Raw genomic sequence first — 115,343 nt, forward strand, 5'->3', positions numbered from 1 at the left:
GTGGATTTTACGGCTAGGAGGATTTGGACAGTGAGCGCGACCGCGGGTCAGGCCGACGGCGTACGCAGCCTGGCGGACCGGTTCGGCTTCGAGCCGAGCATGGTGGTCATGGAGATGGGTTACGACGACGATGTCGACGAGGATCTCCGTGAAGCCCTGACCGAACGCGTTGGTGATCTGGTCGACGAGGACACCGATGAGGTCGTCGACGCGGTGCTGTTGTGGTACCGCGATGGCGATGGTGACCTGTTCGAGCTGCTCACCGACGCTCTTGGCCCTCTGGCCGACAATGGCGTGGTGTGGTTGCTGACGCCCAAGGCCGGCCGTGACGGACATGTCGAACCGAGTGAGGTGAGCGAGTCGGCACCTACCGCCGGCCTGCAGCAGACCTCGACGGTGAATGCCGGCAAGGACTGGACCGGGGCACGGCTGGTCTCTCCGCGAGGCGCCAAGAAGAAGTAGCTCGCTGTCCGCCCGCCCAGGTCGGCGTCCCCTCCCGGACGCCGACCTCATCGGCGCGGTTAGGCTGGGCAGATGCCGATCGAAGTGGGCCGGCCGGCGCCGGATTTCCTGCTCAAGGACCAGAACAACCAGGACGTGGGCCTTGCCGGCTTTCGCGGCCGCAAGGCGGTGTTGCTGGTGTTCTATCCGCTCGCGTTCAGCCGGCGTTGCCACGGCGAGCTGACCGAGATCCAGGAACACCTGCCGGAGTTTGCGAACGAGCACGTGCAGGTGCTCACGCTCAGCGTGGACTCGGTCTACAGCCACAAGGTCTGGGCGGAGCAGGAGAGCTTCACCTTCCCGCTGCTGGCTGATTTCTGGCCGCACGGCGAGGTGGCCCGGGCGTGGGGGGTCTTCAACGAGGAGACCGGCTTCGCCAACCGGGGCACGTTCCTGGTGGACCGGGACGGTGTGGTCAGGTTCGCCGAGATGACCGGCCCGGGCGAGTCCCGTGACCAGTCGGCTTGGCGGCAGGCCCTCACCGCCCTGACCGCCTGACGGCGCTCCGCGGCTCTTCCGGGAGCCGATCCGCGGCAGGGTAGGATGACCTCCGCGGCGCAGCCGTGCCGGGCGCGTAGCTCAGTGGGAGAGCACCCGCCTTACAAGCGGGGGGTCGTAGGTTCGAAACCTACCGCGCCCACCAATGCCGAATGCCCCCGATCCGCGCAACCGCGGGCCGGGGGCATTCGTCGTCTTCCCGCCTGCCGATCCTTGTCCTGCGGGCGCCTCGGCCGGGCCGGAGCGTGCCCTGGCCGGTGGGCCGGGTGCCGGACCGGCCCACCGTCGCCGGGTCAGGTGGCCGCCGCCGGGCCGGCCGCCGCCGGATCGGGCGGGGGCGGGCGCCAGCGGCCGCCGGGTGGGATCTCGCCGAGGTGCTCCAGCCGGGACCGGATGCCGCCGGCGGTGCGGCCGAACTCGGCGGCGAGCCCGGCCTGGCCGGCGCCCTGCCGATAGCGCGAGCGGAGCCGCTCGTCGTCGGCCGGCGCCCAGCGGGCGCCCCGGTTGGGGGCCCGGCCCCGCTGGACCGGGACCCGGGCCGGGCCGGGGGCGGTGCGGCCGGTCATCGCGATCAGGCCGGCCAGGGTGGTGGTGAGCACCTCGGTGAGTGCGGCCAGGTCGTCGGGCGCGAGGATGCCGCTCATCTCGCTCACCACCTGGCCGTCGCCGTCGCTGCTCACGATGCAGAGGTCGAGCCGCTGGTCCTCGGCCGGGAAGACGGTGACCTGGTAGTCGGTCTCGCCCAGCAGGAGACGGCGATCGAGGGTGATCGGGGCGTCGCGGAGTGCTGTGTCGGTCATGGTGTGACGGTAGGGCTACCCTCTGACAATTTCCGGGGTGCGCCGGCCGGGCGGCCGGTCAGCGGAAGCGGCGCCACCGGCGTGCCGGTGCGGCGGCCCGGGCGAGCCATCCGCGGTAGTGCCCGGCGAACGGCTCGGCGCCGCCGGTCAGCGCCGCGTGCAGCTCGGCGGTCGCGGCGGTGGCCGCGGTCACCACGTCGTCCGGGTAGCCGAAGCGGACCCGGTGCTCGGCGAACTCGTCCTCGTCGTCGACCACCACCCGGCCGTCGCGCAGGCGGATCAGGTCGAGGTCCAGGTCGACCAGGGTGAACTCGCCGGGAGCGGTGCGCCGGGCCGGGGTGGTCACGTCGCAGTAGATCTCCGAGCGGCTCGGCGCGGCCGTGAACGTCGCCATCCACCAGCTGTCCCGCGGGACCAGCCGGACCGCGTCGGAGCGGGTCCACGAGATCCGGCGCAGGCCGTAGCTGTAGCGCACCGTGGTGCCGCGCGGGGTGCCGATCCAGGTGCCGAACTCGTCCTCGCCGAGCAGCCGCCCGGTGACCCGGCGGTGCGGCCGGCCGTCGTACTTGCGCAACACCAGATCGACCGTGTCCACGACCGCGACGATAGCCCGCCGTCCGGCAACCGGACGGATCCGGAACGCAACGGGGGTGCACCCGGGCGCGGCTCATGTCCGGGGGCCGGCCACCGATTGCTGTTGTTACCTGCGGGAACGACCGCGGTGGGCGGGTCCGGCCGGTTCCCCCCGGCGAGTCGGGCCCGCCCGGCGGCTGCGCATCGGGCACTTTGATCACGACGGAGGCCGGCGATGAGCGTGGACCTGCACATCGGCGCCGACTCCGAGAAGGTCGTGATCTCGGCGACCCGGGTACGGACCCGGGCCGGACGGGCGCGCTCACGTCGTACCGGATCGATGGTTGAAGCCGTGCCCCGGCCGCCTGCCGTGCGCACCCGCGAGGTTCGCATCGTGCGGACCGCGCGCCTCGCCCTGCCGCTGCTGTTCGCCTCGGCCCTGCTGTCCGCCACCGGGCTCACCTGGTGGCTGCCGGCGACCGTGAGCGCGGCCCTGGTCGTCTGGTTCTGGCGGTGGCAGGCCCGCGCCGCACAGATCGCCGCGTTCGCGGCACCTCGCGACCCGGAGTCCCGGGTGCTGTGGACCGAGCCGGAGCGCGCGGCGTTCGAGCGGGCCGTCACGGTCTCGCACCGGGTGCGCCGGACCTGGCCCGCGCTCGGCGACATGATCGACCCGGGGCTCGCCGACCACACGCTCACCCGGGCCCTCGACGAGCTGGCCGGACTGCTGGCCCAGCGGCAGGAGCTGCGCCGGGTCCGGGCCGGCCTGGACGCGACCCGGGACGCCGACATCCCGGCGGACAGCCCGGCCCGGTTCGCCGCGGACGCGCAGTGGGAGCGGGCCGACGAGCTCTGGCGGGAGACCGGCGCGGCGGCCAACCGCATCCTGCGTGCGATCGACAGCGCGGCCCGGGCCGGTGAGAGCTTCATCCGGGAACAGCAGGTGGCCGCGACCGCCCGGCACGCCGAGCGGGCGCTCGCCCGGGTCAGCGGGGTGCCGGCCGCGGCGAGCGGGCCGGAGCTGGCCGACCGCACCGATGCCGTGATCGCCGCCTACCGCGAGCTGGCCGCCTGAATTTTCACTCATCTGTTCACTCGTGTGGGTGACTCGCACCACGTCGGGGTGTGGGATACCTTGTCGGGTGACATGTGTACCCGTGCCCACACCCGGCACCCGGCCGCCGACAGCGACACTGTGGCGGCCGGTGGGTCAGGCCGCCCGGCGCAGGCTGGACAGCTGACGGGGGATGACCGGCCTGCGGGGCGCCCGGGTGGCGCTCTCGGCGAGCATCTCCTGCACCCGTTCCGGGTCGGGCAGGATCCAGTCCACCGCCGACGGCGGGACCTCCCAGCGGACCGGTCCCTCCACCATCCGGCTCGGTGGCGCCGGGATCCACGAGTTCTGCGCGTGGTGCACCACGTCCATGCGCAGGTCCAGTTCGGACCGGAGCGGACTGCCGGGCCGGACCAGGAACATCCAGCGCCCGGCCGCGGTGACCGCGACCGGACCGGCATCGCCGGCGTGCCGGTCGACGGCCGGGCGGCCCAGCATCGCCGGCACCTCCAGCACGTCGAAGGTGTCGCCGGTGGTGAGCAGCACGTTGTGCGGCCGGCGCCGCCACCACCCGGCCACCCGGGTGGGATCGACGGTGGCCGACTCGGCGAGCGAGTCGACGGCCGGATGACAACCCGTGATCGGGCACCCGGGGCGACCACAGTCGAACCGGCGACCGGTCAGATAGGAGCCGGGCGCCACTGCCCAGCCGTGTTCGGCGTAAGCCAGCGCGGCCCGGCGCAGGCGCACCCGGTCAAGTCGATCGAGAAGCGACGGTCGGACGAACGGCTGACGGTTGGTCCACTGCATAGCCCAATTCCTCCCGGATCCGGGTCTGCTGCCGTCGTGTCGGGCGTTCCAGCCGTATCCCAGCGAGACGAACGTCGTTGGGCCGATCAGATCCACCCTTTGCAAGTTGCATAAAAAACTACGAGCATCGGTGAGCAGGCGATCACACACGTTGTGCGATCTGTACATACGTGAGCGGTCCACACTGCAGATCACTGGATGACTCACCGGCGGGAATGAGTCGCCGGGTGAGTGGGGGAGGCACCGTGGACGAGCTGCCGATCGGCCGCCGCGTCGCCTACTGGCGGGGCAGGCGCAAGATGTCCCAGCAGGTCTTTGCGGACCGGCTGGGCAAGAGTAAGAGCTGGGTCGACAAGGTGGAGCGGGGGGTTCGCCGACTCGACAAGTTCTCCGTGGTCTACGACATCGCGGATGTGCTCCAGGTCGATGTCCAGCTGTTGCTGGGCAAGGAGGTGGAGCGCAAGCCGGAGACGCAGAACTGCATCGACCAGGTGGAGGTCGAGGAGATTCGTGCGGCTCTGGAGCGTTATGACCAGATGAGTGCGTTCTTCCAGGCTGTGCCGCAATCGCCACCGCTGGCAGAGATGCACAAAGCGGTCAGCCACGCCTGGCTGACGTACCAGCACGCGAAGTACGGCGTCCTGGCCCGGGCGCTGCCCAAGCTGCTGCGCGACGCACAGGCGGCGGACAGCGCGCACGCCAACAGTGAACAGGCGTCGAAAGCCGCGCACCTGCTCGGGCAGGTCTACCAGATCGCCTCGTCGGCACTGCGGAAGGTGGGCGAGCACGAGCTCTCCTGGCTCGCCGCGGACCGATCGATCGCGGTCTCCCAGCGGGCCGGCGACCAGTTGCTGGCCGGCCTGGCCAGCTATCGGGTGGGCAGCGCGCTGCTCGCGCTCGGCCGGGTCCGCCCGGCGCTGGAAGTCAACGTCAACATCGCCAACCGGCTCGCGCCGGGACCGGACCGGCCCGAGGCCGACCAGCTCTCGGTGTACGGGATGTTGCTGCTCAACGGCGCGATGGCGGCGTCCCGGATCGGGGACAGCGCGACCGTGCGCGACCTGCTGAGCGGCGCCGAGCAGGCGTCCCTGCAGCTCGGTGGCGACTTCAACCACTACTGGACCTGTTTCGGTCCGACGAACGTGAAGCTGCACCGCTGTGCCACCGCCGTCGAGCTCGGTGACGGCCGGACCGCGGTGGAGACCCACGAGAACATGGACTTGGCGGGCTTCAACGCCATGCTCCCGGAACGGCGGGCGCACCACTTCCTGGACATCGCCCGCGGCTACACCCAGATCGGCGACGTGGAGAAGGCCGGCGAGATGCTGCTGGAGGGCGACCGGCTCGCCCCCTCGGAGATCCGCTGCCGCCCGCTCGCCGCGGAAGTCCTTTCCGACGTGCTACGGCGGACACGGGGCACGCCGCCGGCTCCGATCGCGGAGCTGGCCGAACAGATGGGAGTCGGCGTATGAGGGGAGCCGTTAGTCCGTTTCCGGACGGCGGGTGGGGGGTCCGCGGGTAATGATGGGCAACCCCTCACCCGGTGTGCTGTACGTCCTCGTGTGCGGATCGCCGATGGCCCGCGACGTCGGGCTCCTCGTCGGCATGGCCCAGCGTGACGGCTGGGAGGTCTGCGTGATCACGACACCGGACGGTCGCAAGTTCGTCGACGTGACGGCCTTGCAGGCGCAGACCGGACATCCGGTGCGTACGTACTACAAGAGTCCCGGCGACCCGGACGTGCTGCCACCGGCCGACGCGATGATCGTCGCACCGGCCACCGTCAACACGGTCAACAAGTGGGCCGCCGGGATCACCGACACGCTGGTGCTCGGACTGCTGGTGGAGGGGTACGGGTATGGCGTGCCGACCGCCGTCGTCCCGTACACCAACAAGGTCATGGCGCTGCACCCGTCGCTGCACGACAGCCTGGCCAAACTCCGCGACTGGGGGGTGCACGTGCTCTACGGCGAGGACGTGTGCCGGCTCGGTGGCCCCGGCCAGACCGACCGGTTCCGCGGCCAGTTCCCGTGGCGGCGTGCCCTCCAGGCGGTCAGCAGCCCGGTCACGGCGTCGAGCCGAGTCGAGCCGGGAGCGGTTTCCTAGCCGTATAGAGTTTGCGCTCGTGACGGAGCCTGCCGCTGTACCGACGGTTCGCCAGGTGGTTGATGCCTTGGACGGACGTTATCCGCGGAACTGGGCGGAATCCTGGGACCGGGTCGGTCTGGTGCTCGGCGAGTTCGAGCACGCCGTCGCCCGGGTCCTCTGCGTCGTGGACTGTGTGCCGGAAACCGTCGACCAGGCTCTCGAGGTCGGTGCCGACCTGATCGTGGCGCATCACCCATTGCTGCTCAAGCCGGTGTCCTCGATCGCCCCGGACACCTTCAAGGGGCGGATCGTGCACCGGCTGATCCGTGCCGAGGTGGCGCTGTTCACCGCGCACACCAATGCCGACGTCGCCAACCCGGGCGTCTCCGACGCGCTCGCCGCCCGGCTCGGCCTGACCGGGTTGCGCCCGCTGGCGCCGGCCGAGGGCGCGGCTGCCGGTGGTGGTCGTGGCGCGGGCCGGATCGGCGAGCTGGCCGAGCCGCTCACCCTGGCCGAGCTGACCGCTCTCGCGGCCGCGCGGTTGCCGGCCACGGCGGGCGGGGTGCGCGCCGCTGGGGATCCGGAGCGGGTGATCCGTACGATGGCGGTCTGCGGTGGCGCCGGCGACTCTTTCCTGACCGAAGCGGCCCGGGCCGGGGTCGACGCGTATCTTTGCGCGGACCTGCGGCATCACCCGGCCGGCGAGCATCTCGCGAACGACGGCCCGGCGCTGCTCGACGCCGCGCACTGGGCGACGGAGCGACCCTGGCTCGACGACGTGGCCGCCTGGCTGCGCGCGGAATTCCCCGTCGATGTGGTGGTGTCCGACCTGGACACGGATCCCTGGACCGTTCATACCGCCTCTGCGCATAAGGAGACCCACCCGTGAAGGCCGCCCCAGAAGCCCAGCGTCGCCTGCTCGACCTGCAGGCTGTCGACACCGCCCTGGCTCAGCTGGCGCACCGCCGCAAGAGCCTGCCCGAGCTCGCCGAGATCGAGGCGGCGTCCCGGGAGATCTCCGCGCTGGAGGACGAACGGGTCCGCGCCCAGGTCACCGTCGACGACCTGGACCGGGACATCTCCCGGTTCGAGAAGGACATCGAGCAGGTCCGGCTGCGCAAGGACAAGGACCAGAAGCGGCTTGACTCCGGCGCCGCGATGCGGGAGATCGACGGCCTGCAGCACGAACTGGCCACGCTGAAGCGGCGGCAGTCCGAGCTGGAGGACGCCGAGCTGGAGCTGATGGAGCAGCGCGAGGCCGGTGTCGCCGGGCTGGCCGACGTGCAGGCCCGGATCGCCGCGGCGGTGCAGCGGCGCAACGACGCCGAGAAGCGGCGCGACAGCACGCTCGACGAGATCACCAAGGAGCAGGAGTTCAAGTCGGGGGCCCGCGGCCCGCTCGCCGGTGACCTGCCGGCCGACCTGGTCACCCTGTACGACAAGATCCGTGCCGACTCCGGGATGGGTGCCGCGCTGGTCTACGCCGGGCGCTGCGGCGCGTGCCGGATCGAGCTGTACGGCGCCGACCTGAACCGGGTGAAGACCGCACCGGCCGACGAGGTGGTGCGCTGTGAGGAGTGTCGCCGGATCATGGTGCGCACGTCGGAGTCCGGGCTGTGAGCGGTGACCTGCGGGTCGTCGTCGAGGCCGACGGTGGTTCCCGGGGCAACCCGGGCCCGTCCGGGTACGGCGCGGTGGTCAAGGACGCGGTGACCGGCGAGGTGCTGCTGGAGCGGTACGCCGCCCTCGGCACCGCCACCAACAACGTCGCGGAGTACTCCGGCCTGATCGCCGGTCTGCGCGCCGCCGCCGAGCTGAACGCCACCCGGGTCGACGTCCGGATGGACTCCAAGCTGGTGATCGAGCAGATGGCCGGCCGCTGGCAGATCAAGAACTCCGGGCTGCGTCCGCTCGCCGCCGAGGCGGCCGGTCTGGTCGCCAAGTTCGACGAGGTCACCTACGGCTGGATCCCGCGCGAGCGGAACAAGGACGCCGACGCCCTGGCCAACCGGGCGATGGACGAGGCGGCCGGCAAGACGACGCCGGAGCGGGTGGAGCGCGAGCTCACCGTCCCGAAGCCGCGGTCCTGGGCGCCGCCGTCGCTGGAGAACGCCACCCGCCTGATCCTGGTGCGGCACGGCGAGACCGCGATGACGTCGCAGGGCCGGTACTCGGGCCGTGGCGACGTGCCGCTCACCGACGCGGGCGAGGCGCAGGCGATGGCCGCCGGTGGGCGGGTGGCCGGGCTGTCCCGGGACGTCGGCGCGGTGCTGGCCTCGCCGCTGGTCCGGTGTGTGCGGACCGCCGAGCTGATCGCGGCCGAGACCGGTGGCCTGCCGGTGACGGTGATGGACGACCTGATCGAGTGCGACTTCGGGCTCTGGGAGGGCAAGACCTTCGCCGAGGTGCAGGAGGGCTGGCCGCGGGAGATGACGGGCTGGCTGGAGTCGACGAGTGTGGCGCCGCCGCAGGGTGAGTCGTTCCAGACGGTGGCCAAGCGGGTCCGTGGCGCGCTGGCGAAGATCATTGAGGCGTACCCGGGTCAGACCGTCGTGGTGGTCTCGCACGTCTCGCCGATCAAGCTGATCCTGCGGGACGCGCTGGCCGCCGGTGACGCGTTCCTGCACCGGTTGTTCCTGGACGCGGCCGGGGTGTCCACCATGGACGTCTGGCCGGACGGCAACATCGCGGTCCGCTCGGTCAACGAGACGGCCCATCTTCGATAGAAGTTGTTGACCCTCCAGGGTGAGACGTTTAGTTTCCTCGATTAGGAAACTTTCTTCACCGTTTCGCCCTGGAGGGCTCATGAACGGTTTCACCCGTCGTCTCATCGCCGTGACAGCGGCCGCCACGGCCGCCACGGCCGTCGTGGCCACGGCGCCGGTGCCGGCGCAGGCCCATAGCAGCTCGTACGTCAAGGTCGGCTACTTCACGCAGTGGGGCATCTACGGCCGCGACTTCCAGCTGGCCAAGGTGCAGAAGTCCGGTGCCGCCGCCCGGCTCACCCACCTCAACTACGCGTTCGGCCCGGTGACCGCGGACGGTGTCTGCGCCTCCGCCGACCCGTGGGCCGACTGGCAGACCCCGTTCTCCGACGCGAACAGCGTGGACGGTGCCGGTGACGTGGCCGGCCAGCCGATCGCCGGGAACCTCAACCAGCTCGCCGAGCTCAAGAAGAAGAACCCCAAGCTGCGGGTGCTGATCTCGCTGGGCGGCTGGAGCGGCTCGGCGTACTTCTCGGACGCGGCCCTGACCGACGCCTCCCGCAAGAAGCTCGTCTCGTCCTGCGTGGACCTCTGGGTCAAGGGCAACCTGACCGGTCTCCCCGACGGCGTGGGCGCCGGCATCTTCGACGGCATCGACCTGGACTGGGAGTGGCCCGGCTCGTCCGGCAACGACGGCAACGTCATCCGGCCCGAGGACAAGCAGAACTTCACCCTGCTGGCCGCGGAGTTCCGGGCCGAGCTGGACAAGCTCGGCAAGGCGAACCGCCGGCACTACGACCTGACCGCGTTCCTGCCGGCCGCGCCCGCGAAGATCGACGCCGGCTTCGAGGTCGCCAAGATCTTCAAGTACCTGGACTTCGGCACCCTGCAGGGCTACGACTACCACGGCACGTGGGAGGCGAAGACCAACCAGCAGTCCGCGCTGCGGGTACCGGCCGGCGCGCCGGACAACCCGGACTTCTCGGTCGAGAACACGGTCAACGCCTGGCTCGCCGGTGGCGCGCCGAAGCGCAAGCTGGTGCTCGGCCTGCCGTACTACGGCCAGGGCTGGACCGGGGTGACCGGTAGCGGCAACGGGCTGTTCCAGCCGGCCGCCGGCCCGGCGCCGGGCGTCTTCGCCGCCGGCACCGAGGACTTCAAGACGCTCAAGCAGCTGCCGGCGCAGGGTTACACCGTGCACCGCGATCTGCGCAACGGTCACGCCTGGCTGTTCGACGGCAAGACCTTCTGGACGTACGACGACCCGGCCGTGCTGCTGCAGAAGACCCTCTACATCCGGTCCCGGGGCCTGGGTGGCGCGATGATGTGGTCGCTCGACGGTGACGACGACAAGGCCACCCTCACCAAGACGGTGTCGCTGGGCCTGATCTGAACCGCCCGGGGGACGCCGGCCGTCCGCGGTCAGCGTCCCCCGGCGCGCAGCACCTCGGCCATCGTCCGCAGCACCACCTTGACGTCCAGCCAGAGCGACCAGTTCTCGATGTAGTAGTTGTCGAACCGCGCCCGGTCGGAGATCGGGGTGTCCCCGCGCAGGCCGCTCACCTGGGCCAGCCCGGTCAGGCCGACCGGTACCCGGTGGCGCATCGCGTACTCCGGGTAGTCGTGCGAGAACCTGTCGACGAAGTACGGCCGCTCCGGTCGCGGGCCGACGATGCTCATGTCGCCGCGCAGCACGTTCCACAGCTGGGGCAGCTCGTCCAGCGAGGTGCGCCGCAGGATCCGCCCGATCGGGCCGACCCGCGGGTCGTGCTGGATGTTCCAGTTGGTCTGCGACTCCTGGTCGTCCACCGGGCGCATCGATCGGAACTTGAGCAGGTCGAACGGCGCGCCGTGCCGGCCGATCCGCTGCTGGCGGAAGATGATCCCGGGGCCGCCCTCGAGGCGTACGGCCAGCGCGCAGAGCAGCATCACCGGGCTGAGCAGCAGCAGGGCCGCCGACGCGACGAGCAGGTCGGAGGTCCGTTTCACCGCCCACTTCGGGCCGTCGAGCGTCGGACGGCGCAGTCGCACCACCGGGATGGCGCCGATGTGGTCCGGCGCGCCGAGGCCCTGGGAGAACTCGCGCAGCCGGGGCACCATCCAGAGGTCGCAGTCCCGCAGGCCGGGGGAGAGCACGATGGTCAGCAGCCGGCTCTCCGGGCACTCCACGTCCGCGATGATCACCACGTCGCAGTCGGTCTGCTGGACCAGTTTCTCCAGGTCGTCGAGCTTGCCGACCAGGGGCATGCTCTCCCGGCGGTCGTGGCCGGTGCTGGCGACGTCGACGAAGCCGCCGAAGCGCAGGCCGTACTGCGGGTAGCGGCGCAGCAGCCGGGCCAGCTCGACGGCGACCGGGCCGCCGCCCACGATGATCGCGCTGTGCTCGACCCAGCGGCGGCGGCGGGCCATCAGCACCACGAGCCGGCTGGCCAGCCGGCCGGGCAGCAGCAGGATCGCGGAGATCGCGGTGAGCCGCAGGAAGCCGTCCACGTTGTCGATCGAGTCGTGCCGGATCGCGACGGCCATCGCCACCGCGGCGGCGCCGGTCAGCATCCGCAGGTACAGGCCGGGCAGCTCGTCCAGGACGCTGAGGTGGCGGCGGGCCCGGTACAGGCCGCCGACGGCGAACAGCCCGATGGTGACGGCCGCGGCCGAGACGGTGGCCTTCCAGTACTGCTGGCTCCAGGCGATCGGGGCGACCAGGGCCAGCACGTCGGCCGGCAGGGTGGTCATCCAGGCGCGCAGCGGCCGGGTCCGTTTCGCGGCGAGCGACGCCACGTACGGCAGCACCACGGTGGAACCGAGGTCGGTGGGCTCCTCGGTGCGCTGCGCCGGGATCCGGGGGCTGTGCCGGGACGGCGTCCACCAGCCGAACGCGCCGCCCTGATCCGGCTCGCCCGATTCCGTGGTGGTGGGCCCCGGTGGCTGGTGCCCCGGTAGCGCCGGACCGAAGTGCTGCATGGTTGAGGCCCCTGTGCGCCGAACACGGATCACTCCCGTGATTCGAGGCGGATCGTAAGGGTTTGGATCGGTCGATGCCACCCCAGCTCGGGGCATTTGCTGGCTATGTCGTGTTCAATTCCGGGCTGGCAGGGTGCCCGGCGGTGTGACCTTCGCCATTGATGGCGGGTGAAGTGTAGGCATTTGGGTAACGCCACCCGGCGATCACTGTGCACCGGTCACGCGGCGCCCCGTGCCGGGTTGCGAGGATCAGTACCATCTTCGCCATGCCGACCCGAGAGCCGATGTTCGACTCCGACGCCACTGTGATCACGGAGCCGACCGATGCCCCGGACCTGGGCGCGCCCGCGAAGCACAAGAAGCCGCGGAAGAAGTGGAAGATCGTACTGATCGTTCTGCTGGTGCCCGTGGTCCTGGCGAGCATCGGTCTGCTCGGCGGGGTCTGGTACCTCAAATCGGTCGAGGGTGACGTGGTCCGGGTGGACGCGTTCGCCCAGGTGCCGGAGGCCACCCGCCCGCAGAAGGAGGCGGCGGCCGGTGAGGCCACGAACTTCCTGCTGCTCGGCAGCGACTCCCGCGACCCGGAGAACGACGGCGGCTCGCGCAGCGACACGATGATCGTGATGCACATCAACAAGGAGCGGTCCGCCGCCCAGCTGATCTCGATCCCGCGCGACACCTGGGTGCACATCCCCAAGTCGGCGGATGGTCAGCACGGCAACACCAACGCCAAGATCAATGCGGCGTTCGCGTGGGGCGGGGTGCCGCTGATGGTCCAGACCGTCGAGGAGTACACCAGCGTCCGGATCGACCACGTGGCACTGGTGGACTTCTCCGGCTTCAAGGAGATCGTCGACGCGCTCGGTGGCGTCGACATCGACGTGGAGACCGCGTTCACCTCGACCCACTCGCTGAACGCCAACAGCATCCGCAAGTTCGAGAAGGGCCCGCAGACGATGGACGGCGCCGCGGCGCTGGACTACGCCCGCGAGCGGTACTCGTTCAAGGACGGCGACTTCGCCCGGATCCGGCACCAGCAGCAGGTCATCAAGGCGATCCTGAACAAGGCGGTCTCCGGTGGGGTGGCCACCAACCCGAGCCGGCTCAACGCGTTCCTGAAGGCGACCACCAACACGGTGAGCGTCGACAAGGACATGAACCTGGTGACCATGGCGATGGACCTGCGGCACCTGCGCAGCGAGAACCTGGCGTTCTTCACCAGCCCCACCAAGGGCACCGGCACGATCGGTGACCAGAGCGTGGTGCTGGCCGACAAGGCGAAGACGAAGAGCCTGTTCAGCGCGGTCCGCAAGGACGACTCGGCGGCCATCGCCGCCATCGCGGCGGAGAGCACCAAGTAGGTCTCAGACCGAGGCGGGGAGCTGGTCGGCCGCGGTGGCCGGGGTCCGGGCGATCCGGTACGCGAACCACGCGACCACCAGCGCCTCGCTGATCAGCAGCGAGAGCAGCAGATCCGGCACCCGGTGCACCCAGGTCACCGACGCGGCCAGGGCACCGAGGGCGATCACCCGGGAGCCGACCCCGGAGACCAGGTACCGGCGGGGCGCCGCCCAGATCATGTGCCGTACCGACATCCACGTCGCGAACATCAGCAGACCCTTGTACGCGCAGAACGTCGCGACCGTGATCAGGGCCAGGTCCCGCAGGTCCGTGGCGAGCAGCCCGCGCACCCACGGGCTGGCCGTCACCACCACCGACACCGCGACCCAGCCCGCGACGGTGAGCAGCCGGAGCGGGTTGACCAGGCGACTGCGCCGGCCGAGCACCACGTCCTCCCGGGTGGTGGCGGACAGCAGCACGTGGAACGGCCCGAACGCCAGCTCCAGCGCGCGCAGCACGACGACCGCGGCCGGCCCGGCCAGGGCGCCCGCGACCGACGGCAGCGCCACCGAGTAGGCCAGGTCGACCGAGGCCGTGACGAAGTAGGTGGCGCCGGCCCTGAGGCTCGCGACGTAGCCGGGGCGTACCGTCCCGGCCGCCACCCGGCGGTGCAGCAGCAACCAGGCCAGCACCGCGAGCTGTCCCGGCACCGCCGCGACGTCCACCCGGATCCCGGCCAGGGCGAAGGCGCCGCCGCAGACCATGGTCCCGATCGCGACGAGCTGCGGGATGAGGTTGGCCCGGGACGTCGAGCGGGTGCGGGCCTGCGCCCAGAACATCGCCTCCAGCGGCAGCTGGAGCAGGACCGGGGTGAGCATCAGCAGCCGATCGCCCCAGCTCGCCGCGGGCAGCGCGACCGTCGCGGAGACCCCGGCGATCACCGCGACCGGGATCAGGGTGGCGGCCGAGGCCCGCCGGGCCCAGGACTCCACGTCCCAGGTCGCGGGCAGCAGCCCGGCCGAGATCGGCCGGCCGATCAGCGACTCCATCAGCGTGAACGGCAACGCCAGCAGGATGCCCTGCAGGGCGACCAGCGGCAGGCGTGCGGTGTCCGTCCAGGAGGCGAGCAGGAACAGCACCACGCTGGAGAGCCGGGACAACGCCTGCACCGACAGCTGGGAGTGCTGGAGCTTGGTCAGCAGGCGGATCATCGCCGTCACCTGCCGGATTCGGCCTGCTGCGCGGGTTGGTCCTGGTCCTGCCGGGGCCGGGGGATGACCGGTGTCACGACCGCGGCGACCTCCGCCTCGTCAGCGGCCGTCGCGGTCTTCGCGGTGTACGCCCAGAAGACCACCAGGCACATCATCGCGGCCGCGTACTCCCAGGTCTCGACCATGAGGCTGGCCAGCGCCAGCCCGGCGAGCAGCGCCAGGTGCACGGCGAGGTACGGCCGCCGCTCCGAGCCCCGGGAGAGCCGGAACAGCGCCCAGCCGACCAGCGCCACCACCGCGATCAGGATCGGGATGCCCAGCTGCAGCGAGATGCTGACGAAGTAGTTGTCGACGAAGACCAGGGTGGCGGAGCTGGACACCCGGGAGCCGGTGGCCGCGCCGACCCCGCCGACACCGAGGCCGTACCAGGGTGCGCCGGAGGCCAGCAGGTTGCCCCAGACCTGGAACCGCTCGAAGGTGCTGCTGGAACCGGTCGCGCCGATCGCGACGAAGCCCAGCGCCACCGCCACCATCGTGCCGAAGCCGATGAACCGGGCCCGCTTGCGCATCGCCGCACCACCGCCACGGTTCAGCACCACGGCGCTGAGCAGGCCGCCGGCCAGCAGCAGCGCGCCGGTCCGGTTGGTGCTCAGCGCCAGGGCGACGGCTGCCGCGCCCGCGGCCACGTGCCACAGCCGCCGGCGCGGACGCAGGTCGCGGACCAGCCACAGGGCGGCGTACCCGAGCAGGAACCCGCCGGCCAGCAGCCCGAGCTCCGCGTTGACCTCGGTGAGCCCGGGCGCGCGGAAGGTGTCACCGATCAGCCGGACCCCGCGCTCGGGCTCGAAGCCGAGCGCGACGAGTTCGGCCGGGCCGATGATGTACTCCACCACCGCGGCGACCGCGTTGGCGATCACCATCCCGGCCAGCACCGAGACCAGCAGGGTGATCTCCCGGACGGTCAGCGCGCCGACCAGTACGAACAGGATCAGCGGCAGGGTGGTGAGCCGGTCGCCGACCAGGGTCTGGGTGATCCCGTGGTCGGCGAAACCGATCAGGCTCCACACCCCGAGGACGACGATCACGACGGCGCCGGCCAGCAGTGCCCGGCCGCGCGGCGGGCGGCGCAGCAGGGTGACCGCGAGCAGCGAGCACGCGACGACCGCGGAGGACAGGCTGAGTGCGTAGTCCCGGCCGCCGAACGCGTGGCCGAACAACGCCTGCACGCCGGTCATCCACAGGCCCAGCGGCATGCAGAAGACCGCGGCCAGGTAGATCAGGCCGGGGAACGGCCGGACCGCCACCACCAGCAGGAAGAGGGCGACCGGGGGCAGCGCGGGTGACGCGCCGGCGAGCAGGCAGACCGGGATACCGGCCACCAGCACCGCCGCCACACCGATCAGGATCGCGCGCCGGGCACCCGGTCGCAGCGCACGCCACCACCGCAGAAGTGATGGTGCCTGGAGGAAGTCGACGATCACCGCACCACAGCTTCCGGCCTCGGGGACGCCGCCGCGAGATAGGCGGCGAGGACAGCGTCCACATGCTTGTCCCACGCCAGTCGTTCGCCGTCACCCAGCGCCGAGGCGGTGAGGGCGGCGTACTCGGCGTCGGGCAGGGACGCGGCCTGCTCGAGCCGGTGACGCAACTCGCCCGGCCCGTCGAAGAGCAGTCGTGACCCGGGGGACGCCATGACCGGCTCGGCGATCTTACTTGCCACGATGGGCCGGCCCGCGACCAGTGCCTCGGCGCAGACCAGACCGTACGTCTCCGGCCAGGTGCTCGGGAACAGCAGCCAGCCGGCCCGCCGGAACGCGGCCTGTTTGCCGGATTCGCCGAGGTAACCGAGGTAGTGGACGGAGGGGAACGCGGCGGCCGCGGCCTCGGCGTCGGCGCGCAGCGGGCCGTCCCCGCCGAGCAGCAGCGTGCCGTGCTCCCGCAGCGGGCTCGTCGTCCAGGACCGCAGCAGGTCGCCGACGCCTTTGTGCTCGGCGAGCGCGCCCAGGTAGAGGAACGTGGCCCGGTCGCCCGGCGGCAGCGCGCGCCGTCCGGCCGGCACCGGCAGCGAGAGCAGCACGACGCGCTGGTCCAGGTCGCGGGTGGCCGGCACGTTCCGGAGCATCACGTCCCGGGTGCGTTCCGAGCCGTAGAGCAGCGTGACGTTGCGCAGGGCGCGTGCCACCCGGGCGGCGCGGAGCGCGAGCAGCCGGTCGAGCGCCGGCGAGCGACCGATGTTGCCCAGCGCGTTGCCGGGGTCGGCGATCGCGAAGTCGTGCACGGTGTGCACGGTCGGGTACCGCTGCGCGATCCGGGCGATCGGCCGGATGCCCAGACCCTGCCAGTTGTGCACGTGCACCGCGTCCGGTGCGAATCCGGCCAGATCGCGCGGGCGCAGGCCGGTCGCGTCGGCCACGTCACCGAGGTGGACGAAGCCCTTGCGCAGCGGACCGGCCCGGTCGGCGAGCCGATCGGCCAGGCGGGTGCGGACCGGCTGGTCGGCCGGCTCGGCGTGCGGCGAGGGACGGCTGAAGACCTGGACCTGGTGACCGCGTTCGATCAGTGCGCCGCTGAGGTCACGGACGTAGGTCTCGGCGCCGCCGCGCACCGCGAACGAGGAGTGCACCATGGCGATCCGCATGTCCCCGCCGTCCTAGAGCCGGGCCGCGACGGCCGTCGCGTCGCCGCTGAGCAGGGCGTGCAGGTGTGCGGTCGCGGCACGCCAGGACCGGCCGCCCGGCTCGGCCGCGGTGACCGGTGGCCGGTCGGTCAGCTGCCGCAGCGCGTCGACCAGCGCCGCGCCGGACCAGGTCGTCATCCGGGCCGCCGCGCCGCCGGTGGCCTCCAGCAGCGCCGGGTCGGGGGAGATCACCGTCGGGGTGCCGAGCCGCAGCGCCTCGGCGGCGGGCAGGCCGTACCCCTCGAAGTGGCTGGGCATCACGAACGCGGCGGCGCCGGCCACGGTGGCCGCGTACTCGGCGTCGGAGAGGCGATCGAGGAAGATCACCCGGTCGGCGGCCGGTGACGCGGCCGCCGCGCGCAGGAAGGCGTCCACCGGACGGCCGCCGGTCAGCACCACGAGGTGGTGGCCGGGCAGGTCGGCGAGGGCCTCGACGGCGAGTTCGACACCCTTGTGGGCGGCGTGCCCGGGCACCACGAGGTAGCGCCCGCCCTGGTCGTGCACGGCGGCCACCGGTCCGGGCAGGACACCCGGCGTCACGGCGAGGTCGCTGCCCGGGTGCCAGACCGTCGTTTTCTCGTACGGCACGCCGTAGAGCCCCAGCAGGTCGTGCCGAGTGCGCGCGCTCACGCAGAGCAGCCGCTCGGAGCGGCCGATCGCGGTGCTGTAGCTGAGTTTGCGGTACTGCCGTACGGATGCCGAAAGACCGTCGGGCCAGAGCCGGAACGCCAGGTCGTGCACGATCGTGGTGACCGGGAGCCGGCTGCCCCGCACGGCCAGGGACGGGCTCAGCGACAGCACCCGGGTCCCCGGCCCGGCGTCACCGCCGGTGACCTCGCGCAGCGTCCGGGTCGCCTCGGCGATCGTGCCGATCCGGCCGTCGCGCTGGGTGCCGGCCACGGCCACCTCGGCGGCGGTGTCCGCGGGCGGCTGCCAGCCCGCCGGGGCGGCCACGATCTGCATCCGCTCGCCGGCCGGCCAGCACCGCACCACCTCGGTGAGCACCCGGGTGATGCCGCCCGGGCCGACACCGCTCGCGTCGACGACGGTGCTCGTCACCAGCTGCCTCCGGCCAGGTCGTCGATCCAGTGGGTCATCCGCTCGGCGAACCGGTCGGACGAGAACGCGGCGGCGTGCGCCCGGATCGGCTCCGGTGACAGCTCGCCGGCCCGGTGGACGGCGTCCGCGTACCGGCCCGGGTCGAGGGAGTCGACCAGGAAACCGGTCACGCCGTCACGGACCGTCTCCAGCAGCCCGCCACGTGCCAGCCCGACGACCGGGGTGCCGCAGGCCTGCGCTTCGACCGGGATCATGCCAAAGTCCTCGTGCGCGGGGAAGAGCAGCGCACGGGCGCCCCAGTACAGCTCGCGCAGCCGCTCGCGGTCCGGTCGTACCTCGAAGGTGACCTCGACCCGGGCCGCGGCGGCGAGCCGCCGCAGCCGCTCCTCCTCCGGCCCGGAACCGGCCAGCACCAGCGGCAGGTTCGCGGCGTCGGCGATCGCGATGATCAGATCGAAGTTCTTGTACGGGATCCAGCGCCCGATCCCCAGCAGGTAGTCCCGGGACTGGTGCCGCTGACTCTCCGGCGCGGCACCGAAGTAGTCCACGTCCACCGGCGGGTTGATCACCTCGGCGTCGCGCTTCCAGAACCGTTTGATCCGGCTCTGCACCTCGCGCGAGTTCGCCGCGTACGCGTGCACGTGCCGGCTCAGCCGCAGGTCGGCCTGCTGCAGCACCCGGCGCGGCACGGTGAGCAGCGGGTGCGAGCCGCGGCCGTCGAAGTCCGGGCTCCAGACGTAGCGGGCCGGGGAGTGGATGTAACTGAGGTGCCGGGTCCGTTTCGGATCACCGAGCTTGACGGTGTGCGCGAACGCGTGGCTGGACGAGACCACCACGTCGAACTTCTCGCTGGTCAGCGTCCGCCAGACCAGCGGCATGGCCGGCAGCGAGAGGGCCTTGCTCTGCTTGAGCGGGGTCCGGGCCAGCCAGGACTGCCGCAGGCGCAGCTCGTCGGCGGGCACCCCCTCGTCGGTCCAGAGCACCAGCCGCTGGGCCTGCGGCAGCAGGTCGGCGATGGCCAGGAAGACCGCCTCCGAGCCGCCGGTCGCACCGAACCACTCGTGCACCACGGCGACCCGGCGGCCGGCGAGCAGCGCCGGCTGGAGGGCGCCCCGGCCGGCGGAGCTGTTGACGGTCATGGTTCTCCCAGGTGTTCGGGTGGCGGATGCCGCTCTCGCGCAGGTACGTCACGCTCTGCTGGCTGGGGAAGTCGGCGGTGACGGAGTGAGCGATCCGCCGAGCGATCTTACGGTGCTGTCCACGGCCCGGCTGTCCCGTCGGTCACTCCGAGCCGAGCACCCGGACCGTGCCGTCGGGGAACTGCGCGCAGAGCTGGGTGCGGCCGCCGGCGACCCGGACGAAGACCCGTACCGAATCGGCCTGCGGCAGGCCGCGGACGGTCTGCGCCCGCATCTCGAACGCCGGGCTGACCACCAGGCTCTTGGCCGGATCGGTCAGGCCCTCGAGGATCTCGATCCGGCAGGTGCGGTTCGGTGTGCCGATCCACGGCTTGCCGGTGCCGGCCACGTACGCCCCGTCGGTGTGCACGCCCGGCTGGGTGAGCGAGGCGCGGACCGTCGATCGGTTGCCGAAGCCGTTGCCGAAGTCCACGGCCGCCGTCGCACAGTTCATGATCTTGGTGTCGATCACGCAGCCGGCCGGTTCACCGTCGACGGGTCCCGGTACGAACTGGATGCCGATCTCACGGCGGTCGCCGGTGTGGTTGCCGCCGATCACGAAACCGCCCCACCAGCGGCAGTCGTTGCGGGAGATCCGTACGCCGATCCCGCCGTTGAAATCCGCGTAGCAGTTCACGCAGCCGATCGCGAGCGCGGCCAGGTCGAACGAGACGGTCTGCGCGATGCCCCAGCCGTGACAGTTCACCATCGACGTGGCGTGCGCCTCGCCGGCCAGCCGGAAGCCGATGCCCTCGTTCTCGAAGGCCAGGCAGTTGACGAACATCGAGTCGTGCGGCCCGTTGAAGTTGAACCCCGAGCCGCCGTTGTGGTGCGAGCGGACCGCGGTGAGCCGGGCCTCCATCTGGTGCGACAGCCCGGGCAGCCCGGCCGTGCCGCTCCACTCGCTGTAGACGCCGTCCTGCCGGCAGTTGAAGACGATCAGCTCGGACAGCTCGTACTGGCAGCCGTAGATCCGCAGACCGAAACCGCCGTCCGGGTTCTCGTCCTTGTTGCCGTCCAGGGTCAGGTCACGGATGCTGAAGCCGAGGATGCCGCCGGCGTCGCCGGTGCCGGAGAGCCGCGCGAAACCGTCCGACTCCAGGATCGCGCTGTTGGCGCCCGGGTGCAGCCGCAGCACCGTGGTGTCACCGCCGGCCCCGCGCAGGTGCACGTTCGACCCCAGCACCAGCCGCCGGGTGAGGTAGACCCCGGCCGGCAGGAAGACCAGGCCCGCACCGGCCGCGGCGGCGTCGAGCGCCTTCTGCAGCGCCCGGGTGTCGTCGGTCTTGCCGTCACCGGCCGCGCCGAACTGCCGGACGTCCAGAAAGGACGTCCCGGCGGTGTCCGCGGCCGACATGTACCGGCCGACCACCGCGCCGGTGACTCCCGCGCCGACGGCCACCGCGCCACCGCCGGTGAGCAGGGCCCGGCGCGACGGCGACGGCACACCGCCGGCCATGGCGGGCAGCTGGTCGTCGCGCCAGCGCTGCCACCACATCCGGACGGTGTTGCCGATCGCGGTCGTCCATGGAGTCACGGCGGGAAGGCTAACCGACGCGAAGGCGTCTCAGCTGTGGCGCTGCCAGAGATCACGCAGCACGGCCCAGTTGCCGCCGAGGTCCGCCTCGCAGGACGCCTCGAGCATCAGGGCGGCCAGCTGGTCCTCGTCGCGCTCCCAGGACATGCCGCACAGCGCCACACCGCTCTGCTGCCGGAACGCGTACTCGACGATCTTGCCGGGTGCCTGGGTGACGCCGCCGTTGGTCCGCTGCGGATCCTGCACCCCCGGCGCGACCTCGTCGGCGTTGAGGTTCAACTGCAGACGGTACGACCGTGCCGCGTTCTTCTGCGCGGCCGCCTTGTAGACCACGAAGTGCACCCACGCGTCGCCGTACCGGCAGGTCACGTGCCGGCTCTCGTCCGGGCCGAGCGCCGGGGCGCCCTTCTCGGTGTTGGCGATGCAGTTGCCGAGCGAGGTGATCCACGGGCCGGCCAGGCCGGCCAGGTCGCCGCCGAGCTTCTCCCGGTTGGTCGCCGTCAGCCGGGCCTCGAACAGCGGCACCGACGGCGCCGGGTCGGAGGTCGGGTTGTCCGAACCGCCGCCGGAGTCCCCGGCGGAGCCGATGAAGTAGCCACCGACGCCGAAGGCGATCGCGGCCACCAGGATGCCGCCGATCCAGCCGGCCAGCCGGCCACCCGACTTCGCCGGTTTCGCGGGCGGCGCCGGACGCAGCGGCGGCACCGGTGCCGGCGGGCTCGACTGCTGCTGCGCGGTGTTCCAGGAGTTCTCGGTGGACGTCTCGTTCCACGAGGCGATCGCGGGTGGAGCGCTGTTCGGCTCGGGGAAGGACTGCCACGGCGGTGCGCTGTGCGGCTCGGGCGAGTTCTGCCACTGCGGCGCGGGGGCCGGTGCGGGCGCCGTCTGCCAGGGCAGGGTCGGCGGGCCGGGCTGCGGCGGCTGCGGCGGCGCGACCGGGTCGGGCGAACTCTGCCACGGCGGTGCGCTGTTGGGCTGCTGCGGCGCGGTGGTCGGCAGGGGCGGCGTCTGCCACGGCAGGGTCGGCGGCCCGGGCTGCCGCGGCGCGGGCGGGCCGTCCCAGGCGGGCGCCTTCGGTTGCCGGTTCGCGGGGGCGGTTTCGCCGTTCGCGCCGGGTTCCGTCGGGGGGTGCGTCGCCTCTTCGTTCACGGCCCGCAGGGTAGCAGCAGCCGGTCAACCTGCGTGTCGCGCCGCCGATCTTCGCCACCGTATGATCCCGCGCATCGACGGGGGCGGCTGCGCACGCGCGCGGCCGCGACAGCAGGGAAGCGATGGATCAGGTGAGCGACCAGAGCGGTGTGGAACGGGTGCTGGAGCGGCCGTCCGCCGGCCCGGCCGGAACCGGGGTGCCCGCAGGACCGCGCTCCCGGCCGCGGGTGGTGCGCCTGCTCCGGCACGAGTGGTTCCTGGCCGGGGCCGGATCCGTGCTGCTCGCGGTGCTGATGACCTGGCCGCTGATGCGGGACCCGGCACACACCTTCGCCTCCGACTTCTGGGACCCGTCGCTGCAGGCCTGGCAACTGTCCTGGATGGGCTGGGCGCTGCTGCACAGCCCGGGGCAGTTCTGGGACACCAACGCGCACTTCGGCGAGAGCTGGTCGTTCGCCTACTCCGACACGCTGCTGGGCTACCTGCCGTTCGGCCTGATCGGCTCGGGCAGCGAGGCCGCCGTGCTGCGCTACAACCTGCTCTTCCTGCTGGCGTTCGCGGGCGCGTCGTTCGGCGCGTACGTCCTGGCCCGCCAGCTCGGCGCGAACCGGGCCGGCAGCCTGGTGGCCGGCCTGATCTTCGCCTACGCGCCGTGGCGGTACGCGCACATGTCGCACCTCAACATCCTGTCCATCGGCGGGATCGCGCTCAGCCTCGCGATGCTGGCCCGCGGGCACGGCTACTCGCTGCGGCACGGGTACCGCCCGGCGCAAGCCCGGCCGGCCTGGGCGCTCGGCGGGTGGCTGGTCGCCGCCTGGCAGATCACCCTCGGCTTCGGGCTGGGGCTGCCCTTCGGGTACGTCCTCGGCGCGCTCACCGCCGCGGCCGTGCTGTTCTGGCTGGTCAAGCGGCCGCCGTTCGGCAAGCGGCTGTTCCGCGCCGACCTGGCCGGCGTGCTGATCTTCCTGGCCACGGTCGGCCTGATGGCGATCCCGTACCTGAGGATGCAGCAGGCCTACCCCGGCAGCGCGCGCACGCTCGCCGAGATCAACTCGTTCTCCGGCGACGTCCGGCAGTTCGTCACCGCGCCCGGCTTCGAGTGGCTGTGGGGCCGTGACAACCAGGAGTTGCGCGACGCGCTGATCCCGCAGGGTGGCGGCGAGGTGTGGAACCTGCCCGGGTTCTTCGCGATCGGCCTGGCCGGGCTGGGCCTGGTGGTCTCGGCGTGGTCGCGGCGGCACCGGGTGCTGATGCTGCTCGCGGCGTTCGCCTTCGCCTGGGTCGGGATGGGCATGCGCGCGCCGTGGAACTACGGCTACCAGATGCTGCACCACTGGCTGCCCGGCTGGGACGCGATCCGTACGCCGGGCCGGCTGATCCTCTGGGTGACCCTGCTGCTCGGCCTGCTCGCGGCCGGCCTGATCACCGCGCTCGCCGAGCACCTCACCGGCCGGGTGGCACGGCCGGTGCTGGCCGTGTTGCTGCTGATCCCCGCCGGGCTGGTCGTTCTGGAAGGCGTGCAGATCACGCCGTTCCGAGACGTGCCGAAGGCGCCGGTGGCACTCGGCTCGCTGGCCCAGCCGGTGCTGGTGCTGCCCACCGACAAGCTCGCCGACCTGCTGGTCATGCTGTGGTCGACGGACGGCTTCCCGACCGTCGTGAACGGCTCCAGCGGGTACATCCCGCCCCGGCTCGAACAGCTGCGGGCCACCGTCGCGTCGTTCCCCGACGCGGCGAGCGTGCGATACCTGCGTGACCGCGGCATCCGTACGGTCGTGGTGCCCCGCCGGTCGTACTCGGATCCGGTCCCGCCGGAGACGTTCACCAAGCCGGTCGACGGTCTCGGGATCACCCGCGAGGAGCGCGGTGACGCTGTCGTCTTCGGCCTCGGCTGACCCGCCGTTCGGCGCACCGCCTCGCCCGTTCGGCGCACTTTGATCGCCAATGATCATCCTGTCTCGTTAGCGTGACGTAACCCACACACGCTGTAGAGGGAGGCGGATCATGGCGGAGCCGGAATCCCCGCATGCCGATACCAAGCCACGTACCGATAGCAGTCCCTGGAACTGGTTGCTGCTGGTGCCGATCGTGGTGCCGTTGCTGACCCCGCTCTTCAACCACGACGAGCCACGGCTCGCCGGTTTTCCGCTCTTCTACTGGCTGCAGTTCGCGTTCATCCTGCTCGGCGTCGTGACCACGACGTTGGTGTACCGGATGACGAGGAGCCGGGGCCGATCATGAGCGCGCATCTGACCGAGATCATCGTCTTCAGCGTCCTGTTCCTGCTGGTCAGTGGGATGGGCTTCGTGGCGGCCAAGTGGCGCGCCCCGACCGACATGGCGCACCTGGACGAGTGGGGGCTGGGCGGGCGCAGCTTCGGTGGCTGGATCACCTGGTTCCTGGTCGGCGGGGACCTGTACACGGCGTACACGTTCGTCGCCGTGCCCGCGCTGATCTTCGGGGCCGGGGCCGCCGGGTTCTTCGCCGTGCCGTACACGGTGGTGATCTACCCGCTGTTCTTCCTGATCCTGGTACGGCTCTGGTCGGTGTCGCACCGGCACGGGTTCGTCACGCCTGCCGACTTCGTCCGTACCCGGTACGACTCGCCGACCCTGGCGCTGCTGATCGCGATCACCGGGATCGTGGCGACCATGCCGTACATCGCGTTGCAGCTGATCGGCATCGAGGCGGTGCTCAAGACGATGGGCGTGACCGGGGACAGCGCGATCGCCCGGCACCTGCCGATCATCATCGCGTTCGCGATCCTGGCGGCGTACACGTACCAGTCCGGGCTGCGGGCGCCGGCGCTGATCGCGTTCGTCAAGGACACCCTGATCTACATCGTGATCATCGTGGCGGTGATCTACCTGCCGTACAAGCTGGGCGGCTGGGGCGCGATCTTCGAGGCGGCGGACAAGAAGTTCCAGGCGTCACCGGCGCCCGGCGACGGGATCATCCTGAACGCCAACAACCAGGTGCAGTACTTCACCCTGGCGCTCGGCTCGGCGCTCGCGCTGTTCCTCTACCCGCACAGCATCACCGGGGTGCTGGCCAGCCGGAACCGGGACGTGATCAAGCGGAACATGTCGGCGCTGCCGGCGTACAGCTTCCTGCTCGGCCTGATCGCGCTGCTCGGCTACATGGCGATCGCGGCCGGGGTGAAGCCGCTGCCCGGCGCCAAGCCCGGCAGCGTGGACAGCAACACGGTGGTTCCGCTGCTGTTCGACCTGCATTTCCCGCCCTGGTTCGCCGGGGTGGCGTTCGCCGCGATCGGCATCGGTGCGCTGGTGCCGGCCGCGATCATGTCGATCGCCGCGGCCAACCTGTTCACCCGCAACATCTACAAGGAGTACCTGCGCAAGGACGCCACCCCGGCGCAGGAGGCCGGCGTCGCCAAGATCACCTCACTGGTAGTCAAGATCGGGGCGGTCGCCTTCATCGTCTTCCTGGACCCGCAGTTCTCCATCGACCTGCAGCTGATCGGTGGCGTGATCATCCTGCAGACCGGTCCGTCGGTGATCCTCGGCCTCTACGGCCGCTGGCTGCACCGGGGCGCGCTGATCGCGGGCTGGGCGGCCGGGATGGGGCTGGCGTTCTGGATGCTCTGGCAGATCCCGAACGCGGCCACCGGCCGCAAGCACTTCGGCGGGTCGGCGTTCGCGCTGTCCGAGTTCGGCTTCGACACCCCGAAGACGATCTACGTGGGGTTCGTGGCGGTGCTGGTGAACCTGGCGGTGGCGGTGCTGGTGACGTTCCTGCTGCGGGCGCTCAAGACGCCGGAGGGGGTCGACGGCACCGCGAAGGACGACTACTTCGCCGACGAGGGTGACCCGCGGATCGCGCGGCGGCTGCCCGGCACGGTCGAAAAGGTGTCGTCCACCTGACCGATTCTGATCTGCGTGCTTCACACGCGCCGTGCCCCGCTCCTGGGGTGCGGCGCGCTGTATTTCGGACCCGGCGGTCCCGTTCACGTCGTACGTACCCGGTTCGACCGACTCGCCGCAGGCGGCCGGTTTGCTCCGGTAGCGTCTGATCCCGGCGCCGCGTTTCGCCCTTTCCCGCGGGTGCCGCTTCACGCCAGGCCGTCCGCTCGAGGCCCGTCGCTCCGTGCCGAGGAGGTTCGCGTTGCCGGCGCAGATGACGCTGACGCAGCAGTTCGCCGCGGAATACGCCAAGGGCGCGGTGCCCGGGATGCTCAAGGCGATCCGGACCATCAAACGCGCCAACAACGGGATCCTGGCCGGCGCGCTCGCGGCCAGTTACCTGCACCAGGGGCACTATCTGGTGAGCCTGGGCGCCGGTCTGTTCGCGTGGATCGTCCCGGCCGTTTTTGATCTGGCCATGCTCTCCATGCTGACGATCAGTCAGACCGCCGGGATGGCCGCCGACGCCAAACGCGCCGCGCTCAAGGTCCTGGCCCTGGTGGTCACCATCTCGGCCGCGGTCAACTTCGCGGCGCCCGGCCCGATCGGCCTGCGGATCATCTTCGCGCTGGTGGTCGGCCTGGTCGCCGGCGTCGAGTGGGTCGCCGCCAAGATCCGCCCGGACTTCGCCGCGATCGAGGCCCGCGAGGTGGAGGCGACCGCCGACGTGCGCCCGGCCCGCCGCCTGGACCCGGAGGTGGCCCGGGCACGCGCGGCCAAGGCGGCGGCCACCCGTCGCGCCAATCAGGCGGCCAGGGCCGCCGAGGACACCGTCCGCACCAGGTCCGCCGATCCCACCAGGTCGCGGACGGTCAAGGCCGCGGAGAGAGCTCGGGTACGGGCTACCCAGGACGTCCTGGATCAGGCCGAGCTGCAGAACTTCTTCGCCGCCCAGCCCTTGGCGCAACCGGACCGTTCCCGGGCGTGATCCCCAGCCGGTCCAGCGCCTCCTGCCGCACGTACCAGACGGGCGAGCACCCGAAGGTCCCGTCCGGGTACTGCATGCGCGGCTGGCTGACCATCACCTCACCGGGCCGGAACGGATCCCAGTCGATGCCCCAGCTCCGCAGTCACATCGGCCAGGCGCTCTTGTAGTCCCGATACCGCTCGTCGCGCCGTCCCCACACCACGAGAACCCAGCCGGCCATATCCATGCCGGCAGATTACCGAAAGGGCGACGGACGAGTCGGCCTGTACGCCGGATTCTGTAGCCGGTGACTTGCGTCGCCGGTGACGGCCATCCATCTCGGCCTGCCGTTGCCGACAGGCTCTTGCGGCCTACCCGCAGGATCGGGCGAGCAGCCCTCGAACCCTGCGCCGGCCACGACCTCGCGGCCGCGACCTTGCTTGGCCTTGCTCCGGGTGGGGTTTACCTAGCCGCCCCGGTCACCCGGGACGCTGGTGAGCTCTTACCTCACCGTTTCACCCTTACCGCCGATGCTTCAGGCACCGGAGGCGGTCTGTTCTCTGTGGCACTGTCCCGCGGGTCACCCCGGGTTGCCGTTAACAACCACCCTGCTCTGCGGAGTCCGGACGTTCCTCGGCGATGCCGTGAGGCACCGACGCGACCGCCCAGCCGACTCGTCCGTCGCGCCGTAATACTACGTGCCCGGTGGCGCCGCCCCGCGAGGCAGTCCCGCCACCGGTCCCGCAGCGCGCCTCCCGGCCCGGGCTGGCTCTCAGGGGTGCCTCGAGGGCACGGAGGCACCCCTGAGAGTCAGCCCGGGGGCCGGAAGCGCGGCGCGGTCGGGGGTGGCTGGGGAGGCCGGGGCGGCAACAGCGCGCGATCAGTCGCTGCGGCAGATGCGATTACCGGGCCTGGTCCGAAAGTGGTCGCCCGGCAAGATCGACGATCTCTATACCCATTTTCGGGGAAAAACAAACTGGCAACTCTCACGCCGTACGCGAAAAAGGGTTTTGCGGGCCGCCGACCGCGACCATCAAAACCTCCAGTGCCTCCTCTTCATCCAGCTCATGGACGCTTTTACAGTTTGCGGCGCGCAGCGGCGCGGGCAACTCCGCGGCGTCGAGACGGATGACCACGAGTCCGGGCACGAGGGGCACTTCGGACCAGTCCGATGTGGAGGCCCGGTGCTCCGCGGAGACCAGAATGATCACCTGGTCCGATCCGGAAAGCGCATCCGCTATCCGGTGCACGAAGTCGACCCCGGCCGGGAGCATCTGCACGGCATGGCCTGCGGCCTGCAGGGACCTGTTGATCCACTGTGCCCACAGTGCGTCTGCCGTGGCATAGGAGAGAAGTACGGGCACGTCTCCAGCATGCCGGAACACCCTCCACATAGACCACCGGGCGTCGATGGTCATCACTCGGACGGTATGACATTGTCATCCGTTGACGTGCAAGTTGCACAACTCATAGTGTCGAAGCCGTAACGCCGGGTGGACCCTTGGGCAAAACGGGGGTGTCCTGGCGGTCAGGAACACAGACCGGCACCATCGTGGAACACACACAACAGCAACGGAGTCGAGGAGCGCTCGATGACTGTCGCGATCGGGATCAACGGACTCGGACGGATCGGGCGCAGTCTTACCCGCATCATTGCGTCGGTGCCGAACCCGGGCGTCCAGATCGCCGCGGTGAATGACATCGCGTCCACCGAGAAGCTGGCGTACGGCCTACGCCGCGACAGCATCCGGGGCGCGTTCCCCGGCACGGTGACCGCCCGCGGCGACTATCTCGTGGTCAACGACCACGCCATCCGTGCCTATCACCATGAGCGGCCGGAGCGGATCCCCTGGGCCGACCAGGGGGTGGATGTGGTGATCGAGGCCACCGGGCGGTTCCGGGCCGGCACCACGGCGCGGACCCACATCACCCACGGCGGCGCCCGCAAAGTGGTGATCAGCGCGTCGGCCGACGACCCGGACGCGTTCCTGATCTACGGGGCCAACCACCTCAGCTACGACCCGGACCTGCACGACGTGGTCTCGCCCGCCTCGTGCGGGGTGAACGCGCTGACCGTGATGGCCAAGGTGCTGCTGGACCGGTTCGGCCTGCACTCGGTGAACACCTCGGTGATGCTGGCGACCCAGGGCTGGCAGCGGGTCCAGGACTCGCTGATCGGCACGTCGCGGGAGGACCCGCGCCTGGGCCGGGCCGCCGGGGAGAGCATCGTCCCGCACAACCACGTGGTCGGTGACCTGGTCCGGGTGGCGCTGCCGGAGATCGGCGAGATGCGCTACAGCTATTACTGCGTGCCCACCCCGGTCGGCTCGCTGGCCGAGCTGTCCGGGCAGACCGGGCGGCCGGTGACGGTCGAGGAGGTCAACCGGGCGATGGCCGAGGCGGCCGCCGGGCCGCTGCGCGGCATCCTGGCGTACGACCCGGACCCGACGGTCTCGATCGACGTCAAGAGCAACCCGGCGTCATGCCTGTTCGACCCGTCCGGCACCCAGGTCACCGCGGACGGCGGGGTGAAGGTGCGCGGCTGGTTCGACAACGAGTGGGGGTTCTCGAACCGGTTACTCGATCTGACCAGGCTGATTGGAGAGCGCTTACCCGTACCGTCGAGTTCGGTGAGCTGGAGCGTCGCCTAGTTTTGACGTTGTGATCAACATTGCGGATGTGGAAGCCGCTGCCCGGCGGATCGACGGCCGGATCCGGCACACCCCGGTGGTGCAGGCCGGTCCGGACCTCTGGTTCAAGCTGGAGCACCTGCAGCACGCCGGCTCGTTCAAGACCCGCGGGATGATGAACAAGATCCTGAACAGCGACGTCCCGGCGGCCGGGATCGTGGTGGCGTCGGGTGGCAACGCGGGGCTGGCGGCGGCGTACGCGGCTCGCGAGCTGGGTGTGCCGGTCGAGGTGTTCGTGCCGGTCACCGCGCCCGAGGTGAAGGTGGCCAAGCTCAGGAAGCTGGGCGCGACGGTGGTGCAGGTCGGCAACGAGTACGCGGAGGCCTATGCGGCCGCGCGGGAGCGGACCGGCGCGCTGTATTGCCACGCGTACGACGACCCGGACATGGTCGCCGGAAACGGCACACTAGGTCTCGAAATCTCCGAAATCTCGGACACCGTGCTTGTCGCAGTGGGCGGTGGTGGCCTGATCGCCGGCGTGATCGCCGCGCTGCGCGACCGGGCGAAGATCGTCGCGGTCGAGCCGGTGACCTCTAGCGCCCTGCACGCGGCGCTCCTCGCGGGCGAACCCGTCGACGTCCCGGTCTCCGGCGTCGCCGCCGACTCGCTCGGCGCCCGCCGGGTCGGTGACATCGCGTTCGAGCTCGCCACCGACGCGAAGATCGAGTCGCTGCTCGTCGACGACGCCGCGATCGTCGACGCCCGCCGCCGGCTCTGGGACGACTACCGGATCGTGGTCGAGCACGGCACGGCCGCCGCGTACGCCGCGCTGACCTCCGGCGCGTACCGCCCGGCCCCGGGGGAGCGCGTGGTCACCCTGCTCTGCGGCGCCAACACCAACCCGGCCGATCTGGGCTGAAACCGCCCCGGGGGACGGTCTTCCCGGGCAGGCTCGGGGTGTGTCCGATCAGACCCAGCATCAGTCGGTACGGCAGTTCCGGCGCTTCGCCCTGGTGATCTGCGCGATCGGCGTGGTGATCCAGCTCGGGCTGACCGCGTACTACCTCGGGATGGGGCACAAGGCCGCCGCGCATCACCTGCCGGTGGGCCTGGTGGCCAGCGCCGAGCAGCGCGCCGAGGTGGTCGGCCTGCTCGAGGCCGGCGGGCACTTCCGGTTCGACGACTACGCCTCCGTGGACGCGCTGACCACCGCGATCAAGCGCCGCGAGGTGTACGGCGGTGTCGACGTGACCGGCACCCCGCACCTGTACGTGGCGAGCGCCGCCGGGCCGGCCGCCGCGAGTCTGCTGCGCGCCACGTACACCGCGGTCGTGCAGCAGCGGACCGCGGCGCAGGTGACCACCCTGGCGCAGACCACCGATCAGGTCGGGATCCGGACCGTCCAGTCGCTGATCACCCCGCCGCTGGTCACCGACGTGGTGCCGCTGCCCGCCGCCGACGTCAACGGGGTCTCGCTCGGCTTCCTCACCCAGGCGCTGTCGCTCGGCGGCACGATCGCCTCGATCGGGCTGGGCCGGCTGATCCCGCGGACCCGCCGGAGCTGGCGCCGCGGCGTCGCGCACTCGGCGACCCTCGTCGTCTACGCGATCGGCTCGGCCGTGGCGATCCTCTGGTCGATGAGCTGGTTCGGGGTCGGCAGCGGTGCCGACCGGTGGGAGATGCTCGGCATCTTCTCGCTGATCTCGCTGGCCGTGACCGGTTCGACGGCCGGAGCGGTGGCGCTGATCGGCCCGGCCGGCGCCGCGGTCGGCGCGTTCTACTTCACGATCGGCACGGTCATCTCCGGCGCCAGCATCCTGCCCGAGTTCCTGCCCACGTTCGGCCGGGTGCTCGGCGAGAACCTGCCCACCGGGGCCGGCGTGCAGGCGGTCCGGGAGAACCTGTACTTCCCGGACGCGCCGATCGGCCCGCACATCGCGGTGCTCGCGGCGTACGCGGTCATCGGTTGTGTCCTCGTCCTGATCACCAATGTGCTGCCGAACCGGAAGGACCGCACCTCCGAGGTCGATCTCGATCTGACCGTCCGGCTGGAGGGCGCGCCGGTCGAGGAAAATCGCGGAGCAACTCAGATTTCCGCGGGAGCGCCGAACCAGTAAGGCGTGGGAATCGAGGGAGTGAACGGACGCATCGCCGACATCCAGAGCCGGATCCTGGCCCTGCAGACCCAGCAGGCCGCGACCACGACCGCCGCGAAGATGGCGCCGCCCGGCAGCCCGCAGGCCGCCGGCTCCTCGTTCGCCAGTCACCTGAGCGGTGCGATCGCGGCGCGGAGCACGCCCGAGACGGGCAAGGCGTACAAGCTGAACGGCAAGGGCATCCCGGAGGACCTGGCCGCCTACGGCAACGGCAAGATCCCGCCGGAGGCGCTGCAGCAGGTCGGCGACGGCAAGCACAAGCTGTGGGCGCCGGCCGCCGAGAAGCTCACCCAGCTCCTCGACGACGCCGAACGGGACGGCGTGAAGATCGGCATCACCGACTCGTACCGCTCGTACCCCGAGCAGGTCGACATCGCCCGCCGCAAGGGCCTCTACTCGCAGGGCGGTCTGGCCGCCAAGCCAGGCACCAGCGAACACGGCTGGGGCATGGCCACCGACCTCGACCTCAACCCCGAGGCGCTGTCCTGGATGCGCAAGAACGGTGACCGCTACGGCTTCGTCGAGAACGTCAAGCGCGAGTCCTGGCACTGGGCTTTCCGCCCCAACACCCTTTAAATCCCTATTTGGTACGAATAGGGAGCGCGCGTCCGTAGGCTACAAGCCACGTCCCGCCCGTGAGGCGATCGCGAGGCCGCGGCTGATCCGGACCGAGGCGCGGCTCACGGCGGAGTCGGCTGGTTCTCGGGGGTGTCTCAACCTCGTTGAGACACCCCCGAGAACCAGCCAAGCCCCGCAACCTGCGCCGCGGCCGTGCCGGGCGTGTGGTGGTCAGGCGCGGCAGAGGAGCTCGCCGTGCGGGATGGTGAACCAGCCGTCCGGGGAGGCGGCCCAGGAGCGCCAGCCGGCCGAGAGGCGGTCCAGGTCGGCGGGGGTGGCGGCGCCGGACTGCACGGCGGTGGCGGCCATGTCGGACTTCAGGATGCGGTCCGCCCACATGGTGCCCCACCAGTCGCGGTCCGCGTCGTCGGCGAAACACCAGATCGAGGCGCTCGCGGTCACGTCGGTGAAGCCGGCCGCCCGGGCCCAGGACAGCAGGCGGCGGCCGGCGTCGGGTTCGCCGCCGTTGCCGCGGGCGACCCGCTGGTAGAGCGCCAGCCACTCGTCCAGCTCGGTGACCAGCGGGAACCAGGTGAAGCCGGCGTAGTCGCTGTCCCGGACCGCGACCAGGCCGCCGGGCCGGGTGACCCGGCGCATCTCGCGCAGGGCCGCGACCGGGTCGGCGACGTGCTGCAGCACCTGGTGGGCGTGCACCACGTCGAACGAGTCGTCCGGGAAGTCGAGGGCGTGCACGTCGCCGACCGCGAAGTCGACGTTCGTCAGGCCGCGCCGGGTGATCTCGGCGCGGGCCAGGTCGAGGGCCGCTTCGGTGCGTTCCAGGGCGGTGACCCGGGTGACCTGCGCCGCCAGGTCGGCGGTGATGGTGCCGGGGCCGCATCCGACGTCCAGCAGGGTGAATCCGGAGGAAAGACGTGGCAGCAGGTATGCCGCCGAATTCTCTGCGGTGCGCCAGCGGTGTGAGCGCAAGACCGACTCGTGGTGCCCGTGGGTATACGTCGCCATGCCCTCGAAGCTAGCCCCGTTGTCCTCGAATGTGGGACAGCAATCCTGCATTCTGGGCAACCTGATTTCTTGATGAGCAGTTCAGGCCGTATTTTGGTGGTCATGAGGATCGGCATCGTCGGCGCGACGGGTCAGGTCGGTGGCGTCATGCGCCGCATCCTGGCTGAGCGCAACTTCCCTGTTGACCAGCTTCGACTCTTCGCCTCGGCCCGCAGCGCGGGTCGCACCATCGCCTGGGGTTCCGGCGAGGTGACCGTCGAGGACGCGGCGACCGCTGACTACCGCGGCCTGGACATCGTGCTCTTCTCGGCCGGCAAGGGCGGCTCGAAGGAGTACGCGCCGCGCGTCGCCGAGACCGGCGCCGTCGTCGTCGACAACTCGTCGGCCTGGCGGATGGACCCGGACGTCCCGCTCGTGGTCGCCGAGGTGAACCCGGACGCCGCCAAGGTGCGGCCGAAGGGCATCATCGCCAACCCGAACTGCACCACGATGGCCGCGATGCCGGTGCTCCGGCCGCTGCACGACGAGGCCGGGCTGGTCTCCTTCGTCGCCACCACGTACCAGGCGGTCGGCGGCTCCGGGCTGGCCGGCGCGGCCGAGCTCGACGAGCAGATCAAGAAGGTCGCCGACCGGGCGCTCGAGCTGGTCCACGACGGGTCCGCCGTGGAGTTCCCCGAGTCCAAGGTCTTCCCGCGGCCGATCGCGTTCAACGTGATCCCGCAGGCCGGCTCGTTCGTCGACGACGGCAGCGGCGAGACCGACGAGGAGCAGAAGCTCCGCAACGAGAGCCGGAAGATCCTCGACCTGCCCGGGTTGCTGGTCTCCGGCACCTGCGTGCGGGTGCCGGTGTTCACCGGGCACTCGATCCAGGTGAACGCGCGCTTCAGCCGGCCGATCTCCCCGGAGCGGGCCCGTGAGCTGCTGGGCTCGGCGCCCGGCGTGGAGCTGTCCGAGGTGCCCACCCCGCTGCAGGCCGCCGGCCGCGACCCGTCGTACGTGGGACGTTTCCGGGTCGACTCGACCGTGGACAACGGGCTGGCCTTCTTCATCTCGAACGACAACCTGCGCAAGGGTGCGGCGCTCAATGCCGTGCAGATCGCCGAGCTGATCGCCGCGGAGCGGAGCAGCTGACCCGTCCCGCCTGTTTCGCCGCCCCGGTCGCCGTCCGCGACCGGGGCGGCTTCGTTTTTCGGCGCTCGATCCGCTGATCCCGGTCATAATCACGCTCGTTGAGGTCTCTGTGGTGTGAATGCTGCACCGAAGCCGGGCGAACGAGCCGAGTGACTCGTTCCGATGAGGTATGACGGTCAATTCACCCAGTTCCACATTGGAAATCCTGGGGCATTTTGCCCGAATCGGTAGCGCATGGTCGTTTTTAGTTGCAGAGTGATGGAATGAACGACAGTGGGCTCGCCGGGGCGGGCTACTTCTGGTGCCTCCGACACCACCGGGTCGAGATCGGCGACGACGTATGTCCCGCTCAGTATCGGCTCGGGCCGTTCACCACCGCTGACGAAGCGACGCGGGCACTCGAGACAGTCGAGAAGCGCAATGCCGACTGGGATGCCGAGGACGCCCGATGGACTGGGGAGAAAAGCTAGACCGTCATCTCGCCCGCTGGTCCGAACTTCGATTTCCCCGGTGCCGACGCGCCCGCAGTCATTCGCAAGGAGGAACACCTCGATGCCCGCTGCCAAAAAGGCCCCGACCAGACCCGCCGCCTCCGGCGCGGGTCCTAAAACCGTTTCCGGTACGCCGGAACGCGCGACCTCCGCAACCGGCTCCTCCCGCCGGACCCCGGCGGCGGGGCGATCCGCAGTGGCGGGACGGAGCACGGCGGCCCGGAGCGCGGCTGGCACGTCCTCGTCGGCGAAGCCCACGGCCGGTCGGGCGAAAGCCCCGGTCGTGCCGGTGAAGCCCGCTGCTGCGTCGGCAAAGGCCGGTGCCGGCGTCGGGTCGGCGAAGGCCGGTGCCAGCATCGGGTCAGCGAAGGCCGGTGCCGGCGTCGGGTCAGCGAAGGCCGGTGCCGGTTCGGCGAAGGCCGGTGCCGGGATCAAGACAGGGAAATCCGTTGCCGGGGCCGGGGTGGCCGCGGGCGGGGACAAGCGGGTTAGCGGACGGACGCCGGCGCCTCGGGCCGGCACGTCGACGACGGTAGCGGCGGGACGCGCCGCGAAGGTGGGGAGTGGAGTCGCGGTGGCGGCCAAGTCGAGGGTTTCTGCGGGTGTGACGGCACGGGTCGCCGGCAAACAGGCCGAGGTGAAGCCGGTTGCCTCCCGGGCGGCGGCCACCAAGGCGACCGCCACGAAGTCGCCGGCAGTGAAGTCTCCTGCAGCGAAGACTCCTGCGTCCAAGTCGCCCGCGTCCAAGTCGCCCGCGGTCAAGTCGCCCGCGGTGAAGACGGCTGCGGCGAAGACGGCGGGGACCAAGGTGGCGGCTGCCAAGTCGGCAGCTGCCACATCGGTCGTCGCGAAGTCGGCCGTGGCCAAGTCGGCCGCTGTGAAGCCGGTTGCGGGTGCCAAGCCGGTCGTCGCGAAGTCGGCTGCCGGGACCAAGGCAGTGGCCGCGAAGCCGGCTGCGGGGAGCAAGGCTGCGGTCGCGAAGTCGGCTGTGGGGAACAAGACTGCGGTCGCGAAGCCGAGCGCGGGGACCAAGACGGCGGCGGCGAAGACTGCTGCGGTGGGGAAGCCCGCAGTGGGTGCGGCGCGCGGCCGGGCAGCGGTGCCGGCGGCGAGGACCGAGGCGAACTCGGCGGGGAAGACTACTGGGACGACGAAGTCTGCGCCGGTGGTGAAGTCTGCCAAGGTGGCGGGTAGCGCGAAGGCGGCGAGCGTGCCGGCGGCTCGGTCGGGCGGAGCGAAGGCGCCCGGCGCGGCGAAGCGTGGAGCCTCGGCGGTGCCTACGACCCGGCCGGCAGCTACCGCGAAGCCTGCGGCAGCCAAGCCCGTGGCAGCGAAGCCCCCGGTCAGGCCCGTGGCAGCGAAGCCTGCGGCGTCGAAGCCCCTGGCCAAGCCCGTGACGGCGAAGCCTGCGGTGGCGAAGCCCACGGGGGCGAAGACTGCAGCGGCGAAAACCGCGGTCAAGGCTGCGGTGGTGAAGACAGCGACGGTCAAGACGACGGCGGCAGCGGTCAAGCCTGCGACGGTCAAACCCGCGTCGACGGTCAAGCCCGCAAGGACCAAGGCGACGGCCACAGTCAAGCCAGCGGCGAAGAAGGCGGCGACGGTCAAGCCAGCGACGGTCAAGCCAGCGACGGTCAAGCCAGCGGCGAACAAGGCGGCGACGGACAAGGCTGCGACGGTCAAGACCGTGGCGAACAAGGCTGCGACGGTCAAGGCAGGGGCGGGCAAGACGGTGCCGGCGGCGCGAGCGGCGGGAACTGCGAAGTCTGCGGTGGGCAAGCCTGCGGTCAAGACGGCAGCGGGCAAGACGGTGCCGGCAGCGCGGACGGGGGCGACCGCGAAGACTGCGGCGGTCAAGACGGTGCCGGCGGCTCGGGCTGCGGGAGGTAAGAGCGTGGTGGCGCCGCGGTCGGCTGCCAAGGCGGTTTCGGCGGCGCGGAGTTCGGCCAAGGGCCGGGCCGGTGCCTCGGTGACCGAACGGGTGCCGGACAAGGCCATGGCCAGGTCGGCATCGGCGAAGACTGCGGGGAGCCGGGCCGGGATCACCAAGCCGGCACCGGCGAAGACCGCCGGTGGCGCGACGGCGGCGGCGCGAGCAGCCAAGACGTCCACGAATGCCACGGCGGCGCGGGTCACCAAGACTCCGGCGAGCCGGGTCACCGCGGCGGATTCCCGGGTCGGCAAGAACGCCGCGAGCCGGGTGACCGCGGCGGACTCTCGTGCGGTCAAGGGTGCTGCCAGCCGGGTGACCGCGAGTGGTGGCCGGGCCGGACGGGCTTCGGCGACGGAGCCGAGGGCCGCGAAGAACGGGTCGGCGGCCGGTGGCGCTCGTGGTGTGACCGGGCGGGCCGCGGCGGCCAAGGTGCCGTCCGCACGTTCCGGCGCGGCGCGGTCGGTGGTGGCTGCGGCCGCAACCGGGACCAAGAAGGCCGTGGTCACGGCCAGCACCGCGAAAGCCAGCGGCACCAAGGCGACCGCTACCAAGGTTGGCGGCACCAAGGCGACCGCTACCAAGGTTGGCGGCGCCAAGGCGAGTGCTGCCAAGACGCGTGGCGCCAAGGCGAGTGCTGCCAAGACGAGCGGCACCAAGACGAGTGCTGCCAAGACGAGCGGCACCAAGACGAGTGCTGCCAAGACGAGCGGCACCAAGACGAGTGTGGTCAAGGTCGGCGCCGCCGAGTCGGGGGCTGCCAAGGTCAGCGCCAACAAAGCGGGCGCTATTGCGAAAAATGCTGCCAAAGTTGGCGCTGGTAAGACGACTGCTGCTCAGAAGGCCGCGGGTAAGACGGCTGCCGCTAAGACGGTCACGGCTAAGACGGTTGGCGGCAAGGCGAGCAACGCCGGCAAGAGCGGCACGGGTGCCGGGAAGAACGCTGTGCAGGTCAGGGTGCCGGCGGCGCGGGCTGGTGTCGTACGCAATGGGGTCCTGGCTCAGCGGGGGAAAGCGGACGCTGAGGTAGCGGCGAACCGCAAGGGCCGGCGGGTTTCCGCGGCCAGCAGCAGCGTTCCGAACAAGACGCAGGTGACGGTTTCGGCGGACTCCGGGTATCGGGACTGGACCCGGGACGACGCGCCGTCGACCTCCGAGGACACGGAGATCTCGCCGAGCGAGCTGACCGACCGGCCGTTCCTGGGTGGGTGGTTCGCGCCGCCGCGGGACGGCTCGACGCCCGAGCGGGAGTCGGAGCAGTGGGGTGCGGACCGTCCGGACCTGGAGGCGCTCGACACTCCGGAGCCGGACGCCGCGCCGGGCACCGACCTCTACGCGGCGCAGATGGAAGCGTTCGCGAAGAGCGCGCGGGCCCGGGGACAGTTGTTCCTCTCGCCCGAAGAGGACGGGGCGGTCGAGGACGGCGGGGTCGTCCGGAGTACGCCGGTGCGGAAACGGGCCGGCACCGCCGCGGAACAGGCGAAGGAGACCCGCTCCGAGGCGGCCGCGGTGCGGGCCGCGCGGGCCGAGATGGCCGCGACCCGGGCCGCACAGGCCGGTACCGCCGCGGTGGGACAGATCGATCCGGACGAGCCGGAACCGCCGGTGGCCGCGCAGATCGCGGTCGGTCAGGTGGCGATGCCGGGTGCGCACCGGGCTGGCGGGCTGGTGGTGGTTCCGGATGCGGTGGAAGCCGGCACCGGGACGCTTGTCGCCTCTTCGGCGGCGCGGCACGCGGATGGCCTCGCCGGCCAGGACGGGGCCGGTGCGGAGTCTGCAGACAGTGCGGCGCCGACGGGCAGCGCGGAGCCGGCGGCCGGCCTGGAGTCGGCAGCCGGTGCTGACCGGCCGGGCGGCGCGGTGCCGGTGAGTGGCGCGGCGCCGGTGCGGATGACACGGCGGGAAGCGGCGGCGCAGCGGGCTGCTGCCCGGGCGGCGGCCGGGCCTGCGGTGGGCCGGGCCGCGGTGACCGAACCGGACGATGACGACTCGCAGCCGGCGGCGGACTCCGCAGTGGGCTCTGCGGTCGAGGACACCCAGGCGTTGGACCGGCCGGCGGGGAAGAAGGCGCCGGTCCGGGGCAAGGCGGCGGCCAAGAAGACCGGCGGGCGAGTGACCAGCGCTGCTCAGGCGGCGGAGAACGGGGCCGGCGGGGCGCGGGGCGCGGGGGCCAAGGCTGTTGCCGGGAAGGCTGGTTCCGCTCGAGCGGCGGCTGCCAAGGGGGCTGCGGTCAAGGCGGCGCCTGCCAAGGCGGCGGGGGTTAAGGCCGCTGGGGCTAAGGCGACGGCTGCTTCTGGTCGAGCGACGGCTTCTGGTCGGGCGACGGCTGCTTCTGGTCGGGCGGCGACTGAGGCGACCGGGGTCAAGGCGACGGCTGCCAAGGTGGCTGGGGTCAAGGCTGTGGGTGGCAAGGCGGCGCCGGTTGCCAAGGCTGCGGGTAGCAAGGCGACCGCGACCAAGGCGACCGCGACCAAGGCGACCGGGACCAGGGCGGCGGCAGTAAAGGCGTCGGCTGCCAAGGCGACCGCGGGTGCTGCCAAGCGTGGCGTGGCCACGCCGGCCGCTGCTGAGGCGAAGGCGGCTGGGGCGGCCAAGGCCGTGGGCGGCCGGGTCGTGAAGTCGGCTGCGGCGGGCACGCGGACCGGGGCCACCGCGGCCCGGGCGGGTGCGAAGGCTGCGCCGGCTACGGCCAAGGCCGCTTCCGGGCGGGCGACGGCGGCATCCGGGCGGTCGGCGGCGAAGGCAACGGGTGCCAAGGCGACTGCTGCTTCGCGCCGGAACGGTGCATCCGGGACTGCCGCGGCGAAGGCTGCTCCGGGAGCCGGTTCGACGGCGGCGAAGGCCACGACCGGTAGGTCCGCGGCAACCGCGACGAAGGCGACGGCGGCCAAGGCCACTGCTGCCAGGTCTGGCGGCGCAGCCAAGGCGACCGCGGCAAAGTCGGCAGGGCCGGCAGCAGCGAAGTCGGCAGTGGCCAAGGCAGCCAGGACCAGGGCGGCGGCCGCGAAGGCGACCGGATCCAAGGCGACGGCTGCGAAGGCGGTTGGCACCAAGGCCACGGCTGCGAAGGCGGTCGGGACCAAGACCACGGCCGCGAAGGCGGTCGGGACCAAGGCGACGGCTGCCAAGGCGGTCGGGTCCAAGGCGACGGCTGCCAAGGCGACGGCTGCGAAAGCTGCGAGTACCCGAGCGACAGCGGCTAAGGCGACAACCGCCAAGGCCACGGCCGCCAAGGCCACGGCCGCCAAGGTGACGGCGGCCAAGGCGACAGCTACCAAGGCGACAGCTACCAAGACGACCGGGACCAGGGCGACGGCGGCGAAGGCAACCGGAACCGGGTCGACGGCCGCGAAGGCGACAGCAGCTAAGGCGACTGCCTCCAAGGCGGCGGCAGCTAAGGGGACTGGGTCCACCGCCACAGCAGCTAAATCGACAGCTGCGAAGGCGACTGGAACCAGGACGACGGCCGCGAAGGCGACCGCCACTAAGGCGACTGCCTCCAAGGCGACTGCCTCCAAGGCGACTGCCTCCAAGGCGACTGCCTCCAAGGCGGCAGCAGCCAAGGCGACTGGTGCCAGGGCGGCGGCCACTAAGGCGACCGGGACCAGGGCAGCGGCCGCGAAGGTGGCTGCCGGCACGGGGACCGGGAGTCGGGCCGGGGCCAAGGCGACGGCCGCGAAGGCGACCGGGGGCAGGGCCACGGCCGCGACCAAGGCGGCACCCACCACGGCGACCGGCAGGAAGCCCGCGGTCAGCAAGGCCGTCGCCGCCCGGACCGCGACCGCTCAGGCCGAGGCTACCGAGGTTGCCGCGGCGAAGGCCGAGCAAGCGAGGGTGACGGCGAACCGGGCGGCAGTGTCAGCCCGGGCCGCCAAGACCGCCGCGGCCAAGGTTGCCAAGATCGCTGCCACGACCAGAGCCGCCGCGGTCAAGGCCGCCAAGGCCAACGGCGCCAAGGCGACGAGCGCCAAGGCCAACAGCGGCAAGACGACCGCCAACGGTGCCAAGGCGGCTGCCAACGGTGCCAAGGCGGCCGCCGTGAATGCCAACGGTGCCAAGGCGGCGGCCCCGGCCAAGAAGGCGCCCGCCAAGGCGGCCAACAAACCGGCGGCCGCGGCCACCGGCCGGGCCACCGGGAACGCGGCCAAGACCAGCAAGGTCAGCCGCACGTCCGGTGCCAACGACGGCGCCACGGGCGGGGCAGTTCGTGGCTCCCGGAACGGAGCCAAGGCCACCTCGGCGTCCCGCGCGAGCGCCATCCGCAAACCGCCGGGCGCGGTCCGCCGCTCGAGGTAGGCACGAAGCAAGGCACTGAGCACGGCACGGACAACGGCGGGCCGCCCGGGAACGGGTGGTCCGCCGCTGTCGTGCGGGGCGGTGGGTGAGGAACGTGGGGACAGGCTGGTAGGAATGGGCGGTGCCGATCAAAAGGGTTTGGGCGCCGCAGATCGATTTCTCGGTGTTGCGCCGGGAACTGGGGTTGCCGGGTGAGTTCTCGGCCGAGGTGACGGCCGAGGCGGAGCGCGCCGCGCGGGAGATGCCGGAGGGCGTCGACCGTACCGATGTGCCGTTCGTGACGATCGATCCGGCCGGGTCGCAGGACCTGGACCAGGCGATGCATCTGAGCCGCCGGGAGGGCGGCGGGTACCGGGTGCGGTACGCGATCGCGGACGTGGCGTCGTTCGTCCACCCCGGTGGCGCCGTCGAGGCCGAGAGCTGGGTGCGCGGGCAGACCGTCTACCTGCCGGACGGGCGGATCCCGCTGCATCCGCCGGTGCTCAGCGAGGGCGCGGTGAGCCTGTTCCCGGACGTGGAACGGGCGGCCGTGCTGTGGACCATCGACCTGGACGCGGACGGTACGACCACCGCGGTGAGCCTCGAACGCGCCCGGGTCCGCAGCCGCGCCAAGCTGGACTACCCGAGCGTGCAGCGGGAGCTGGACGGCGGGAGCCCGTCCGAGCCGGTGACGCTGCTCGCCGAGATCGGGACGCTGCTGGCCCGGCGCGCGGCCGAGCGGGGCGCCGTGAACCTGCCGCTGCCCGCGCAGGAGGTGGAGCGTGACGGCGACGGCTGGCGGCTGGTGCTGAGCGCGCCACTGCCGGTCGAGGAGCACAACGCGCAGATCTCGCTGCTCACCGGGATGGCCGCGGCGCGGATCATGCTGGACGGCGGGGTCGGGATGCTGCGGACCATGCCGGGGCCGAAGCCGGAGGCGATCGAGGGCCTGCGGGTCGCGGCGGAGTCGCTCGGGGTGAGCTGGCCGGCCGGTGCGACCGTCGGCGCGGTGGTGGCGTCGGTGGATCCGGGCAGCCCGCGCGGGGCGGCGTTCCTGGATCAGGCGGCGGAGCTGTTGCGCGGCGCGGCCTACACGGCGTTCGGCGGTACGGCCGGCCCGGTGCCGCAGGAGACCGGGCACGGCGGGGTGGGCGCGCCGTACGCACACGTCACGGCGCCGCTGCGGCGGCTCGCGGACCGGTACGTCGCGGAGACCTGCCTGGCCCTGCACGAGGGCCGCCCGGTGCCGGCCTGGGTGCTCGACGCGCTCCCGCGCCTGCCGAAGCAGATGTCCGCGACTGATCGGCTCGCCGGGGCGGCCGACCGGGGCGCGATCGATCTCGCCGAGGCGGTGCTGCTGCAGGACCGGGTGGGTGAGAGCTTCGACGTGGCGGTGCTGGACCGGCAGGAGGCGTCCGGGAAGCGGCCGGCGGGCGGCACCGTGGCGCTCGACGATCCGGCGGTGCGCGCCCGCTGCCTGGGCGATCTGCCGCTGGGCGGCCGTGTCCAGGCCCGCCTCACCACCGCCGACCCGGTCACCCGCACGGTCCGCTTCGAAACCCCCTGACCCGCAGTTGGTGCTCAGGGGTGTCTCGAAAGGCTTGAGGCACCCCTGAGAGCCAGCCGAGGATGGCCGGGAGTCGCGTCGCGGCCGCTACCTACCGCGGTGCCGCGGAGCTCCGGGCGTACAAAATCGGTTTAGAACGTGTGCTCAGCGGCCGGGAACTCGCCGCCGCGCACCTCGTCGGCAAAACGTCGCGTCGCGTCCGAAAGGACGCCGGCGAGATCCGCGTAAGCCTTCACGAAGCGCGGCGTCTTGCCGGTCCGCAGTCCGGCCATGTCCTGCCAGACCAGCACCTGCGCGTCGGTGTCCGGTCCGGCGCCGATGCCCACCGTGGGGATCGCCAGCTCCTTGGTGATCTGCTTGGCCACCTCTCCCGGCACCATCTCCAGGACCACGGCGAACGCGCCCGCGTCGGCGACCGCGCGGGCGTCCGAGATCACCTCGGCGCCCTCGTTCTCCCGGCCCTGGACGCGGTAGCCGCCGATGGCGTGCTCGCGCTGCGGGGTGAAGCCGATGTGCGCCATCACCGGGATGCCGGCACCGGTGATCGCCTCGATCTGCGGGGCCATCCGGCGGCCGCCCTCCAGCTTGACCGCGTGACAGCCGCCCTCCTTCATGAAGCGGACGGCGGTGCGCAGTGCCTGGGTGGGGCCTTCCTCATAGCTGCCGAACGGCAGGTCACCGACGATCAGCGCGGTCGTGGTGGCCCGGACCACGGCACGCACCAGCGGCAGCAGCTCGTCGATGGTGATCGGGACGGTGGTCTCGTAGCCGAAGACGTTGTTCGCCGCCGAGTCGCCGACCAGCAGGACCGGTACGCCGGACTGGTCGAAGATCGACGCGGTGTACTGGTCGTACGAGGTCAGCATGGGCCAGCGGTCGCCGCGGACCTTGGCGTTGATCAGGTCACGGGTGCGGACCCGGCGGATGGCGGGACCGCCGTACAGGGTCGGGATTTCCGACATGTCGTTACTCCTCCCTCGAGGCCGCGCGAATGCGGTCCCCGGGTGCGGACATCGTCGCACCGGGGGACCGGCCCCTGTCAGGGTTCAGTGGAGGTTTTCACAGCCCATCCAACCGCCCCGCCCACCACCCTAGAGCGGAAAAAGATCAATTGCCTTCGCGGAACCGGTTGGTGATGGGGAGGCGACGATCACGCCCGAACGCCTTCCCGGAGATCTTCGTGCCCGGCGCGGACTGCCGCCGCTTGTACTCGGCCAGGTCGACCATCCGCAGCACCCGGTCGACGAGCGCCGGGTCGTTGCCGGCCGCGATCAGCTCGGCCCGGCCCAGGTCGTGGTCCACATACCCCTTGATGATCGGGTCAAGCACCTCGTAGTCGGGCAGCGAGTCGGAGTCCTTCTGATCCGGCCGCAGCTCGGCGCTCGGCGGCTTGGTGATCGAGTTCTCCGGGATCGGCGGGTCGCCCTGGGTGTTCCGCCAGCGGGCGAGCTGCCAGACCATGGTCTTCGGCACGTCCTTGAGCGGGTTGTAACCGCCGACCGAGTCGCCGTAGAGCGTCGAATAGCCGACCGCGAGCTCACTCTTGTTGCCGGTGGTGAGCACCAGGTGCCCGTCGGAGTTGGAAAGCGCCATCAGGATCACCCCGCGCACCCGGGCCTGCAGATTCTCCACGGCCAGGCCGGAGAGCGACATGTTCGCCAGGAACGCGTCGACCATCGGCTGGATCGGCTCGACGCGGTAGGTCAGGCCGGTGCGCTTGGCCATGTCGGCGGCGTCGTCCTTGGAGTGCTCGGAGGAATAGCCGCTGGGCAGCGAGACGCCGGTGACCCGCTCCGGGCCGAGCGCGTCGACCGCGATCGCGGCGACCACGGCCGAGTCGATGCCACCGGAGAGGCCGAGCACGACCGAGCGGAAGCCGTTCTTGTCCACGTAGTCGCGCAGGCCCATCACCAGCGCCGCCCAGACCTCCGCCTCGTCGGCGATGCGCTCGGTGACACCACCCTCGCGGCGGTCCTCGTTCGCGGTGAGGGCGAAGTCCAGGACGATCTGATCGATCGCCATGTCGTCCGGGATCTCCTGCTCGACCTGCGGCTTTGCCGCATCGGTCGCCAGTTCGGCGTTCGGCGCGGCGTCCGCGAGGGGCAGATCCAGATCGTGTACGAGCAACTCCTCGGTGAACTGTCCCGCCCTGGCGAGCAGCTCACCGTCCGCCGCCACGATGATCGAGTCGCCGTCGAAGACCAGCTCGTCCTGCCCGCCGATCATGTTCACGTAGGCGACCGCGGCACCCGCCTCGGCGGCCCGCCGGCGCACCAGCGGGAGCCGGACGTCGTCCTTGTTCAGTTCGTACGGTGAGGCGTTGATGTTGACGACCAGCCCGACACCGGCCCGGCGTGCCGCGGTGAACGGGCCACCGGCCTGCCAGATGTCCTCGCAGACGGTGAGCGCGACGTCCACCCCGCCGAGGCGCACCACGGTCAGCGAGTCGCCCGGCTCGAAATACCGGTCCTCGTCGAAGACGCCGTAATTCGGCAGATGGTGCTTGAAATAGGTGGCGGCAACCTCGCCGCGGTGCAGCAGCGCGGACGCGTCCCGCCGTCCGTTGCCGGGCGCGGCCTCCGAGCTGATCGCGGCCGGGCCGTCGGCGTCGACGTAACCCACCACCACGGCCAGCTCGCCCAGGCCGTCGGCGGCCAGGTCAGCGGCGAGCGCCCGCAGCGCGCGCTGGGACGCGTCGACGAACGAGTTGCGGAAGACCAGATCCTCGATCGGGTACCCGGTGAGCATCATCTCCGGGAAGGCCACCAGATGGGCGCCGGAGTCCGCGGCGGCCCGGGACCAGCGCCGGATCACGGCCGCGTTGCCGGGAATGTCACCGACTGTCGAGTTCACCTGAGCGAGGGCGATGCGCAGCGTGGGCATGCGTCTTATTGTTCCCCAATGCCGCGGTTTCAGTTCCGGACCCGGGCCGACGTCACAGGCTCTGGTCAGCGTAGTCTCGGCTCGATAGGTCAACATCGGGACAGGGGTTGAAGTGGACCGACAGCAGGAATTCGTGCTCCGTACGCTCGAGGAGCGCGACATCCGTTTTGTCCGGCTCTGGTTCACCGATGTGCTGGGCACGTTGAAGAGCGTGTCGGTGGCTCCGGCCGAGCTCGAGTCGGCGTTCGAAGAGGGCATCGGGATCGACGGTTCGGCGATCGAGGGCTTCGCCCGGGTCTACGAGTCGGACATGGTCGCCATGCCGGACCCCACCACGTTCCAGGTCTTCCCGTTCGAGGGCGGCGGCAGCGGCGAGAGCGCCCGGATGTTCTGCGACATCCTGCTCCCGGACGGCAGCGCCGCCTGGGCCGACCCGCGTCACGTGCTGCGCCGCTCGCTGGCCAAGGCCGCCGAGAAGGGCTTCACCTTCTACACCCACCCCGAGGTCGAGTTCTTCCTGATCCAGGACGGCGACAACGACGGCTCGGTGCCGGTCCCGGTCGACACCGGCGGCTATTTCGACCACACCACCCACTCGGTGGCCCGCGACTTCCGCCGTCAGGCCGTGCTGGCCCTGGAGCGGATCGGCATCTCGGTCGAGTTCAGTCACCACGAGGTCGCCCCCGGCCAGCAGGAGATCGACCTGCGGTACGCGGACGCGCTGACCACGGCGGACAACATCATGACGTTCCGGCACGTGGTCAAGGAGGTGGCGCTCTCCCAGGGGGTGAAGGCCACTTTCATGCCGAAGCCGTACACCGACCAGCCGGGCTCCGGCATGCACACCCACCTGTCGCTGTTCGAGGGTGAGCGCAACGCGTTCTACGACAGCGAGGACCCGCAGAAGCTGTCCAAGACGGCGCGGGCGTTCATCGCCGGCCTGCTGGTGCACGCGCGGGAGATCACCGCGGTCACCAATCAGTGGGTCAACTCGTACAAGCGGCTCTTCCCGCTGCAGCTGCCCGACCGGATCACCGAGTCGCCGGCGTTCGTCAGCTGGGGCCACCTGAACCGGTCCGCCCTGGTCCGGGTCCCGGCGTTCGGCAAGCCGAACTCGGCGCGGGTCGAGGTGCGGTCGATCGACTCGGCCGCCAACCCTTACCTGGCGTTCGCGGTCATGCTCGGCGCCGGCCTCAAGGGCATCGAGGAGGGCTACGAGCTCCCCCCGGGCGCCGAGGACGACGTGTGGGGCCTGTCCCCGGCCGAGCGCAAGGCCGCCGGTTACGAGGCGCTGCCGGAGAACCTGTCCGAGGCGATCGACGTGATGGCCGGCTCCGAGCTGGTCGCCGAGGTGCTCGGCGAGCACGTCTTCGACTTCTTCCTGCGCAACAAGCGGGCCGAGTGGGAGCAGTTCCGGCGCGAGGTCACGCCGTACGAGCGTCAGCGGTACCTCGGCGCACTCTGATCCACCGGCAGAACGGCTAGACCAGGCGGCGGCGGTCCTCGGACCGCCGCCGCCTGACTGGTTCAGCCGCCCCGCGCTGGGGAGGGGGCGTCCCCAGAGCGGCTGACCTCTGTGGCGGCACCCGCCGGACCGGACGCTCCCGGATCCGGCCCGGCGGGTGCCGGCTTGTTCACCCGTGTTGCCGGGCAGTCCTCGGGGTCCCGCTGGGCCTCGGTGCACTCGTTCCGCAGCGGTTCCCGGACCGGGCCTTCCGGTGCTGCGTCCGGCGGTCACGATCGCCGTCCCGGAGCTCCTGGCAGGGGTAACCGGTCTTCCGGGGCTGGGCCAGCTGGGTCCGGGCCGGCTGGCTCGACGGGGTCGGCTGTGTCGGCTGTGGGTGTGTGGTGTGCGACGGTGTGGCGGAGTGCCCGCTGCTCACCGCGTGTGACGGTTTGCCGGGGCGGACCGGGCCGGGCAGCGCGCCGGTGTTCGCCGCGAGCGCGACACCGCCGACCGTGGCGCTGGTCGCGAAGACCACGGCGGCCATCTTCACGGTCAGGAGCTTCGCCAGGAACGACCGTCGCCGCCGGGGCACCGGGCCCGGTGACTGAGCGGCGGCCCGGAACGCGGCCATCGCCGCGGCCTCACCGGCCAGCTCACCGGCCGTGGCCGGGGCCGTGGCCGCGGCCAGCAGCCCGGACACCGGGTGCCCGGGAGCGCCGCGCAGCAGGTTCTCCGCGGTTCTCCGGTCCATCGCGCTCCGTCCCTCCTGGCTGGTCAATTCATCTCTCTCAGCGCCGCGCCGTGGATCCGTGTCACCGGTTTGGTGGTCGCCGGTGCTGTTTCCGGCGTGCCGAGCCGCTGGGCCAGCAACTTCAGGCCCCGGTAGGCCGCGGTGCGGACCGCGCCGGCCCGCTTGCCGACGATCGAGCCGGTGGTCCGGGCGTCCAGACCGACCACCACCCGCAGCATCACCGCCTCGGCCAGGTCCGCCGGGAGGGTGGCGATCAGGGCGATCGCGGCGCCGGTGGAGAGCGATTCGATGGCCCGGTCCGCGGTGTCGTCGTCGGCGTGCAGCTCGGTGAGCTGCTCGGCCGTACCGCCGGACACCGGGCGGCGGCGCTGCGCGCGCAGCAGGTCCATCGCCCGGTGCCGGGCGATCGTCGCGGTCCAGCCGCGGAAACCGTCCCAGCTTCCGGAGAAGGTGCGCAGGTCCCGGGCGATCTGCAGCCAGGCCTCGGAGGCGACGTCCTCGGCGTCGTCGCCGACCAGCACACACAGGTAGCGCAGCAGCGCCGGCTGCTGCAGGCGATAGAGCCGCCGGAACGCGTCCTCGTCGCCCTGCTGCGCGGCGCGCACCACGGCGTCGAGGTCCTCCGGTGCCACCATCAGTTGACCTCCGTCCGCCCTGGCAGACAGCCGGGCCCCATTGCTACAGCGCCGGGGCACGAACTTTTGTCACAGCGGGGTACGGTCTGGTTCGACGTCACGCGACAAGGGGAGAGGCCGTGCTGCAAGATCTGCTGGAGGGCGCCGGGCGAAGCATCGTCTTCGGCCTGGTCGGGATCGGCCTGATGGCTGTCGGTTTCGTCCTGATCGACCTGCTCACACCGGGCAAACTGCGCAACCTGATCTGGGTCGACCGTAATCCGAACGCCGCTCTGCTGCTGGCCGCCAACCAGCTCGGCATCGCCGCCATCGTGTTCACCGCGATCTTCACGAGCTACGACTCGTTCGGCCAGGGTCTGGCCTCCACCGCCCTGTTCGGCCTGGTCGGCATCGTCATCATGGGGCTGGCGTTCCTGGTCCTGGACTGGATGACCCCGGGCAAGCTGGGCGAGGTCATCTGCACCGACGACTATCACGGTGGCGCGCTGGTCAGCGCCGCCTCGCACTTCGGCGCCGCGCTGATCGTCTGCGCCTGCATCGCTTAAAACCCTTTTCGGTACGACACGGTGAGGCCGCCCGCGGGGTGCGGGCGGCCTCGTGCCGCGGTGTCGTGCCCGGGTCAGGCGCTGCGGCCGAAGTCGCCGATGGCCTCAGCCGTGCCGACCCGGCGGACCCGGGGGAGGTCCTCGGCGATCGCGCCCCCGGCCAGCAGCACGGCGATGGCGGCCAGCTGGGCCAGTGCCAGGACGTGTCCGAGCGGCACGGTCGCGAGGCACAACGCGGCGACGCCCAGCCGGTACGCCGCTCCCGGCAGCCCCACCAGGCGCAGGAAGACGGCGTGGCCGATCAGGTAGATCGCGACACCGCCGCCGAGCGCGAGGGCCTCGCCCCAGTGCAGTTCCTCGAACGTGTGCCCGAGCGCCTTCTTGATCCCGACCGCGGTCACCACGATGCCGAGCAGCATCGGGAGGTGCGCGTACCCCCAGGCGTTCAGGGCCAGGCGGCCGCGCCGGCCCGGGTCGTCGACGGCGGCCAGCACGTGCTCGGAGCGCCGGTCACCGCCGGCGAAGTAGGCCCACCACAGGTAGTAGGCGACACAGAGGCCGAGGACCGCGGCCAGGATCGTGCCGCCGTCCAGGTCACCGGCCACGCCGACACCGATCGCGATGATCGACTCACCGATCGCGATGATCATGACGAGGCTGTGCCGTTCGACGAAGTGCCCGGCGGAGAGCGTGTGCATCTCGATCGGGTGCAGGTATCCCGCCGAGACCTGGACCAGCGGTGCGGCCAGCCAGCACAGGTGCCGCCACGGCTCGGGCAGCAGCCCGCCGGCCAGCACCAGCAGCGCGGCCAGCAGGTTGAGCGGGCCGAGCGTCCGCATCAGCTGGACCGCCGCCGGGCCGGCCTGCAGGAACAGCACCGAGTGCGCGACGTTGACCACCAGGTACCCGACGCCGAACAGCCAGCCGTACGCGCCGAACGCGTCCGGGATGGCCAGCGCCATCACCAGGAACCCGGCCATCCCGGCCAGCAGCAGGGTGCGCCGGGTGGTGGTGGTCGGTGCGACCGCGTTGGTGAGCCAGGCATATCCCGAATACATCCACCAGACCACGAACAGGATCAGCACGACGTTCAGCAGGCCGCCGGCCGTCAGGTGGTGCGCCAACGTGTCGGCGAGCTGGGTCACCGTGAAGACGAAGACCAGATCGAAGAAGAGTTCCAGCGTGGACACCCGCACCGCGGGCGACTCCTGCGTCATGCCGGAGACCCTAGAGGGTTCCCGGTGTCAGATGGGCCCCGAGCGCGTCCGCCTCGGCGCGCAGGCGGGTGGCTTCGGCGTCCCGGCCGAGCCGGTCGTACTCGGCCGCGGCGGTGAGCCGTTCGTCGACCTCGGCGCGGACGATCCGCTCGATCTCGGCGTCGTCCTGCGCCCGGCGCGGCACCTCGGTCACACCCAGCCCGGTGGCGGGCAGGCCGCTGCCGGTGTCCCGGGACGGCACCGCGGCCGCGTTCTCGATCGCGGCCAGCGCCGAGCGCAGCGCTGTCACCGTGACCCGGTCCTTGGCCTTCATCGCCGGCAACAGGGCGGCCTGGAGTCGGTCGCGCAACATTGTCGTACCCCCGCTCTAACGTTCGTGGCGTGAACCGTACCGACCGGCTCTACGCCCTCGTCGAGGAATTACGGGCGGTCGCGCCCCGGCCGCGCAGCGCCCGCTGGCTGGCGGCGCGCTTCGAGGTGAGCGTGCGCACCGTGGAGCGGGACATCTCGGCCCTGCAGCAGTCCGGCACCCCGGTCTATGCCGAGCCCGGCCGTGCCGGTGGCTACTGCCTGGACAGAGCGCACACGTTGCCGCCGGTCAACCTCACGCCGGAGGAGGCGGTCGCGATGGCCCTGGCGCTGCGCAAGCTCGACGGCACGCCGTTCCGGCAGGCCGCGGCGAGCGCCTTGCGCAAGCTGGTGGCGGCGATGCGGGCCGACGACGCGGCCGCAGCCGAGGCCCTGGCGGGCCGGATCCATCTGGTCGGCGGCGCGGCGCCGGCCACCCTGCCCCGGCCGGCCGTCGGCGCGCTCGGGGTCGGCCGGGTCCTGCGGATCGGATATGCCGATCGGGCCGGCGTCGTCACCAGCCGCGACATCGAGCCACTGGGTTATGTCGGTGTCCGCGAGCAGTGGTATCTGATCGCCTGGTGCCGGCTGCGCGAGTCGGTGCGGATCTTCCGGGCCGACCGGATCACCACGGTCACCCCGACCCGGGAGCTCGCGCCGCCGCGCACGTTCCCCGAGGAAGGCCTGGACATCCCGTCCGGCGTCCGGGAGCGGCTCACGCTCGCCTAGGTGCCGGCCTGCGACCTGGGGCCGGTTTGGCAAGATCGCCGGATGAGTTCCGAATCGATTCGCCTCGAACCGGTCACCGCCGGGAACTGGCGCGACTGCGCCGCCCTCACCGTCCACCCGGAGCAGAAGCCGTTCGTCACCGACGTGACGTACTACCTCTGCATGTGTTCCTACGGCGACACCTGGCAGCCCCTCGCCGCGGTGCGCGGCGAGGAGATCGTCGGTTTCGCCATCTGGGGCGTGGACGACGACGGCAGCCGCTGGATCGGCGGGCTGCTCGTCGACGCGAAACACCAGGGCCAGGGCATCGGCCGCGAGCTGGTCGGCCAGCTGCGCGACCGGCTGATCGCCGAGCCCGGCACGCCGAACGTGGCGCTCAGCTACCTGCCGGACAACGCCGTCGCCCGCAAGCTCTACCAGTCGATGGGCTTCGTCGAGACCGGCGAGATGGAGGACGACGAGATCGTCGCCCGCTGGACCCCGTAGAGCTCAGGGGCGGCCCTGATCGGCTCAGAGGCGGCCCGGCGAGGTTCAGGGGCGGCCCTGATCGGCTCAGGGGCGGCCCGGCGGGGTGAAGATCCCGAACAGGTTGCCGGCCGGGTCGGCCAGCCGGGCGAAGACCAGCCCGCTCGGCTCGGTCTGCGGACCGACAAGCACCTTCCCGCCCCGCGCGGCGGCCTGCTCGCAGGCCGCCGCGACGTCGGCGACCACGACCAGGAAGATCGCCTGCTGCGGCGCCCGGCCGCCGGTGCCGTAGAAGCCGCCCAGCGGCGCGCCGCCGTCCGGTCCGGTGACGATCCGGTACGGCCGCCCGTCCGGCCCGGTCGAGTCGTCGTCGTCCGCGAACGTCCAGCCGAACAGGTCGCCGTAGAACTCCTCGGCCTGCTCCGGCCGGTCGGCGCCCACTTCGATCCAGCCGATCCCGTTGCTCATCTCGTCCTCCTGCGCTCGGAACGTACCTGCGGGAGGAACTCTCGTCGGCCACCACGACAACGTCCTGTCGGTGTTTGCCATCGGGTTAACCGCTAGCCTCGACACGTGAGCACAGCGCTTGTCATCCAGAACGACCCGACCGATGATCTCCGGCGACTCGGGGAGTGGCTGACCGAGGCCGGGCTGGAGCTCGCCGTGCTCCGCCCGTACGCGGGTGACGAACTGCCCGAGACCCTCGACGACTACCAGGCGCTGATCGTGCTCGGTGGCGACCAGAGCGCGTACCCGGACGTGGCCGGCACCCCCGGCGCACCGTGGTTCCCGGCGCTCGAGGGCCTGCTGCGCAAGGCGGTCCGGCACCGCGTGCCGACCCTCGGCGTCTGCCTCGGCGGCCAGCTGCTCGCGGCCGCGCACGGCGGTCTCGTCGAGCGCAGCACGTCCGGCCCGGAGATCGGCCCGGGACTCGTCGGCAAGCGCGACGCGGCCGACACCGACCCGCTGTTCAAACGGGTCCCGCTGCTGCCCGACGTGGTCCAGTGGCACCACGACGAGATCACCGAGCTGCCGCTGAGCGCGACCCTGCTGGCCGCCTCCAGCCGGTTCGCGCACCAGGCGTTCCGGATCGGCGACCGGGCCTGGGGCCTGCAGTTCCACATCGAGTGCGACGCCGAGATGGTGGCCGACTGGACCCGGGACGGCGCCGACGACCTGGCCGAGCTGGGCTACGACGCCGAGGCCGTGGTGCTGGCGGTCGCCGAGATCCTGCCGGACGTCGAGGAGGTCTGGCAGCCGTTCGCGACCCGGTTCGCGGCGCTGGCCCAGGGCACCCTGCCGGACGCGGACGTGCCGAGGACCCTGCCGCTGCTGGGCCATTGAGATGACCAGGCCGACACGCCTGGCCCGGTACGGCTTCGCCGACAACGGCGCCAAGGCGGCCGACCTGCTCGGCGAGAACGGGCTGCGGCTCTGGGACGCCGGGCACGGCCCGGTCAGCGCCGACGCCGCCGAGCTGATCCACGCGCTGTCCCGGGCCGCCGACCCGAACCTGGCGCTGCGCCAGTTCCACCGGCTCGTCGACTCGGTCTCCCGGGCCGCCGAACGGGCCGGTGGCGCCCGCCCGACCGGGCCGGCCGGTGACATCGTCGCCAACGCGGCCACCGTGGAGCTGACCGAGGAGCTGTTCCGGGACCACGGGCTGCGGCGCCGGCTGGTCGCGGTCCTCGGCGCCTCGTCGACGCTCGGCGATCACCTGGTCGCCAACGAGCAGGAGTGGCGCACCCTGGCCACCACGAAGAGCGGGCTGCCACCCGATCCCGAGGGTCACCTCGAGCTGGACGCGCCGACCGTGCCGGCACTGCGCCGGGCGTACCGGATCTCGCTCTTGCGGATCGCAGCAGCGGACCTGACCGGCGGCCGGGGCCTGGAGCCGACGATGGCCGCGCTTTCTTTGCTCGCCGACGAGACGCTGGCCGCGGCGTACGCGATAGCGGTCGCGGGCCTGCCGGCCGGCACCCCGGAGCCGCGCCTCGCGGTGGTGGCGATGGGCAAGTGCGGCGGCAACGAGCTGAACTACATCTCCGACGTCGACGTGATCTTCGTGGCCGCCGGCGACGAGGACCTGCAGGCCGGTACGACGGTCGCGGTCCGGCTCATGGAGATCTGCGGGCAGGTGGCCTGGCCGGTCGACGCCGCGCTGCGTCCCGAGGGCAGCCGGGGCCCGCTGGTCCGCACCCTGGCCAGCCACCAGGCCTACTACCGCCGCTGGGCGCGCACGTGGGAGTTCCAGGCGTTGCTCAAGGCCCGGCCGGCAGCCGGTGACCAGGCCCTGGCCGACGAGTGGCTGGCCGATCTGGCCCCGCTCGTCTGGCACGCCGCCGAACGGCCCGAGGCGGTCGCCGACGTCCGCGACATGCGCCGCCGGATCATCGAGAACGTGCCGGCCAAGGAGCTCGACCGGGAGATCAAACGCGGGCCGGGCGGGCTGCGCGACATCGAGTTCGCGGTCCAGCTGCTGCAACTGGTGCACGGCCGGGTGGACGAGACGCTGCGGCTGCCGGGCACGCTGCCCGCGCTGCGCGCCCTGGTCGCCGGCGGCTACGTGGGCCGGCAGGACGGCGAGACGCTGCTGCGCGGCTACCGGTTCCTGCGCGCCGTCGAACACCGGCTGCAACTGCAGAACCTCCGGCGTACGCACACCGTGCCGGACGACCCGGCCGGCGTGCGCTGGCTGGCCGCGGCGCTCGGCTACACCGCGCTGCCCGGCCGGGACGCCGTCGAGGCGTTCCGCTCGGACTGGGTCGGTCACGCCGCCAACGTCCGCCGGCTGCACGTCAAACTGCTCTACCAGCCGCTGCTGGAGGCGGTGGCCCGGGTCCCGGCCGAGGCGCTGCGGATGACACCGGCCTCGGCCCGCAAACGGCTGGAGATCCTCGGGTTCGCCGACCCGGTCGCCGCGCTGCGCCACCTGGAGGCGCTGACCGGCGGCGTGACCCGCACCTCGGCGATCCAGCGCACCCTGCTGCCGATGCTGCTGCAGGACTTCGCCGACGCGCCGGAACCAGATCGTGGCCTGCTCAACTACCGGCACGTGTCGGACAAGCTGGGCAGCACGCCGTGGTACCTGCGGCTGCTGCGCGACGGCGGCCCGGTGGCCCGCAGGCTGGCCCGGGTGCTCAGCCTCTCCCGGTACGCCACCGACCTGCTCACCCGTGACCCGGAGGCGCTGCGGCTGCTCGCCGACGACGCCGAACTGCAGCCCCGGCCCCGGGAGAAGTTGCTCGACGGGTTCGTGGCGGCGGCCGTCCGGCACGCCGACGACCCGGTCAAGGCGATCGCCGCGGTCCGCGCGCAGCGCCGCCGTGAGCTGTTCCGGCTGGCCTGCGCCGACATCCTGAGCCACGGCGGCGACCTGGCCCCGGCCCAGCCGATCGACGTGCACGTGCTCGGCGCGGCGCTCTCCGACGTCACCGACGCCACCCTGAACGCCGCGCTGCACATCGCCCGGCAGGTCAAACCCGGCCCGCCCGGGCTGCGCTTCGCGATCATCGGGATGGGCCGGCTCGGCGGGTACGAGATGAGCTACCCCTCCGACGCCGACGTGCTCTTCGTCTACGCGGGCCCGGACGAGCAGTCCGGACCTGCCGCGCACGCGATCGCCGAGGAGCTGCGCCGGCTGCTCAACGCGCCGGCGCCGGACCCGGCGCTGGGCATCGACGCCGACCTGCGCCCGGAGGGCCGGCAGGGCCCGCTGGTCCGCAGCCTGCAGGCCTACCAGCAGTACTACGACCGATGGTCGAAGGTCTGGGAGGCACAGGCGCTGCTGCGGGCCCGGTACGTCTGCGGCGACGAGTCGCTGGGCCGCGAGTTCGAGAAGCTGGCCGACACGAAGCGGTACCCGACCGGCGGGCTGAGCCGCGAGCAGGTGATCGAGATCCGCCGGATCAAGGCCCGGGTGGAGACCGAGCGGATGCCCCGCGGCGCCGACCCGAACACGCACACCAAACTGGGCCGCGGCGGCCTGGCCGACGTCGAGTGGGCGGTCCAGCTGCAGCAGCTGCGGTACGCGCACGAGCACCCCGAACTGCGGATGACCAGCACGCTGGAGGCCCTGGCCGCCCAGCGGGAGGCCGGCCTGGTCGACCCGGCGGACGCGGAGGAGATGACGGCCGGCTGGACCCTGGCCGCGCAGGTCCGCAACGCGCTGACCCTGGTCCGCGGCCGGCCCACCGATCAGCTGCCGCAGCACGGGGTGGAGCTGGCCGGCACCGTGCTGCTGCTCGGCGGGGGCGACCCGGGCGAGTTCGTGGACCGCTACCTGCGGATCACCCGCCGGTCGCGGGCCGCCATGCAGCGGGTGATGGAGGCTTGATCAGCCCGCTCAGGAAGCCGCCGCGATCACCTGGGTGAGCGAGGTGTGCAGCCGCTGCAGGTCCTCGATCGGCAAACCGAGCTTGGCCACCACGGCCGGCGGGATCTTCAGCGCCTCGGCCCGCAGCGCCTGACCACTCTCGGTCAGCGTGATCGCCAGGCTGCGCTCGTCGGCCGGGTCCCGCTCGCGGCGCAGGTAGCCGATCGCCTCCAGCCGCTTGAGCAGCGGCGACAGCGTGCCCGGGTCGAGCTGGAGCAGCTCGCTGAGCCGCCGCACGGAGAGCGGTGAGTCACCCCACAGGGCCAGCATCACCAGGTATTGCGGATGGGTCAGGCCCATCGGCTCGAGCAGCGGGCGGTAGATCGCCACCACGCTGCGGGCGGCCACCGACAGGGCGAAACAGACCTGCCGTTCCAGTGCCAGCGGATCGTCACTCACTTGCGGTTCTCCTCAGGTCACGAGCTACTCTACCAATAGTTGGTGTACAAACCATTGGCCTACAAACTGTCTGGGGAGAGCGTCGTGGCGAACTTTCAGGATCGATTCGCGCGCTGGTTCCACGAGACCTTCGACGACATGTGGTTCCGCTCGGTGATCGGGCCGGCCCAGGTCAAGGGGGCTGTTCAGGGCTGCGACGAGGGCGCCCGCGAGCAGTGGAAGCGCGACCTGGAGAACCGCAAGCGGATCACCCGCGAGCAGCGTGAGCTCAAGCGTGCCGCCCGCGAGGCCAGTCGCAGCTGAGCGCTCAGCTGGACAGGGTGTAGCGGCCCGGCCGTGGTGCCCGGACGATCGTCCAGTCGCCGTCCCGGATCACCTCGGCGCCGTCGGAAACGGTCAGCCAGCGGTACCAGCGGACCCGTAGCCGGACGTCGCCGGCGGCCGGGACGTCCAGGGTGATCGCGGCGGCGGTGTGCCGGACCAGCGTCGCCGGGGCGGCCACGATCGGCTGGGCTTCGGTGACGGCGTACAGGCGCCAGTGCGTGTCGGTCCAGACCAAGCTGAGGTACGGCAGGCCGTCCGTCACCAGTTGCGCCTCGGTCCGGCCCGGCCAGGACAGCCGGGCGTCCGGCACCGCGACGTACTGGACCGCCTGCTCGGCCAGCCAGGCCCGGTAGCTCTCCGCGGTGAGCGCCACGCCGGTGCCGGACGCGCCGGGGACCGTGGTGAAGAAGAGCGGATTGCGGTCGATGTCGGCCTGGCGCAGCCAGCCCCGGGCCAGCGGGACGTCGCCGAGCCGCGCCGCCTCCCAGTAGTCCCTGGTCGGTGGGATCTCCACCCGCCCGGTCAGGGTCTCCCGGGCGAGCCGGTCGGTCAGCGGCCGGAAGTAGCCCGGCGAAGCGGTCGGGTTCCCGATGTCGCGCAGGTCGTCGGCGAACACCGGCGGCTGCCACCAGGCCACCACCGCGACGACGACCGCCACCCCCGCCGCCCGGGGCAGGCGCGCGACACGGGGGAGGACCGCGTAGCCGGCCAGCAGCGGCAGCGCGAACATCACCGCCAGCCGGGTCGCGTTCAACCCCACCGGCGTGTGGATCAGCGCGGCCGCCAGCACCCCGGCCGACGACAGCACCGCGCCGATCCGCACCGCCCGCACCGGCACCAGCGCGGCCACCACCAGCCCGGTCACCACCGCGTGCAGGGTGTCGGTCCGGCTGATGTTCATCCACCCGCCGTCCCCGAAGAGCAGCACGCTCAGCCCCATCGGCACCGCCGCCGGCACCGCGATCAGCAGCCCCCGCCCCAGCTGGCTGTCAGGGGTGCCTGCGACCCCGGGAAGCACCCCTGACAGCCAGCCGGGGGCCCGCGGCCGGCGCGCGGTCCCGGTTGCCGGCTGGTTCTCAGGGGTGTCTCGGGAGCCTCGAGGCACCCCTGAGGACCAGCCGTTGCTGAGCAGCAGGGCGGTGCCGGCCAGGCCCAGGAACAGGCCGACGACCGGGCTGGTGGCGGCGGCGAGGGCGGCGAGGAGGGCGGCGGCGACCGCCGCGGAGCGGCGCGGCCGGAAGGTCAGGGCGAGCAGCGCGGCCAGACCGACACAGATCCCGAGACCGTACGTGACCCGCCCGCTGACCAGGTTCCCGGCGAGCCCGACCGCCCCGAGCAGCGCGGCGGCCCACGGCCTCAGTGCTCCGGTACGCCGGAACAGCACGGCCAGCAGCACCGACCCGGCCACCAGCGCGACCACCCCGGTGACCCGTACGCCGAGCAGCGCCATCACCGGCTGTGACACCAGGCTGTAGCCGAGCTGGTCGACACCCGCGTACCAGCGCAGGTCGATCGGCGTCCACCCGTGCGCGGCGAAGAAACCGGCCCGCCCGGCCTGCGCGGCCAGGTCGGAGCCCATCGCCGGGGCGGCCAGGTAGGCCCCGCCGAGGGCCGTCGACACCAGCGCGACGAACCACTCCAGCCGGTGCCGAGACCACATCCCGCCGACAGTACCGGGTGCCCCGTACGTTGCAGCACGTCACGGTAGGGTCGTCGCCATGCCCCGTCCGTTCCTCGTCCGCTACACGGGGCTTGTCGGAAGCACCCTGCTGGCCGGCGCCGCCTACCTCGGTGGCGCGCACCAGCCGTGGGAACCGACGATCACCCCGCGGACGATCTTCGCCGGGCAGAACGGCGTGCTGCTGCCGGTGCTCTGGCTGACCGGCATCGTGCTGCTGATCGGCGCCTGGCTGGCGGGCCGCCCGCCGACCGCCCGGTGGGCGTATGTCACCGCCGGGCTGTGGGCGCTGCCGCTGCTGCCGTTTCTGCCGCTGGGCAGCTACGACGCCTATTCGTACGCCTGTCAGGGGTGGCAGCAGGCGGCCGGGCTCAATCCGTACGCCGGTGGGGTTGATCTTCTGGGGTGTCCCTGGGTCGATGCCGTCGCACCCACCTGGCGTGCCGCCCCCGCCCCGTACGGTCCGGTTTTCCTGGTCCTCGCCGCCCTGGCGGCGACCGTGGGTGGATCGCTCACCGGGACCATCGCCCTCCTGCGGTTGATCGCGGTGGCCGGCGTGGTGGCGATCGGCGCCTGCCTGCCGGTGCTGGCCCGCCGGGCCGGTGTGCCGCCGGCGCGCGCGGTCTGGCTCGTGCTGGCCTGCCCGCTGGTCCTGATCCACCTGGTGTCCGGCACGCACAATGACGCCGTGATGATGGCGCTGCTGGTCGGCGGCCTGGCGGTGGCGACGACCGGCCGGGCCTGGCCGGCCGGGATCCTGTTCGGGCTCGCGGTGGGGGTGAAGGCCACCGCGATCGTCGCGCTGCCGTTCGCCGTCTTCCTGATCCCGCGGTCGACATGGCGGGCCGTTGCCGAGCTGGCCGGGGGAGCGGTGGGCGCGCTGGCCGTCGTCTCGGTCGCGTCCGGCCTGGGCCTGGGCTGGATCACCGGGCTGACCGGCAGCGGCGTCTCGGTGCAGTGGACCGCGCCGCCGACCGCGATCGGGATGACCCTCGAGCTGGCCGGTGTGCCGCACGCCGTCGCGGTGACCCGGGTGCTCGGCATGATCGCCCTGGCCGGGGTGCTGCTCTGGCTGTTCCGGCGGGCCTGGCGCGGCGGCGACGCGCTGCTGCACGCCGGGCTGGCGCTGGCCGCGACGGTGCTGCTCGCCCCGGTCTTCCACCCCTGGTACGCGATCTGGCCCCTCGCCGTGCTGGCCGCGACCCTGCGCCCGCCGGCGAAAGCGCTGGCCGTCCCGTGCGCGGTGGCCGCCGCCCTCTGCCTTCCCGACGGATACAACCTGGCCCTCGCCACGAAGGCGCAGGGCGCCGTGGGCATGACCGTGCTCGCCGGTTTCCTAGTGTGGAAAGTGCTGCATGAAGCGAATCCTGACCCTGGTCGCCGCGGCGCTGGCGACGGTGGGGCTGGTCCTCACCTCCGAGCTCCGTAACAAGTTCTTCGACTCGAAGGTCTACTACGGAGCGGTGCAGTACTGGTTCCGCGACGGCGGCATGGTCTACGACTGGCTGCGGGTGGACACCCCGTACGGGTTCACCTATCCGCCGTTCGCCGGCCTGGTCATGTCGCCGATGTCGGTGCTGCCGTTCTGGCTGGTGGTGGTGCTCGCCTCGATCGGCCTGGTGCTCACCGTCGGGCTGCTGATCTGGTGGCTGGCCGAGCCGCTGCTGCGCCGCCCCGGCAAGCCGCTGTGGTTCACCTTCGGGATCGCGTTCTGCGTCGCGATGAGCTTCGAACCGGTCCGCGAGACGTTCAGCTTCGGCCAGGTGAACACGCTGCTGCTCACCGTGGTCGCGGCGGACATGCTGTTCGGCGTGGCCCGCGGCAAGTGGTGGGCCGGCGCCGGGATCGGGCTGGCCACCGCGATCAAGCTGACCCCGGGCGTGTTCATCCTCTACCTGCTGGTCACCCGGCGCTGGAAGGCGGCGGGCACCGCGATCGGTGCGGCCACCGCGGCGACCGTGCTGGCCGGGGCGCTCTTCCCGGACCAGTCCCGGGAGTTCTGGACGTCGGCGCTGTGGGACACCAACCGGGTCGGGTCGCTCTGGTTCCTGTCCAACCAGTCCGAGCGGGGCATGATCGCCCGGCTGCCGTTCGACGTGCTCGAGTCGAAGATCTGGCTGGTCTGTGTGCTGGCGACGCTCGCCTACTGGGGGTGGCGGGTGTGGCGTACGCCGGACGACATCGTCGGCGGGCTGGCGCTGACCGGGGTGCTGGGCTGCCTGATCAGCCCGGTCACCTGGATCCACCACTGTGTCTGGCTGATCCCGGCGCTGATCCGGTGCTTCGGGACGCTGTGGACCGCGGCGGACCGGCGGCCGGCGTACCTGGCGATCGCCGCCTACCTGCTGATGACCTCGCACCTGACCTGGATCTGGGAGAACCGTCCCCGGCCGCCGCTGGAGCTGCTGGGCGGCAACATTTATGTCTGGTTCAGCCTGGCTCTGCTGATCTGGACACCTGTCGGCACCCCGAGTTCGGTTCCCGTCCATGAAAAGGAAAGAGTCTTAACGTAATCAGGGCGCATGCCTCTACGCCGTACCACCTCGGCGGTTGTCTCCGTCCTGGCTCTTGCCGCGGCCGGCAGTGTGCCCGCCGCGGCGGCCGCGCACGGCCGTTCCAGCTCTTTCCACCGGCTCGCCACGTTTCCGGTCTATCTGAACTCGTCGATCGGCGACACCGCGGCGGCCGAGATCTCCACGGTCACCGAGGACGGCCGCACCGTCGTCTACACCGACAGCCCGGGTGAGCGGATCGGCTTCGTCGACATCACGAACCCGTCCCGGCCGCAGCCGCTGGGCACCCTCGCGATGGGTGGCGAGCCGACGTCGGTGGCGCACCTGGGCCGGCTGCTGCTGGCCGGGGTGAACACCAGCGCGTCGTTCACCGACCCGTCCGGCAAGCTGGTCGTGGTCGACGCCAGGACCCGCGCCGTGGTCCGCGAGCTGGACCTGGGCGGTCAGCCGGACTCGGTCGCCGTCGCGCCGAGCGGCCGGTACGTCGCGGTCGCCATCGAGAACGAGCGGGACGAGGACGTCGACGACGGCGCCATCCCGCAGGCGCCGGCCGGCTACCTCGCCGTGATCGACACCCGGACCTGGCAGGTCAGCAAGGTCGACCTCACCGGCCTGTCCGCGGTCGCGCCGACCGACCCGGAGCCGGAGTACGTCAGCGTCAACTCCCGCGACGAGGCCGTGGTCTCGCTGCAGGAGAACAACCACCTCGCGGTGGTGTCACTGCGCAGCGGCAAGGTCGTGAAGCACTTCAGCGCCGGCACGGTCACCGTCGACGGCGTCGACACCCTGGACGACGACAAGATCGAGCTCACCGGTTCGATCACCGCGAAGCGCGAGCCGGACGGCGTCACCTGGCTCACCGACGACCTGTTCGCCACCGCCAACGAGGGTGACTACGAGGGCGGCTCGCGCGGCTGGTCGATCTTCTCGGTCCGGGCCGGCCGGGCCGTCTGGGACGCCGGCAACACCCTCGAGCACATCGCCGTCGAGCACGGGCAGTACCCGGACAAGCGCTCGGACGCCAAGGGCATCGAGCCGGAGAACGTGACGTCCGCGACGATGGGCGGGGTGCCGTACGTCTTCGTCAACGCCGAGCGGGGCAACTTCACCGCCGTCTACGACGTGTCGAACCCGGTCAAGCCGCGCTTCACGCAGCTCCTGCCGACCACGAACGCCCCCGAGGGTGTCGTCGCGGTCCCGTCCCGGAACCTGCTCGTGGTCTCCTCCGAGGAGGAGGACCCGTCGATCGGCATCCGCGGCACGGTCCAGGTGTACGGGTTCGGTGTTCCGGCAAACCAGCAGCTCCACTCGGTGCGGGACATCCCGTTCGGCACGCTCTCCGCGCTCTCCGCGGTGCCCTTTTCTCCCCAGCGCTTGGTGGCAGTGACCGATTCGGCCTACTCGCCGACCCGGATCCTCGGCCTGAGCACCAGCGGGAGGATCGACTCTCAGCTGACCGTCACCAAGGACGGCGCCCCGGTCGGCTACGACGCCGAGGGCCTGGTCGCCCGCAAGGGCGGCGGCTACTGGCTGGCCGTCGAGGGCACCGGTGCCGGCAAGAACCCGAACCTGCTGGTCCGGCTGAACGCCGCCGGCCAGGTCCAGGAGGAGATCCCGCTCTCCGCCGACGTCGCGGCCGCGGTGACCAGTAACGGTCTCGAGGGCGTCGCCGAGACCGGCACGTCGGTCTGGGTCGCGGTCCAGCGCACGATCAAGGGCGACCCGGCGAACACCGCCCGGATCGGCCGCTACGACACGGTCACCAAGACCTGGTCGTGGCTGCTCTACCCGCTGGACACCGCGCCGGTCGGCTGGACCGGGCTGTCCGAGCTGGTCGCGGTCGACAGGAACACGTTCGCGGTGATCGAGCGGGACAACCAGCGCGGCACCCTGGCGTCGATCAAGAAGATCTACCGGTTCGACGTCCCGGCCACCTGGACCGGCACCCCGGCGGTCACCAAGAAGCTGGTCAAGGACGTGCTGCCGGCACTCGAAGCGGACAACGGCTGGGTGCAGGACAAGCTCGAGGGCCTGGCCGTCGCCGGCAACGGGCGCACCTACGCGGTGACCGACAACGACGCGATCGACGACGCCACCGGCGAGACCGTCTTCCTGGACCTCGGCCGCCTGCTCTGACCGCCAGACCGCGCCTGCTCCGGACCGCAGCGCGCGTCCCGGCCGTCGGCTGGCTCACAGGGGTGCCTCAGGGGTGTGGAGGCACCCCTGAGCGCCAGCCAGGGTCCTGCCGCGATCTTGGTGGCAGACTGGGTGGAGTGGGATTCGAGGTGCTGCCCGGTACGCCAGGCCTGATCCTGGATCAGGTCGCGCACATCCTGGTCCCGGGCCGGGGCCGGGCCGCCGACGGGCTCGGGCTCACCCCGCTGGGCGCGGCCCGCGTCACGGTCGCCGCCGAGCTGCACCGTTCCGGGCTCGGTGGCGTGATCGTCTGTTCCGGCTACAAGTCGCCGATCGACGGCAAGGGCGCGCCGTGGACCGCGCCGGACGCTCCGGGGGAGACGTTCCAGGGCATGCCCGAGGCCGACGCGATGCGAGACTCGCTGCTCGCTTCCGGGTTCAACCCCGACGTGGTACGCGTGGAGCGCCGGTCCGTCGACACCGTGACGAACCTGCTCCGGTGCGAGAACGAGGGGCACTTCGGTGACGACCGCCCGGTCGCGATCGTCTCCCAGCGGGCACACCTCCGGCGCATCCTCACCGTGATCGCCCCGCGGGCGCTGCGTCGTCCGTACCTCGGCGTGGTCGCGCCCGAGCCGCTCCCGCTGCCGGAGAGCCGGCTCGCCGCCCTGATCAGCCGCATGATCGTCACCGGCCTGCCACGTGACCCGGCTCGGGCGATCGCCAGCGCGCACCGCCGCAGTGAGCTGCTCTGGTCGTCGGCCCGGCTGCTGGGCAAGCGCACGTATCACTGAAGAACGACGGTCACTGAAAAACGACGGGTTGGCCTGGCCGGTCGGTCAGCGGCGGAACATCGATCGGCGGGGCAGCCCCTCGGGCATCCAGTCATTTACGTCGAAATGCCGCTCCTGGATGGGTGAAACCCGGTTCCGGGGTGATGCGCAGACGGCCCGGGAGCCGAAGAATCGACGTACCGGATAAACAGTGAAACAAGGACGTGAACCAGTGAAAAAGCTTCAAAATGGTGCAGCGCGCTTCCTGGCCGCCGCGGTCGCCTCCGTTGCGGCGTCCGGCCTGCTGGCCGCCGCCGGCGCTGCCCCGGCAGTCGCCGCCGCGGCGAGCTGCTGGCGTGCCTCCGAGCAGCACACCGTGAAGAAGCTGACCGTCAAGGTCCTCGACAGTGGATTCACCTACCGCTGGTGCGCGCAGGGCGGCAAGGTCACCGGTTTCGTGATCGAGAACTGGCACAGCGTGGTCCGCAACTCGGCCTGGGCCTCCGACGCCCGCGGCGACATCCAGCCCACGATGCGTCTCGGCCAGGACCGCCTGCACATCTACGCCGACTTCAGCGCCAAGTCCACCGTGGCCGGAAAGATCACCGTCGCCCGCAAGTTCGCCGGCGCGAAGGCCAAGGCCAACGTGAGCTGGACCCCGGGCCGCTTCGGCGACCACTACGAAATCAACCTCTGGCCCAACGGCACCCTGACCGGCGACTCCTGGAAGAGCTGACCGGACCCGAGACGGCGGTCCGGTCCGGGCCGCCGTCCAGCGCGCCGGGGCCCGGCTAGCTCGGCGGTGCGAAGTAGGCCTTGAGACTGTCGCAGCCCTTCCGGGCGTCCCCCTGGGCCGGCAGGGTTGCCGACGCGCCACCCTCGATCGTCGTGGTGCCGAGCGGAGTGACCTTCCGGGCCTGCTGCGGCTGGCCGTCGGGTGGCTGGTCCCAGGCGATGCAGACCACGCCGGCCGAGACCGTGCCGCTGTTCGGGTTGGTCAGGACGACCGCGTCGAACGGCTCGTACTTCTCCCGGGGCTGCCCCTGGTCGTCGACCGGCTGGGGCTCCACCGGGTCGGGTGCCTCCGGGAAGTCCACGGTGGTCAGGCCGCCGACGGTCACCCGGACATCGGCCACCTTCGCCGTGTCGGCGCCGGCGAAGGAGAGCACGTCGTAGGACGTCTCCCGGGCGGCCAGCACCAGTCCGGCCCGGTCCGCCCCGTACGCCGCGGTGACGGTGACCCCGGGCAGCGCCACCCCGGCCTCGTCCACCGCCGTGATCTTCAGCGTCGGTACCAGAGCCGACCGCCCGGCGTTGGTGATCTCCAACATCTGGTCCATGTACCCGGACGGCCCGATCCGGTGGAACACGAACGACAGCTGATCCGCCCGCGCGGTGTCGCTCCCGCCGGAGGAGCAGCCGGCGGCGGCGGTCAGGGTCAGCAGGAGCACGGCAGCCCCGCGGGCGCCCCGCCGGAGCCGGCACGACGAGGCCGGGCCGGACGCGGCCGGATCGACAGTGGAGATCACGCGCGGAGTATGCCAGTCCAGACCGCACATGATCTTGCATATATCAAAACGGCGGCCACGCTCGGCCGAAGCCGAGCATGACCGCCGCCTCAACGAGCGACGCCCAGAATCAGACGTTGTAGTACATCTCGAACTCGTGCGGGGTCGGGCGCAGGCGCACCGGGTCGATCTCGTTGGTGCGCTTGTAGTCGATCCAGGTGGAGATCAGGTCGTCGGTGAAGACGCCACCGGCGGTGAGGTACTCGCTGTCGGCCTCGAGCGAGTTCAACACGCCGTCGAGCGACGCCGGCACCTGCTTGACGCTGCCCCACTCCTCCGGCGGCAGGTCGTACAGGTCCTTGTCGATCGGCGCCGGGGGCTCGATCTTGTTCTTGATGCCGTCCAGGCCGGCCATCATCTGCGCCGAGAACGCCAGGTACGGGTTCGACGACGGGTCCGGCACGCGGAACTCGATGCGCTTGGCCTTCGGGTTGCTGCCGGTCACCGGGATACGGGTGCAGGCGGACCGGTTGCGCTGCGAGTAGACCAGGTTGACCGGCGCCTCGTAGCCGGGCACCAGGCGCCGGTACGAGTTGACGGTCGGGTTGGTGAACGCGAGCAGCGACGGCGCGTGGTGCAGCAGGCCACCGATGTACCAGCGGGCCATGTCGGACAGCCCGGCGTACCCGGTCTCGTCGTAGAACAGCGGCTCGCCGCCCAGCCACAGGCTCTGGTGGGTGTGCATGCCGGAGCCGTTGTCACCGAAGAGCGGCTTCGGCATGAACGTCACGGTCTTGCCGGCGGCCCGGGCGGTGTTCTTGATGATGTACTTGAACAGCTGCATCTGGTCGCCGGCGTGCAGCAGGGTCGAGAACTTGTAGTTGATCTCGGCCTGGCCCGCGGTGCCGACCTCGTGGTGCGAGCGCTCGACGGTGAAGCCGGTGTCGATCAGCTGGCGGACCATGGTGTCGCGCAGGTCGGAGTAGTGGTCGACCGGCGAGACCGGGAAGTAACCACCCTTGAAGGTGGTCTTGTAGCCCAGGTTGCCGCCCGCTTCCTCACGGCCGGAGTTCCACGCGCCCTCGATCGAGTCGATGTAGTAGAACGCCTGGTGAGCGGAGGTCTCGTGGCGGATCGAGTCGAAGATGTAGAACTCCGCCTCGGCGCCGAAGTACGCGGTGTCGGCGATGCCGCTGGCGGCGAGGTACGCCTCGGCCTTCTTGGCCACGTTCCGCGGGTCACGCGAGTACGCCTCGCGGGTGAACGGGTCGTGGATGAAGAAGTTCAGCGCGAGGGTCTTCTGGATCCGGAACGGGTCGATGAACGCCGTCGCCACGTCCGGGAGCAGCATCATGTCGGACTCGTGGATGGCCTGGAAGCCGCGGATCGAGGACCCGTCGAAGGCGAGGCCGTCGGTCACCACACTGTCGTCGAACGACTCCACCGGGATGTTGAAGTGCTGCATCACGCCGGGGAGGTCACAGAACCGTACGTCGACGAACTTGACGTCCTCGTCTTTGAGGTATCGCAGGAGTTCCTCGGGATTGGCGAACACACGTCCTCCTGGCACAAGTTTTTCCGATACCGGGCGGCATGGGCCGCCACCTGGCAAGGCTGGTCGCGACGTTATGGGTACGGAGTTGCCCTGGCGTATCCCTATTGTTTCCGCCGTGTTACGTAACTCTGATGATCAGGCACGGCGCGAGCGCGAGGCGACCCCAGGAACCTATCGCGTACGCTCGGCGGTCGTGGCAGCTTCCGCGAACGACACCCCTGCGGCCCCGGCCCACCTGGAACCGGCCGGCGGCGGTCAGCGGCTGATCGCGCTGCTCATCGACTGGATCCTCTGCCTGCTGGTGGCCAGTCTGTACGCCAGCCCGTACCAGGTGCAATGGCCTCCGGTCGCCCTGTTGATCGTGGTGAACACCGTCTTCATCGGGCTCTTCGCCGAGACCCCCGGCATGCGCCTGGCCCGGATCCGCTGCGTCGGCCACCCGGACGGCGGCCGGATCGGGCTGCTCCGCGGCCTGTACCGCGCCCTCCTGCTGGCCCTGCTGATCCCGGCCCTGATTGCCGACGACCGCGGCCGGGGTTTACACGATCGGGTGGCCGGCTCGATCGTGATCGGCAAGCCGCGCGGCTGACCCGGCCTACCGCCCGACGCTCTTCGCGTCCCGCGGATGCCACGAGGGCGACCCCAGCACCCGCTCCTCGACGAACCGGATCACCGGCCGCCGCCGAGGATGCGGCGGATCTCCGGCTCGTAGGGTGGCTCGTCGCTGCGGCCGGTCATCACGCCGCCGCCCGGGGTCGGCACCTCGAACGCCCGCTCGTCGGTGACGATAGCGTCCGCCTCGTCGTCGTGCCGGGCCGGAACCGCGTCACTGCTGGTCCGGCGCTTGCCGAGCTCGGGCGCGACGGTTCCCGGCCGGTGCTGCGGCGGTGCCTCACGCGACCGGGTCGCGGCCTGGCTGCGCAGCCCGCGGGGCACGTCCTCGAGCCCCGCGGCGAACGACCCGGCCGGCGGTGTCCCCGGCGCCTCGAGCGTGCCCGAGCCGGCGCCGGCCCGCGCCTGTTCCGTACCGAAATAGTCGGCCCACGGACTCGTGCGCCGGTCGTCCTGCGGTTCGCCGCGCCGCCGGGCGGGCTGCGGCGGCAGCGCCGGCCCGGTGGGCCGATTCACCATCGGCGAGGTGGTGCCGTCCGGACGGTAGGCGGCATCGCTGCCGCGTTTCGCGTCCGGGCGCAGGTCTTCGGTGCTTCCGGGCCGCCGCCGCTCCCGGTTTCCGGCCGGATTTTTCAGTACGGGCGGAGCCGAGCTGCCCGGTCCCCGCCCGAACGTCTTCTCGCCGTCGACCGGGGCGCCGGGCACCCGGTTCGCCGCGTCGCCGCGTCGCCGGTCGCCGAGCCGTCCCGCCGGCGGCGACGTGGTCCCGGCCGGGTTGAGGGTGCCGCGGCGCAGCGTGCGACCCGGCGGCTGACCCAGCCCGGGCGGCGGGGCGGTGCCCCGGCCGAACGAGTTCCGGCCCAGCTGGCCGGGGTTGGGCGGGAGCGCCGGTGTGGTGGTGCCCGGGCGCACCCCGGTGGCGCCGGGGCCCAGCCCGGGCGGGGGCAGGCCGGGCTTCAGGCCACCGGGCAGCCGGCCGGGCACACCCGGGGGCAGCACCGGGACGCCCGGAGGCAGCCCGGCAGCGCCCACCGGCGGCGCACCCGGCTGATTCGGGAGGGCGGTCCCGGGCGGCGGCGTGCCGGGCTGCCCCGGTGTGTTCGGCGAGGGCGGGGCGGGGTTCGAGCCGTTGATCGGTGGCGGCAGCGGGAGGGGCAGACCGGGTGTCACGACGGGCGGCGGAGGCGCCGAGCCCAGGCCGGGCGGAGTCAGGAACGACGGGCTGCCCGGGTTGTTCAGCACCGCGTTCATCGGCTGGACCGGCGGCCCCGTCCCGGTGGAGAGCGTGGCCAGGTAGTCGAAGTACTGGTTGCCGTAGTCGTACGCAAGATCTTGGGCCTTTGTCCGGTATTCCCGGGCGACCTGGTCGACGTCGGCGTGGATCTCCTCCTTGCCGGCCGCGTCCCAGCCCTGGCCGTTGGCGACCCAGGCCCCGAGGTGCTCGAAGAAGCCGAGGTTGCCGGTCTCGGTGAGTTTCTGCCGGTACTCCGCCTCCAGCAGGTCCATCTTCTGCCGGGCCTCCCGGGTGATGGTCACCAGGTGCCGCAGGGCGGTGCGGTTGGTCTGCGCGGCGGCGATCCACATGTCGAGGTAACCGAGCGTCTCGCCGGGCCCGCGCTTGAGGAACTCGGCGGCGGCCTTCGGCGACGTCCACTCGTCCTGCAGCGCGGTGCTGCGCCCGGCCACGAACGACTTCACGTCCTCGAGGAACGTCACCGCGTTGTCCCACTGGTCGGCGAGGGCGGCGATGTCCTCCGGATGCATGTTCTTGATCTTGCGTTGGACGGCCTCGAACGTCAGCTCGTTGCCCTCGCCGGCCTTCGGGGTGAACGCCGCGTCGGCCGGCTCGTACGTCTTGTAGTGCGTGTACCCGCTGTACGGGCTGTACCCGTAGTTCGGGTCGGCGCTGAAACCGAAGTAGTTCGCCATGGCTAATCGGTCACCTCGTCGTAGTACGGGTCGTACCTGACCGCGATCGGCTCGACGACGCCGGGCTGGCCCTCGGTCTGCGTGCCGATCGTCAGCCGGTCGGTCTCCTCGAGGTGGGTGCCGTGGCCCTTGTCGTCGCGGACGCTCTTCTCCGAGGTCTCGGTGACCACCTGATCGCCCGGGTCCAGATCGGTGATCTTCCGGTTGGTGACGGCGCCCTTGGCGTTCATGGTGTCCTCCACCTGATGCCGGACATCACCCCCTGAGGTGTACGAGGTGGTCTCGACACTGCCGCCGGTCGGCTTGCCCTTGGCGTCGAACGACCGCGTGGTGGTGGTCTGCGTGTCGGTCCGGCTGTCGAAGCTGACCACGGTGTGCGTGGAGCCGCTCGCGACGACGTGGCCCTTGGCGTTGTAGATGGTGGTGGTGACGACCGTGCCGTTGCCCGGGACGGTCACCGTGACCATCTCGCGCCGCTCGCCGTTCGGTCCGGTGGCGGTCTGCAGCGTCTGGTTCGGGCCGAGCTGCTTGGCCTCCCCGTCGTCGGTCCACAGCTCGCTCCCGGCGCTCAGCGGCTTGCCCTTCTGCTCGGACAGCTGCTCCGCGTACGTCTTCCCGATGCTCGAGGGCAGCCCGTCCGGCCGGGGGACGCTCTTGTCGCCGAACGCGAAGAGCACGTCGTTGAGGGACGCGGCCGACATGGCGTCGTTCGCTTCGTACGAGTCGGCGACGGTCTGCGCCGCCATCCCGACGTTGTGCAGGGTCTTGCCCAGCTGACCGAGATAGACCAGGAACTCCGACCCGTTCGCGGTGAGCATCGACTTCGCCGCGGTGGCCTCACCCAGCACGTCACCGGTCCACGCGTCGTTCGGCATGGAGATCAGCCGGCTCAGGTGCGCGCCACGCGCTCCGAGGTCGAGCTGCTGATCGGCCATGTGCTTCGCGTACGCCCGCAGGCCCTGCAGGTCGACCTTCAGCGGCGGCCCGCCGCCGAGCCAGTCGGCCTGCGTGTTCGTGGCGGTCTGCTCCGCGTACGGATCGATGTCGCTCATCACGCCTCCCCGGTTTCCGCCGCGTGGCCGCCGTCGGAGGTTAGTACACCGGGTGGCCGGATCCGGTTCGGCGCGAGGCCGATGTGGAGGTTCGAACCGAACCCGGCAACCCGGTGTACGACCTGACATAGCCCACACGGCGCAACGGGCGGGGTAGCCCGATCTATTGCTCTTGGTTACCTTCGGAACACAGTGCGCCACCTTCGAGGATCGGGGTGAACCACGTTGTCAGGAACTCCGGGTATGGGCCAGGTCCATGCCACTCAGGAACAGCTCAACGCGATGGCGCAGCGGTGCGAGGACACCGGGCAGAACGTGTCCCGGGGGATGGCCCAGCTGCTCGATCGCATCCAGTCGCTCGGCGGCGGCGGATTCCAGGGCACCGCGAACAACGCGCTCCAGGACGTCTCCGTGCAGCTGAACGACGGCCTCACCAAGATCATCAGGGCGCTGGACGAGCTCGCCGGGAAGATGAGCAACGCGTCCAAACAGTACGGCGCGCATGACGAGGACGCGGCGCAGGAGATCCGTTCCGCGGCCGCCGCCACCGGCGACAGTTCCGTCATCAGCATCCTGCGCGGCTGACCGCAGATTCTTCGGAGAGGCGAATCATGAGCATCACCTACAACTTCGGCCAGATCAACGACGTCGCGGCCGCCATCGGCACCTACGAGGGCCAGATGGACCAGCAGCTCAACGACCTCTACACCGCCTTCACGCAGCTGTTCGCGCAGGACTGGACCGGTTCGGCCGGCACCGCCTGCGACGAGGCCCGGCAGAAGTGGAACCAGGGCGCCACCGAGATCAAGGCCGCGCTGTCCAGCGTCGGCGTCAAGCTCGGCACCTCCGCCGAGCGGATGCAGCAGATCGACCAGCAGATCGCTGCCGGGATGTGAGTCGCACCGGCCGCCGGTGACCACCGGCGGCCGCTGGACGAGAGGTGAGAGCTGATGGCGGACGTACCCGGGCGCCCCGACTGGAGCGCTCTGCACCACATGGTTTCCGACCTGCGCAAAGCCACCTCCGAACTGCCCGAGATACAGCGGCGGATGTTGTCGGTGACCGGTACGGCCTGGTCACCGGACGGACTGATCACGGCAGTGGTCGGGCCGCGGGGCCACCTGATGGAGCTCGAGATCGACCCGCGGGCGCTCCGCCGGCCGGACTCGAAGGCGCTGTCGGCGACCATCCTGCAGACCGTGCGCGCCGCGATCGAGGACGCCGGCCGGCAGAGCACCGAGGTGCTCGACGACGTGCTCCCCGGTGACCTGCGGGCGCTGGCCGGCACCGACGTACGGACCTTCGTCGGCAGCCACGACGCCGATGTGCGGGCCCGGGCGGAGGACGGCCGTGGGTGAGTTCGTACAGATCAGGACGTCGCCCGCGGACATCGTCACCATCGCGAACAGCATCCGGAGCCGGGGCGAGGCCCTCGAACGGGCAGTCGCTGCGCACCTCCCGGCGATCGAGGAGCGCGAACGGCGGGAGAAGACGTTCCCGCCCGACGAGTTCACCGGGGACTTCCACGAGCAGTACACCGCAGCGGCCACCGGCGTCCGGGGCACCCCCTCGACGGTGAACCAGGCCGTACGGGAGGCCGCGCTCTTCTGCGCCGAGCAGCTGACCCACATCGGCGAGTACGTGGCCGGCGCGATGGCGACCTACGACGTCACCGATCAGCAGGGTGGCGCCGACATCGCCGCGGCGGGTCACCACGATCCGCGGTGAGGCGGCATCGTGTCCAGCGGTGACGATCACGAGATCCTGACCACGTTCCTCGACTGGTTCACGTCGATCGAGGAACACATCCCGGGCGCCCGCGACAAGGTCGGCGAGATCCTGCTCGGTGCGCTCCCGTTGGCCCGGGCCAACGACCTCTACGACCTCGCCGCCCAGTGGGGTGACCTCGCCGGGACGCTGAACGACGCGTACGAGGACATCGCCCAGGCGGCCAACGGCATCCTGGAGAACTGGACCGGCGACGAGTCGTCGGCGCAGTTCGCCCAGCAGTGGTTCGACTACCTGGACGGCCTCCGGCAGACCGCCGTCAGCGCCGAGCAGTTGCAGGCGAGCGTGCAGAAGGTCGGCCTCGAGGTCGAGCTGATGAAGTTCATGGCCTTCGTCAACCTGGCGATGCTGGCCGCCTCGTTGTTCATGCTGATCGTCGCGATGATCCCGTCCGGCGGGGGCTCGCTCGCCCTGGCACCCGGGATGTACACGACGTGCCGCAAGGGACTGATGGAGGCGGCTGCCGCGACCGTACGAAAAATTGCTTCTATCTCGTTGCGCACCTCGCTGAAGTCGATGAAGAACCTGTTCCGCGGACTGCCTGGCGCCCTCGGACGCGGGGTGCCCCGGGCGATCACGGCAGGCCGCAACGTCTTTCCACGGGTCGCCGGAGTCCTCAGCGACAAGCTGTCCCCGGCCGCCCTGCGGCAGGCAGCCAAGACGGCGATCGCCAAGGGGCTCACCAACCTCACCCCGCGCGCGCTGATCAGCCGGGGGATCTCCAAGGCGGTGGCACAGAAGCTCGCGGCGAAGGAACTGCGCAGGTTCGCCTCCGACCGGATCACCGGCACCCTGAACCGGCAGACCCGGCGGGAGCTGCAACGGGAGCTCGCCCGGGACGTCCGCCGGCAGCTCATGGCGAAGTGGACCAAGCAGAAGATCGCCCAGAAGGCCGCGTCGACCACGGCCGAGAAGGAAACGCTCGCCGAGCTGAAGAAGATGGCCGCCCGGCAGGTCGCGGAGAAGAGCCTCGGCCCGGAGTTCGCGAAGTACGTCGGCACCCGGGCCGGCTTCGGCGCGATGTTCATGGGCGGCTTCGACGTGCTCGGCCAAGGCCTGCAGGGACTGTCCGGCAACCGCACCGAGATGGACTGGGCACACGCCGGGAACAGCGCGGTGCAGGGTGCGGCGTTCGGCGCCGGCATGTTCGGCGGCCCGCTCGGCCACGCGTTCGGCGGCGCCCTGGCCGGCGGCGCGGTTGCTCTCGGCACGGAGATGGGCGGCGCCGACGGCATCAACTGGGCGGCGGTCGGGCACGGCGCGGTGCAGGGCGCCGAGGCCGGCGTCATCCTCGGCGGCCAGACCCACCTGGAGAGCTCACACCTGGGCGGCCGCCACCTGCGGATCGGCGAGGACATCCAGGTGCTGCCCGGCGCGAGGGAGGGCGACTTCACCGTCGTCTCGGCCCGCGCGGCCCACAACGAGAAGCTCACCCTGACCAGCGACGGCGAGTTCGCCTGGCAGACCGACTACAACGGCGGGCGGTCTGGGCAGAGCGAGGGCTTCCAGCCCCCGCCGGCAACCGGACCCTCCCCGCACCCGGCCACCACCAGCCCGGGCCACGTGGCGGCCGCAGCCTCGATTGCGGCAACCAGCGCCGCCGCCCCACGAACCGAAGCACCGGCCCCACGAACCGAAGCACCGGCCCCGCGAACCGAAGCACCCGCACCCCGCCCCGAAACGCCGGCCCGTCCGGATGCCGGCGGCCAGCCCCCGGAGACCATCGCGGCCCGCTCCACCGGCACAGATCCGATCCAGGCTGCTACGAATCCGAATGCAGCCGTTCCCGATCCGAGCCGAGCTGTGCCAGATCCGGCCCGCGTCGCTCCGGATCTGAGCCGCCCCACTCCGGACCCGGCCCGAGCCGCCGTCGGCGACGGCGGACCGCCGCATGGCGAGCACATCCCGGCTCGGCCGGACAGCGTCGGCCCCGATCGCCACACGGTGGACAGCGACCCGCCGTCTGACAGCGGGCCACCGGCATCGGCCCGACCCGAGCACGCCGTGGCTGCGGTGGAGCGGGGCAGCGACGCCGAGCCACGAGACCCCAGCGGCGGCGATTCCGGCGTACGGGATGGGGGTGGTCATGGCCGCGATCTGGCGCCGGACAGCGGCCTCGCCGGGCGCGGACTTACGCCGGACGGCGATCCTGCCGGGCGCGGACCGGCGGCGAGTCATGATCTTGGGAGCCGTGATCCTGCTTCGGGGGGTGATGTCGCCAGGCATGCTGATCGGGCCGCAGGGCAGTGGGCTGTTTCGGACAGCGGGCTGCCTGGCCGGGCCGGCGGTGAGCTGCCGGAGGCGTTGCGGATTCAGGAGATCCTGCGTGGGGAGGACGGGTCGGCGCGGCCTGCCGGGGTCTCCCATCGGCGCGAGGTCGCGCGGCTGGAGCCGCCGGAGGTGGAACGGCTCGGCCCGGACCTTGCCGACGGGCGGTTGCGGGCGCGGGGTGGGCCGGAGCAGCACGGGCGGTGGGCGGCCGAGCATCTGAGCGGCCGCACGGAGGCGGGCGGGTCGCGGCCGAAGCCGGGTGAGGAGATCGCGCGGACCGTCGACGACGCCGCGGACCAGGCAGCGGACCACATGACGCCGCGGCCTGACGGGTCGGCGAGCCCGGAGCGGGTGGCGCACGAACAGGGCCGGCAGGATCGGGAAGTGAGGCCGGAAGAGGCCGTTGACCAGTCACGGGACGATCCCGGCCGAGATGGGGACCAGGTCGAGCGGCCGGAGAACGATCATCCGGCCGGGCACGATCCGGATGGCCCGGAGCCGAGGCGGCCGGGGGAGCCGCGGACGCCGTTGCGTGACTTCTTCTCTGAAGCCATGGAAGCGAGCCCGGAATGGAACGAGGGCGTCAGGCGAGAGTTCGCCCGGGAGTTGTCCGGGCGTGACTTCGCCGGATTGGACGTCCGCGTGGACCACGTCCGGGCGGGAAGCCGCTCGCTGGACGTCGCGATGTCGGTGGTCGACCCCGCCACCGGTGAGAAGGTCGGCGCCATTGACCGCCGGATCGGCGTGGACCGGAACACCGGAGGTATCGAGGTCCAGCACCTGAGGTTCGACGTGAAACCGGAGTACCAGAACCTCGGGTTCGGTCGGGCGTTCAACGATCACATGGAGGGCTGGTACGTCGAATCCGGCGTCGATCGGATCGTTCTTCAGGCGGGCAAATCGGTTGGCGGCTACGCCTGGGCCCGGGCCGGCTACGACTGGCACAACAACTCCGACTATCAGGCGAGAGACGTCCTCAGCCGGCTAGAGGCGGCCGTGGGGAATCTCCAGAAGGACCTTGATCTGCTGGTCTCCGCATCTCGCCGAGGCGCGTGGGAGACCGTCGGCAACATCATCGCCAAGCACGGCTATCCGGATGCCGCGTCGGCATTCGAGGGCATGTCCCGTCAGAAGGATGAAGCGTCATCTGTCTTGGACCGGGGACGATCCTTGCCTTACCGGAGTCCGCGCTTTCCGACACCTCACGAGATCAGCCAGGTCGGGCGGACCGACCAGGGCGGCACCTCGGCGACGTGGATCGGCAAGCGGGCCATGCTGGGGTCGGGCTGGCACGGCGCGAAGGTTCCGGAGATGCGTCCGGAGGCACCGTTGAGGGCGGAGCCGGCGGCATCTGTCGCCAGGACGGATCAGCACTCGCGCTCCGATGCCCCGATCCGGGACGGCCTGGATTCAGTGGTGGAATCCAAGCCGGATGCCGGGTTGGCTACGCCACATGATTCTCCTCGTCGCGCGGAAGATCTACATAGTCCGGAACGCGGCGATGGAGAGCCTGCCGATCATTCCGAGACGGAGCCGTATGCGGCTGCACGGCGGGAGGCGGATTCCACCGGACAGGAGTACGACCCGTTCCGGGACACCGGGGAGAGCTACACCGACGCTGACCGGGAGCAGATGCGGGACCGGATCGACCGGGCGCTGAATCCGGGCCGCTATGAGCAGGACGAACTTGTTGGGAGCCCGAGGGACGGCGATGCGTTGGTGGACTCGGCGCCTGCGGATACGCCTCCGGAGGGCACCCGCCAGGTGCCGGATCACTCGACGAGCACGCTGTCGGGTCAGGAGATCGCTGACCATCTTCGGCCGCGACTTGGCAATGATCTTGCTGATGGCATCGGCCGAGTCATGGGGCGGGATGCGGCGGGTTCCGATCTCGCTCCACGGTTGAATACTCCCGGGGAGCTTGACCGGACATCGGCAGCACTGGCGGAACTCGCGGCGGGAGACGCGCTCGAACCGAGCAGAGGCTGGTTGGAGAAGTTCAACCAGCTCAATCCGGGTGCGGGGCGGCTGTTCGAGCCGGTGGCCGACCACGTGAACCGGCTGGGTAGCGGCGCGGATCGTGCTCGGGAGTTCGCCGACACGATTCGGGCGGACGATCCCGCCCGAGATGTCGGACCTCACCCAGATGCCGGGCAACGCGCACTGGTGGCGGACTATACCGCTCGCATGGAGCGTGACCTGGCACCGGTGGCCGAGGCCGAGACGTCGGCTGTCGGGGGAGAGGCGGCTCGGCAGGCCGGTGGCGACGTGAAACTGTCCGTCCGGTCGCGAGATGCCAGCTCGCTGCATACAGAGGTCGATCGACTCGTCAAGGGCAGCTGGACCGAACCGGGCCGGCCTGAGGCGAGAGTGGGCGACGTGCTCGATCCGGTGACGGTACGTCTGACCGTGTCGGACATGACTGTCCTGGATGCCGTTTACGAGAACGTGCGGGCGCGGTTCGGGGTCGGTGACGGCGGTCGCATCCTGCATGTCGACAACACTTATGCCCATCCGCGGCCGGGTCTTCGCTCACCTGCCGAGCGAGGGATCTCGGTGATCATCAGAGCAGAGGTCGAGGGGCGTTCACACACGTACGAGTTGGAGTTGAGGACCGAGCGGGCGGGGCTCGCGGCGGACTTGAAGGACGTGATGTCCCGATCGCTCGGGGATGACCTGTCGTCCGAGCAGGCGCGCGCGATTGATCAGATGGTGCGGGAGGCGGCGGCTCTCGACCAGCTGGAGTCCAGGTCGGAGACGATTGCTGACGCTGAGTCCCGGGCTGCGCGGGACGCTGCCAAGCGGGACGCTGATCGGGAAATCCGCCAACAGGGAAAAGATGGGCGTTTTCAGGCATCTCTCGTGAAGAACGAGTTGACAGATAATTCGATGTTCGAAGGCCTGAACGAGCTGGACCGAGGGAAGGTCGCGGAGGCGCTGATTCAATTACCCAAAAAGATGACGTTGAAACTTCGGAAACGCGTATTCGAATGGGCCTTCGAGCGGGCTCGTGGTGACGTGCGCGCCTTCGCTAACCATGTCGAGTTTGCACATTCACGATGGAGGGAGATGGCGGGTGATAATGAGAAATATCTCTATGAGTCGGCTCGAAAAAACCAGGTTACCGAGGTTGACACAAGAGGGTTCAAGACCGCTGCCCAGATTAGTGCTACCGAGGTGATGATTTCCGATGAAGGCATGGCGCGCCTGAAATCCGACCTTGAAGATGATCTTCAGTATCTCGCTGGCAAGCCTCATTCGATCAGCCTGCCGGAGCAGGTGCATCCCGATCTAGTTGCATCCAAGCTTGTCGGGCTCGAGCACCCGCCATGGGAGATGCCTGAAGCGGAGGCTTATCACGCGCACAAGCACCTGTCGGATCTTCCCCCCGAGGACAGGTATCCCGGCAATCCGATCGACGTCTACACGCGGAGTCTTCTGAAGACACTGCTGACAGGCAAAATTCGGGTCGAGCCACCTACGAACGACGGGGGTAAGACGATGCTCACTTACCACAGGGCGATCTCCGACTCGGGTGATGTGATGCTGGCCCGAGCGTATCTCAGCGATGACGGATCGGTTGTGGTCGCGACGTATGGAAGGGTGGAACTCCGAAAATGATGCGCCGCAAATATGCACTAGAGGAACTGCGGCGCTTCGCGTTGCGCACTCTTGAGGCTAGCGTTCCTGGTGACCGTTGGGTGCGCAGGAGCGTAGCGGACTTCTTTCGCCTGCTGGTTGATGTACACGCTCTAATTCCTGATTTTGACCTTCGAGATGTGGCCGACGGCAGCGATTTCTACTCCGATGTGGTTGCTCAACTGCAGCGACTGCGCTCAGATGTTCAAATGGCTGCTGACTGGCAGGTCGACGAGATCGAGGAAGCCTCTGACGAGCAGCTGGAGCTTGCCCTGCGGATTCGCTCAGGGTTGCAGTATCTGCATGACGACTTTGCGGACACTGCGGCGGCGGGACTGGTCGACGAGAGGGTTCTTGCCGAAGCGGACGCCGCCACGAAGGACTTGCTCGACAAATATGGTCCGGCCGAACCGGACGATGTGCCGGCGTTCGTGCCGGTTTCGCACTGGTGGTGGGACAGCTCGTTCCGGGCCGCCATGCCGGACTGGGTGACGGTGTATCGCTACGGCGAAGCCCCGGATGACCTGAGTACCGCCTTCTACATCGCAGACCGGGCATACTCGCGACCCTGGCTGGCGCTGGCGGCGCGACAGGAGGCGTCGAGCTTCTTCTCCGATCGGGATCTGATCCGAGAGGTCCTGCGCGTCGAGGGGTCCGCCGGCTATCTCGGTGGCGCCCTGCCGACCTGGGACCAGTTCCGTCAGCGACATGTAGTGGACGGTGTCCCGCTGCCGGTGCGGAGCGTGCCGCAGGACTACGTGCCACCGCCGGGCTGGGACGCGATGATGGCCGAGATCCAGCGGGAACGGGATGCGGTCTTCGCCGACCTGCAAGGTGCCGCCGCGGAGGCTTTCCCGAATGCTCCGACGCAGGTGAACTCGGTGGAGGGGCCGATGCGGTTTTCGCGGGGGGCGGTGCAGAAGCACGAGGAATTATGGGGCTTCCGCATCAATTTCATGGCTTTTCCCGGTTTCCCGGATAGTGTGCCGCCGGCTGAGGAGATCGCAGCGGTCTCGCCGAAGTTGTCGCAGCGGGGTTGGGTTGTTGCGTCGCTCAGGGACAGTCCTGGAGAGCTGCACATGGAAGCAGCCCGTGGAGAATTTCGCCTGTCGGTCTTCGCTGAACCGGGAGCAGTCACTTTCATCGTGCTCTCGCCCAGATATCGCGCACCCCTGGACATGGGGCCCATCTGGATCATCGAGCCCCGCGTAGTGGGCAGTTAGGTAGGCGACGATGACTGATCGGGTGGACACCGAGCCGGTCTACTTCGGTCGGCTGCGTCCCGGAGACGCGCTCTCCGATCCGTCCTGGGTCCTTCGGCGCACGACCTCGGAGGTCGGGTCGGTCGACGAGATTCTTGGCCGTGACGGAGAGTGGCAAACGTCGGACATGCTGGCCCGCACTGAGCGCGGCGAGTTGCCGGGCACGCTGGAACTGCTGGGCCCGTTGTTGCCGTCCGCACTGGCGAGCGTGGCGCAGCGGCGGTTCCGGGCGGTGCGGCGGGCGCTGGATCGCCAGCAGTCGGGTGACTGCCTGCTTCGGGTGGCGGTGCCGGGAACCGGCTCCGCGTATCAGCGGCTCGACGACGAGGCACGAGCGGAGACGGTGGCCTTTCTTGCCGGGGCACCGCTGGTGGTTTCCACGGCAGACGGCGATTTTCGTACGGATGGAATGTGGGTCTGGCCGGAGTCGATCGCGCAGCAGGTGCTAGCCACCGGAGATCCGCCCGAGGACGAGTTCTTCTTCCATATCCATGAGCGCGCGTTCTGCTTTCCGGAAGAGGTGTTGCCCGGTGTGATCGATCGGGCCCGCGGGCTGCTAGAGATGGCTGCTGCCGGTGTGGGATCCGGGCGGGTTCAGGAGGCCAGCGTGCCTGGGCGGGAGCCGCCGCCGACTCGGGCGGAGCGGTTGCGGGCTCTGGGTGCCTGGCACGCCGAGTGGCAGGCGAAACATGCCGGCAGCACGCCGTTCCGTCCGGAGCGCTATCCCGGTGACTCCGACTACAACCAGCACTACGTCGACGTGGAGGCGTCGCCGGAGGCGGACTGGGAGTACACCGTGCGGGCTCGCGAAATCATGGGTCTCGACCCGGAGACCGGTCAGCCGCTCGACCTGTAAAGCGACCAGTATCGATAGGGTGGTGGGTGTGAAGGAGCGGACGGCCGACGCCCTGGTGAGGACGCCTGCTGCAGGGATCCGCGGCGGCCGGGAGTGGGAGGACTGCCGGGCCCGGCGGTTTGGTGGGCTTTGCTGGGAACGCTTCGGAGGTCGGCGTGACCGGGAGTGATGGCTGGGTGCCGGCCAATGAGGTGGAAGAAGCCATGGTGCTGGCCGCGGTGGCCGATGAACGGGCTACCTATTTTCAGCTGATCGCGGTTGCTGACCTGTACCTGCCGCAGCTCACCGGGGACCCGTCGGCCGAGCAGCGGTTTGTCACCGTGCATGCGTTCGGGCATGTGTTCCTGCCGGTGTTCACGTCGGTGGAGGCGCTGGGGCGGCGGTTCGGGCACGCCGTCGACGGGTACACCGTCACCAGCTTCGCCGAGCTGCGGCGCAAGTGGCCGGATCCGGACTGGCGGCTCGCGGTCAACCCCGGTACGCCGATCGACGCCTATCTACCGGTGGAGAGCCTTGCCGACGCCGCGGTCGGTGACCTCACCGTCCCGGTCCTGGGTGAACTGGTCACCGCGGCCGGTGAGGCGGTGGCCGTGGAGGACGAGCTGCGCGCCCGGCAGGCGGCCGGCCACTACCCGGACCCGGACGCGGCGCTGGCGACCGCCGCGCGGGCCGGTGACGTGTACGGCTTCATGGAACGGCTGCTCGACGCGACGGTGCTGGTGCCGACCACCCGGCCGGTCGAGTTCGAGGAGATCGCGGAGCCGGGCTTCCCGTGGAGACCAGCATCAGAAACAAAGATCCAGGTGTTCACCTCCCTCGAGTCGCTGCTGGCCAGCCACCCGGCTCCCCCTCCGTACGCTGAATTGAATTTCTCCTTCGTGGTGGCCTGCTGGCCGGAGGGTTTCGTGATGGCGATCGACCCGGACGGGGAGCACCCGCTGGAGTTCGGGCCGGAGCAGGTGCCTTGGCTGTTCGGATTCGGTCAGGCGGAGGAGCCGGAATGAACCGGCGGGTGGCGATCGTGCTGGCCGTGGGGCTGCTCGGGGTGGCCGCCCCGGCACCGGCGCTCGCGGCCGACTGCGCGACCCCGACCGACGTCGCGACCACGGCGTGGCCCCGGGCGATGCTCGACATCGACGCGGTCAGCGCGTTCACCAGGGGCGGCGGCGTCACCGTCGCGGTCCTTGCCACCGGCGTCCGGGGAGATCACCGGCAGCTCGCCGGCCGGGTGCTGACCGGGGTCGACGCGGTCGGCGGGGGAGCGGCCGCGAACACCGACTGCACCGGCGTCGGCACCCAGGTGGCCGGCGTGATCGCGGCCGCTCCGTCGGACGACAGCCCGGTCAGCGGGCTCGCCGCCCGGGCCACGATCCTGCCGGTGCGCGTGGTGCCGGACGCCGGCTCGGCGGAGAACACCGCCACACCCGCGGCGCTGGCCCGCGGGATCGACCTGGCCCGGCAGAACGGCGCCGACGTGATCGTCGTGGCGGTTCCGGCCTATCAGGACAGTCGCGAGCTGCGAGCCGCCGTCGCGGCGGCGGTCGGCGGTGACGTGCCGGTGATCGCGTCGGTCGGTGATCTGGGCAGCGCTCAGGACGGCAACCCGACGCCGTTCCCGGCCGCCTACCCGGACGTGATCGGGGTCGGCGCGATCGACCAGAACGGTCAGATATCCCCGGCGTCACAGCGCGGGGAGTACGTCGACCTGGTCGCCCCCGGTGTCGCGGTGCCCACCCTGCAGGGCGGGACCGGTTCGGCCCGGGGACTCGTCGAGGCGAGCGGCACGGCGCTGGCCGCCGGTCAGGTGGGTGCGGCGGCGGCGCTGGTCCGGAACCGGTCCGGGCGGATGCCGATCGCCGACCTGACCCGGCTGCTGACCGCGTCGGCCAGCCCGGCGGACACCGGGGACGCGTTCGGCGCCGGAGTGGTCAATCCGCTGGCGGCGGTCACCGGGAGGCTCACCGACCAGCGCGGACGGGCCCTGCCGGCGGTGTCGGCGCCGTCCGCGGACCGGGGTGACGCGGAGAACCGGCGGCGGGCCGTGGCGTTCGCCGGCGCGGCCCTGGCCGCCGTCGCGGTGCTGGCGGTGCTGATGGTGACCGTGGCGATCCGGCGGAGCCGGCGGCAGCACTGGCGGCCCGGCATGGCGCCGCCGCTGCCCGAGCACGACGAACCGGTCGAGCCGGGCCCGCCGATCATGCTGCTGGAAAGAAAGCCGTGATCAGGCTGCTGGAAAGAAACCCTGATCAGGCCGAGCACGACGAGCCGGCGCTGCTGCTGGAGAGAAAACCCTGATCAGGCCGGGCGCACAGCGGCTGCCGGGTCCAGGGTGACGCCGCGCGGGATCGCGCTGACCAGCGCGGTCGGTACCTCGGTCGCCGAGGCGGGGGCGTAGCCGAGCCGGCCGAGCGCGTCCGCGTTCGGCACCGCGTGCCGGAGTCCGAGATCGGTCACCACCTGGTAGCCGCCCGAGCCGGGCACCCGGACCAGGGCGAACCGGCCGGCCGGTACCAGGATCGCGTCGGCCAGCGCGCGCCCGCCGTCGGCACCGGCGGTCGGCACTGCCGCGGCGAGCCCGGCTGCCGCCCCGCCCACGGTGATCGACGGCGGGGTGGCGGCCACCCGGGTGATCGCGCAGGCGGTGGTGCCGGCTGCCACTGCGGCCAGCTCCGGCGGGCTTTCCGGCTGGGTGTTGCCGGCGGCCGGTTTCAGCGGTGGAGAGTTGGCGACCACGGAGTTCGGGATGTCCTTCGGCTCGGCCGGGAAACTCGCGTTCAGCACGGTCTGTTGCAGTGGGGTGATGGGCAGCAGACCATTCCGCAGCACCAGGTAGAACTGCTTGCCGTCGACGCCGGCCTTGGCCGACAGCACGTCACCGTTGGCGAAGCCTTCCACGTCGTCGGAGGGCTCGCCCCGGTTCTGCACCTGCAGGGGCGCGATGTCCGTGCCGGCCGGCAGGGCGTTCAGCCAGGCGATGCCGACCGGGATCGGGTCGACCGCGCCGAACAGGGCCGGAAGGGTGGTCCGGGCGTCCCGGATCCGATGCTTGCGGCCGTGCCACACGAGCTGGCTGTCCCCGTCGGTCACCAGCAGGCCGCGTTCGCCCAGGTCGGTGCCGCCAGGGCCGGCCGAGCCGACGAGCAGCGCGGACGCCGGGTCGTCGCCCGGCACCACACACATCGTCCAGGGCAGGCCGATCTGCTGACCGGCCGCGGGCAGCGACGCCGGCGCGTTCGGGATGCCGATGGTGACCCCGCGGGGCACACCGGCGAGGGCTTTCGCGGCGATCCGGTAGACGGTCGGGTTGGGCCGCCCGGCGGCGAGCTTGGCCGAGGTGAAGTTCAGCGCCGGATTGAGCCGGCCCTGCAGGTAGACGAAGCTCGCGCCGGACTCCCGCTCGATCACCACCGAGCCGTCGCTCTTCCACTGGTCGGTGCCGACCTTGGTGAGGATGCCGTAGATGCCGAACCCCGCGCCGATCAGCACCGCCACCATCAGGCCGCCGAACAGCGCGCCGATCCCGCGGCGCAGCGGGGACTGCGCCGGGTCGGTCTCGCGCATCACGAACGCCGAGATGACCCGCTGGTTGAGGAACTGGTACGACTGCAACTGATCACGCCGGGACGCCATCGCGCCTCACCCGCCGATCGAGGAGAACAGCCCGCGGATGTCGTCGAACACGCCCATCACCGCGCAGGTCAGCGGGATCAACGCCATGATCGCGAGCACGTCCAGCAGGTCGGCGGCCCGGCCCAGGTACGGCGACGGCGGGCGCTGGCTGTAGACCACCGCGGCGGCCAGCGCGACCGCACCGGCCAGCAGCGCGGCGGCCAGCAGCAGCAGCCCCGGGATCACGTCGCCGAGGACCGCGCCGATGCCCAGCTCGGCCAGCCCGGCGACGCCCGCCACCAGCAGCGGGCCGCGCTGCTGAGGGGTGGCCAGCAGCCGGGCGCGCAGCAGCAGCGCGGTCGTGCCGGCCACGATCAGCAGCACAGTGGACGTGTCCGGGCCGGTCAGGCCCAGATAGAGGATCGCCACGACACTGCTGAACGCGGCGGCCAGCAGCAGGCCGGTGAGCACCTCGTCGGCCCGGACCACGGCGGTGAAGACGTCCGCCCGGCGCGGCATCGGCTTGTCCTTGAGGATGTCCTCGGCCCGGTTGGGCAGCTCCGGGAACGGCAGCCGGCCGATCCAGCTGGCCAGCACCGGATAGCCCGGCAGCAGGCCGATCGCGGCGGTCAGCGCGACCGCGGCGGCGCCCTCGCCCGATGTCCCGGCGAGGGTGAGCAGCGCGGCCAGCAGGCCGGTCAGCGCGATCGCGATGCCGGCCACGAACAGCCGGGGCAGCCCGGCCACCCCGGCGTGGCCCAGCACGCTGAGCACCAGCAGCACCGCCGAACCGAGCAGCAGAGCGGGCGCGCCGACGCCGAACAGGGCCGGGTCGGTGGCGCCGGCCAGCCAGGCGCCGCCGAAGAACGCGTAGGGCAGGCCGCTCGCGGCGACCACGGCACCGGCACCCGCGTCGGTGAACGCGCGCGACAGCAGGATGCCGGCCACCGCCAGACCCAGCGCGACGGCCAGCGCGACGATCGCCGCGATGCTCCGGGCCGGGCCGCTGATCGCCAGACCGAGCAGGCCGACCAGCAGGGCCACGGTGAAGACCGCCAGGCCACAGCGGCGCGTCGCGGCGGCACCCCAGGACCGTCCGGCGCGTCGCGCGCCGCTCGCGATCACTTCGACCACATCGTCGTACGCCAGCTCCGGCCAGTCCTCCCGGGCCGGCTTGAGGTGCAGCAGCTCGCCGTCCCGCACACCCTGGGCGGCCAGATTGCGCTGCGGTTCGAGAGCGGCGCCGGTGGCTCGCCGCAGCACCCAGCCGCCGTTGCGCTCGGCCGGTTCGCCCAGCGCGCCCTCGGCGTGCCGGAGCAGATGTGGCAGCAGTTCGCCGACGAGCATGTTGTCCGGCAGGGCGATGTCCATCCGGCGGGTCGGCGCGGCGATTGTCACGCGGGCGAGGCTGGGGCCACCCGGTGCAGTCACGCGGTCACCTCCTGTATGGAACCGGCGCCACCAAACTAGCAGGGGGCACACCCGAATTCGCCCCCGTGAATGCACCCGGATGGGGTTGCCGCGCCGGGTGAAGCCCTGCTTCTCTTGCGGTAGGACCCGATTCGGACGGCGATGGGGAGGCCCGGCGTGACCGTGACCATCGTGAAGCGCCCGCCACGCCGCCCGGCGCCCCTGATGCCCTCCGGCGAGGTGCTGCTCGACCCGCCGCCGGAGATCCCGCCACCGGCCGGCAAGGGCTGGACCAGGATGCTCATGGTGCTGCCGATGGGCGCCGGCGCGGCGGCGATGGGCCTGATGATGGGGGTGCAGCGCGGCGGCCCGCTGACCTACGTGGCCGGCGCGATGTACGGCGTCTCCGTCCTCGGCATGATCGCGATGATGGCGACGAACACCTCGGGCCCGGGCAAGCGCGAGATGATCGAGTCCCGCCGGCAGTACCTCCGCCACCTCTCCCAGCTGCGGGCCCAGCTGCGCACCACGATCCGCCAGCAGCGCGAGGCGCTGTATTACCGCAATCCGGACCCGGCGACACTGTGGACGTTCGCCGACAGCGGCCGGCTCTGGGAGCGGCGCCGCAACGACGCCGACTTCACCGTGGTCCGGATCGCGGTCGGTGTCCAGGAGGTGGCGACCCGGCTGATCCCGCCGCAGACCAAACCGGTGGACGAGCTGGAGCCGCTCTGCGCGATGGCGCTGCGCAAGTTCGTCAACACCTACTCGGTGGTGCCGGACCTGCCGGTCTCGGTGGCGCTGCGGGACTTCTCGCACATCTACCTGCGCGGCGCCGACGCCGCGGTGCAGGACTTCTGCCGGGCACTGGCCGCGCAGATCGTCACGTTCCACGCCCCCGACGACCTGCGTCTCGGCGTCTGCGTGCCGGATCATCAGCGGGCCCGGTGGGAGTGGGCGAAATGGCTGCCGCACGCCCAGCACCCGGACAAGACCGACGCGGTCGGCCCGGTCCGGCTGGTCGCGCCGAGCGTGCCGGCGCTCGAGGCGATGCTCGACGACGTGCTGGTCAACCGGCCGCGGTTCGACCCGTCCGGCCCGGCGCCCGGCGGCCCGCACGTCGTGGTGATCATCGACGGCGGGTCGACGGCCGGTTCTGATCACCTGATGACCGAGGGCGGCGTCGCCGGGGTGACCATCCTCGACCTGTCCGTCCCGCCGCCCCGGCTGCTCGACGACAGCTCGGTGGTGCTGGAGATCGCCGCGGACGGCACGGTCACCGGCACCACGATGGACGGTTCCACCGAGGTCGGCCGGGCCGACGCGCTCGGGGCGGCAGCGATCGAGGTGCTCTCCCGCGAGCTGGCGCCGCTACGGCTGTCCGCCGCGACGTTCGGCGACCAGCCCGCCATCTCCCAGGACATGGGGCTGGCCGAGCTGCTGGAACAGGACGACCCCTATCAAGTGGACCTGGAGACGCTCTGGGCCGGCCGGCCCAACCGGGACCGGCTGCGGGTACCGATCGGCATCGGCGTCGACGGCCGGCCGGTCGAGCTGGACCTCAAGGAGTCCGCACAGGACGGGATGGGCCCGCACGGCCTGCTGATCGGAGCGACCGGCTCCGGCAAGTCCGAGCTGCTGCGCACGCTGGTGGTCGGGCTGGCGCTCACCCACAACCCGGAGATCCTCAACTTCGTGCTCGTCGACTACAAGGGCGGCGCGACCTTCGCCTCGCTCGACCGGCTGCCGCACACCGCCGCGATGATCACCAACCTGCAGGACGAGCAGCCGCTCGTCGACCGGATGCTCGGGGCCATCCAGGGTGAGCTGACCCGGCGGCAGGAGCTGCTGCGCAAGGCCGGCAACTACGCCTCGGCGCGCGACTACGAACGGGCCCGGGCGGCCGGGGTGCCCCTCGCCCCGCTGCCCAGCCTCGTGGTGATCGTCGACGAGTTCTCCGAGCTGCTCGCCGACCGGCCGGACTTCATCGACATGTTCGTCCAGATCGGCCGGGTGGGCCGGTCGCTCGGCATCCACCTGCTGCTCGCCTCGCAGAAACTCGAGGAGGGGCGGCTGCGCGGGCTGGAGTCACACCTGTCGTACCGGATCGGTCTGCGCACGTTCTCGTCGATGGAGAGCCGGGCGGTGCTCGGCGTGCCGGACGCCTACGAGCTGCCGCACCACCCGGGGCACGGCTACCTGCGAGCCGGCACCGACGGGCTGGTGCGGTTGAAGGCGGCCTACGTGTCCGGCGCGGTCCGCCGGGAGGGCATCGTGGCGGCCGGCGGCACCCGGGCGGGCAGCCCGATCCGGGACTTCAGCACGTACTGGTCCGCGCCGCTGCAGGACGAGCGGCCGGAACCGGAGGGCGAAGGCCAGGAGGTCGAGGAGAAGGTTCAGGGCGACACCCTGATGGACGTGCTGGCCCGGCAGATGGAGGGCCGCGGCGCCCCGGCGCACGAGGTGTGGCTGCCCCCGCTCGACAAGGCGCCCACCCTGGGCCAGATGCTGCCGCCGGTGATCTCGATGCCGGACCGCGGGCTGATGGTCGACGCGGCCGAGCGGTTCGGCTCGGTGCACGCCCTGGTCGGTGTCGTCGACAAGCCGTTCGACCAGCGCCGTGATCCGATGTGGCTGGACCTCTCCGGCGCGTCCGGCAACCTGCTGGTGGTCGGCGGCTCGCAGTCCGGCAAGTCAAACCTGCTGCGCACCCTGATCACCAGCCTCGCACTCACCCACACCCCGCGTGAGGTGCAGTTCTACGGCCTCGACTTCGGTGGTGGCCCGATCAGTGCGCTCACCGACCTGCCGCATGTCGGCGGGATGGCGACCCGCCGCGACACCGATCGGGTCCGGCGCACGATCGCCGAGGTGCACGGGCTGATGCGGGGCCGGGAGGACCTGTTCGCCCAGCAGAACGTGGAGGGCATGGCGGCCTACCGGCGGGCCCGCGCGCAGGGCCGGTTCGCCGAGGACCCGTTCGGCGACGTGTTCCTGGTGATCGACGGCTGGTCGACGCTGCGGGCCGAGTTCGAGGACCTCGAGCCGACGGTCAACGAGCTGGCCAACCGGGGTCTCGGGTTCGGCGTGCACGTGGTCGCCGCGACCAACCGGTGGATGGACGTCCGCCCGCAGGTCCGCGACGTGTTCGGCACCCGGATCGAGCTGCGCCTCGGCGAGCCCGCCGACTCGCTGATCAACCGCCGGGAGGCGGTGAACGTGCCGGAGCAGTCACCGGGTCACGGCCTCACCCCGGAGGGGCACCACTTCCTCACCGCGCTGCCCCGGATCGACCGCGAGCAGCGCGCCGACGACCTGTCCACCGCGGTCGCCGAGCTGGTCAAGCACGCCACCGAGCACTGGACCGGCCCGCCCGCCCCCAAGGTCCGGCTGCTGCCGCTCGAGCTGCCGTTCGAGGCGCTGCCGCCGGCGCGCGGCCCGGTCGTCCCGATCGGGATCGCCGAGGCCGACCTGCAGCCGGTCTGGCTGGACTTCGACGCGGAGCCGCACGTGCTGCTCTTCGGCGACATCGAGAGCGGTAAGAGCTCGTTCCTGCGCAGCCTGGCCACGTCGATCGTGGCCGGCAACAGCCCGTCCGAGGCCCGGGTCCTCCTCGTCGACCTGCGGCGCAGCCTGCTCGGCTGCGTCCCGGCCGAGAACACCATCGGTTATGGCACGTCGCATCAGGTGACCGCGGATCTGATCAGCCAGATCACCGTGGTGATGCGCGAGCGGCTGCCCGGTCCCGACGTCACCCCGGAGATGCTCAACAACCGCAGCTGGTGGAAGGGCCCGCAGCTGTATGTCCTGGTCGACGACTACGACCTGGTCGCCGCGGCCGCGCAGAACCCGCTGCTGCCCCTGCTGGAATTCCTGCCGCAGGCCCGCGACATCGGCCTGCACCTGGTGCTCACCCGCCGGATCGGCGGCGCGGCCCGGGCCATGTTCGACCCGGTCATCGGCCGGATCCGGGAGCTCGCCTCGCCCGGCCTGATGATGTCCGGCCCCCGCGAGGAAGGTCCACTGTTCGGCACGATCAAACCGCAGACGCTGCCACCGGGCCGAGCCTGGATGGTCACCCGAAAACACGGCGCGCGGTTGGTCCAGCTCGCTTGGACACCACCGGTCCGCTGACAAACCCCCATTTTGTACGGATACCGAGCGCCCGTCCGTAGGCTACGAGCCGCGTCCCGTGGTGGTCTCGCGCGAGGTCGCGGCCCACTGCGGACCGCGGCGCGGTTGCGGGTCCCGGCTGGGCCACCGGGGTGTCTCCGCGACGCGGAGACACCCCGGTGAGCCAGCAGAAGTCCGGGGCACGGCCGGGCCTCAGGTGTCCCGCGCGGCGGCGGGTCCCGGCGGACCGCGCGGGGCAGACGTCCGTGGTGGGTCAGCGGCGGGGCAGGCCGATGAACTGCTGCTCGGTGGGGGTCTGGCCGAGGAACAGGTACCGGTCGGTGCCCTCGCCGATCAGCGCGAGCATGTCGTCCGCCATGAACTGCAGGAACTGTCCACTGTGCGGCCGCAGCTTCAGCGTCGACGTTGCCAGCGCGGCCTCGTCGCCCCCGAGCCGTTGCAGCAGTGTCAGCTGGGCGTCCTGCAGCGCGGCCAGCCCGGGCCGGTCCAGTTGGCGCAGAATGGTCAGCTGGGTCCGCCACGGTCCCAGCGGCGGTGCGGTGGCCGGGCCGGTCAGGCCCAGGTCGTAGACCGCGAGGGTGGGCATCTGCGCGGTGCCGGTGAGCGCTGCGCCCTGATCGCTGCTGTGCACGGTGAGCCGGTTGTACTGGCCGGTCGCGCGTTCACCGAAGCCGGCCCAGGCCCGCGGCTCGGTGGTCACCACGATCACCCGGGCGCCCAGTGCGAACGCCCGGAAGATCAGCAACTGTGCCGCCCACACTCCGCCGACCAGGGCGATGCGCACCGGCTCGGGTGCGAACAGGTGCAGCGGCACCGGGGTGTTCTGCCGGTCCCGGCCGAGGATCAGCCCGGCGCCGGCCGACGGGGTCACGGTCACCCGGCGCAGCGTCTTCCGGGAGATCGCGTGCCAGCCGATGTGTAGCGGCGAGGTCTTCCCGGACGGCCCGGTGCGCGTGTCGTCGTCCTCCTCGGGCGGCTCGTCCGGCGGTGAGTCGTCCTGCGGGCCGTACGCGGGCTGCGCCGCGGCGAGCGCCCGGCTCTGCGCGCCGGCCGGCGGGGCGTCGGCCGGTTGCGGCGCGCCCAGCCGGCGCCCGGTCACGTCAACGGTGTCCTGCCGCGCCCCCAGCTGTGCCGGAACCTGAACCGCCCGCCCCGGCGCGACCTGCCCTGGCAACGCGGCCTGCGCCGGCGGGATCTGTCCTTGTGGCGCGGTCTGCCCCGGCGCGAACGGTCCTTGTGGCACGGTTTCTCCGTGCGGGATTTGTCCTTGTGGCGCGGTCTGCGCCTGCGGGAACTGTCCCTGCGGTGCGGCCTGGCCCGGCGTGAATGGTCCCCGCGGCGCGGTTTGTGCAGGTGGGAATGGTCCTTGTGGCGCGGTTGGGGTCGGCAGGAACTGTCCGGGCGTCGCGGCTGGTCCCGGCGGCGGGGGCTGTGCCGGGCGGAATTGACCCGGCGCGGCGAGCTGTCCCGGTGGGAACTGCGCCTGCCGGGGCGGGAACGGCCCCAGCGGCGGTGCCTGCGGCTGCGGCGCACCAGGCGGGGCCTGCGAGTGTGGCGCACCAGGCGGAGCCTGCGGCTGCGGCGGACCAGGCGGGCCGGGCTGCTGGGGGGCTGGCTGTTGCGGGGTCTGCGGCTGGTCGTCTGCGGCGTCCTGTGGCGGGTTCGGCCGCCAGGGGTCCTCCCGGTCCGGATGGCTCATCCCGCTCCGCCTCCCGTCGGTGCTGTGGCGAAGACGGCCGGGCCGTGCTCGCCGTCCAGCGGCTGCAACTCGGCGCCGACCCGGCGCACGCCCTCCACCAGCACCCGGTCCAGCGCGTCCAGGTCGGCGTCGGGCCGGGTGGCCAGCCGGACGAACGCGCGCACCGCCACGTCGTCACCGTCGGCGGCGGCGTTCAGCACCAGCGCCACGCTGGTCTGCGCGGCCGGCGCGGTGGCCGCCCAGGCGAACAGCGACCCGATCTCACCGGCCGACGTCGGCCAGGTCTTCACCCAGTACGTCCGGTGCACCAGCCGGGCCGACCGCCAGTGCGTCCACTCCTCGTCGACCTGGGAGCCCTCGGCCAGCGAACCCGCCTCGACGTCGCAGGACCGGGCCAGCACGGCCAGCAGCTCACCGGCGTCCAGCACCCGGCAGTCGATGCCGACCCGGCGCAGGCTGGTCGCCACCTTGCGCCCCAGGCCGGCGACCAGTGCGGCCGCGGCCTCCAGGTCGGCGGTGTGGTCGTAGAGCGCTTCGGCCAGGACCCGGGCGTCCACCCGGACGCTGATCGTGGACTCGCGGTGCGCCGGGACCGGTGCCGGGCTGAGCGTCTCGACCAGCTGACGGTACGACGACCCGGCCGGTGACGACGCGTGCACGTCCGGGCTCGGAGCCGGCACGGTGTGCGTGACCAGCTCCAGCACCACACCCGGCTGCTCGGTCGCGGCCAGCACGCTGACCAGCGCGTCCAGCGGGATCGGCGCGGCGTCGTGGTGCATCGGGGCAGCCGGGGACAGCGCGACGACGCTGAACCAGCCGGCTTCGTCCTTGGCGACTCCCGCTCGTACCCCATCGTGGGCCTCGATGTCGCGGACCGTGAGTCCGGGAGCGATCGTGCGCAGCGCGGCCAGAACCGGACCGGAACCGGTCGCCAACCTGGCGGCGCGGCGACGGGCATGGTGGCGGGCGATCTGGCGGTGCTCCAGCCACCAGCGGCCTCGCTGCCGGGCGAAGAAGACCACGATCAGGGTGAGCCCGAGACCACCGGCGATCAGCGCGGGCAGCGGACCCTGCAGCGCGGCCGCGACGGTGGCCAGCACGGACAGCTCGGCGACCACGATCTGGGTGAGGCTCAGCGGACCGACCTGGCCGCGGCGCGGGATCGCGCGGACCCCGGCGTCGGCGGCCGCGTCGGCCTGGCTCGCGGCGATCTGCCGGGGCGTGGCGGCGGACGCCTGCGGCACGCCGGACGCGGGCACCGGAACGCTGCCGCGGGCCTGGGCACCGACCCGGCGCAGCGGCGTGGCGGCGGCGGTGGCGTGCGCCTGCGGGGGAGTGACGACGTGCGGGGGGATGCCGGGCGGTGACGGCGCGGCGGCACCGTACGCCTGCCCCGGTTGACCTTCGCCAGGATTCACCGCTCGCCTCCCCACGCGCCCGGTAGCGATCCCACTCTATGTCCTGGAGCGGCCGGCTCAGCGGGTCGCGGCCAACAGATCCTCGAGGACCAGCGCGGTCAGATCGTCCCGGCTGGGCATCCGGCCCAGGGCCCGCAGCCGTCCGGCCTGCGCCTTGCGCATCCCCTCGAGCAGCTTGCGGGCCTCCCGCGCGTTGCCGAAGTTGCGGTCCCGCTCGATCTGCGAGAAGTGCTCGTGCAGCGCCTCGGCGAGACCGGGGGCGAACACGTAGTCGTCGTTCTCGGCGATCCGGCTGGCGATCAGCACCAGCTCGTCCGGACCGTAGTTCTCGAATTCCATGGTCTTGGCGAACCGGGAGGCCAGACCGGAGTTGGCGTCCAGGAAGTCGAGCATCTCCCGGGTGTACCCGGCGACGATCACCGCGACCTGGTCCCGGTGGTCCTCCATCAGCTTGACCAGGGTGTCGATCGCCTCCTGGCCGAAGTCGGCGCTGGCCCCGCCGGCCCGGGACAGCGTGTACGCCTCGTCGATGAACAGCACGCCACCCATCGCCTCCTCGAACACCGAGGTGGTCTTCTCCGCGGTGTGCCCGATGTACTGGCCGACCAGGTCACGCCGGGACACCTCGCGGAACCGCCCGTCCGGCAGCACCCCGAGCGCCTTGAGCAGGCGGCCGTAGACCCGGGCGACAGTGGTCTTACCGGTGCCCGGAGCCCCCGTGAAGATCAGGTGGTGGCTGGCCGCGCCGACCGAGAGCCCGGCGCTGCGCCGCCACTCGTTCACCTGGATCTCGTCGATCAGCGCCCGGACCTCGTCCTTCACCCCGATCAGGCCGATCATCGCGTCGAGCTCGGCGAGCAGCCGCTCCACCTCGGCGGCGTCCTGACCGGAACCGGCCAGGGGTGCCGGGTTGCTCTCCTTGAGCGTCACGGTGGCCTGTGCCCCCGTGCCGAGGCTGACCTTCGGCTCGGCGGTGTCCTCGACCCGGCACTGCTCGACGACGACCCTGGTGCAGCCGGGCCCGATCACGATGCCGGAGCCGGTCGTCTGGTGGACGAAGGTCTCCCGGATGTGCGGCGAGCTGCCACTGGCGATCACGATTCCGGCGTCGCGGGTGCCGGAGACGTCGCAGTGTTCGATGGTGGGCCGGCTGGACTGATAGATGTAGATTCCGCGGCCGTCACACCCGGCGATCGTGGTCCTGCGGATCACCGGGTTGGCGCCGAGCCCGACGACCACCCCGTCGTGCACCTCGCGGATCTCGCAGGTTTCCACCGTGCCGCTGGAGCCGGAGTAGACCAGGCCGGTGTGGCCACGCTGGACCTGGACCCCGGTGGCGTCGACCGTGGAGTTGTCGGTGGCCTGCAGACCGTCGCCCCGCTCGGCGGAGAGCCGGCACTTGTGGACGGTCAGACGGGCGTTCGTCGCGGTGATCGCGTGATGATGCTCGCCGGACGTCAGGTCCAGCCCCTCGGCGGTGACCTCACCGCCGAGGACGGCCAGCGCCGGCCCGTCCAGGCCGGTGGCGTCCACGACCACGGTGCCCGGCTCGCCGGTGCCCCGCAGCGTGAGACGACGTCCGTGCAGCTCGATGCGTTCCCGGTAGGTCCCCGGGGCGATGGTGACGACCGCGCCGTCCGGCGCGACCTCCAACGCGTCGCGGATGGTGGGGTAGGTGCCGGGGACCGCCAGGATGCTGGACACGGAGCTACTCCTTACGCCCGTTCACGCTCCCGGTGGCGGGGGCCACCGGGAAGGAGCGGCGGCGTCAGCGCGGGCGTTGCTGCCGCATGCCCTTGCCGCCGGGCCGCATGTTCTTCGGGATCGCGCCCTTCGGCATCTGCGGCCGGGCCATCAGCGCGCCGAGCCGCTTGTCCAGCGCGTTCACGTCCTTGCCGGTGAGGTTGCGGGGCAGCCGCAGCATGGTGGTGCGCAGCTTGCGGACCGGGAGTTGACCCTCTTCGGTGCCGATCACGTAGTCGTAGAGCGGCGCGTTGCCGATCACCTTCGACAGGCGCTTCTTCTCCTGGCCGAGCAGGGCGCGGACCCGCTGCGGGTTGCCCTCGGCCAGCAGGATCACGCCGGGCCGGCCGATCACGACGTGCACCATGTCGAACTGGGTGGTCGAGCTGGCCGCCGGGCGGACCCGCCAGTCACCACGCATGTTCTCCATCAGCGAGGCGGCGGCGCCGGGCTGGCCCTCCGCCACGTTCATCATCGCCGCGTTCGAGCGCAGGTTCAGCACGATCAGCACGGCCAGCAGCGTGACCAGCACACCGACCGGGATCCACAGCAGTCCCCAACCCAGAAGCACCGCCATCACGGTCAGCGCGACCGGGATCAACACCGCTGCGGCGACCAGTGGGACGAACCACTTGTCCTGCTTCGCGGTGAACGTGAACACCTGGCCGATCTGCTTCAGGCGCTCGACGAACGACACCTTCTCCTGGGGTTTTGCCATAGCCGGAAAGTGTAGTGGGACTCAGGTACCTTACGGCGGCCCGGGCACCCGGACACGTCGTAGTAAGGCAGTGCCGGCCCCGGATATCGGGCGGCGTACCCATGCCCGGGGTCCGCCTTCGCGCGAAGAGTCGATGTCAGCAGGAAGACGACACGACTCGCAAGGAGCGCGGAGATGATCCCCGAGATCAATTTGAGCCTGGCCCACCTGCACGCCGACGAGCTGCGCCGGGAGGCCGACGCCTACCGGCGCGCCCGGGAAGCCGCCGGTGGACGGCCGCACCGGTCCTGGCGGCTGTTCGCCCGGCGGCCCCGTCCGGTGTGCCGACCGGCATGATCGGTCTGAATGTTCTGCCGGACCCGCGTGGCATGCTCGACCTCATGACGACGGTGGGCGGCCACAGCGAGATCCTGGTCGGCCGGGAGGCCGACCTGGCGTCGCTGCGCGAGACGCTGCGCCGGGTGCGCGCCGCCGAGCCGGCCGTGCTGCTGCTCGGCGGTGAGGCGGGCGTGGGCAAGACCCGTCTGGTCGAGGAGTTCACCCGGGGCCTGGCCGGCGAGCCAGTCCGGGTGCTCACCGGCCAGTGCCTGGAGCTGGGCGAGGAGGGCTTGCCGTTCGCGCCGTTCGCGGCGGCCCTGCGCGAGCTGGTCCGTGGCGAGGGGCGCACGGTGTTCGAGGGGCGGGAGTCCGATTTCGCCCGGCTGCTGCCCGAGCTCGGCCCGGCGTCGGAGTTCGGCGAGGCGCACCGTGGCCTGCTCTTCGAGCTGGTCGGGGCGCTCTTCGCGCGGCTCAGCGCCGAGCGGCCGCTGCTGCTGGTCCTGGAGGATCTGCACTGGGCCGACCGGTCCACCCGCGATCTGATCGGCTTCCTGGCCCGGTCGGCCCGCGCGCCACGGATGCTGCTGCTGGCCACCTACCGCACCGACGAGCTGCATCGCGGGCATCCACTGCGGCCGTTCCTGGCCGAGCTGGAGCGGGTCCGTGGCGTGCAGCGCCTGGAGATCGACCGGCTCGACCGGGAGGGCACCGCCGAGCTGCTCGGCCACCTGCTCGGCGGCGAGCCCGCGCCGCGCACCGTGGACGCGATCAGCAGGCGTGCCCAGGGCATCCCGTTCTTCATCGAGCAGCTCGCCGCCACCGCCGACCCGGCCTGCTCCGATATCCCGGAAACCCTGCGCGACCTGTTGCTCTCCCGGGTCGACCTGCTGCCGGAGCCGGCCCAGCGGATGCTGCGGACGGCCGCGGTCGGCGGCGCCGAGCTCGGCCACGAGCTGATCGCCCGGGTCGCCGGGGTCGACGAGGTGACCCTGGAGTCCGCGTTGCGCGTCGTGGTCGCCGCCCAGCTGGTCACGTTCGACCCGGACGGTGGCTACGAGTTCCGGCACGCGCTGGTCCGCGAGGCCGTGCACGACGACCTGCTGCCCGGCGAGCACACCCGCCTGCACGCGCGCTACGCCGAGGCGATCGAGGCCGACCCGCAGCTGGTGCCGCCGGGCCGGGCGCCCGCCGAGATCGCCCACCACTGGCACGCGGCCCGCAACCATCCGCGGGCACTGGTCACGGCGAAACACGCGGCCGACGAGGCGTGCCGCCGTTTTGCGTACGCGGAGCAGGCCAGCCTGCTCGCCCGCGTGCTGGAGCTGTGGGAGCAGGTGCCGGAGGCGGCCGAGCTGCTCGGTGCCTGCCATCTCGACCTGTTGGAGGAGGCCGCGCTCGTCGCGATCGAGTCCGGCGAGCTGCACCGGGCGCTGAGCCTGACCCGGGCCGCGCTCGGCGACCTGGACGCCGACGCCGAGCCGCTGCGCGCCGCCCGGCTGCTGGTGCGGCGGGCCAAACTGTTGCGCAACGCCGGCAAGAGCGACGGTTTCGCCGAGTCCAAGGAGGCGTACCGTCTGCTCGCCGCGGCCCCGCCCGCGGCCGACCGGGCCGAGCTGCTCGGCGACGTGGCGTACATGTTCGCCAGCATGGACGGTGACGAGGTCGACCGGATCTCCGAGCACGTCCGCGCGTCGGCCGGCCAGCTCGGCGACGCCGCTCCGCAGGTCTGGGCCGAGATCACCAAGGGCCAGGTGTGCGCCGGCCGGCTGCCCGCGGCCGACGGCCTGCCGGTGCTGACCACCGCGGTCGAGCAGGCCCGCTCCCGCGGCGACGACCCGGCCCTGACCCGCGGCCTGATCAACGTCTCCGACGTGCTGTTCGAGCTGGGCCGCTACGAGGAGTCCGCGGCCGCCGCGGCCGAGGGCGTTCCGTATGCCAGCCGGTACGGCCTGGCCCGCACCACCGGCGTCTACCTGTTGTCCAACCAGGCCGAGGCGCTGCTGGCGCTGGGCCGCTGGGACGAGGCGGACGCCCGGCTGGCCGAGGCCGCCCGGCAGGACCCGCCCGGTCTGATGGCGCTGCCGTGGCTGCGCTTGCGGGCCCGGTTGCGGCTGGCCCGCGGCCATCCCGGGGCGGAGCCGCTGCTCACCCGGGCGGTCGGTCTGTTCGGCAAGCCGTACGTGCCCGGCGAGAAGAAGCTCTGGATGCACGAGCTGCGCATCCGGGCCGCCCTGGCCGCCGACGACGTGGCCGGCGCTCTCGCGGCGGCCGACGCCGCCCTGCACGACGCGGCCCTGCTGGAGCGGCCGCGCTATGCCTGGCAGGTCCTGGCCGTGGCCGCACACACCGTGGCCCGGTCCCGGGATCCCGCCCGGCGCCCGGCCACCTCGGCGCCCGGTTCGGTGTCCGCCGGTGAGGTCGAGCAGGTGGCCGGCCGGATCCGGTGGGCCGCCGGCCGGTTGCCACGGCGCTACCCGGCCGAGCTGGCCGGCGCCGCCCAGGTCAAGGCCGAGCTGGCCGACGGCACCGAGCTGCCCGTCATCGCCGAGCGGCCCGGCGGTGTCGAGCCGGTCAGCAGCGCGGAGCTGTGGTACGCCGCGGTGGCCGCGTGGCGGGTCGACGGGCAGCCGTTCGAGCTGGCTTCCGCGCTGCTCCGCTGTGCCGAGGCGAACGCCGCCGACCGTGCCGCGGCGGCCGCGTCCCTCGCCGAGGTCACCACGATCGCCACCGGGCTGGGCGCCGTGCCGCTGCTCGCCGAGGTCCGGACGCTGGCCCGCCGGCTCGGGGTCCGCCCGGCCGGCGCCGCCCGGCCGGCCGATGACGTGCTCACCGCCCGGGAGCGCGAGGTCCTCCGGCTGGTCGCCGAGGGGCAGAGCAACGGCCAGATCGCCCAGCGGCTGTTCATCTCCACGAAGACCGCCAGCGTCCACGTCTCCCGCATCATCGCGAAACTCGAGGTGACGAACCGCGTCGAGGCCGCCGCCGTGGCCCACCGCCTCGGCCTCCTCACCACCTGACGCCAGCCGGCCACTTGACGTCGCCGGGGAACCCGCCGTTGTGTGGGGGGTTTGGGTGCGGAGCGAGCCGAAAGTCCCCACGCGGTCCGGGGGTCGCCGTTGTGTGGGGAGTTTGGGTGCGGGGTGTGCCGTGCCTTCACCGGCTCGCGGGTTGCTGGTTGGTGGCAGCTTTCGGGGGTGGGTGGGAAGGCTAATCCTGGCTGGTGGCGGCCCGATATTGGGATCCGACCAACAGCTTAGGGAGCCGTCATGAATGACAAGTTCCGTTCGTCCCTCGGGGGCCGGTGATGGACAATGCCAGTGACGTGGCCTACCAGGTGGTCGACGCGTTGTTCGGGCCGGACTCCGGCATCCCCTGGTGGGCCTGGGTGGCGCCGATCATCGCGATCTTCGCGGTGTTCCTCTACCCGGTGATGTTCCCCGAGGCGGCCGCTGCCGAGGCGGAGACCGATCGCCGGCTCGCCGAGTTCCGCCGGGAGCGCGCCGGCAAGGGCAAGAGCAAGGACACCGGGAAGAAGGGCAAGAAAGCCAAGAAGTGAACGCCCACCGGAACGGGCGAAGGCCCGCAACTGCGCCAGGCAACGGATGACCTGGAGCGGTTGCGGGCCTTCGTCGTCCGCGTGAGGAGCAGCGAGAAGCCTGAGAAGCAGTGAGGACCAGTGAGAAGCGGGTCAGCCGCGAGCCTCGAGCGCCTGCTTGAACAGCCGCCCGGCCCGGTACGACGAGCGCACCAGCGGCCCGCTCATCACCCCGGCGAAGCCGATCGCCTCGGCCTCCTCGCGGAGCTCGACGAACTCCTCCGGCTTGACCCACCGCTCGACCGGGTGGTGCCGCGGGGTCGGGCGGAGGTACTGCGTGATGGTGATCAGCTCGCAGCCGGCCGCGTGCAGGTCGCGCAGCGCCGTGGAGATCTCCGAGCGCTCCTCGCCCATGCCGAGGATCAGGTTGCTCTTGGTGACCAGCTCGGCCTTGCGGGCCTGGGTGATCACGTCGAGGGAGCGCTCGTAGCGGAAGCCCGGACGGATCCGCTTGAAGATCCGCGGGACGGTCTCGACGTTGTGCGCGAGCACCTCGGGCTTGGCGCCGAAGACCTCGGCGAGCTGGGTGGGCTCGGCGTTGAAGTCGGGGATCAGCAGCTCGACCCCGCAGTCGGGGAGCAGCTTGTGGATCTGGCGGACGGTCTCCGCGTAGAGCCAGGCGCCGCCGTCGGGCAGGTCGTCGCGGGCGACGCCGGTGACGGTGGCGTACTTGAGGCCCATGGTGGCGACGGACTCACCGACCCGGCGCGGCTCGTCGGCGTCGAACTCGGCCGGCTTGCCGGTGTCGATCTGGCAGAAGTCGCAGCGCCGGGTGCACTGGTCGCCGCCGATCAGGAAGGTGGCCTCGCGGTCTTCCCAGCACTCGTAGATGTTGGGACAGCCGGCTTCCTGACAGACGGTGTGCAAGCCCTCTTTCTGGACCAGCCCGCGCATCTGGGTGTACTCAGGACCCATCTTCGCCTTGACTTTGATCCACGGCGGCTTCCGCTCGATGGGAGTTTCGGCGTTGCGCGCCTCGATGCGCAGCATGCGGCGGCCCTCGGGAGCAATAGTCACAACCCGAAGATACGCCCGCCACCCCCGGTCGCGGTGTAGGGGCGACGAGGCTCACGGTGACGTTAGCTGTGACCGCAGTCACCCTGATCCGGAAAATCGTTGGCACCTGCCGGATGAGAAAAATTAACATCCTGGGCACGGTGATGACGGGACCGAGTAACGCTTCGATCCGCCGGCCGAGAGAGCCACCGCGAGCTGTGAAGGTGGCCCGGCGCCGGAGCGTGAAGACACCCCGGAACCGAGTTCGACAAGAGGCGCCCCGGCACCGACGGGGCGCGAAGGTGTGGTGGTACCGCGAGGTTTCCCGCTCGCCCACACCTCCCTGGGGCCGCGTTGCCGACACCCGAGGAGGCACCCGCCGTGCAACGCATCCTCTCCACCGAACTGGCCGCCCACCCGTACGAGAAAGTCCTCGTCGAAGGCTGGGTCCATCGCGTCCGCCGATTGAAGTCGGTGGCCTTCCTGATCCTCCGGGACGCCGCCGGGCTCGCCCAGGTGGTGCTCACCGACCCGGCGCGAGCCGAGGCGCTCACCGAGGAGAGCGTCGTGGCGGTCACCGCCACCGTCACTCCGAACCCACAGGCACCGGGCGGCGTCGAGCTGACCGGCCCGGAGATCCGTGTGCACGCGGCTGTGGACGTACCCCTGCCTTTTGAACTGCATCGACCCGCGCTGACCGCGGGCCTGCCTGCCCAGCTGGACCACGCTGCCCTGGCTCTGCGGCATCCGGCCCGGAGAGCGGCCTTGCGGATCGCCGCGGCCGCGACCGCCGGTTTCCGCTCCGCGCTGGAAGCACAGCGGTTCGTCGAGATACAGACCCCGAAGATCGTCGAGTCGGCGACCGAGTCCGGCGCGAACGTCTTCCGGCTGGACTATTTCGGCCGGCCCGCCTATCTGGCGCAGTCGCCGCAGTTCTACAAGCAGATGATGGTCGGCGTCTTCGAGCGGGTCTACGAGGTCGGGCCGGTGTTCCGGGCCGAGAACAGCGACACCGCGCGGCACTTGACGCAGTACACGTCGCTGGACGCGGAGATGGGTTTCATCACCGACCACCGGGACGTGATGGCGGCGCTGACCCGGACGCTCGCCGGGATGGTCGGCGAGATCGTGGCACGGACCGGCCACGAGACGCCGGAAGTGCCGTCCGAGATCCCGGCGGTGCACTTCGCCGAGGCGCTGACGATCGCCGGGGCGCCGGCCGACGAGCCGGACCTGGCCCCGGCGCACGAGCGGGCGCTGGGCGAGTGGGCACGGCGCGAGCACGGCTCCGAGTTCGTCTTCGTGACCGGCTACCCGATGCGCAAACGGCCGTTCTACACCCACCCGGACCCGGCCGACCCGACCTGGTCGAACGGCTTCGACCTGCTCTTCCGGGGCTTGGAGATCGTCACCGGCGGTCAGCGGCTGCACCGGTACGCCGACTACGAGGCCGCGCTGGCCAAGACCGGCGAGCCGCTTGCGGCCTATCGGGGCTACCTGGACGCTTTCCGGTACGGCATGCCGCCGCACGGTGGCTGGGCGATCGGCCTGGAGCGCCTGGTGGCGCGGCTGACCGGGGCCGCGAACGTCCGCGAGGTCACGGCGTTCCCGCGCGACCCGCACCGGGTCACGCCCTAGTAACTCACCGTGGTTTGACACCCGGCGCGGTCGACTGTGCGGGTGCTCATCGACCTCGATGTAACCCCGGCCCCGGCGCCCGAGTCGGCTCGCCCGGTCCCGTGGCGGACGTTCCGTGTCGCGATCGCGGCTGCCGTGCTGCTCCTGCTCGGCGCCGCGGCCGCGCCGGCCAAGGCGAGAGTGTTCCCGAGGGTCGCCGACACCGGCGGCCGATCGAGTCTGGCTGCCCTGCTCACCCCGTCGACGCTCTACACCGTGCACGCGGGCAAGACCGAGCAGGACGGTGTCGAGGTGGTGGCCCGGGCACTGACACCGGGCGCGCCGTCGTGGCGGGCGCCGGCGTCCAATCTGTCGGTGACCGAGACTTTCACGCTGACCCGGACCGGTTCGGTGCTGGTGATCAGCGGCCAGTTCAGCATGGCGGTCCTGGACGCCACCACCGGGAAGGAGCGCTGGCCGACCACGGAGTGGAGCGGGCTGAAGATCGCCGGGAACCGGGTGCTGCTCGGCGAATCCGACGGCTCCGACACGGTGCGCCTGGCCGACGTGGAGACCGGCCGGATCCTGTGGACCCGGAAGGGCCAGGTGACCGCCGCGACGCTGGACGCGAGCGGCCGGAACCTGGTCATGATCGACGACAGCGGGAACGTGCGGGTGCGTTCCGCCGCGAACGGGCGGGTGCTGAAGACCGGGTCGTTCAACCAGTCAGCGGAGCAGGAAGGCGTCCGGACGGTCCGGGTCATCGGTGACCGCGTCTACGTCCTCGTCCCGAACTCGGTGACCGCCTACACCCTGCCCGGGCTGACCCCGGCCTGGCCGGTCCCGGCCCTGGTCGGGATGCCGACCGAGGCCACCGCCTGCGGCGAGCTGCTCTGCGTCCTGGGCGGCTGGGGGATCACCGCGCTGGACCCGGCCACCGGGGCGAAGCGCTGGAGCGTGCCGGGCGTGACCGACTACACCGACGGGGTGGCCCGGGCACAGGACGGCCGGATCATGACGCTCGACCCGCACACCGGGCAGGTCATCGCCAAGCTCGGCCGGGGCCAGGTCACCGGCGGGCTGATGCTGCGGGCGGGCGCCGGCCGGACCGAGGTGGCCGACCTGCGGGCCGGCCGGACCTACGGGGTGCTGCCCGGGGTGCTGCCCTACGCCTGCACCGCCGCCGGGGACTTCGTGGCCTGTCCCGACAACGGCGGCACAGCCGTCTGGCAGGTGTCTAGAACAGGGTCGTGAGGTGCCGCTCGACCACCGGCAGCACCTCGGCCACGGTCAGCGGCCGGCCCAGCTCCGCGCTGAGCGAGGTGACACCGGCGTCGCGGATCCCGCACGGCACGAACCGGTCGAAGTTTGCCAGCTCACAGTCGACGTTCAGGGCGAAGCCGTGCAGGGTCACGCCGCGCGCCACCCGGATCCCGATCTGGGCGATCTTGCGGTCCGGCCCGCCGTCGGTGGCCCGGACCCAGGCGCCGCTGCGGCCCTCGACCCGCTCGGTGGCCACCCCGAACTCGGCGCAGACGTCGATCAGCATCTGCTCGGTGCGCCGGACATACGCCACCACGTCGACCGGGGCGGGCAGCCGGACGATCGGATAGCCGACCAGCTGGCCCGGACCGTGCCAGGTGATCTTGCCGCCGCGGTCGACGGTGACCACCGGGGTGCCGTCGAACGGCAGGTCGGCCGGCTCGGTGCGCTTGCCGGCGGTGAAGACGCTCGGGTGTTCCAGCAACAGGATGGTGTCCGGCTGGGTGCCGTCGGCCACCGCCTGGTGCAGTCGCTTCTGCTCGTCCCACGCGTCGCGGTAGTCGACCAGCCCCGGGCGCAGAACGGTGATTACGGAGGAAGTCACGCCGGCAAGCCTACTCACCTGTCGACCGGATCCACCCCGCGCCGGATGCGCCACACCAGCACCCCGTCCACCTGCTCCGGCTCACCGAGCAGGTCCCGGGCGGTGGTCTCCACGGCGCCGCGGTCCAGCGTCTGGTGGTCCGAGCCGGTGATCTCCGGGGGCAGGAACACCGCGTCCAGCCCCCAGTACGCGAAGTCCGACCGGGCCTGGGCGCGATCGGCGTTGCTCAGCTGGGTGACGTAGCCGTACCAGGCGGCGCGCAGGAACAGCCAGTCGGTGGCCAGCGGCGGCGCGCCGATCCGGCCGATCTGCTTGCGGCCCAGCTCGCCGGTGGTCTGCGGGCCGAGGAAGTAGCCGTCCGGGATCCGGAACTGCCGGCCGCCACGGGCCATCGTGTACGCCTGCCAGCGCTGGCCGTCCGCGGACACGTTCATCGCCATCGGCAGCGCGCTCAGCGTCCCGCCCTCGGGGACGTAGTTCTTCCAGGTGCCGTTCGCGATGAAGGCCGGCTCGGCAGCCCGGTGCTGGGTGACCAGCGGCAGCGGGATCAGCGGCAGCAGGCTGACCACGACCGCGGCGGACAGCCCGGCGTGCAGCCCGCCGAGCGGGATCCGCCGGCTGATCAGCTGGTCGACGATCAGCGCCAGCAGGATGCCGATCACCCCGACCGCGACGAGCGCGAACCGGACCGGCAGCGCCGCGTCGAAGAGCGGGAAGTAGGCGAGCACCGCGTAGGGCATCGGGATGTCGTACTCGTGCTTGTTGATCAGCAGCCGCGGGCCCCAGGACAGCACGACGAAGACCAGGCCGACCACGCCGACGGCGCGCAGCGTGGCCCGGCGGCCGGGGTCGGCCCGCCGCCAGAGCAGCACGAACGACACCACGATCAGCAGGAGCATCGGGATGCCGAAGAACGAGGTCTCCTCGGTCCGGTTCGGGGCCAGATCGCTGTGCAGCCCGAACAACGCGCCCACCGAGCGGGTCGGGTAGGACAGGTAGGACGCCAGGTCCTCGACGAAGAACCGCTGGTTGAAGCCGGTCCCGGAGAACGTCTGAGGCCCCGCGAAGTGCATGTAGAGCGGATAGCCGAGCAGCACCCCGGCGACCACCGCTGCCACACCCAGCGCCCGTGCCACGGTGGGCATCGCGGCCCGCGCCTCGTCCCGTACGGCCTTGCCGAGCGACCAGACGCCGAGGAAGACGCCACTGGCCAGGGCGGTGTAGAACAACCCCTCCGCGGCGATCGAGAAGCCCATCGCGAGCAGCAGGCCGAGCACGATGCCGTTGCGCAGCCAGCGGCCCGGCTCACGCAGTTTCAGCACCTGCCAGAGCACCACCGGGGCGACCCAGCCGGCCGTCCAGTTCAGGTGGCCGTTCGCGTGCGAGATGAACCCGGGGGCGAAGCCGCAGAACAGCCCGGCCACCGCGGCCGCGCCGGCGTTGCGGACCAGCCAGCGGCGCAGGAACAGGTACCACGCGAAGGCGGAGCCGGCCAGGTTCAGGGTCAGCACGGTCACGAAGCTGACCTGCGGCCCGGCCAGGTGGGTCAGCGGCGTCATCAACACCGTGTAGACCGTGATCGAGGTGTTCGCGGCCAGGTTGACGCCGAGCGGGGCGTTCAGCAGGTCGGTGAAGAACGGATCCGCGCCGTGGGTGACGGTGTAGTACCCGTACCCCATCAGCCACTCGAAGAACGCCTGGTCCCCGACGTTGTCGGAGAGTACGTGGGTGTACGGATCCGCCCACAGGCCGTTGGTCACGTAGCCCGCGAGGGCGAGGGCGACCAACGCCATGATCAGGTGGGCTCGCCACACGCGCGGTGGAGTGCCGGGCGCGCTGGCGGGCTCGGAGGGGGGATCGGCGGACGCGGCGGGGGCAGGGGCGGCGACGGACATCACGCGCAGGTTAGCAGCGCCCGCTGTAGATCAGCGGGTGAACGTCGGTTGCGCGCGCAGTGCCGCTTCCAGTGCGGACTCGATGTCCGGGTACGTCCAGGAAAAACCTGCATTACGCAGTACGCCGGGAACCGCCCGCTGGCTGCGCTGTGCCTCACCGGCCAGCTCGCCGAGCACCAGATCGATGACCGGGCCGGGCACGGCGAGCAGTGCCGGGCGGTGCACCTGGCGAGCGAGCGCCTTGGTGAACTCCTGGTTGGTGCACTGCACGTCGGAGACCAGGTTGACCGGGCCGGCCACGTCCTCGCGCTCCAGCAGGAACTCGACGGCGCCCAGCCAGTCGGCCAGCGCGATCCAGGACATCCACTGCCGTCCGCCGCCGATCCGCGCCCCGCCACCCAGCTTGAACAGCGGCAGCAGCGGCTTGAGCAGCGAACCCTGCCGGTCCAGCACCGGCGCGGTGCGCAGCAGCACGACCCGGGTGCCGGCGTCCTCGGCGGGACGGGCGGCGGCCTCCCAGATCCGGCACAGGTCGGCCAGGAACGTGGTGCCGGCCGACGCCTCCTCGGTGACCTCGTGGTCGCCGGTGTCGCCGTACCAGCCGACCGCGGAGCCCTGCAGCAGGGTGCGCGGGCGTTCCCCGTCGGGCAGTTTGGCGATCGCCCGGGCCAGAGTGTCGGTGGTGTCCACCCGGCTGGCGCGCAGCACGTTCTTGTAGCGCGCGGTCCAGCGGTGCGCGCCGATGTTCGCGCCGGCCAGGTTGATCACCGCGTCCGCGCCGGACAGCACCGGCGCGTCGAGGCGGCCCTGGGCGGGATCCCAGGTGGCCTCGTCGGGCCGGGTAGCCGGGTGCCGGACCAGCCGGTGGACCTCGTGGCCGCTCTGACGCAACCGCTCGGTGAGTCGGACTCCGAGGAAGCCCGAGGCACCGGCCATGACGATCCGCATGTTCCGACCCTTTCCCGAAGATCGCCGATCCCAAAACACTGAGTTGCCTTAAAGACACTGAGTTGCCTTAAAGACAAAGCCGGGGGTGAGTGTCACCCCCGGCTTTTGTTGTCAGTTACCTCAGAGGCCCAGATCCGGCTCGAAGTGGCCGGCCTCCAGACGCTCCTTGATGGTGCCCAGGAAGCGGGCGGCGTCCGCACCGTCCACGATCCGGTGGTCGTAGCTCAGCGCCAGGTAGACCATCGAGCGCGGCGCGATGATCTCGCCGAGCTCGGGGTCGTTGACGATCACCGGGCGCTTGACGACCGCGCCGAGACCGAGGATGCCGACCTGCGGCTGGTTGATGATCGGCGTGTCGAAGAGCGCGCCACGGCTGCCGGTGTTGGTCAGCGTGAACGTGCCCCCACCGAGCTCGTCCGGCCCGATCTTGTTGTTCCGGGTGCGCTCGGCGACGTCCGCGATCCGCTTGGACAGGCCGGCCAGGTTCAGGTCGCCGGCGTCCTTGATGACCGGGACGACAAGACCCTTCGGCGCGTCCACCGCGACACCCAGGTGCTCGGCGCCGTGGTAGGTCACCGTGCCCGCCTCGACGTCGATCGAGGAGTTGACCACCGGGTGCTGCTGCAGCGCCTCGACCGTGGCCAGGGCGAAGAACGGCAGGAAGGTGAGCTTCACGCCGTGCTTGGCCTGGAACGCGGCCTTGGCCTTGTTGCGCAGGTTGGCGACCTTGGTGACGTCCACCTCGACGACCGTGGTGAGCTGCGCCGAGACCTGAAGCGACTCGACCATGCGGCGGGCGATGGTGGCCCGGATCCGGGTCAGCTTCTCGGTGCGGCCACGCAGCGGGCTCGGCTCCGGCTTGGCGGCGGCCTTGGTGTCGGTCGCGGCGGCGGCCGGTGCGGCAGCGGCCGGAGCCGGAGCCGGAGCGGCAGCCTGCGCCTTGGCGGCGGCGGCCTTCTCGGCGGCGTCGAGCACGTCCTGCTTGCGGATCCGGCCTCCGACGCCGGTCCCGGTCAGCGAGGACAGGTCCACGCCCTTCTCCGTCGCCAGCTTGCGGACCAGCGGGGTCACGTAACCGGCGTCGCCGGCGCCGTTCGACTGGACCGTCTCGGCGGCCGGAGCGGCCGGCTGCGCGGGCGCGGCCGGCTTGGGCTCGGGAGCCCGGGCCACCTGCGGCGCCGGAGCCGTCTCGATCTTCGGCTGGGCCTGCTGCGGCGCCGGCGCGGGGGCCGGCTTCGCCTCGGCGGCCGGGGCCGGCTTCGCCTCGGGCTCGGGCGCGGCGGCCGGGGCCGACGACGCGGAGCCGATGACGGCCAGCACGGCGCCGACGTCAGCGGTCTCGTCCTCGGCGACCTTGATCTCCAGGACGGTGCCGGCGACCGGCGACGGGATCTCGGTGTCGACCTTGTCGGTGGAGACCTCGAGCAGCGGCTCGTCCACCTCGATGGTGTCACCGACGGCCTTGAGCCAGCGGGTGACGGTGCCCTCGGTGACGCTCTCGCCGAGCGCCGGCATCGTCACCGCGGTGCCCTCGGCGGATCCGCCGGAGGCCTGCGGCGCGGGCGCCTCCGCCTCGACCGGCTTCTCGGTCGACGGGGTGGTCGGTGCCGGGGGTTCCGGCTCCGCTTCCGGCTCCTGCGCCGACTCCTGGGCGGGGGCGGGCGCGGACGCGCCGGCGTCCTCGCCGTCCCCGGAGATGACGGCCAGCTCGCTGCCGACATCCGCGGTCTCGTCCTCGCCGACCACGATGCGGGTGAGCACACCCGCGGCGGGCGACGGGATCTCGGTGTCGACCTTGTCGGTGGAGACCTCGAGCAGCGGCTCGTCGGCTTCGACGCGCTCGCCCTCCTGCTTGAGCCAGCGCGTGACGGTGCCCTCGGTGACGCTCTCACCCAGCCGCGGCATGGTTACCGATACCGGCATTTTTCCCCAAACTCCTTAACGCAATGAGGCGTGTTCACGACGTGGAGACCATATGCACGACCTCGGTCGTGGATCAGCCTCAGGAAACGCGATCGAATCAGCTGTGCGCGTGCAGGGGCTTGCCCGCGAGCGCGAGGAAAGCCTCGCCCAGTGCCTCGTTCTGCGTCGGGTGGGCGTGCACGAGCTGAGCGACCTCCTCCGGGAAGGCCTCCCAGTTGTAGATCAGCTGAGCTTCGCCGACCTGCTCACCCATCCGGGCGCCGACCATGTGCACGCCGACCACCGGGCCGTCCTCGACCCGGACCAGCTTGACGAAGCCCGCGGTCTTGAGGATCTGGCTCTTGCCGTTGCCGCCGAGGTTGTAGTTGTACGTGGTCACCTTGTCGGCGCCGTACTTCTCCTTGGCCTTGGCCTCGGTCAGACCCACCGAGGCGACCTCGGGGTCGGAGTAGGTGACGCGCGGGATGCCCACCTCGTCGATGACCGCCGGGTTCTTGCCGGCGATCTCCTCGGCCACGAAGATGCCCTGCTGGAAGCCGCGGTGCGCGAGCTGCAGGCCGGGCACGATGTCGCCGACGGCGTAGATGTTGCCGACGCCGGTGTGCAGGCGCTCGTTGGTGATCACGAAGCCGCGGTCCAGGGTGACGCCCTGCTCCTCGTACCCGAGGTTCGCGGTCGTCGGGCCACGGCCCACCGCGACCAGCAGGATCTCGGCCTCGAGGGTCTCGCCGCCGGCGATGGTGACCTTGACGCCGTTCTCGGTCTTCTCGACCTTCTCGAACGGCTTGCCGACCTTGAGGTTGATCTTCCGCTTCCGGAACGCGCGCTCGACCTGCTTCGAGATGTCCTCGTCCTCCGCGGCGACCAGCCGGGGGAGGGCCTCGATGATGGTCACGTCGGCGCCGAACGACTTCCAGACGCTGGCGAACTCGACGCCGATCACGCCGCCACCCAGCACGATCGCGGAGCTCGGCACCCGGTCCAGCTTCAGGGCGTGCTCACTGGCCAGCACCCGCGTGCCGTCGACCTCGAGGCCGGGCAGCGAGCGCGAGTACGACCCGGTCGCCAGGATCACGTTGCGGCCGGTGTAGCGCTTGCCGTCCACCTCGACGGTGTCCTTGCCGACCAGCTTGCCGGCCCCGGCCACCAGGGTGATGTTCTTGTTGTGTCCCAGCAGACCCTGCAGGCCCTTGTAGAGGCGGCCGATCACGCCGTCCTTGTACGAGTTCACCCCGGCCATGTCGATACCGACCAGGTCGGCCTTGATGCCGAACTGCTCGCTCTCCCGGGTCTGGTCCGCGATCTCCGCGGCGTGCAGTAGCGCCTTGGTCGGAACGCAGCCGCGGTGCAGGCAGGTACCACCGACCTCGGCCTTGTCGATCAGCGCTACGGAGAGGTCCAGTTCCGCGGCACGCAGCGCGGCCGCGTACCCGCCACTGCCCGCGCCGAGGATGACGATGTCGAAGGTTCCGCCGTTCGGCTGGCTCACGTTGACTCCAGTAGTCGAGTCGTCGCCATGTGGGTCACACAATGGAAACGGTCACAGTCCCGTCTCGGACATCTTGTCACTTGTAGGCCCGCTCAATGCAGCCAGGTGCCCCACAACACGTCGGCTGTCGTACCCTTGCGGGATTCAGCGTGAGGAGGAGCAGTGGCGTGGTTTCGGCGTCGCCCGCGATCCAGTGGGCCCGGCGGACGACCGGTTAATCAGGCCGATCTCGATCACCTTACGCAATTCGTCCGCACTCGGCGCGGTGTCGAGGCGTTCGTCGAGCCGCAGACCACGGTGACCGAGACCACCGTGTTGCTCGTGGCACACGACGGTGAGTGGACCCGGCGGCGCATCTCGTCGCCCGAGGTCGCCCGGCGTTTCGCGCTGCAGCTCTCGCTGCCGATCTACGACGTCCACCTGCTCGGCTACCCGCAGCGGATGCGCGACTACAACGCCCGGCAGAAGCAGCGCCCGGCCTGATCGGGCCGGGCGCCGCCGGTGCGTCCTAGAGGGTCTCGACCACGCGCAGCAGGGTACGGATCGGCACGCCGGTACCGCCCTTGGTCCAGTACCCGGTCGCCTCGCCGGAGTGGTACCCCGGGCCGGCGATGTCGATGTGCGCCCACTCCACACCCGGTGTGACGAACTCGCGCAGGAACACGCCGCCCTGCAGCATGTGCCCGGCCCGGTCCAGGCTCGAGTTGGTCTGGCAGATGTCGGCGATCTCCGACTCCATGCCCTTGCGCACGTCGTCCGGCAGCGGCATCGGCCAGCCGGGCTCGCCGACCGCGTCGCCGGCCGTCTTGACCAGCGTGGTGGCCGCCTCCGACCCCATCAGGCCGGCGATCCGCTTGCCCAGCGCGATCACCTGCCCGCCGGTCAGGGTGGACGCCTCGAACAGGTAGTCGGCGCCGTCCGCGCAGGCACGGGCCATCGCGTCACCGAGCACCATGCGGCCCTCGGCGTCGGTGTTGAACACCTCGACCCGCTTGCCGTTGAACATGGTGATCACGTCACCCGGGCGGTACGCCGACCCGGACGGCATGTTCTCCGCGATCGCGAGGTACCCGGAGACCGCGACGCCCGGCTTGAGCGCGGCGATGGCCAGCATGGTGGCGCCGATCGCGGCCGCACCGGCCATGTCCGACTTCATCTCCCACATGCCGGCGGCCGGCTTGATGCTGATGCCGCCGGTGTCGAACGTGATGCCCTTACCGACCAGCGCGACCCGCTTCGGCTCGGTCACGCCCTCCGGCACGTAGGTCAGCTTGACCAGCCGCGGCGGTGCCTCGGAACCCTGGCCGACCGCCACGATGCCGCCGTACCCGCCGGCCTTGAGCTGGTCGAAGTCGAGCACCTCGACGGCCAGTCCGGCCTCGGTGGCGGCGGCCGCGACCAGGTCGGCGAAGCCCGCCGGGCGCAGCTCGTTCGGCGGCATGTTGACCCAGTCCCGGGCCTGGCGGACCGCGCGGCTGACGACACCGGCGCGGGTCAGCTCGGCCGCGGCGGCCGTGTCGGCGGCGTCCGGCACGTACACCTGCAGCGCGGTCACCGGCTCGCGGCGGCCCTTGGCCGGCTTGGTCTTGTAACCGGCGAACCGGTACGACCCGAGCAGCGCACCCTCCAGCACGGCGCGCAGCACGTTCGGGGCGTCCGCGTCGTCGGGCAGCGGCAGGGCCAGCGCGACGGTGCCGCTGCCGGCCAGCGCGCGGACCGCGGCGCCGGTGCCCCGGCGCAGGGTCTCGAGGTCGGGGGCGGAGCCGGACGGCTCGTCGCCGAGGCCCACCGCGACCACCAGCGGCGCGGCGATCGTGCCGAGGGTGGCCAGCTTGGTCACCTCACCCGGCGCGCCGGTCGCGCCGAGCAGCGCCAGCGTCGACGTCAGCTTGCCGTCGAACGCCGCGGCGATGCTCTCCGCGCCGGACGCCGGAAGCAGGGCGCCGTCCTGGTCGGGCTGGCTGTGCAGGCCGATGACGATGGCATCGACCGCCAATTCGGCCGGGTCGGTGTCGACCAGGCTGAGGCTGGGCTGGGTCACTCGGGTCACTCCGGGACGTCGGGGCCGGAGCCCGCTGGTGGCGTGCTCCCGGCTGGTGGGAATCAGTGGTATTCCCCGCGACTCTAACGAGGCGCAAGGTCACCGGTAAGTTGAGTCTCATGTCTGCCGAGTTCTTCCGCTCCCCGCTGCATGACCGTCACGTCGCGCTGGGCGCGAAACTCGCCCCGTTCGGCGGCTGGGAGATGCCGCTGGAGTACGCCGGCGGTGGCGTCCTGCGCGAGCACGCCGCGGTCCGCGAGGCGGCCGGCGTGTTCGACGTGTCACACCTGGGCAAGGCCCGGGTCAGCGGCGCCGGCGCGGCCGATTTCGTGAACTCCTGCCTGACCAACGACCTGGGCCGGATCGAGCCGGGCAAGGCGCAGTACACGCTCTGCTGCGACGAGACCGGCGGCGTGGTGGACGACCTGATCGCGTACCTCTACGGCCCGGACGACGTCTTCCTGATCCCGAACGCCGCGAACACCGCCGAGGTCGCGCGCCGCCTGGCCGCCGCCGCGCCGGCCGGGGTCACCGTCACCGACCAGCACCGCGAGTTCGCGATCCTGGCCGTGCAGGGCCCGCACTCCGCCGACGTGCTGGGCAAGCTCGGCCTGCCCGCCGACCACGGCTACATGTCGTTCCTCGAGGCCACCCTCGGCGGCGCGGAACTGATCGTGTGCCGGACCGGGTACACCGGTGAGCACGGCTACGAACTGGTCATCCCGTGGGACGCGGCGACCGCGGTCTGGGACGCGCTGATCACCGCCGGGGTCCGCCCGTGCGGCCTCGGCGCCCGCGACACGCTCCGCACCGAGATGGGCTACCCGCTGCACGGCCAGGAACTCTCCCTGGAGATCAGCCCGGTGCAGGCCCGCTCCGGCTGGGCCGTCGGCTGGTCAAAACCGGTCTTCTGGGGCCGGGACGCGCTGCTCGCCGAGAAGGCCGCCGGTCCGCGCCGCCAGCTCCGCGGCCTGGAACTCACCGGCCGCGGCATCCCGCGCGGCCACATGCCGGTCTTCGCCGGCGGCGTCCAGGTCGGCGAGACCACCAGCGGCACGTTCTCTCCGACGAAGAAGATCGGCATCGCGCTCGCCCTGATCGACACCGCGACACCGCTCGCCGACGACACCCTCGTGGAGATCGACATCCGCGGCCGCCGGACCGAGGCCCGCCTGGTCAAACCCCCGTTCGTCAAGACCTCGGTCCGCTGACGGCAGCTTCCCCACAAAAACCCCATAGGGTACGAATACCGGGCGCACGTCCGTAGGCTACGAGCCACGCCCCGCCCGTGAGGCGGTCTCGCGTGCGCGCCGCGGGCCGGGAGGCGCGCGGCGGTCGTGCGGGCCCGCGGTGTCGCGTGGCCTCACGGGCGGGACTCGGCTCGTAGCCTGCGGGCGAGCGCTCCGTTATTCGTACCAAATGGGGTTTATTGGTCGTTGCTACCGCAAGGTGAGCGTGATCAGCGTGAGGGTCGTCGCCAGCTCGACGCAGGCGCCCAGGACGTCGCCGGTGATGCCGCCGAGGCGGCGGGTGGCGTGGCGGAGCAGCAGAAACACCGCGGCGAGGGCGATGGCGACCGCGAGGGGACCCTGCCAGGGGCGGTCCGGGAGCGCGGGGATCGCGGCGGCGCCGACGGCGGTCGCGGCGAGCAGGACGACCGGGAGCGGGACGGTGGCGGCGACCATCGCGCCCAGGCCGGACGGACGGGCCGGGGGGACGCCGCGGCGGCAGGCCAGCGAGAGGGCCAGGCGGCCGGTGGTCCAGGCGATCACTATCGGCCACCAGCCGAGGGTGGCGACGGCGGCAGCCTGGATCAGCACGGTGGTGGCGAGGGCCACCACCCCGAACGGCCCGATGTCCGGTTTTTTCATGATTTCCAGGGCGGCTGGGCCGGAGCGGTAGGAGCCGAGCGCGTCGACCGTGTCCGCCAGGCCGTCCAGGTGCAGGCCCCGGGTCAGCAGGGCGCCCGCGGCGACCGTCACGCCGGCCGCGACCAGGGCGGGCCCGCCGAGCGCCCGCAGACCCTCGTGGAGGCCGGCCAGGGTCAGGCCGAGCAGCAGGCCGACCAGTGGTGCGACGCTCATCGCGACGGCCGCGGCCGGCCGGTCGACCCGGCCGCCGCGCACCGGCAGGACGGTCAGGGTGGTGACCGCCAGCCGCACGCCGTCGGTGAACCTGCTGCCCGGTGCGTCGGTCACGATCGGCCGGCCGCGCCGCCTTCGGTCCCGTTGTCCACGGTCCGGAAGCTCACGGTCCGGTCGTCCGCTTCCACGTCCGCGTCAGCGCTCGCGCCGGCGGGGTTGCCGAATCCGGTGAGGCCGGTGACCACGGTGGCCTCGTCGTCGATGCCGCTGTCGTCGTTGTCCCCGAAGCCGGCGCCCTCGTCGTCGTCCGTGTCATCGCTGTCGTCGTCGGACAGGCCGGCGTCGCCGTGCTCGGACAGCAGGGCCGGGTGCACCGGCAGCGCCGCGGCCAGGCCCAGCGCGGTGCGCAGCAGCGGCAGCGCCGCCAGCGCGTTCGCGCCCTCACCCAGGTCCAGGCCGAGCTCCAGCACCGGGGTCAGGCCGAGCACGTCCGCGCCCTGCTTGACCAGCGCCAGCGTGCCCGCCTCGGGCAGCAGGCACCAGTGCCGGGTCTGCCCGGCCAGGTCCCGGGCGACGAGCCCGGCGGCGATCCCGAGCGGGCCGTCGAGCAGCACCGGCACGCGCCGGGCGGCCGCGCCCAGCAGCAGGCCGGTGGCGACCGCCAGGTCCAGGCCGCCGATCTCGCGGAGGATGTCGGTGGCGCCGCGCGGCTCCTGGCGGATCCGGTGCAGGGCGTCCCGGATCGCGGCGCAGCGGATCATCCAGGAGTGGTCGTCGAACCGCCCGCCGGGCAGCAGCACCCGGGGCAGCGTGGCGGCGGCCTCGGCGCCGGTGGTGGCGGCGAGCACGGCGGTCGCCGCGGCTTCGACACCGACGCCGATCCCGGCCAGCAGCAGCGCGTCCCGGCCGGCGTCGGCCGCCTCGTCGGCGAGCTGCCAGCCCTGCCGCAGCGCGGCCTCGACCGCGCCGGCCCCGGCGACCGGGCCGTCCTCCATCGCGCCGGAGTCGCCGACCCGCAGCACGGCGATGTCCGCGCCGGCCTGACCGGCCAGCCGGCCCAGCAGTCCGGTGCCGAGCTCGGTCTCGGCGACCCGTCGTTCGGCGTCGTCCGGGTCGGCGCCGGCCGCGGCCCCGCCGGCGTGCTTGCCGGAGATGACCACGACCCGGACCGACGACCACGGGCGCGGGCTGGTGGTGTCCTGGGTGGCGGCGGCGAACTCGATCGCCTCGCCGAGCATGCCCAGCCCGGCGCCGGGCAGGTCGATCATGCCGAGGCGTTCCCGGGCCTCCGGGCCGGCGTCGCTGCTCGGCAGCGGCAGGTCCATGCCCGGCTCGATCTTGGTGAGCCCGGAGTTGACCAGCGGGAGGTACATGGTGGTGCCGCTGAACGCGTCCGGTTTCTCGGTGGGCAGCACC

At 71.5% G+C, this 115,343-nt stretch carries 93 protein-coding genes, 1 tRNA gene and 1 other RNA gene (1 of these 95 cut by a window edge); 52 read left to right on the top strand and 43 right to left on the bottom strand.

Annotated features, from left to right (window positions below; translation table 11 throughout):
• Positions 1–30: 30 nt before the first annotated feature.
• The 3 genes from Apa02nite_RS04360 to Apa02nite_RS04370 all read left to right on the top strand — a co-directional run bounded on the left by Apa02nite_RS04360 (position 31) and on the right by Apa02nite_RS04370 (position 1,144).
• Positions 31–462, top strand: a complete 432-nt coding sequence (locus Apa02nite_RS04360) for a DUF3052 domain-containing protein (protein WP_067683704.1) — start codon at positions 31–33, stop codon at positions 460–462.
• 72 nt (positions 463–534) lie between these two features.
• Positions 535–999 (top strand): peroxiredoxin, encoded by a 465-nt coding sequence (locus Apa02nite_RS04365; protein ID WP_203823934.1) that lies wholly within the window; start codon positions 535–537, stop codon positions 997–999.
• Between the two features lie 70 nt (positions 1,000–1,069).
• Positions 1,070–1,144 (top strand) — tRNA-Val (locus tag Apa02nite_RS04370).
• A 148-nt stretch (positions 1,145–1,292) separates the two neighbouring features.
• Here the strand turns inward: Apa02nite_RS04370 and Apa02nite_RS04375 are convergent.
• Complete coding sequence (locus tag Apa02nite_RS04375; protein WP_203823935.1) at positions 1,293–1,799, bottom strand: hypothetical protein; 507 nt, start codon at positions 1,797–1,799, stop codon at positions 1,293–1,295.
• Between the two features lie 58 nt (positions 1,800–1,857).
• Positions 1,858–2,394, bottom strand: a complete 537-nt coding sequence (locus Apa02nite_RS04380; RefSeq protein WP_203823936.1) for a ribonuclease FAU-1 family protein — start codon at positions 2,392–2,394, stop codon at positions 1,858–1,860.
• Between the two features lie 213 nt (positions 2,395–2,607).
• Between Apa02nite_RS04380 and Apa02nite_RS04385 the strand changes: the two genes are divergently transcribed.
• On the top strand, positions 2,608–3,447 hold the full coding sequence (locus tag Apa02nite_RS04385; RefSeq protein WP_203823937.1) for a hypothetical protein: 840 nt from the start codon (positions 2,608–2,610) through the stop codon (positions 3,445–3,447).
• A gap of 135 nt (positions 3,448–3,582) precedes the next feature.
• Here Apa02nite_RS04385 and Apa02nite_RS04390 read toward each other — a convergent pair whose 3' ends face one another.
• Positions 3,583–4,236, bottom strand: a complete 654-nt coding sequence (locus tag Apa02nite_RS04390) for a bifunctional DNA primase/polymerase (RefSeq protein ID WP_067683686.1) — start codon at positions 4,234–4,236, stop codon at positions 3,583–3,585.
• 245 nt (positions 4,237–4,481) lie between these two features.
• Here Apa02nite_RS04390 and Apa02nite_RS04395 point away from each other — a divergent pair, with 245 nt between their 5' ends.
• The 6 genes from Apa02nite_RS04395 to Apa02nite_RS04420 all read left to right on the top strand — a co-directional run bounded on the left by Apa02nite_RS04395 (position 4,482) and on the right by Apa02nite_RS04420 (position 10,422).
• Entirely contained in the window at positions 4,482–5,708 is a 1,227-nt protein-coding gene (locus Apa02nite_RS04395; RefSeq protein ID WP_067683683.1) for a helix-turn-helix domain-containing protein, read from the top strand.
• A gap of 49 nt (positions 5,709–5,757) precedes the next feature.
• The gene (locus Apa02nite_RS04400; protein WP_203823938.1) at positions 5,758–6,342 is read left to right on the top strand and encodes a flavoprotein; all 585 of its coding nucleotides are present in this window, start codon (positions 5,758–5,760) and stop codon (positions 6,340–6,342) included.
• Positions 6,343–6,361: 19 nt separating this feature from the next.
• Positions 6,362–7,213 (top strand): Nif3-like dinuclear metal center hexameric protein, encoded by an 852-nt coding sequence (locus Apa02nite_RS04405; protein WP_203823939.1) that lies wholly within the window; start codon positions 6,362–6,364, stop codon positions 7,211–7,213.
• Positions 7,210–7,944: a zinc ribbon domain-containing protein gene (locus Apa02nite_RS04410; RefSeq protein WP_067683673.1), complete on the top strand. Its 735-nt coding sequence runs from the start codon at positions 7,210–7,212 to the stop codon at positions 7,942–7,944. The genes Apa02nite_RS04405 and Apa02nite_RS04410 overlap by 4 nt, the downstream gene beginning before the upstream one ends.
• Entirely contained in the window at positions 7,941–9,050 is a 1,110-nt protein-coding gene (locus Apa02nite_RS04415; RefSeq protein WP_203823940.1) for a bifunctional RNase H/acid phosphatase, read from the top strand. Before Apa02nite_RS04410 ends, Apa02nite_RS04415 begins: the two co-directional genes overlap by 4 nt.
• A 79-nt stretch (positions 9,051–9,129) precedes the next feature.
• A complete protein-coding gene (locus tag Apa02nite_RS04420; RefSeq protein WP_203823941.1) occupies positions 9,130–10,422 on the top strand; it encodes a glycoside hydrolase family 18 protein in 1,293 nt (430 codons plus the stop codon).
• A gap of 29 nt (positions 10,423–10,451) precedes the next feature.
• Here the strand turns inward: Apa02nite_RS04420 and Apa02nite_RS04425 are convergent, their stop codons facing one another.
• Positions 10,452–11,990, bottom strand: a complete 1,539-nt coding sequence (locus Apa02nite_RS04425) for a sugar transferase (RefSeq protein ID WP_239164119.1) — start codon at positions 11,988–11,990, stop codon at positions 10,452–10,454.
• Positions 11,991–12,256: 266 nt separating this feature from the next.
• On the opposite strand from Apa02nite_RS04425, the gene Apa02nite_RS04430 reads away from it, so the two are divergent.
• On the top strand, positions 12,257–13,351 hold the full coding sequence (locus Apa02nite_RS04430; RefSeq protein ID WP_239164120.1) for an LCP family protein: 1,095 nt from the start codon (positions 12,257–12,259) through the stop codon (positions 13,349–13,351).
• 3 nt (positions 13,352–13,354) lie between these two features.
• On the opposite strand, the gene Apa02nite_RS04435 is transcribed toward Apa02nite_RS04430, so the two are convergent.
• The 7 genes from Apa02nite_RS04435 to Apa02nite_RS04465 all read right to left on the bottom strand — a co-directional run bounded on the left by Apa02nite_RS04435 (position 13,355) and on the right by Apa02nite_RS04465 (position 22,142).
• Positions 13,355–14,542 (bottom strand): hypothetical protein, encoded by a 1,188-nt coding sequence (locus tag Apa02nite_RS04435; protein ID WP_203823942.1) that lies wholly within the window; start codon positions 14,540–14,542, stop codon positions 13,355–13,357.
• Between the two features lie 5 nt (positions 14,543–14,547).
• The gene (locus tag Apa02nite_RS04440; RefSeq protein ID WP_203823943.1) at positions 14,548–16,023 is read right to left on the bottom strand and encodes a hypothetical protein; all 1,476 of its coding nucleotides are present in this window, start codon (positions 16,021–16,023) and stop codon (positions 14,548–14,550) included.
• Positions 16,020–17,180, bottom strand: coding sequence for a glycosyltransferase (locus tag Apa02nite_RS04445; protein WP_203823944.1), 1,161 nt, complete (start codon positions 17,178–17,180; stop codon positions 16,020–16,022). The genes Apa02nite_RS04440 and Apa02nite_RS04445 overlap by 4 nt, the downstream gene beginning before the upstream one ends.
• A gap of 12 nt (positions 17,181–17,192) precedes the next feature.
• Positions 17,193–18,278: a glycosyltransferase gene (locus Apa02nite_RS04450; protein ID WP_239164121.1), complete on the bottom strand. Its 1,086-nt coding sequence runs from the start codon at positions 18,276–18,278 to the stop codon at positions 17,193–17,195.
• Positions 18,275–19,417 (bottom strand): glycosyltransferase, encoded by a 1,143-nt coding sequence (locus Apa02nite_RS04455; protein ID WP_203823945.1) that lies wholly within the window; start codon positions 19,415–19,417, stop codon positions 18,275–18,277. The genes Apa02nite_RS04450 and Apa02nite_RS04455 overlap by 4 nt, the downstream gene beginning before the upstream one ends.
• Before the next feature lie 142 nt (positions 19,418–19,559).
• Positions 19,560–20,993: a glycosyl hydrolase family 28-related protein gene (locus Apa02nite_RS04460; protein WP_239164122.1), complete on the bottom strand. Its 1,434-nt coding sequence runs from the start codon at positions 20,991–20,993 to the stop codon at positions 19,560–19,562.
• 30 nt (positions 20,994–21,023) lie between these two features.
• Complete coding sequence (locus Apa02nite_RS04465; protein WP_203823946.1) at positions 21,024–22,142, bottom strand: hypothetical protein; 1,119 nt, start codon at positions 22,140–22,142, stop codon at positions 21,024–21,026.
• Positions 22,143–22,264: 122 nt separating this feature from the next.
• On the opposite strand from Apa02nite_RS04465, the gene Apa02nite_RS04470 reads away from it, so the two are divergent.
• The 4 genes from Apa02nite_RS04470 to Apa02nite_RS04485 all read left to right on the top strand — a co-directional run bounded on the left by Apa02nite_RS04470 (position 22,265) and on the right by Apa02nite_RS04485 (position 26,993).
• Positions 22,265–24,037 carry a hypothetical protein gene (locus Apa02nite_RS04470; protein WP_203823947.1) on the top strand — a complete coding sequence of 591 codons (1,773 nt, stop codon included), beginning with the start codon at positions 22,265–22,267 and terminating at the stop codon, positions 24,035–24,037.
• Positions 24,038–24,146: 109 nt separating this feature from the next.
• Positions 24,147–24,383: a DUF3311 domain-containing protein gene (locus Apa02nite_RS04475; RefSeq protein WP_203823948.1), complete on the top strand. Its 237-nt coding sequence runs from the start codon at positions 24,147–24,149 to the stop codon at positions 24,381–24,383.
• Entirely contained in the window at positions 24,380–26,026 is a 1,647-nt protein-coding gene (mctP, locus tag Apa02nite_RS04480) for a monocarboxylate uptake permease MctP (protein ID WP_373872823.1), read from the top strand. Before Apa02nite_RS04475 ends, mctP begins: the two co-directional genes overlap by 4 nt.
• 241 nt (positions 26,027–26,267) lie before the next feature.
• The gene (locus Apa02nite_RS04485; RefSeq protein WP_373872824.1) at positions 26,268–26,993 is read left to right on the top strand and encodes a DUF2637 domain-containing protein; all 726 of its coding nucleotides are present in this window, start codon (positions 26,268–26,270) and stop codon (positions 26,991–26,993) included.
• 250 nt (positions 26,994–27,243) lie between these two features.
• On the opposite strand, the gene rnpB is transcribed toward Apa02nite_RS04485, so the two are convergent.
• Together rnpB and Apa02nite_RS04495 are read right to left on the bottom strand one after the other, a co-directional pair.
• Positions 27,244–27,649, bottom strand: an RNA gene (gene rnpB, locus Apa02nite_RS04490) — RNase P RNA component class A.
• Between the two features lie 309 nt (positions 27,650–27,958).
• Positions 27,959–28,390 carry a toll/interleukin-1 receptor domain-containing protein gene (locus tag Apa02nite_RS04495; protein WP_203823949.1) on the bottom strand — a complete coding sequence of 144 codons (432 nt, stop codon included), beginning with the start codon at positions 28,388–28,390 and terminating at the stop codon, positions 27,959–27,961.
• A 174-nt stretch (positions 28,391–28,564) separates the two neighbouring features.
• On the opposite strand from Apa02nite_RS04495, the gene Apa02nite_RS04500 reads away from it, so the two are divergent.
• The 4 genes from Apa02nite_RS04500 to Apa02nite_RS04515 are packed head-to-tail and all read left to right on the top strand — an operon-like array spanning position 28,565 to position 32,334.
• Complete coding sequence (locus Apa02nite_RS04500) at positions 28,565–29,623, top strand: type I glyceraldehyde-3-phosphate dehydrogenase (protein ID WP_203823950.1); 1,059 nt, start codon at positions 28,565–28,567, stop codon at positions 29,621–29,623.
• A gap of 10 nt (positions 29,624–29,633) precedes the next feature.
• Positions 29,634–30,521 (top strand): threonine/serine dehydratase, encoded by an 888-nt coding sequence (locus Apa02nite_RS04505; RefSeq protein WP_203823951.1) that lies wholly within the window; start codon positions 29,634–29,636, stop codon positions 30,519–30,521.
• Between the two features lie 40 nt (positions 30,522–30,561).
• Positions 30,562–31,719, top strand: coding sequence for an ABC transporter permease (locus tag Apa02nite_RS04510; RefSeq protein WP_203823952.1), 1,158 nt, complete (start codon positions 30,562–30,564; stop codon positions 31,717–31,719).
• A gap of 3 nt (positions 31,720–31,722) precedes the next feature.
• Positions 31,723–32,334: a M15 family metallopeptidase gene (locus tag Apa02nite_RS04515; RefSeq protein WP_203823953.1), complete on the top strand. Its 612-nt coding sequence runs from the start codon at positions 31,723–31,725 to the stop codon at positions 32,332–32,334.
• A 213-nt stretch (positions 32,335–32,547) separates the two neighbouring features.
• Here Apa02nite_RS04515 and Apa02nite_RS04520 read toward each other — a convergent pair whose 3' ends face one another.
• On the bottom strand, positions 32,548–33,339 hold the full coding sequence (locus Apa02nite_RS04520) for a class I SAM-dependent methyltransferase (RefSeq protein WP_203823954.1): 792 nt from the start codon (positions 33,337–33,339) through the stop codon (positions 32,548–32,550).
• Between the two features lie 102 nt (positions 33,340–33,441).
• On the opposite strand from Apa02nite_RS04520, the gene Apa02nite_RS04525 reads away from it, so the two are divergent.
• Complete coding sequence (locus tag Apa02nite_RS04525) at positions 33,442–34,470, top strand: aspartate-semialdehyde dehydrogenase (RefSeq protein ID WP_067683619.1); 1,029 nt, start codon at positions 33,442–33,444, stop codon at positions 34,468–34,470.
• Between the two features lie 176 nt (positions 34,471–34,646).
• Here the strand turns inward: Apa02nite_RS04525 and Apa02nite_RS04530 are convergent, their stop codons facing one another.
• The gene (locus Apa02nite_RS04530; RefSeq protein WP_203823955.1) at positions 34,647–35,396 is read right to left on the bottom strand and encodes a hypothetical protein; all 750 of its coding nucleotides are present in this window, start codon (positions 35,394–35,396) and stop codon (positions 34,647–34,649) included.
• Between the two features lie 139 nt (positions 35,397–35,535).
• Between Apa02nite_RS04530 and Apa02nite_RS51850 the strand changes: the two genes are divergently transcribed.
• Both Apa02nite_RS51850 and Apa02nite_RS04540 read left to right on the top strand, forming a co-directional pair.
• Complete coding sequence (locus tag Apa02nite_RS51850) at positions 35,536–41,187, top strand: hypothetical protein (RefSeq protein WP_203823956.1); 5,652 nt, start codon at positions 35,536–35,538, stop codon at positions 41,185–41,187.
• Between the two features lie 121 nt (positions 41,188–41,308).
• Complete coding sequence (locus Apa02nite_RS04540) at positions 41,309–42,733, top strand: RNB domain-containing ribonuclease (RefSeq protein WP_203823957.1); 1,425 nt, start codon at positions 41,309–41,311, stop codon at positions 42,731–42,733.
• 131 nt (positions 42,734–42,864) lie between these two features.
• Here the strand turns inward: Apa02nite_RS04540 and panB are convergent, their stop codons facing one another.
• Both panB and Apa02nite_RS04550 read right to left on the bottom strand, forming a co-directional pair.
• The gene (gene panB, locus Apa02nite_RS04545; RefSeq protein WP_203823958.1) at positions 42,865–43,695 is read right to left on the bottom strand and encodes a 3-methyl-2-oxobutanoate hydroxymethyltransferase; all 831 of its coding nucleotides are present in this window, start codon (positions 43,693–43,695) and stop codon (positions 42,865–42,867) included.
• Positions 43,696–43,840: 145 nt separating this feature from the next.
• Positions 43,841–45,778 carry an NAD+ synthase gene (locus tag Apa02nite_RS04550; protein WP_373872825.1) on the bottom strand — a complete coding sequence of 646 codons (1,938 nt, stop codon included), beginning with the start codon at positions 45,776–45,778 and terminating at the stop codon, positions 43,841–43,843.
• Here Apa02nite_RS04550 and glnA (Apa02nite_RS04555) point away from each other — a divergent pair.
• The gene (gene glnA, locus Apa02nite_RS04555; protein WP_067683596.1) at positions 45,729–47,081 is read left to right on the top strand and encodes a type I glutamate--ammonia ligase; all 1,353 of its coding nucleotides are present in this window, start codon (positions 45,729–45,731) and stop codon (positions 47,079–47,081) included. The genes Apa02nite_RS04550 and glnA (Apa02nite_RS04555) overlap by 50 nt on opposite strands.
• 169 nt (positions 47,082–47,250) lie before the next feature.
• On the opposite strand, the gene Apa02nite_RS04560 is transcribed toward glnA (Apa02nite_RS04555), so the two are convergent.
• Together Apa02nite_RS04560 and Apa02nite_RS04565 are read right to left on the bottom strand one after the other, a co-directional pair.
• Positions 47,251–47,814 (bottom strand): hypothetical protein, encoded by a 564-nt coding sequence (locus Apa02nite_RS04560; RefSeq protein WP_203823960.1) that lies wholly within the window; start codon positions 47,812–47,814, stop codon positions 47,251–47,253.
• Positions 47,815–47,837: 23 nt separating this feature from the next.
• Positions 47,838–48,449 carry an RNA polymerase sigma factor gene (locus Apa02nite_RS04565; RefSeq protein WP_067683590.1) on the bottom strand — a complete coding sequence of 204 codons (612 nt, stop codon included), beginning with the start codon at positions 48,447–48,449 and terminating at the stop codon, positions 47,838–47,840.
• Between the two features lie 119 nt (positions 48,450–48,568).
• Here Apa02nite_RS04565 and Apa02nite_RS04570 point away from each other — a divergent pair, with 119 nt between their 5' ends.
• Positions 48,569–48,994 (top strand): DUF350 domain-containing protein, encoded by a 426-nt coding sequence (locus tag Apa02nite_RS04570; RefSeq protein ID WP_203823961.1) that lies wholly within the window; start codon positions 48,569–48,571, stop codon positions 48,992–48,994.
• Between the two features lie 74 nt (positions 48,995–49,068).
• Here Apa02nite_RS04570 and Apa02nite_RS04575 read toward each other — a convergent pair whose 3' ends face one another.
• Both Apa02nite_RS04575 and Apa02nite_RS04580 read right to left on the bottom strand, forming a co-directional pair.
• Positions 49,069–50,211 (bottom strand): low temperature requirement protein A, encoded by a 1,143-nt coding sequence (locus Apa02nite_RS04575; RefSeq protein WP_203823962.1) that lies wholly within the window; start codon positions 50,209–50,211, stop codon positions 49,069–49,071.
• Positions 50,212–50,221: 10 nt separating this feature from the next.
• Positions 50,222–50,563, bottom strand: a complete 342-nt coding sequence (locus Apa02nite_RS04580; RefSeq protein WP_203823963.1) for a GatB/YqeY domain-containing protein — start codon at positions 50,561–50,563, stop codon at positions 50,222–50,224.
• Positions 50,564–50,592: 29 nt separating this feature from the next.
• Between Apa02nite_RS04580 and Apa02nite_RS04585 the strand changes: the two genes are divergently transcribed.
• Positions 50,593–51,288 (top strand): helix-turn-helix transcriptional regulator, encoded by a 696-nt coding sequence (locus tag Apa02nite_RS04585; protein ID WP_203823964.1) that lies wholly within the window; start codon positions 50,593–50,595, stop codon positions 51,286–51,288.
• A gap of 42 nt (positions 51,289–51,330) precedes the next feature.
• Entirely contained in the window at positions 51,331–51,774 is a 444-nt protein-coding gene (locus tag Apa02nite_RS04590; RefSeq protein WP_067683576.1) for a GNAT family N-acetyltransferase, read from the top strand.
• 66 nt (positions 51,775–51,840) lie between these two features.
• On the opposite strand, the gene Apa02nite_RS04595 is transcribed toward Apa02nite_RS04590, so the two are convergent.
• Positions 51,841–52,221: a VOC family protein gene (locus tag Apa02nite_RS04595; RefSeq protein WP_203823965.1), complete on the bottom strand. Its 381-nt coding sequence runs from the start codon at positions 52,219–52,221 to the stop codon at positions 51,841–51,843.
• Positions 52,222–52,326: 105 nt separating this feature from the next.
• On the opposite strand from Apa02nite_RS04595, the gene Apa02nite_RS04600 reads away from it, so the two are divergent.
• A complete protein-coding gene (locus Apa02nite_RS04600; protein ID WP_203823966.1) occupies positions 52,327–53,097 on the top strand; it encodes a type 1 glutamine amidotransferase in 771 nt (256 codons plus the stop codon).
• Between the two features lies 1 nt (position 53,098).
• Positions 53,099–56,089, top strand: coding sequence for a bifunctional [glutamine synthetase] adenylyltransferase/[glutamine synthetase]-adenylyl-L-tyrosine phosphorylase (locus Apa02nite_RS04605; protein WP_203823967.1), 2,991 nt, complete (start codon positions 53,099–53,101; stop codon positions 56,087–56,089).
• A gap of 9 nt (positions 56,090–56,098) precedes the next feature.
• On the opposite strand, the gene Apa02nite_RS04610 is transcribed toward Apa02nite_RS04605, so the two are convergent.
• Positions 56,099–56,527, bottom strand: a complete 429-nt coding sequence (locus Apa02nite_RS04610; protein WP_203823968.1) for a MarR family winged helix-turn-helix transcriptional regulator — start codon at positions 56,525–56,527, stop codon at positions 56,099–56,101.
• 84 nt (positions 56,528–56,611) lie between these two features.
• Here Apa02nite_RS04610 and Apa02nite_RS04615 point away from each other — a divergent pair, with 84 nt between their 5' ends.
• On the top strand, positions 56,612–56,830 hold the full coding sequence (locus tag Apa02nite_RS04615; protein WP_067683561.1) for a hypothetical protein: 219 nt from the start codon (positions 56,612–56,614) through the stop codon (positions 56,828–56,830).
• 4 nt (positions 56,831–56,834) lie between these two features.
• Here Apa02nite_RS04615 and Apa02nite_RS04620 read toward each other — a convergent pair whose 3' ends face one another.
• Positions 56,835–58,511, bottom strand: a complete 1,677-nt coding sequence (locus Apa02nite_RS04620; protein WP_203823969.1) for a hypothetical protein — start codon at positions 58,509–58,511, stop codon at positions 56,835–56,837.
• 58 nt (positions 58,512–58,569) lie between these two features.
• Between Apa02nite_RS04620 and mptB the strand changes: the two genes are divergently transcribed.
• From mptB to Apa02nite_RS04645, 5 genes are all read left to right on the top strand, one after another.
• A complete protein-coding gene (gene mptB / locus Apa02nite_RS04625) occupies positions 58,570–59,958 on the top strand; it encodes a polyprenol phosphomannose-dependent alpha 1,6 mannosyltransferase MptB (protein ID WP_203823970.1) in 1,389 nt (462 codons plus the stop codon).
• Entirely contained in the window at positions 59,885–61,042 is a 1,158-nt protein-coding gene (locus Apa02nite_RS04630) for a glycosyltransferase 87 family protein (RefSeq protein ID WP_203823971.1), read from the top strand. Before mptB ends, Apa02nite_RS04630 begins: the two co-directional genes overlap by 74 nt.
• Positions 61,043–61,051: 9 nt before the next feature.
• Positions 61,052–63,178 (top strand): esterase-like activity of phytase family protein, encoded by a 2,127-nt coding sequence (locus Apa02nite_RS04635; RefSeq protein ID WP_203823972.1) that lies wholly within the window; start codon positions 61,052–61,054, stop codon positions 63,176–63,178.
• Between the two features lie 137 nt (positions 63,179–63,315).
• Positions 63,316–63,972 carry a YdcF family protein gene (locus Apa02nite_RS04640; protein WP_203823973.1) on the top strand — a complete coding sequence of 219 codons (657 nt, stop codon included), beginning with the start codon at positions 63,316–63,318 and terminating at the stop codon, positions 63,970–63,972.
• Positions 63,973–64,183: 211 nt separating this feature from the next.
• Positions 64,184–64,687 carry a hypothetical protein gene (locus tag Apa02nite_RS04645; protein WP_067683543.1) on the top strand — a complete coding sequence of 168 codons (504 nt, stop codon included), beginning with the start codon at positions 64,184–64,186 and terminating at the stop codon, positions 64,685–64,687.
• 55 nt (positions 64,688–64,742) lie between these two features.
• Here the strand turns inward: Apa02nite_RS04645 and Apa02nite_RS04650 are convergent, their stop codons facing one another.
• Together Apa02nite_RS04650 and glnA (Apa02nite_RS04655) are read right to left on the bottom strand one after the other, a co-directional pair.
• Positions 64,743–65,480, bottom strand: a complete 738-nt coding sequence (locus tag Apa02nite_RS04650; protein WP_203823974.1) for a hypothetical protein — start codon at positions 65,478–65,480, stop codon at positions 64,743–64,745.
• Positions 65,481–65,589: 109 nt separating this feature from the next.
• A complete protein-coding gene (gene glnA, locus Apa02nite_RS04655) occupies positions 65,590–67,014 on the bottom strand; it encodes a type I glutamate--ammonia ligase (RefSeq protein WP_067704847.1) in 1,425 nt (474 codons plus the stop codon).
• 193 nt (positions 67,015–67,207) lie between these two features.
• On the opposite strand from glnA (Apa02nite_RS04655), the gene Apa02nite_RS04660 reads away from it, so the two are divergent.
• On the top strand, positions 67,208–67,603 hold the full coding sequence (locus Apa02nite_RS04660; RefSeq protein ID WP_239164123.1) for an RDD family protein: 396 nt from the start codon (positions 67,208–67,210) through the stop codon (positions 67,601–67,603).
• 80 nt (positions 67,604–67,683) lie between these two features.
• Here the strand turns inward: Apa02nite_RS04660 and Apa02nite_RS04665 are convergent, their stop codons facing one another.
• Positions 67,684–69,555, bottom strand: coding sequence for a WXG100 family type VII secretion target (locus Apa02nite_RS04665; RefSeq protein ID WP_203823976.1), 1,872 nt, complete (start codon positions 69,553–69,555; stop codon positions 67,684–67,686).
• Positions 69,556–69,557: 2 nt separating this feature from the next.
• Positions 69,558–70,607 carry a hypothetical protein gene (locus Apa02nite_RS04670; protein ID WP_203823977.1) on the bottom strand — a complete coding sequence of 350 codons (1,050 nt, stop codon included), beginning with the start codon at positions 70,605–70,607 and terminating at the stop codon, positions 69,558–69,560.
• A 243-nt stretch (positions 70,608–70,850) separates the two neighbouring features.
• Between Apa02nite_RS04670 and Apa02nite_RS04675 the strand changes: the two genes are divergently transcribed.
• The 9 genes from Apa02nite_RS04675 (at position 70,851) to Apa02nite_RS04715 (ending at position 82,644) form a co-directional block, all read left to right on the top strand.
• On the top strand, positions 70,851–71,192 hold the full coding sequence (locus Apa02nite_RS04675; RefSeq protein WP_067704832.1) for a WXG100 family type VII secretion target: 342 nt from the start codon (positions 70,851–70,853) through the stop codon (positions 71,190–71,192).
• Between the two features lie 26 nt (positions 71,193–71,218).
• Positions 71,219–71,503: a WXG100 family type VII secretion target gene (locus Apa02nite_RS04680; protein WP_067704830.1), complete on the top strand. Its 285-nt coding sequence runs from the start codon at positions 71,219–71,221 to the stop codon at positions 71,501–71,503.
• Positions 71,504–71,557: 54 nt separating this feature from the next.
• The gene (locus tag Apa02nite_RS04685) at positions 71,558–71,965 is read left to right on the top strand and encodes a YbaB/EbfC family nucleoid-associated protein (protein WP_203823978.1); all 408 of its coding nucleotides are present in this window, start codon (positions 71,558–71,560) and stop codon (positions 71,963–71,965) included.
• Entirely contained in the window at positions 71,958–72,335 is a 378-nt protein-coding gene (locus Apa02nite_RS04690) for a hypothetical protein (RefSeq protein WP_203823979.1), read from the top strand. The genes Apa02nite_RS04685 and Apa02nite_RS04690 overlap by 8 nt, the downstream gene beginning before the upstream one ends.
• A gap of 9 nt (positions 72,336–72,344) precedes the next feature.
• Positions 72,345–78,287 (top strand): WXG100-like domain-containing protein, encoded by a 5,943-nt coding sequence (locus Apa02nite_RS04695; RefSeq protein WP_203823980.1) that lies wholly within the window; start codon positions 72,345–72,347, stop codon positions 78,285–78,287.
• Complete coding sequence (locus tag Apa02nite_RS04700) at positions 78,284–79,528, top strand: hypothetical protein (protein WP_203823981.1); 1,245 nt, start codon at positions 78,284–78,286, stop codon at positions 79,526–79,528. Before Apa02nite_RS04695 ends, Apa02nite_RS04700 begins: the two co-directional genes overlap by 4 nt.
• Positions 79,529–79,538: 10 nt before the next feature.
• Positions 79,539–80,423, top strand: a complete 885-nt coding sequence (locus Apa02nite_RS50860) for a hypothetical protein (protein WP_239164124.1) — start codon at positions 79,539–79,541, stop codon at positions 80,421–80,423.
• Positions 80,424–80,578: 155 nt separating this feature from the next.
• Positions 80,579–81,427: an SseB family protein gene (locus tag Apa02nite_RS04710; protein WP_203823982.1), complete on the top strand. Its 849-nt coding sequence runs from the start codon at positions 80,579–80,581 to the stop codon at positions 81,425–81,427.
• Complete coding sequence (locus tag Apa02nite_RS04715) at positions 81,424–82,644, top strand: S8 family serine peptidase (protein WP_203823983.1); 1,221 nt, start codon at positions 81,424–81,426, stop codon at positions 82,642–82,644. The genes Apa02nite_RS04710 and Apa02nite_RS04715 overlap by 4 nt, the downstream gene beginning before the upstream one ends.
• 74 nt (positions 82,645–82,718) lie before the next feature.
• Here Apa02nite_RS04715 and eccB read toward each other — a convergent pair whose 3' ends face one another.
• Positions 82,719–84,053, bottom strand: coding sequence for a type VII secretion protein EccB (gene eccB, locus Apa02nite_RS04720; protein WP_203823984.1), 1,335 nt, complete (start codon positions 84,051–84,053; stop codon positions 82,719–82,721).
• A gap of 6 nt (positions 84,054–84,059) precedes the next feature.
• The gene (gene eccD, locus Apa02nite_RS04725) at positions 84,060–85,430 is read right to left on the bottom strand and encodes a type VII secretion integral membrane protein EccD (protein ID WP_239164125.1); all 1,371 of its coding nucleotides are present in this window, start codon (positions 85,428–85,430) and stop codon (positions 84,060–84,062) included.
• 189 nt (positions 85,431–85,619) lie between these two features.
• On the opposite strand from eccD, the gene eccCa reads away from it, so the two are divergent.
• Complete coding sequence (gene eccCa / locus Apa02nite_RS04730; RefSeq protein WP_203823986.1) at positions 85,620–89,576, top strand: type VII secretion protein EccCa; 3,957 nt, start codon at positions 85,620–85,622, stop codon at positions 89,574–89,576.
• A 253-nt stretch (positions 89,577–89,829) separates the two neighbouring features.
• On the opposite strand, the gene Apa02nite_RS04735 is transcribed toward eccCa, so the two are convergent.
• From Apa02nite_RS04735 to Apa02nite_RS04750, 4 genes are all read right to left on the bottom strand, one after another.
• Positions 89,830–90,819 (bottom strand): hypothetical protein, encoded by a 990-nt coding sequence (locus Apa02nite_RS04735; protein WP_203823987.1) that lies wholly within the window; start codon positions 90,817–90,819, stop codon positions 89,830–89,832.
• Between the two features lie 452 nt (positions 90,820–91,271).
• A complete protein-coding gene (locus Apa02nite_RS04740; RefSeq protein ID WP_203823988.1) occupies positions 91,272–92,693 on the bottom strand; it encodes a type VII secretion protein EccE in 1,422 nt (473 codons plus the stop codon).
• Between the two features lie 57 nt (positions 92,694–92,750).
• A complete protein-coding gene (locus Apa02nite_RS04745) occupies positions 92,751–94,397 on the bottom strand; it encodes a right-handed parallel beta-helix repeat-containing protein (protein WP_203823989.1) in 1,647 nt (548 codons plus the stop codon).
• Positions 94,398–94,461: 64 nt separating this feature from the next.
• Entirely contained in the window at positions 94,462–95,154 is a 693-nt protein-coding gene (locus Apa02nite_RS04750; RefSeq protein ID WP_203823990.1) for a DUF4191 domain-containing protein, read from the bottom strand.
• 174 nt (positions 95,155–95,328) lie between these two features.
• On the opposite strand from Apa02nite_RS04750, the gene Apa02nite_RS04755 reads away from it, so the two are divergent.
• The 3 genes from Apa02nite_RS04755 to Apa02nite_RS04765 all read left to right on the top strand — a co-directional run bounded on the left by Apa02nite_RS04755 (position 95,329) and on the right by Apa02nite_RS04765 (position 99,028).
• Positions 95,329–95,490: a hypothetical protein gene (locus Apa02nite_RS04755; protein ID WP_203823991.1), complete on the top strand. Its 162-nt coding sequence runs from the start codon at positions 95,329–95,331 to the stop codon at positions 95,488–95,490.
• Between the two features lie 44 nt (positions 95,491–95,534).
• Positions 95,535–98,489 (top strand): helix-turn-helix transcriptional regulator, encoded by a 2,955-nt coding sequence (locus Apa02nite_RS04760; RefSeq protein ID WP_239164126.1) that lies wholly within the window; start codon positions 95,535–95,537, stop codon positions 98,487–98,489.
• A gap of 287 nt (positions 98,490–98,776) precedes the next feature.
• Complete coding sequence (locus Apa02nite_RS04765; RefSeq protein WP_203823992.1) at positions 98,777–99,028, top strand: hypothetical protein; 252 nt, start codon at positions 98,777–98,779, stop codon at positions 99,026–99,028.
• Positions 99,029–99,160: 132 nt separating this feature from the next.
• Here Apa02nite_RS04765 and lipA read toward each other — a convergent pair whose 3' ends face one another.
• Positions 99,161–100,084, bottom strand: coding sequence for a lipoyl synthase (gene lipA, locus Apa02nite_RS04770; RefSeq protein ID WP_373872826.1), 924 nt, complete (start codon positions 100,082–100,084; stop codon positions 99,161–99,163).
• Between the two features lie 360 nt (positions 100,085–100,444).
• Between lipA and aspS the strand changes: the two genes are divergently transcribed.
• Together aspS and Apa02nite_RS04780 are read left to right on the top strand one after the other, a co-directional pair.
• On the top strand, positions 100,445–101,701 hold the full coding sequence (gene aspS / locus Apa02nite_RS04775) for an aspartate--tRNA(Asn) ligase (RefSeq protein ID WP_203823993.1): 1,257 nt from the start codon (positions 100,445–100,447) through the stop codon (positions 101,699–101,701).
• 42 nt (positions 101,702–101,743) lie between these two features.
• Positions 101,744–102,934: an outer membrane protein assembly factor BamB family protein gene (locus Apa02nite_RS04780; RefSeq protein WP_203823994.1), complete on the top strand. Its 1,191-nt coding sequence runs from the start codon at positions 101,744–101,746 to the stop codon at positions 102,932–102,934.
• Here Apa02nite_RS04780 and lipB read toward each other — a convergent pair.
• The 5 genes from lipB to lpdA all read right to left on the bottom strand — a co-directional run bounded on the left by lipB (position 102,918) and on the right by lpdA (position 109,802).
• Positions 102,918–103,547, bottom strand: a complete 630-nt coding sequence (gene lipB, locus Apa02nite_RS04785; protein ID WP_203823995.1) for a lipoyl(octanoyl) transferase LipB — start codon at positions 103,545–103,547, stop codon at positions 102,918–102,920. The genes Apa02nite_RS04780 and lipB overlap by 17 nt on opposite strands.
• Positions 103,548–103,561: 14 nt before the next feature.
• Positions 103,562–105,442, bottom strand: a complete 1,881-nt coding sequence (locus Apa02nite_RS04790) for a DUF6311 domain-containing protein (protein ID WP_203823996.1) — start codon at positions 105,440–105,442, stop codon at positions 103,562–103,564.
• A gap of 30 nt (positions 105,443–105,472) precedes the next feature.
• A complete protein-coding gene (locus Apa02nite_RS04795; RefSeq protein ID WP_203823997.1) occupies positions 105,473–106,390 on the bottom strand; it encodes a TIGR01777 family oxidoreductase in 918 nt (305 codons plus the stop codon).
• Positions 106,391–106,510: 120 nt separating this feature from the next.
• A complete protein-coding gene (gene sucB, locus Apa02nite_RS04800) occupies positions 106,511–108,313 on the bottom strand; it encodes a 2-oxoglutarate dehydrogenase, E2 component, dihydrolipoamide succinyltransferase (RefSeq protein WP_203823998.1) in 1,803 nt (600 codons plus the stop codon).
• Between the two features lie 97 nt (positions 108,314–108,410).
• Positions 108,411–109,802 (bottom strand): dihydrolipoyl dehydrogenase, encoded by a 1,392-nt coding sequence (gene lpdA, locus Apa02nite_RS04805; RefSeq protein WP_067704767.1) that lies wholly within the window; start codon positions 109,800–109,802, stop codon positions 108,411–108,413.
• A 162-nt stretch (positions 109,803–109,964) separates the two neighbouring features.
• Here lpdA and Apa02nite_RS04810 point away from each other — a divergent pair, with 162 nt between their 5' ends.
• Positions 109,965–110,285, top strand: coding sequence for a hypothetical protein (locus Apa02nite_RS04810; RefSeq protein ID WP_203823999.1), 321 nt, complete (start codon positions 109,965–109,967; stop codon positions 110,283–110,285).
• Positions 110,286–110,310: 25 nt separating this feature from the next.
• Here Apa02nite_RS04810 and Apa02nite_RS04815 read toward each other — a convergent pair whose 3' ends face one another.
• Positions 110,311–111,843, bottom strand: a complete 1,533-nt coding sequence (locus Apa02nite_RS04815; protein ID WP_067704761.1) for a leucyl aminopeptidase — start codon at positions 111,841–111,843, stop codon at positions 110,311–110,313.
• A gap of 119 nt (positions 111,844–111,962) precedes the next feature.
• On the opposite strand from Apa02nite_RS04815, the gene gcvT reads away from it, so the two are divergent.
• A complete protein-coding gene (gcvT, locus tag Apa02nite_RS04820; RefSeq protein ID WP_203824000.1) occupies positions 111,963–113,054 on the top strand; it encodes a glycine cleavage system aminomethyltransferase GcvT in 1,092 nt (363 codons plus the stop codon).
• Between the two features lie 228 nt (positions 113,055–113,282).
• Here the strand turns inward: gcvT and Apa02nite_RS04825 are convergent, their stop codons facing one another.
• Entirely contained in the window at positions 113,283–114,041 is a 759-nt protein-coding gene (locus Apa02nite_RS04825; RefSeq protein WP_203824001.1) for an adenosylcobinamide-GDP ribazoletransferase, read from the bottom strand.
• Positions 114,038–115,343: the 3' portion of a bifunctional adenosylcobinamide kinase/adenosylcobinamide-phosphate guanylyltransferase gene (gene cobU / locus Apa02nite_RS04830; RefSeq protein ID WP_203824002.1), read on the bottom strand. The gene runs 677 nt beyond the window's last position; the window shows 1,306 of its 1,983 coding nt (coding positions 678–1,983); its start codon lies beyond the right edge, outside the window — the gene reads right to left on this strand; it ends in the stop codon at positions 114,038–114,040. Before cobU ends, Apa02nite_RS04825 begins: the two co-directional genes overlap by 4 nt.

The sequence above is a fragment of the Actinoplanes palleronii genome, assembly GCF_016862315.1.
Lineage (GTDB): Bacteria > Actinomycetota > Actinomycetes > Mycobacteriales > Micromonosporaceae > Actinoplanes > Actinoplanes palleronii.

Bases quoted from the DNA above. Each gene is read 5' to 3' on its own strand.
- Apa02nite_RS04375 (WP_203823935.1), bottom strand. From the start codon at position 1,799: ATGACCGACACAGCACTCCGCGACGCCCCGATCACCCTCGATCGCCGT.
- Apa02nite_RS04765 (WP_203823992.1), top strand. From the start codon at position 98,777: ATGGACAATGCCAGTGACGTGGCCTACCAGGTGGTCGACGCGTTGTTC.
- gcvT (WP_203824000.1), top strand. From the start codon at position 111,963: ATGTCTGCCGAGTTCTTCCGCTCCCCGCTGCATGACCGTCACGTCGCG.
- Apa02nite_RS04580 (WP_203823963.1), bottom strand. From the start codon at position 50,563: ATGTTGCGCGACCGACTCCAGGCCGCCCTGTTGCCGGCGATGAAGGCC.
- Apa02nite_RS04665 (WP_203823976.1), bottom strand. From the start codon at position 69,555: ATGGCGAACTACTTCGGTTTCAGCGCCGACCCGAACTACGGGTACAGC.
- eccB (WP_203823984.1), bottom strand. From the start codon at position 84,053: ATGGCGTCCCGGCGTGATCAGTTGCAGTCGTACCAGTTCCTCAACCAG.
- Apa02nite_RS04750 (WP_203823990.1), bottom strand. From the start codon at position 95,154: ATGGCAAAACCCCAGGAGAAGGTGTCGTTCGTCGAGCGCCTGAAGCAG.
- Apa02nite_RS04365 (WP_203823934.1), top strand. From the start codon at position 535: ATGCCGATCGAAGTGGGCCGGCCGGCGCCGGATTTCCTGCTCAAGGAC.
- Apa02nite_RS04500 (WP_203823950.1), top strand. From the start codon at position 28,565: ATGACTGTCGCGATCGGGATCAACGGACTCGGACGGATCGGGCGCAGT.
- Apa02nite_RS04560 (WP_203823960.1), bottom strand. From the start codon at position 47,814: ATGGACCGGAGAACCGCGGAGAACCTGCTGCGCGGCGCTCCCGGGCAC.
- Apa02nite_RS04435 (WP_203823942.1), bottom strand. From the start codon at position 14,542: ATGATCCGCCTGCTGACCAAGCTCCAGCACTCCCAGCTGTCGGTGCAG.
- Apa02nite_RS04495 (WP_203823949.1), bottom strand. From the start codon at position 28,390: ATGACCATCGACGCCCGGTGGTCTATGTGGAGGGTGTTCCGGCATGCT.
- Apa02nite_RS04685 (WP_203823978.1), top strand. From the start codon at position 71,558: ATGGCGGACGTACCCGGGCGCCCCGACTGGAGCGCTCTGCACCACATG.
- Apa02nite_RS04390 (WP_067683686.1), bottom strand. From the start codon at position 4,236: ATGCAGTGGACCAACCGTCAGCCGTTCGTCCGACCGTCGCTTCTCGAT.
- Apa02nite_RS04795 (WP_203823997.1), bottom strand. From the start codon at position 106,390: ATGCGGATCGTCATGGCCGGTGCCTCGGGCTTCCTCGGAGTCCGACTC.
- sucB (WP_203823998.1), bottom strand. From the start codon at position 108,313: ATGCCGGTATCGGTAACCATGCCGCGGCTGGGTGAGAGCGTCACCGAG.
- Apa02nite_RS04575 (WP_203823962.1), bottom strand. From the start codon at position 50,211: ATGACGCAGGAGTCGCCCGCGGTGCGGGTGTCCACGCTGGAACTCTTC.
- Apa02nite_RS04385 (WP_203823937.1), top strand. From the start codon at position 2,608: ATGAGCGTGGACCTGCACATCGGCGCCGACTCCGAGAAGGTCGTGATC.
- Apa02nite_RS04565 (WP_067683590.1), bottom strand. From the start codon at position 48,449: ATGGTGGCACCGGAGGACCTCGACGCCGTGGTGCGCGCCGCGCAGCAG.
- Apa02nite_RS04595 (WP_203823965.1), bottom strand. From the start codon at position 52,221: ATGAGCAACGGGATCGGCTGGATCGAAGTGGGCGCCGACCGGCCGGAG.
- Apa02nite_RS04470 (WP_203823947.1), top strand. From the start codon at position 22,265: ATGGATCAGGTGAGCGACCAGAGCGGTGTGGAACGGGTGCTGGAGCGG.
- Apa02nite_RS04635 (WP_203823972.1), top strand. From the start codon at position 61,052: ATGCCTCTACGCCGTACCACCTCGGCGGTTGTCTCCGTCCTGGCTCTT.
- Apa02nite_RS04620 (WP_203823969.1), bottom strand. From the start codon at position 58,511: ATGTGGTCTCGGCACCGGCTGGAGTGGTTCGTCGCGCTGGTGTCGACG.
- Apa02nite_RS04425 (WP_239164119.1), bottom strand. From the start codon at position 11,990: ATGCAGCACTTCGGTCCGGCGCTACCGGGGCACCAGCCACCGGGGCCC.
- Apa02nite_RS04400 (WP_203823938.1), top strand. From the start codon at position 5,758: ATGATGGGCAACCCCTCACCCGGTGTGCTGTACGTCCTCGTGTGCGGA.
- Apa02nite_RS04520 (WP_203823954.1), bottom strand. From the start codon at position 33,339: ATGGCGACGTATACCCACGGGCACCACGAGTCGGTCTTGCGCTCACAC.
- Apa02nite_RS04680 (WP_067704830.1), top strand. From the start codon at position 71,219: ATGAGCATCACCTACAACTTCGGCCAGATCAACGACGTCGCGGCCGCC.
- Apa02nite_RS04630 (WP_203823971.1), top strand. From the start codon at position 59,885: ATGAAGCGAATCCTGACCCTGGTCGCCGCGGCGCTGGCGACGGTGGGG.
- Apa02nite_RS04420 (WP_203823941.1), top strand. From the start codon at position 9,130: ATGAACGGTTTCACCCGTCGTCTCATCGCCGTGACAGCGGCCGCCACG.
- Apa02nite_RS50860 (WP_239164124.1), top strand. From the start codon at position 79,539: ATGACTGATCGGGTGGACACCGAGCCGGTCTACTTCGGTCGGCTGCGT.
- Apa02nite_RS04675 (WP_067704832.1), top strand. From the start codon at position 70,851: ATGGGCCAGGTCCATGCCACTCAGGAACAGCTCAACGCGATGGCGCAG.
- Apa02nite_RS04670 (WP_203823977.1), bottom strand. From the start codon at position 70,607: ATGAGCGACATCGATCCGTACGCGGAGCAGACCGCCACGAACACGCAG.
- Apa02nite_RS04445 (WP_203823944.1), bottom strand. From the start codon at position 17,180: ATGCGGATCGCCATGGTGCACTCCTCGTTCGCGGTGCGCGGCGGCGCC.
- Apa02nite_RS04755 (WP_203823991.1), top strand. From the start codon at position 95,329: ATGATCCCCGAGATCAATTTGAGCCTGGCCCACCTGCACGCCGACGAG.
- mctP (WP_373872823.1), top strand. From the start codon at position 24,380: ATGAGCGCGCATCTGACCGAGATCATCGTCTTCAGCGTCCTGTTCCTG.
- Apa02nite_RS04715 (WP_203823983.1), top strand. From the start codon at position 81,424: ATGAACCGGCGGGTGGCGATCGTGCTGGCCGTGGGGCTGCTCGGGGTG.
- Apa02nite_RS04550 (WP_373872825.1), bottom strand. From the start codon at position 45,778: ATGTCGCGCTCCTCGAGCGTACGGAGCACGAATTCCTGCTGTCGGTCC.
- Apa02nite_RS04760 (WP_239164126.1), top strand. From the start codon at position 95,535: ATGACGACGGTGGGCGGCCACAGCGAGATCCTGGTCGGCCGGGAGGCC.
- Apa02nite_RS04430 (WP_239164120.1), top strand. From the start codon at position 12,257: ATGCCGACCCGAGAGCCGATGTTCGACTCCGACGCCACTGTGATCACG.
- Apa02nite_RS04700 (WP_203823981.1), top strand. From the start codon at position 78,284: ATGATGCGCCGCAAATATGCACTAGAGGAACTGCGGCGCTTCGCGTTG.
- Apa02nite_RS04605 (WP_203823967.1), top strand. From the start codon at position 53,099: ATGACCAGGCCGACACGCCTGGCCCGGTACGGCTTCGCCGACAACGGC.
- Apa02nite_RS04590 (WP_067683576.1), top strand. From the start codon at position 51,331: ATGAGTTCCGAATCGATTCGCCTCGAACCGGTCACCGCCGGGAACTGG.
- Apa02nite_RS04455 (WP_203823945.1), bottom strand. From the start codon at position 19,417: ATGACCGTCAACAGCTCCGCCGGCCGGGGCGCCCTCCAGCCGGCGCTG.
- panB (WP_203823958.1), bottom strand. From the start codon at position 43,695: ATGTCGGAAATCCCGACCCTGTACGGCGGTCCCGCCATCCGCCGGGTC.
- Apa02nite_RS04525 (WP_067683619.1), top strand. From the start codon at position 33,442: ATGAGGATCGGCATCGTCGGCGCGACGGGTCAGGTCGGTGGCGTCATG.
- Apa02nite_RS04790 (WP_203823996.1), bottom strand. From the start codon at position 105,442: ATGTCCGTCGCCGCCCCTGCCCCCGCCGCGTCCGCCGATCCCCCCTCC.
- mptB (WP_203823970.1), top strand. From the start codon at position 58,570: ATGCCCCGTCCGTTCCTCGTCCGCTACACGGGGCTTGTCGGAAGCACC.
- Apa02nite_RS04475 (WP_203823948.1), top strand. From the start codon at position 24,147: ATGGCGGAGCCGGAATCCCCGCATGCCGATACCAAGCCACGTACCGAT.